At 53.5% G+C, this 115,343-nt stretch carries 96 protein-coding genes, 1 tRNA gene and 4 pseudogenes (2 of these 101 only partly in view); 35 read left to right on the top strand and 66 right to left on the bottom strand.

Going from position 1 to position 115,343, the window contains the following annotated elements; all coding sequences use genetic code 11:
* The 3 genes in view from citE to citC are tightly spaced (each overlapping or abutting the next) and all read right to left on the bottom strand, a layout consistent with a single transcriptional unit that may run on beyond the window.
* Positions 1 to 92, bottom strand: partial view of a citrate (pro-3S)-lyase subunit beta gene (gene citE / locus ABFX35_RS06140; protein ID WP_095844727.1) — the 5' end (the start) only. It extends 829 nt beyond the left edge of the window; the window shows 92 of its 921 coding nt (coding positions 1-92); its start codon is at positions 90 to 92; the stop codon falls past the left edge of the window.
* Positions 76 to 384, bottom strand: a complete 309-nt coding sequence (gene citD, locus ABFX35_RS06135) for a citrate lyase acyl carrier protein (protein ID WP_095844728.1) — start codon at positions 382 to 384, stop codon at positions 76 to 78. Before citD ends, citE begins: the two co-directional genes overlap by 17 nt.
* The gene (gene citC / locus ABFX35_RS06130) at positions 384 to 1,454 is read right to left on the bottom strand and encodes a [citrate (pro-3S)-lyase] ligase (RefSeq protein WP_346079850.1); all 1,071 of its coding nucleotides are present in this window, start codon (positions 1,452 to 1,454) and stop codon (positions 384 to 386) included. Before citC ends, citD begins: the two co-directional genes overlap by 1 nt.
* A gap of 317 nt (positions 1,455 to 1,771) precedes the next feature.
* On the opposite strand from citC, the gene dpiA reads away from it, so the two are divergent.
* The 4 genes and pseudogenes from dpiA to ABFX35_RS06110 all read left to right on the top strand — a co-directional run.
* A complete protein-coding gene (gene dpiA / locus ABFX35_RS06125; RefSeq protein ID WP_121554420.1) occupies positions 1,772 to 2,458 on the top strand; it encodes a two-component response regulator DpiA in 687 nt (228 codons plus the stop codon).
* 201 nt (positions 2,459 to 2,659) lie between these two features.
* Positions 2,660 to 5,746, top strand: a complete 3,087-nt coding sequence (locus ABFX35_RS06120; protein WP_346079847.1) for a beta-galactosidase — start codon at positions 2,660 to 2,662, stop codon at positions 5,744 to 5,746.
* A 113-nt stretch (positions 5,747 to 5,859) separates the two neighbouring features.
* Positions 5,860 to 5,935, top strand: a tRNA-Asn gene (locus tag ABFX35_RS06115).
* A gap of 185 nt (positions 5,936 to 6,120) precedes the next feature.
* Positions 6,121 to 6,366 (top strand): annotated as a pseudogene (locus ABFX35_RS06110) (Arm DNA-binding domain-containing protein); the annotation flags it as partial.
* Between the two features lie 163 nt (positions 6,367 to 6,529).
* Here the strand turns inward: ABFX35_RS06110 and ABFX35_RS06105 are convergent.
* Positions 6,530 to 7,963: an MFS transporter gene (locus ABFX35_RS06105; RefSeq protein ID WP_346079845.1), complete on the bottom strand. Its 1,434-nt coding sequence runs from the start codon at positions 7,961 to 7,963 to the stop codon at positions 6,530 to 6,532.
* Between the two features lie 144 nt (positions 7,964 to 8,107).
* On the opposite strand from ABFX35_RS06105, the gene ABFX35_RS06100 reads away from it, so the two are divergent.
* Together ABFX35_RS06100 and ABFX35_RS06095 are read left to right on the top strand one after the other, a co-directional pair.
* A complete protein-coding gene (locus ABFX35_RS06100; protein ID WP_279022479.1) occupies positions 8,108 to 8,461 on the top strand; it encodes an ArsR/SmtB family transcription factor in 354 nt (117 codons plus the stop codon).
* Positions 8,462 to 8,872: 411 nt separating this feature from the next.
* Positions 8,873 to 9,585 (top strand): annotated as a pseudogene (locus ABFX35_RS06095) (TrbL/VirB6 family protein); the annotation flags it as partial.
* Positions 9,586 to 9,703: 118 nt separating this feature from the next.
* Here ABFX35_RS06095 and ABFX35_RS06090 read toward each other — a convergent pair.
* Positions 9,704 to 10,666 (bottom strand): quinone oxidoreductase family protein, encoded by a 963-nt coding sequence (locus tag ABFX35_RS06090; protein ID WP_346079842.1) that lies wholly within the window; start codon positions 10,664 to 10,666, stop codon positions 9,704 to 9,706.
* 146 nt (positions 10,667 to 10,812) lie between these two features.
* Positions 10,813 to 11,202 (bottom strand): RidA family protein, encoded by a 390-nt coding sequence (locus tag ABFX35_RS06085; protein ID WP_095844770.1) that lies wholly within the window; start codon positions 11,200 to 11,202, stop codon positions 10,813 to 10,815.
* Between the two features lie 141 nt (positions 11,203 to 11,343).
* Here ABFX35_RS06085 and ABFX35_RS06080 point away from each other — a divergent pair, with 141 nt between their 5' ends.
* Positions 11,344 to 12,264, top strand: a complete 921-nt coding sequence (locus ABFX35_RS06080; RefSeq protein ID WP_279022482.1) for a LysR family transcriptional regulator — start codon at positions 11,344 to 11,346, stop codon at positions 12,262 to 12,264.
* Between the two features lie 105 nt (positions 12,265 to 12,369).
* Here the strand turns inward: ABFX35_RS06080 and ABFX35_RS06075 are convergent, their stop codons facing one another.
* The gene (locus ABFX35_RS06075; protein ID WP_279022484.1) at positions 12,370 to 13,251 is read right to left on the bottom strand and encodes a LysR family transcriptional regulator; all 882 of its coding nucleotides are present in this window, start codon (positions 13,249 to 13,251) and stop codon (positions 12,370 to 12,372) included.
* Between the two features lie 387 nt (positions 13,252 to 13,638).
* On the opposite strand from ABFX35_RS06075, the gene ABFX35_RS06070 reads away from it, so the two are divergent.
* On the top strand, positions 13,639 to 14,823 hold the full coding sequence (locus ABFX35_RS06070; protein WP_346079839.1) for an MFS transporter: 1,185 nt from the start codon (positions 13,639 to 13,641) through the stop codon (positions 14,821 to 14,823).
* A 140-nt stretch (positions 14,824 to 14,963) separates the two neighbouring features.
* Here ABFX35_RS06070 and ABFX35_RS06065 read toward each other — a convergent pair whose 3' ends face one another.
* From ABFX35_RS06065 to ABFX35_RS06050, 4 genes and pseudogenes are all read right to left on the bottom strand, one after another.
* The gene (locus ABFX35_RS06065) at positions 14,964 to 15,842 is read right to left on the bottom strand and encodes an NAD(P)-dependent oxidoreductase (protein WP_346079837.1); all 879 of its coding nucleotides are present in this window, start codon (positions 15,840 to 15,842) and stop codon (positions 14,964 to 14,966) included.
* Between the two features lie 44 nt (positions 15,843 to 15,886).
* Positions 15,887 to 16,525: a fumarylacetoacetate hydrolase family protein gene (locus tag ABFX35_RS06060; protein ID WP_346079835.1), complete on the bottom strand. Its 639-nt coding sequence runs from the start codon at positions 16,523 to 16,525 to the stop codon at positions 15,887 to 15,889.
* 104 nt (positions 16,526 to 16,629) lie between these two features.
* Positions 16,630 to 17,286: an amidohydrolase family protein gene (locus tag ABFX35_RS06055; RefSeq protein ID WP_346079833.1), complete on the bottom strand. Its 657-nt coding sequence runs from the start codon at positions 17,284 to 17,286 to the stop codon at positions 16,630 to 16,632.
* Positions 17,270 to 18,289 (bottom strand): annotated as a pseudogene (locus tag ABFX35_RS06050) (dihydroxy-acid dehydratase domain-containing protein); the annotation flags it as partial. The pseudogene ABFX35_RS06050 and the gene ABFX35_RS06055, both read right to left, overlap by 17 nt.
* Here ABFX35_RS06050 and ABFX35_RS06045 point away from each other — a divergent pair.
* Positions 18,279 to 18,644: a LysR substrate-binding domain-containing protein gene (locus tag ABFX35_RS06045; RefSeq protein WP_346079831.1), complete on the top strand. Its 366-nt coding sequence runs from the start codon at positions 18,279 to 18,281 to the stop codon at positions 18,642 to 18,644. The pseudogene ABFX35_RS06050 and the gene ABFX35_RS06045 overlap by 11 nt on opposite strands.
* Here ABFX35_RS06045 and ABFX35_RS06040 read toward each other — a convergent pair.
* Positions 18,641 to 18,772: a hypothetical protein gene (locus ABFX35_RS06040; RefSeq protein WP_346079829.1), complete on the bottom strand. Its 132-nt coding sequence runs from the start codon at positions 18,770 to 18,772 to the stop codon at positions 18,641 to 18,643. The genes ABFX35_RS06045 and ABFX35_RS06040 overlap by 4 nt on opposite strands.
* A gap of 447 nt (positions 18,773 to 19,219) precedes the next feature.
* Between ABFX35_RS06040 and ABFX35_RS06035 the strand changes: the two genes are divergently transcribed.
* Entirely contained in the window at positions 19,220 to 19,615 is a 396-nt protein-coding gene (locus tag ABFX35_RS06035; RefSeq protein WP_230469513.1) for an NUDIX hydrolase, read from the top strand.
* Between the two features lie 89 nt (positions 19,616 to 19,704).
* Here ABFX35_RS06035 and ABFX35_RS06030 read toward each other — a convergent pair whose 3' ends face one another.
* The 4 genes from ABFX35_RS06030 to ABFX35_RS06015 are packed head-to-tail and all read right to left on the bottom strand — an operon-like array spanning position 19,705 to position 24,636.
* Positions 19,705 to 22,068, bottom strand: coding sequence for a CehA/McbA family metallohydrolase domain-containing protein (locus ABFX35_RS06030; protein WP_346079827.1), 2,364 nt, complete (start codon positions 22,066 to 22,068; stop codon positions 19,705 to 19,707).
* Between the two features lie 18 nt (positions 22,069 to 22,086).
* A complete protein-coding gene (locus tag ABFX35_RS06025; RefSeq protein ID WP_183096564.1) occupies positions 22,087 to 22,836 on the bottom strand; it encodes an ABC transporter permease in 750 nt (249 codons plus the stop codon).
* Entirely contained in the window at positions 22,833 to 23,831 is a 999-nt protein-coding gene (locus ABFX35_RS06020; RefSeq protein ID WP_346079824.1) for an ABC transporter substrate-binding protein, read from the bottom strand. Before ABFX35_RS06020 ends, ABFX35_RS06025 begins: the two co-directional genes overlap by 4 nt.
* Before the next feature lie 16 nt (positions 23,832 to 23,847).
* A complete protein-coding gene (locus ABFX35_RS06015) occupies positions 23,848 to 24,636 on the bottom strand; it encodes an ABC transporter ATP-binding protein (RefSeq protein WP_095844801.1) in 789 nt (262 codons plus the stop codon).
* A gap of 119 nt (positions 24,637 to 24,755) precedes the next feature.
* Here ABFX35_RS06015 and ABFX35_RS06010 point away from each other — a divergent pair, with 119 nt between their 5' ends.
* The gene (locus ABFX35_RS06010; RefSeq protein WP_346079822.1) at positions 24,756 to 25,472 is read left to right on the top strand and encodes a GntR family transcriptional regulator; all 717 of its coding nucleotides are present in this window, start codon (positions 24,756 to 24,758) and stop codon (positions 25,470 to 25,472) included.
* Positions 25,473 to 25,666: 194 nt separating this feature from the next.
* On the opposite strand, the gene ABFX35_RS06005 is transcribed toward ABFX35_RS06010, so the two are convergent.
* The 4 genes from ABFX35_RS06005 to ABFX35_RS05990 form a co-directional block, all read right to left on the bottom strand.
* Positions 25,667 to 26,917, bottom strand: coding sequence for a flavin-containing monooxygenase (locus ABFX35_RS06005; RefSeq protein WP_346079820.1), 1,251 nt, complete (start codon positions 26,915 to 26,917; stop codon positions 25,667 to 25,669).
* 124 nt (positions 26,918 to 27,041) lie between these two features.
* Positions 27,042 to 27,860 carry an ABC transporter permease gene (locus tag ABFX35_RS06000; protein WP_346079818.1) on the bottom strand — a complete coding sequence of 273 codons (819 nt, stop codon included), beginning with the start codon at positions 27,858 to 27,860 and terminating at the stop codon, positions 27,042 to 27,044.
* A 1-nt stretch (position 27,861) separates the two neighbouring features.
* A complete protein-coding gene (locus tag ABFX35_RS05995; protein WP_095844805.1) occupies positions 27,862 to 28,716 on the bottom strand; it encodes an ABC transporter permease in 855 nt (284 codons plus the stop codon).
* Positions 28,717 to 28,790: 74 nt separating this feature from the next.
* The gene (locus tag ABFX35_RS05990; protein WP_346079816.1) at positions 28,791 to 29,822 is read right to left on the bottom strand and encodes an ABC transporter substrate-binding protein; all 1,032 of its coding nucleotides are present in this window, start codon (positions 29,820 to 29,822) and stop codon (positions 28,791 to 28,793) included.
* A 364-nt stretch (positions 29,823 to 30,186) separates the two neighbouring features.
* On the opposite strand from ABFX35_RS05990, the gene ABFX35_RS05985 reads away from it, so the two are divergent.
* Positions 30,187 to 31,149, top strand: coding sequence for a LysR substrate-binding domain-containing protein (locus ABFX35_RS05985; RefSeq protein ID WP_346079814.1), 963 nt, complete (start codon positions 30,187 to 30,189; stop codon positions 31,147 to 31,149).
* Between the two features lie 38 nt (positions 31,150 to 31,187).
* Here the strand turns inward: ABFX35_RS05985 and ABFX35_RS05980 are convergent, their stop codons facing one another.
* Genes ABFX35_RS05980 through ABFX35_RS05960 form a run of 5 tightly spaced genes read right to left on the bottom strand, consistent with a single transcriptional unit; the run spans position 31,188 to position 35,352 of the window.
* A complete protein-coding gene (locus ABFX35_RS05980) occupies positions 31,188 to 32,117 on the bottom strand; it encodes a 2-hydroxyacid dehydrogenase (RefSeq protein WP_279022503.1) in 930 nt (309 codons plus the stop codon).
* Positions 32,114 to 32,563: a type II 3-dehydroquinate dehydratase gene (locus tag ABFX35_RS05975; protein ID WP_346079812.1), complete on the bottom strand. Its 450-nt coding sequence runs from the start codon at positions 32,561 to 32,563 to the stop codon at positions 32,114 to 32,116. The genes ABFX35_RS05980 and ABFX35_RS05975 overlap by 4 nt, the downstream gene beginning before the upstream one ends.
* Before the next feature lie 12 nt (positions 32,564 to 32,575).
* A complete protein-coding gene (locus ABFX35_RS05970; protein WP_346079810.1) occupies positions 32,576 to 33,190 on the bottom strand; it encodes a glutathione S-transferase in 615 nt (204 codons plus the stop codon).
* Positions 33,187 to 34,197, bottom strand: a complete 1,011-nt coding sequence (locus tag ABFX35_RS05965; protein ID WP_346079808.1) for an NAD(P)H-quinone oxidoreductase — start codon at positions 34,195 to 34,197, stop codon at positions 33,187 to 33,189. The genes ABFX35_RS05970 and ABFX35_RS05965 overlap by 4 nt, the downstream gene beginning before the upstream one ends.
* Positions 34,198 to 34,203: 6 nt before the next feature.
* Positions 34,204 to 35,352 carry an ABC transporter ATP-binding protein gene (locus ABFX35_RS05960; RefSeq protein ID WP_346079806.1) on the bottom strand — a complete coding sequence of 383 codons (1,149 nt, stop codon included), beginning with the start codon at positions 35,350 to 35,352 and terminating at the stop codon, positions 34,204 to 34,206.
* Positions 35,353 to 35,690: 338 nt separating this feature from the next.
* Here ABFX35_RS05960 and ABFX35_RS05955 point away from each other — a divergent pair, with 338 nt between their 5' ends.
* On the top strand, positions 35,691 to 36,257 hold the full coding sequence (locus ABFX35_RS05955; protein ID WP_279022511.1) for a histidine phosphatase family protein: 567 nt from the start codon (positions 35,691 to 35,693) through the stop codon (positions 36,255 to 36,257).
* 169 nt (positions 36,258 to 36,426) lie between these two features.
* Here ABFX35_RS05955 and ABFX35_RS05950 read toward each other — a convergent pair whose 3' ends face one another.
* Positions 36,427 to 36,945, bottom strand: coding sequence for an isochorismatase family protein (locus tag ABFX35_RS05950; RefSeq protein ID WP_346079804.1), 519 nt, complete (start codon positions 36,943 to 36,945; stop codon positions 36,427 to 36,429).
* A gap of 325 nt (positions 36,946 to 37,270) precedes the next feature.
* Between ABFX35_RS05950 and ABFX35_RS05945 the strand changes: the two genes are divergently transcribed.
* Positions 37,271 to 37,801 (top strand): phospholipase D family nuclease, encoded by a 531-nt coding sequence (locus ABFX35_RS05945; protein ID WP_346079802.1) that lies wholly within the window; start codon positions 37,271 to 37,273, stop codon positions 37,799 to 37,801.
* 52 nt (positions 37,802 to 37,853) lie between these two features.
* Here ABFX35_RS05945 and xdhB read toward each other — a convergent pair whose 3' ends face one another.
* The 5 genes from xdhB to ygfK all read right to left on the bottom strand — a co-directional run bounded on the left by xdhB (position 37,854) and on the right by ygfK (position 48,035).
* Positions 37,854 to 40,202 (bottom strand): xanthine dehydrogenase molybdopterin binding subunit, encoded by a 2,349-nt coding sequence (xdhB, locus tag ABFX35_RS05940; RefSeq protein ID WP_346079801.1) that lies wholly within the window; start codon positions 40,200 to 40,202, stop codon positions 37,854 to 37,856.
* Positions 40,192 to 41,631 carry a xanthine dehydrogenase small subunit gene (gene xdhA, locus ABFX35_RS05935; RefSeq protein ID WP_346079799.1) on the bottom strand — a complete coding sequence of 480 codons (1,440 nt, stop codon included), beginning with the start codon at positions 41,629 to 41,631 and terminating at the stop codon, positions 40,192 to 40,194. The genes xdhB and xdhA overlap by 11 nt, the downstream gene beginning before the upstream one ends.
* A 435-nt stretch (positions 41,632 to 42,066) precedes the next feature.
* The gene (locus ABFX35_RS05930) at positions 42,067 to 43,467 is read right to left on the bottom strand and encodes a TonB-dependent receptor (protein ID WP_346079797.1); all 1,401 of its coding nucleotides are present in this window, start codon (positions 43,465 to 43,467) and stop codon (positions 42,067 to 42,069) included.
* Between the two features lie 128 nt (positions 43,468 to 43,595).
* Positions 43,596 to 44,924: a putative aminohydrolase SsnA gene (gene ssnA / locus ABFX35_RS05925; protein ID WP_346079795.1), complete on the bottom strand. Its 1,329-nt coding sequence runs from the start codon at positions 44,922 to 44,924 to the stop codon at positions 43,596 to 43,598.
* A 3-nt stretch (positions 44,925 to 44,927) separates the two neighbouring features.
* Positions 44,928 to 48,035: a putative selenate reductase subunit YgfK gene (gene ygfK / locus ABFX35_RS05920; protein WP_346079793.1), complete on the bottom strand. Its 3,108-nt coding sequence runs from the start codon at positions 48,033 to 48,035 to the stop codon at positions 44,928 to 44,930.
* A 541-nt stretch (positions 48,036 to 48,576) separates the two neighbouring features.
* Between ygfK and ABFX35_RS05915 the strand changes: the two genes are divergently transcribed.
* A complete protein-coding gene (locus ABFX35_RS05915; protein WP_346079791.1) occupies positions 48,577 to 49,386 on the top strand; it encodes an XdhC family protein in 810 nt (269 codons plus the stop codon).
* Here ABFX35_RS05915 and hydA read toward each other — a convergent pair.
* The gene (hydA, locus tag ABFX35_RS05910) at positions 49,378 to 50,778 is read right to left on the bottom strand and encodes a dihydropyrimidinase (RefSeq protein ID WP_346079789.1); all 1,401 of its coding nucleotides are present in this window, start codon (positions 50,776 to 50,778) and stop codon (positions 49,378 to 49,380) included. The genes ABFX35_RS05915 and hydA overlap by 9 nt on opposite strands.
* A gap of 28 nt (positions 50,779 to 50,806) precedes the next feature.
* Positions 50,807 to 52,003 carry a diaminopropionate ammonia-lyase gene (dpaL, locus tag ABFX35_RS05905; RefSeq protein WP_095844823.1) on the bottom strand — a complete coding sequence of 399 codons (1,197 nt, stop codon included), beginning with the start codon at positions 52,001 to 52,003 and terminating at the stop codon, positions 50,807 to 50,809.
* 310 nt (positions 52,004 to 52,313) lie between these two features.
* Here dpaL and ABFX35_RS05900 point away from each other — a divergent pair, with 310 nt between their 5' ends.
* The gene (locus ABFX35_RS05900; protein WP_346079788.1) at positions 52,314 to 54,077 is read left to right on the top strand and encodes a sigma-54 interaction domain-containing protein; all 1,764 of its coding nucleotides are present in this window, start codon (positions 52,314 to 52,316) and stop codon (positions 54,075 to 54,077) included.
* Positions 54,078 to 54,090: 13 nt separating this feature from the next.
* On the opposite strand, the gene ABFX35_RS05895 is transcribed toward ABFX35_RS05900, so the two are convergent.
* From ABFX35_RS05895 to ABFX35_RS05855, 9 genes are read right to left on the bottom strand one after another with little or no spacing between them, the layout of a single operon-like run.
* The gene (locus tag ABFX35_RS05895) at positions 54,091 to 54,660 is read right to left on the bottom strand and encodes an NTP transferase domain-containing protein (RefSeq protein WP_095844825.1); all 570 of its coding nucleotides are present in this window, start codon (positions 54,658 to 54,660) and stop codon (positions 54,091 to 54,093) included.
* A 19-nt stretch (positions 54,661 to 54,679) separates the two neighbouring features.
* Positions 54,680 to 55,138, bottom strand: a complete 459-nt coding sequence (locus ABFX35_RS05890; RefSeq protein ID WP_095844826.1) for a (2Fe-2S)-binding protein — start codon at positions 55,136 to 55,138, stop codon at positions 54,680 to 54,682.
* A gap of 3 nt (positions 55,139 to 55,141) precedes the next feature.
* Positions 55,142 to 58,351, bottom strand: a complete 3,210-nt coding sequence (locus ABFX35_RS05885) for a molybdopterin cofactor-binding domain-containing protein (RefSeq protein WP_346080864.1) — start codon at positions 58,349 to 58,351, stop codon at positions 55,142 to 55,144.
* 29 nt (positions 58,352 to 58,380) lie between these two features.
* Positions 58,381 to 59,334, bottom strand: a complete 954-nt coding sequence (locus tag ABFX35_RS05880; protein ID WP_279022529.1) for an N-carbamoyl-D-amino-acid hydrolase — start codon at positions 59,332 to 59,334, stop codon at positions 58,381 to 58,383.
* Between the two features lie 30 nt (positions 59,335 to 59,364).
* Positions 59,365 to 60,600, bottom strand: a complete 1,236-nt coding sequence (locus ABFX35_RS05875; RefSeq protein WP_346079785.1) for a Zn-dependent hydrolase — start codon at positions 60,598 to 60,600, stop codon at positions 59,365 to 59,367.
* 32 nt (positions 60,601 to 60,632) lie between these two features.
* A complete protein-coding gene (locus ABFX35_RS05870) occupies positions 60,633 to 61,388 on the bottom strand; it encodes an ABC transporter permease (protein ID WP_095844830.1) in 756 nt (251 codons plus the stop codon).
* 14 nt (positions 61,389 to 61,402) lie between these two features.
* Positions 61,403 to 62,179, bottom strand: a complete 777-nt coding sequence (locus ABFX35_RS05865; RefSeq protein WP_095844831.1) for an ABC transporter ATP-binding protein — start codon at positions 62,177 to 62,179, stop codon at positions 61,403 to 61,405.
* A gap of 35 nt (positions 62,180 to 62,214) precedes the next feature.
* Complete coding sequence (locus ABFX35_RS05860) at positions 62,215 to 63,252, bottom strand: ABC transporter substrate-binding protein (RefSeq protein WP_095844832.1); 1,038 nt, start codon at positions 63,250 to 63,252, stop codon at positions 62,215 to 62,217.
* Between the two features lie 40 nt (positions 63,253 to 63,292).
* Positions 63,293 to 64,228, bottom strand: coding sequence for a MurR/RpiR family transcriptional regulator (locus ABFX35_RS05855; RefSeq protein ID WP_121554651.1), 936 nt, complete (start codon positions 64,226 to 64,228; stop codon positions 63,293 to 63,295).
* A 42-nt stretch (positions 64,229 to 64,270) separates the two neighbouring features.
* Between ABFX35_RS05855 and ABFX35_RS05850 the strand changes: the two genes are divergently transcribed.
* A complete protein-coding gene (locus tag ABFX35_RS05850; protein WP_279022536.1) occupies positions 64,271 to 64,786 on the top strand; it encodes a hypothetical protein in 516 nt (171 codons plus the stop codon).
* Positions 64,787 to 64,948: 162 nt separating this feature from the next.
* Here the strand turns inward: ABFX35_RS05850 and ABFX35_RS05845 are convergent, their stop codons facing one another.
* A complete protein-coding gene (locus ABFX35_RS05845; RefSeq protein WP_346079783.1) occupies positions 64,949 to 66,295 on the bottom strand; it encodes a glycoside-pentoside-hexuronide (GPH):cation symporter in 1,347 nt (448 codons plus the stop codon).
* 363 nt (positions 66,296 to 66,658) lie between these two features.
* Here ABFX35_RS05845 and ABFX35_RS05840 point away from each other — a divergent pair, with 363 nt between their 5' ends.
* Positions 66,659 to 68,125, top strand: a complete 1,467-nt coding sequence (locus ABFX35_RS05840; RefSeq protein ID WP_121554654.1) for an apiosidase-like domain-containing protein — start codon at positions 66,659 to 66,661, stop codon at positions 68,123 to 68,125.
* A gap of 164 nt (positions 68,126 to 68,289) precedes the next feature.
* Here ABFX35_RS05840 and ABFX35_RS05835 read toward each other — a convergent pair whose 3' ends face one another.
* Positions 68,290 to 69,240, bottom strand: coding sequence for a sugar-binding transcriptional regulator (locus tag ABFX35_RS05835; protein ID WP_095848873.1), 951 nt, complete (start codon positions 69,238 to 69,240; stop codon positions 68,290 to 68,292).
* Positions 69,241 to 69,556: 316 nt separating this feature from the next.
* Here ABFX35_RS05835 and ABFX35_RS05830 point away from each other — a divergent pair, with 316 nt between their 5' ends.
* The 3 genes from ABFX35_RS05830 to ABFX35_RS05820 all read left to right on the top strand — a co-directional run bounded on the left by ABFX35_RS05830 (position 69,557) and on the right by ABFX35_RS05820 (position 73,109).
* Positions 69,557 to 70,387: a transketolase gene (locus ABFX35_RS05830; RefSeq protein ID WP_279022539.1), complete on the top strand. Its 831-nt coding sequence runs from the start codon at positions 69,557 to 69,559 to the stop codon at positions 70,385 to 70,387.
* Positions 70,380 to 71,333, top strand: a complete 954-nt coding sequence (locus ABFX35_RS05825) for a transketolase family protein (RefSeq protein ID WP_346079780.1) — start codon at positions 70,380 to 70,382, stop codon at positions 71,331 to 71,333. The genes ABFX35_RS05830 and ABFX35_RS05825 overlap by 8 nt, the downstream gene beginning before the upstream one ends.
* 258 nt (positions 71,334 to 71,591) lie before the next feature.
* A complete protein-coding gene (locus ABFX35_RS05820) occupies positions 71,592 to 73,109 on the top strand; it encodes an FGGY family carbohydrate kinase (protein WP_346079779.1) in 1,518 nt (505 codons plus the stop codon).
* 35 nt (positions 73,110 to 73,144) lie between these two features.
* Here ABFX35_RS05820 and ABFX35_RS05815 read toward each other — a convergent pair.
* Positions 73,145 to 73,605, bottom strand: a pseudogene (locus tag ABFX35_RS05815) (isochorismatase family protein); the annotation flags it as partial.
* A gap of 186 nt (positions 73,606 to 73,791) precedes the next feature.
* On the opposite strand from ABFX35_RS05815, the gene ABFX35_RS05810 reads away from it, so the two are divergent.
* The gene (locus ABFX35_RS05810) at positions 73,792 to 73,932 is read left to right on the top strand and encodes a hypothetical protein (RefSeq protein WP_165907009.1); all 141 of its coding nucleotides are present in this window, start codon (positions 73,792 to 73,794) and stop codon (positions 73,930 to 73,932) included.
* 149 nt (positions 73,933 to 74,081) lie between these two features.
* Here ABFX35_RS05810 and ABFX35_RS05805 read toward each other — a convergent pair whose 3' ends face one another.
* Genes ABFX35_RS05805 through ABFX35_RS05785 form a run of 5 tightly spaced genes read right to left on the bottom strand, consistent with a single transcriptional unit; the run spans position 74,082 to position 78,328 of the window.
* Positions 74,082 to 75,764: an alpha-glucosidase gene (locus ABFX35_RS05805; protein WP_346079777.1), complete on the bottom strand. Its 1,683-nt coding sequence runs from the start codon at positions 75,762 to 75,764 to the stop codon at positions 74,082 to 74,084.
* Positions 75,761 to 76,186, bottom strand: coding sequence for a PTS sugar transporter subunit IIA (locus tag ABFX35_RS05800; protein WP_279022544.1), 426 nt, complete (start codon positions 76,184 to 76,186; stop codon positions 75,761 to 75,763). Before ABFX35_RS05800 ends, ABFX35_RS05805 begins: the two co-directional genes overlap by 4 nt.
* A gap of 13 nt (positions 76,187 to 76,199) precedes the next feature.
* Positions 76,200 to 77,051 (bottom strand): PTS system mannose/fructose/sorbose family transporter subunit IID, encoded by an 852-nt coding sequence (locus ABFX35_RS05795; RefSeq protein WP_165907010.1) that lies wholly within the window; start codon positions 77,049 to 77,051, stop codon positions 76,200 to 76,202.
* Complete coding sequence (locus tag ABFX35_RS05790) at positions 77,035 to 77,838, bottom strand: PTS mannose/fructose/sorbose/N-acetylgalactosamine transporter subunit IIC (RefSeq protein WP_346079775.1); 804 nt, start codon at positions 77,836 to 77,838, stop codon at positions 77,035 to 77,037. Before ABFX35_RS05790 ends, ABFX35_RS05795 begins: the two co-directional genes overlap by 17 nt.
* Before the next feature lie 13 nt (positions 77,839 to 77,851).
* Positions 77,852 to 78,328, bottom strand: coding sequence for a PTS sugar transporter subunit IIB (locus tag ABFX35_RS05785; protein ID WP_279022548.1), 477 nt, complete (start codon positions 78,326 to 78,328; stop codon positions 77,852 to 77,854).
* A gap of 321 nt (positions 78,329 to 78,649) precedes the next feature.
* On the opposite strand from ABFX35_RS05785, the gene ABFX35_RS05780 reads away from it, so the two are divergent.
* Positions 78,650 to 79,678, top strand: coding sequence for a LacI family DNA-binding transcriptional regulator (locus ABFX35_RS05780; RefSeq protein WP_279022549.1), 1,029 nt, complete (start codon positions 78,650 to 78,652; stop codon positions 79,676 to 79,678).
* Between the two features lie 100 nt (positions 79,679 to 79,778).
* Here the strand turns inward: ABFX35_RS05780 and ABFX35_RS05775 are convergent, their stop codons facing one another.
* From ABFX35_RS05775 to ABFX35_RS05765, 3 genes are all read right to left on the bottom strand, one after another.
* Positions 79,779 to 79,946: a hypothetical protein gene (locus tag ABFX35_RS05775; RefSeq protein ID WP_346079773.1), complete on the bottom strand. Its 168-nt coding sequence runs from the start codon at positions 79,944 to 79,946 to the stop codon at positions 79,779 to 79,781.
* Positions 79,947 to 80,007: 61 nt separating this feature from the next.
* The gene (locus ABFX35_RS05770) at positions 80,008 to 80,670 is read right to left on the bottom strand and encodes a dihydrodipicolinate synthase family protein (protein ID WP_346079771.1); all 663 of its coding nucleotides are present in this window, start codon (positions 80,668 to 80,670) and stop codon (positions 80,008 to 80,010) included.
* 63 nt (positions 80,671 to 80,733) lie between these two features.
* On the bottom strand, positions 80,734 to 81,624 hold the full coding sequence (locus ABFX35_RS05765) for a DMT family transporter (RefSeq protein ID WP_346079770.1): 891 nt from the start codon (positions 81,622 to 81,624) through the stop codon (positions 80,734 to 80,736).
* A 103-nt stretch (positions 81,625 to 81,727) separates the two neighbouring features.
* Here ABFX35_RS05765 and ABFX35_RS05760 point away from each other — a divergent pair, with 103 nt between their 5' ends.
* Entirely contained in the window at positions 81,728 to 83,062 is a 1,335-nt protein-coding gene (locus ABFX35_RS05760; RefSeq protein ID WP_346079768.1) for an aminotransferase-like domain-containing protein, read from the top strand.
* Positions 83,063 to 83,144: 82 nt separating this feature from the next.
* On the opposite strand, the gene ABFX35_RS05755 is transcribed toward ABFX35_RS05760, so the two are convergent.
* The 3 genes from ABFX35_RS05755 to ABFX35_RS05745 are packed head-to-tail and all read right to left on the bottom strand — an operon-like array spanning position 83,145 to position 84,721.
* Positions 83,145 to 83,702: a histidine phosphatase family protein gene (locus tag ABFX35_RS05755; protein WP_346079766.1), complete on the bottom strand. Its 558-nt coding sequence runs from the start codon at positions 83,700 to 83,702 to the stop codon at positions 83,145 to 83,147.
* A gap of 4 nt (positions 83,703 to 83,706) precedes the next feature.
* On the bottom strand, positions 83,707 to 84,501 hold the full coding sequence (locus tag ABFX35_RS05750) for a CbtA family protein (protein ID WP_346079764.1): 795 nt from the start codon (positions 84,499 to 84,501) through the stop codon (positions 83,707 to 83,709).
* Between the two features lie 10 nt (positions 84,502 to 84,511).
* Positions 84,512 to 84,721 carry a CbtB domain-containing protein gene (locus ABFX35_RS05745; protein ID WP_095844847.1) on the bottom strand — a complete coding sequence of 70 codons (210 nt, stop codon included), beginning with the start codon at positions 84,719 to 84,721 and terminating at the stop codon, positions 84,512 to 84,514.
* A 518-nt stretch (positions 84,722 to 85,239) separates the two neighbouring features.
* Here ABFX35_RS05745 and nfsB point away from each other — a divergent pair.
* The 5 genes from nfsB to ABFX35_RS05720 all read left to right on the top strand — a co-directional run bounded on the left by nfsB (position 85,240) and on the right by ABFX35_RS05720 (position 93,562).
* Entirely contained in the window at positions 85,240 to 85,884 is a 645-nt protein-coding gene (nfsB, locus tag ABFX35_RS05740; RefSeq protein WP_279022555.1) for an oxygen-insensitive NAD(P)H nitroreductase, read from the top strand.
* Between the two features lie 795 nt (positions 85,885 to 86,679).
* Entirely contained in the window at positions 86,680 to 87,837 is a 1,158-nt protein-coding gene (locus tag ABFX35_RS05735; RefSeq protein ID WP_279022556.1) for an efflux RND transporter periplasmic adaptor subunit, read from the top strand.
* Positions 87,837 to 90,956 carry an efflux RND transporter permease subunit gene (locus ABFX35_RS05730; protein ID WP_346079761.1) on the top strand — a complete coding sequence of 1,040 codons (3,120 nt, stop codon included), beginning with the start codon at positions 87,837 to 87,839 and terminating at the stop codon, positions 90,954 to 90,956. The genes ABFX35_RS05735 and ABFX35_RS05730 overlap by 1 nt, the downstream gene beginning before the upstream one ends.
* A 3-nt stretch (positions 90,957 to 90,959) precedes the next feature.
* Positions 90,960 to 92,348, top strand: a complete 1,389-nt coding sequence (locus tag ABFX35_RS05725) for an efflux transporter outer membrane subunit (RefSeq protein WP_346079759.1) — start codon at positions 90,960 to 90,962, stop codon at positions 92,346 to 92,348.
* Between the two features lie 92 nt (positions 92,349 to 92,440).
* Positions 92,441 to 93,562, top strand: coding sequence for an NADH:flavin oxidoreductase (locus ABFX35_RS05720; protein ID WP_279022558.1), 1,122 nt, complete (start codon positions 92,441 to 92,443; stop codon positions 93,560 to 93,562).
* Positions 93,563 to 93,637: 75 nt separating this feature from the next.
* On the opposite strand, the gene ABFX35_RS05715 is transcribed toward ABFX35_RS05720, so the two are convergent.
* Positions 93,638 to 95,089 carry a sugar porter family MFS transporter gene (locus ABFX35_RS05715; RefSeq protein ID WP_346079757.1) on the bottom strand — a complete coding sequence of 484 codons (1,452 nt, stop codon included), beginning with the start codon at positions 95,087 to 95,089 and terminating at the stop codon, positions 93,638 to 93,640.
* A 1,093-nt stretch (positions 95,090 to 96,182) separates the two neighbouring features.
* On the opposite strand from ABFX35_RS05715, the gene aldA reads away from it, so the two are divergent.
* Positions 96,183 to 97,625, top strand: a complete 1,443-nt coding sequence (aldA, locus tag ABFX35_RS05710) for an aldehyde dehydrogenase (RefSeq protein WP_346079755.1) — start codon at positions 96,183 to 96,185, stop codon at positions 97,623 to 97,625.
* 35 nt (positions 97,626 to 97,660) lie between these two features.
* Here the strand turns inward: aldA and ABFX35_RS05705 are convergent, their stop codons facing one another.
* Positions 97,661 to 98,599 (bottom strand): LysR family transcriptional regulator, encoded by a 939-nt coding sequence (locus ABFX35_RS05705; RefSeq protein WP_279022561.1) that lies wholly within the window; start codon positions 98,597 to 98,599, stop codon positions 97,661 to 97,663.
* Positions 98,600 to 98,692: 93 nt separating this feature from the next.
* On the opposite strand from ABFX35_RS05705, the gene ABFX35_RS05700 reads away from it, so the two are divergent.
* Positions 98,693 to 99,760, top strand: a complete 1,068-nt coding sequence (locus ABFX35_RS05700) for an SDR family oxidoreductase (RefSeq protein WP_346079754.1) — start codon at positions 98,693 to 98,695, stop codon at positions 99,758 to 99,760.
* Between the two features lie 106 nt (positions 99,761 to 99,866).
* On the opposite strand, the gene ABFX35_RS05695 is transcribed toward ABFX35_RS05700, so the two are convergent.
* The 7 genes from ABFX35_RS05695 to ABFX35_RS05665 form a co-directional block, all read right to left on the bottom strand.
* On the bottom strand, positions 99,867 to 100,892 hold the full coding sequence (locus ABFX35_RS05695; protein ID WP_346079752.1) for an L-dopachrome tautomerase-related protein: 1,026 nt from the start codon (positions 100,890 to 100,892) through the stop codon (positions 99,867 to 99,869).
* A 389-nt stretch (positions 100,893 to 101,281) separates the two neighbouring features.
* A complete protein-coding gene (gene garR / locus ABFX35_RS05690) occupies positions 101,282 to 102,169 on the bottom strand; it encodes a 2-hydroxy-3-oxopropionate reductase (RefSeq protein ID WP_346079750.1) in 888 nt (295 codons plus the stop codon).
* A 41-nt stretch (positions 102,170 to 102,210) separates the two neighbouring features.
* Positions 102,211 to 102,984 (bottom strand): 2-dehydro-3-deoxyglucarate aldolase, encoded by a 774-nt coding sequence (garL, locus tag ABFX35_RS05685; RefSeq protein ID WP_346079748.1) that lies wholly within the window; start codon positions 102,982 to 102,984, stop codon positions 102,211 to 102,213.
* Between the two features lie 105 nt (positions 102,985 to 103,089).
* The gene (locus ABFX35_RS05680; RefSeq protein ID WP_346079746.1) at positions 103,090 to 103,860 is read right to left on the bottom strand and encodes a hydroxypyruvate isomerase family protein; all 771 of its coding nucleotides are present in this window, start codon (positions 103,858 to 103,860) and stop codon (positions 103,090 to 103,092) included.
* Positions 103,861 to 103,979: 119 nt separating this feature from the next.
* The gene (locus tag ABFX35_RS05675) at positions 103,980 to 105,470 is read right to left on the bottom strand and encodes a CoA-acylating methylmalonate-semialdehyde dehydrogenase (protein WP_346079744.1); all 1,491 of its coding nucleotides are present in this window, start codon (positions 105,468 to 105,470) and stop codon (positions 103,980 to 103,982) included.
* A gap of 417 nt (positions 105,471 to 105,887) precedes the next feature.
* The gene (araD, locus tag ABFX35_RS05670) at positions 105,888 to 107,633 is read right to left on the bottom strand and encodes an L-arabinonate dehydratase (protein WP_346079742.1); all 1,746 of its coding nucleotides are present in this window, start codon (positions 107,631 to 107,633) and stop codon (positions 105,888 to 105,890) included.
* Between the two features lie 106 nt (positions 107,634 to 107,739).
* Positions 107,740 to 109,116 (bottom strand): MFS transporter, encoded by a 1,377-nt coding sequence (locus tag ABFX35_RS05665; protein WP_279022567.1) that lies wholly within the window; start codon positions 109,114 to 109,116, stop codon positions 107,740 to 107,742.
* 514 nt (positions 109,117 to 109,630) lie between these two features.
* Here ABFX35_RS05665 and ABFX35_RS05660 point away from each other — a divergent pair.
* On the top strand, positions 109,631 to 111,076 hold the full coding sequence (locus ABFX35_RS05660; protein ID WP_095844864.1) for an aminotransferase-like domain-containing protein: 1,446 nt from the start codon (positions 109,631 to 109,633) through the stop codon (positions 111,074 to 111,076).
* 97 nt (positions 111,077 to 111,173) lie between these two features.
* Here the strand turns inward: ABFX35_RS05660 and ABFX35_RS05655 are convergent, their stop codons facing one another.
* Positions 111,174 to 112,211 carry an isopenicillin N synthase family dioxygenase gene (locus ABFX35_RS05655; protein WP_346079739.1) on the bottom strand — a complete coding sequence of 346 codons (1,038 nt, stop codon included), beginning with the start codon at positions 112,209 to 112,211 and terminating at the stop codon, positions 111,174 to 111,176.
* A gap of 389 nt (positions 112,212 to 112,600) precedes the next feature.
* Between ABFX35_RS05655 and ABFX35_RS05650 the strand changes: the two genes are divergently transcribed.
* The 3 genes from ABFX35_RS05650 to ABFX35_RS05640 form a co-directional block, all read left to right on the top strand.
* The gene (locus ABFX35_RS05650; protein WP_346079738.1) at positions 112,601 to 113,407 is read left to right on the top strand and encodes a GntR family transcriptional regulator; all 807 of its coding nucleotides are present in this window, start codon (positions 112,601 to 112,603) and stop codon (positions 113,405 to 113,407) included.
* 89 nt (positions 113,408 to 113,496) lie between these two features.
* Positions 113,497 to 114,960 (top strand): ABC transporter substrate-binding protein, encoded by a 1,464-nt coding sequence (locus ABFX35_RS05645; RefSeq protein ID WP_346079736.1) that lies wholly within the window; start codon positions 113,497 to 113,499, stop codon positions 114,958 to 114,960.
* A gap of 14 nt (positions 114,961 to 114,974) precedes the next feature.
* Positions 114,975 to 115,343 carry the start of an ABC transporter permease gene (locus ABFX35_RS05640; protein WP_346079734.1) on the top strand. 495 nt of this gene lie beyond the right edge of the window, so the window shows 369 of its 864 coding nt (coding positions 1-369); its start codon is at positions 114,975 to 114,977; the stop codon falls past the right edge of the window.

The raw sequence follows: 115,343 nt of genomic DNA, 5'->3' as shown, positions 1-115,343 counted from the left end.
TGGTAGATAAAGGAATTGCTGACCATTGCGGCGTTGGCGCCGGGCACGAACAGCATGCTGCGGCGCATGCGCTGTTTATTCAGCGTTTTCATTTTTCGCCTCCCATGGCAGTTGGCCGGCTTCGCTGGCGCGCATCAGCGCGGTTTCCAGCCGGGCGCGCAGCACACAGTCCAGCGCACCTTTGTCATCGACGATCACCTGTACCGGCTCCACGCCGTACTGTTGCAACACCTGTAACAGCGTGCGGCGGATCGCGGCGCCGAACTGTTTCTCCACGCTGCTGGCAATCAGCAGATCGTGTTCCTGGCCTTCTGCCGGCGCGATACGCACCATGACATCACTGGATTCCAGCGTGCCGGCCACTGCTTCTCTGATTATTTTCATCATTCACCTGATTGTGCAGATTCAAATTTTTGCGGTGCGGGTTTGGCCTGGCGCTGTGCCAGCAAACGCCGCAGATAATGTTCAGTCGCCGCCGGCACCAGCGGCGCGATGGCATCGATATCGCCGCTGACCAACAGCTTGCGTACCCAGGAGGCGGAGATCGCCACGCCCGCATGTTGCAAACGTTCTATTTCCACCAAGGTGATCGGTGGGCTGGGCAGCGTTGGCGTTTCCAGCCAGTAGCGCATATCGCGGTTGTATTTGGCGGTCACTTCGCAAAACGGTTCGGTGCCCACAAAGCGGTGGGTAATGCCCAGCGCCGGCGCCAGATACTGCCGGAAGATTTTCAGATCGATCTCGGTGTAGCAGTCATCGGCAATACCCTGATCCTTAATGAAATAGCAGGGAAACGTGGCGCGCGAGATGATGTATTGCGAGCCTTCATGCACCGTGAGATTGGCGATACCGCGCGTGCCTTCCAGCACCAGATCGCGCCGGTCTGCATACGGGAAGCGGGAATTGTCTTCACGCACCAGAAACAGATGCAGCCAGTCGCAACTGGCCGCGGCCTGCTGCACTAAATACTGATGGCCGCGGGTGAAAGGGTTGGCGTTCATCACGATGCTGCCGATTTTTTTCCCCGGGCGGCGCAGCGTGGCCAACTTGGCGGCGTAGCGCCGCAGGCGGCATGGGCTGTTCTCCATCAGCACCACAATCCCCGGCACGCTGACGATGGGATAAAACCCGCACTGCCGGAATAAATGTTCGTTTTGCGTTTTGGTGTAGATAAACAATTTGGTGTGATGGCGCTCATAGGCCAGATTCACCAGCTCCGTCGCCAGCGTCAGCCCCAGCCCTTCGCCCCGTAACGCCGGGCTGATGGCGACACATTTGATAATGTTGTCGGCAATGCCGCCACAGGCGACCAATTTATCGTTCTGCGTCACGGTAATAAATATTTCGACCGTGGTATCTATATTCAGATCATTATTACGCAGGAACGCTTTTATCTCTGAAATAGCCTTATGGTCCGAACGTTTTACCCGATTAAATACGGTATCGCCCAACATGGTTCACTCTCTGAGTAACTAAAAGATAACATTTAAAATACACCAACCCAGAGCAAACAACATAAAAAAACAACATAACAGTTTGAAAAGGATAGATTAAAATACGCACATCGCCAGGCGGTGTATTGAGTGGCACCAGAATAGACAAAAAACAAAGACGATTATTGACCTATTTCACAAACACACCGACGTCAATAAGTTATTTAATGGTTTTTATTTACTTAATTATTTTTATCGAGTTTATTATCGTGATATCATTCAATTCATTAACAATTGGATGTACATTTGGTTAGCATGAGCACATTGCAGGAGGGATGATGGAATGGCTTAATATTTTGATCGTGGAAGATGAAACGCCGTTGGCGGAGATGCACGCAGAATTCATCAAGCAGAACGGCGGCTGCCGGCAAGTGTGGCTGGCGGGCAACCTGGCGCAGGCACGCGCCATGACCGCACGCTTCAAGCCGGATCTGATCCTGCTGGATAACTTCCTCCCCGACGGCCAGGGCATTGAACTGTTGCGCGAGTTAGCGCTCAGCGGCTATGGCGGCGGCATCGTTTTTATTACCGCGGCCAGCGATATGGATACCGTGGCCGAAGCGCTGCGCTACGGCGTATTTGATTACCTGATCAAGCCCCTGGCTTATGATCGCCTGACGCAAACGCTGCAGCGTTTCAGCCAGCGCCACCTGGCGCTGAAAGACAAAGAACGCTTTAACCAGCGCCAGATTGATGAAATGTTCAACACCTATGCCCGCCATGAGCAACAACTGGCGCTGCCGGTCGGCATTGATGAACTGACGCTGATCAAAGTGCGTGAACTGTTCGCCGATCCGGCCACCCGCCACACCGCAGAAAGCGTGGCGCGGGAAACCGGCATCAGCCGCACCACCGCCCGGCGCTATCTGGAGTTTTGCGCCAGCAACCACCTGCTCAGTGCCGAGATCATCTACGGCAAAGTCGGCCGCCCGCAGCGTATTTATCACGCCCCCGCCAAGGAGTAACGCCCTTGCTGCGCCACTCGCCCTGGTTGCGGGAAGCCGGCGTGGAATAGCCGCCAGCGCCCTATTTGGGCTGGCGATCCCAACTGGACATATCAGTCTGTGATCGCGTTCATTTTCCTGTGCAACCCACCTTTACAAACATCAGGGCTGAAGCGATGCTGGCGCAAATTATGCGCCAATGGCACCGTTAATGAGGCTCCCATGCAGTGTGACTCTTCGCCCCTGATGCAAATCCTCGCCCGCCAGGACTGGCAAAACCCGGCCTGCACGTCTTACCGCCGCCTGGCGGCGCATCCCCCGTTTGCCAGTTGGCGCGATCCGGACGCAGCCCGCCACGACGCTGCCAGCCCAAGCCGGCGCCTGTTAAACGGCAACTGGCGTTTTAGCTACTTTCCCCGCCCGCAAGCGGTGCCGGAAAGCTGGTTGCAGCAGGATCTGGCCGGCGCCGATTCGATTGCCGTTCCCGGCAACTGGCAGCTCGCCGGCTTCGATGCGCCCATTTATACCAACGTAAAATATCCGATCCCGCTTAACCCGCCGTGGGTGCCGCAGGATAACCCGACCGGCTGCTATTCCCGTACCTTCACCGTCGATGAAGCCTGGCTGGCCGCCGGGCAAACGCGCATTATCTTCGACGGCGTGAATTCGGCGTTTTACCTCTGGTGCAACGGCCACTGGGCCGGCTATTCACAGGACAGCCGCCTGCCGGCGGAGTTCGATCTCACCCCTTACCTGCATGCTGGCGAGAACCGCCTGGCGGTGATGGTGCTGCGCTGGTGCGACGGCAGCTATCTGGAAGATCAGGACATGTGGCGCATGAGCGGTATTTTCCGCGATGTCAGCCTGCTGCATAAGCCCGCTTGCCACCTGAGTGATATTCGCATCAGCACGCCGCTGTATGACGGTTTCCAGCGCGCAGAGCTGGTTGTCGAGGTGCAGGCGCAGCAGCCGGCAGGCCACCAGGTGCAGGTGCAGCTATGGCGCGATGATACGCAGCTAGCGGCATTGACGCAGCCCTTCGGCAGCGAGGTGATTGATGAACGCGGGGCCTATCACGACCGCACCACGCTGCGCCTGGCGGTAGATGCCCCCTTGCTATGGAGCGCCGAAACGCCACATCTGTACCGTGCGGTGGTTGCCTTGCTAAGTGCTGACGGGCAAGTGGTGGAAGCGGAAGCCTACGATGTGGGGTTCCGCCAGATCGCAATCCGCAACGGCCTGTTGACGCTAAACGGCCAGCCGCTGTTGATCCGCGGCGTCAATCGCCATGAGCACCACCCGGAACATGGCCAGGTGATGGATGAAGCCACCATGCGCCACGATATCCTGCTGATGAAGCAGCACAATTTTAACGCCGTGCGCTGCTCGCACTACCCGAACCACCCGTTGTGGTACAAGCTGTGCGATCGCTATGGGCTGTACGTGGTGGACGAGGCCAACATTGAAACCCACGGCATGCAGCCGATGGGCCGCCTGGCGGACGATCCGCAGTGGCTGCCGGCAATGAGCGAACGCGTGACGCGCATGGTGCAGCGCGATCGCAACCATCCTTGCATCATCATTTGGTCGTTGGGTAACGAATCCGGCCATGGCGCAAACCATGACGCACTCTATCAATGGGTAAAAAGCCAGGATCCGAGCCGCCCGGTGCAATATGAAGGCGGCGGCGCCAACAGCGCCGCCACGGATATTGTGTGCCCGATGTATGCCCGCGTCGATCAGGATCAGCCCTTCCCTGCCGTGCCCAAGTGGTCGCTTAGTAAGTGGATCGGCCTGCCGGGAGAAAACCGCCCGTTAATCCTGTGCGAATACGCCCATGCCATGGGCAATAGCCTGGGCGGTTTTGCCCGCTATTGGCAAGCCTTTCGCAAATACCCACGCTTGCAGGGCGGCTTTGTTTGGGACTGGGTTGACCAGGCGCTGACGCGCCATGATGAAAACGGCAATGCCTATTGGGCCTATGGCGGCGACTTTGGCGATAAACCCAACGATCGCCAGTTTTGCCTTAACGGCCTGGTGTTCCCCGATCGCACGCCACACCCGGCGCTGTTCGAAGCGCAGCGCGCCCAGCAGTTTTTCCAGTTCACGCTTGATCCCCAGCGGTTGGCGCTTAGCGTCACCAGCGAATACCGGTTCCGCACTACCGACAACGAGCAGTTGAGATGGTGTATTGAGCTTGACGGCGAACAGCGCGCCAGTGGCGTTATCGAACTCAGCCTGCCCCCACGAGGCAGCGCCACCTTTATTCTGCTGGAGCGCATGCCCGTTATCCCACGCCCAGGAGAGCTATGGCTGAAGGTTGAAGTGGTGCAACCACACGCTACGATGTGGGCGGAAGCCAACCACCGCTGTGCCTGGGATCAATGGCCGTTGCAGCGCCCGCTGCTGACCACGCCAGCCGAACCCGCCGGCGAGGTGCCGCAATGGCTGCAAAATGACCGCGAGCTCGCCATAGCCTACGGCAATCAACGCTGGCAGTTTGAGCGCGCCAGCGGCCAGTTGGCCCAGTGGTGGCAGGATGATCAACCACTGTTGCAGACGCCGCTGCATGACTGCTTTATCCGCGCGCCGCTGGATAACGATATCGGCATCAGCGAAGTGGAGCGTATCGATCCCAACGCCTGGGTTGAACGGTGGAAGCAAGCCGGCCTGTATCAACTGGAAACGTGCTGTACCCGCCTGCAGGCAGACACGCTGGCCGATGGCGTGCGTGTGCTTAGCGAGCATACTTTCAGCGTTGCCGGGCAAACGCTGCTGCAAAGCCGGAAGCAGTGGCTGTTCGATAGCCACGGCACGGTAACGGTCAGCGTTGATGTTGAATGCGCCACCTGCCTGCCGCCGCTGGCGCGTATCGGCCTGTGCGCCCAACTGGCGCAGATGCAGCCACAGGTGCAGTGGCTGGGGCTGGGCCCACACGAAAACTACCCCGACCGTAAGCTGGCGGCGCAGTTTGGCCTGTGGCGGCTGCCGTTAGCGCAGTTGCATACGCCTTATATCTTCCCCGGTGAAAACGGGCTGCGTTGCGACACCCGGCGCCTGCAGTATGGCACATGGCAAATCAGCGGGCGTTTCCACTTTTCACTCAGCCGCTACGGCCTGCGCCAACTCATGGCCTGCAGCCACCAGCACCTGCTGCAGGAGGAAGACGGCGTATGGCTGCATGTGGATGGTTACCATATGGGCGTTGGCGGCGACGACTCATGGAGCCCAAGCGTCCATCCGGATGACCTGCTGCCCCCCGGCCAATACCACTATCAGTTGCAGTTCCGGCAGGTGAACAAGGGGTAAATCTGCCAAAAACTCAACGGATTGCACATTCTGCAAGCAAACAATCGCAGAATGTGCAATCCCCCTTTGACATGCCCACAGTAGCCCGCTATGATTCCTGCCGTTCACAAAATTCCTCTGTAGTTCAGTCGGTAGAACGGCGGACTGTTAATCCGTATGTCACTGGTTCGAGTCCAGTCAGAGGAGCCAAGATTTAAAAATCCCGCTTAAGGAAACTTAAGCGGGATTTTTGCATTTCATGCATCCTTGGTCCGTTGATTCAACAGGTTAGCGTGAAAAGCCTTCCCTATACGTTTCTCATTTTCCCTCTGCATCTGGAAAAAACGGTGGCCAAATTTGGGGCCAGATTGGTTCGATAATGGAGTGCCCCCCATATGTCTCTTACCGACGCGCAAATCCGCAATCTCAAACCAAAATCCAAACCCCGCAAAGTAGCCGACTCTCATGACCTGTACCTTCTGGTCAATCCCGGCGGTTCATGTCTCTGGTATCTCAAATATCGTATTGATGGCAAAGAGTCCCACCTCGGTTTAGGCGCTTATCCCGATATGTCTCTGAACGATGCCCGGCAACAGAGCGACGGCACCCGCAAACTGCTGGCGCAGGACATCAATCCGGCGCTGAATCTGGTCGGCGTAACGGCTCCGCCGGTCAGGCCCATTATCCTGCCCTGCCGCTGGAGCGATTGCCGGAATTGCTGGCACGCCCAGGCCTTCTTCCAGTTCCTTTATGCCCCGCGACAGCAGCGTAGATGTCGGAACTCCATACCGAACCTTCAGCCTATCAGGCTGCTTCGACCTGTGCGTTGACGCTGGCCTTGGGAGAGAAGGTCAGCGACACAAGAAGACCCAGCACCAAACCCGCCGCTGCCAAGTAAAAGGCATGCTGCGAGCCGATCGCCAGCCCTTCTCGCAGCGCATCGCCCTGCAAGCTGCCAATGCCGCGATTGGCAAACACCACCAGTACGGCAATACCGATCGCATTGCCCACATTGAGCGTGGTCGAGGCCATCCCTGAAGCAATGCCCTGTTCGTGGTGTGCCACACCCGATGCAGCAGCGATCCACATTGCCGTCCAGACGATACCCTGGCCGATGCCCGACACCACTAGCCCCGGCACGATATATGCGTACGGCGCACTGAGGAAGGCGCCTGGTGCCAACGCCAGCGTTCCCACGATGCCGACCACGAAACCAATGACCAGGGTATGGCGCATCGGCAGCCGGTTGGCCAGCCTGGCACCGAGTTGCGTACCCGTGAAAATTGCCAGCGACGGCACGATGAAGGCCAGCCCGGTCTGCAAGGCGCTGTAGCCCTGTACGTTCTGAAACAGCACCGTCAGGAAGTACGGTAACGCGCCGAAGGTGCCCATGTAGATGAAGGTGATTGCCATACCCGCGACCAGACTGCGATTGCCGAACAACTGCACCGGCATCAGCGGATCGCGACTGCGCGATTCAATCAACGCGAAGGCCAACAAGAACACAATCGCCAACACCAGCGCCACAACGATAGGCGTGGCTTGCCAGCCGTCTTCCGGCCCCTGCACCAGCGCATACACCAGCAATGTGGCACCAGCCGTCACTGCCAGCGCACCCAGCAGATCGAAGCTGCGCCGCTCGGTGCGCGGCGCATCCTTTGGAATCACGAAGAACGCTGCAATGATGGCGATGCCCGCCAGCAGCACGTTGACGAAGAACACCGAGGGCCAGCCGTAGGCCCCGGTCAGCACACCACCAGCAAGTGAACCCAGGGTCAGGCCGCTGGCACCGGCACCGCCCCAGATCGCCAGCGCGCGGTTGCGTGCGGGGCCTTCCTCGAACAGCCGGTTGATCAGCGCCAATGTGGACGGGAACAGCAACGCCGCGCAGATGCCTTGCACGGCACGCGCAATCACGATAATTGCCGGGCTCCAGGCCAGCCCGCCCACCAGCGAGGACAGTGCATACAGCGACAGTGCGAAGATGAACATGCGCCGCTGGCCCAACAAGTCTGCTGCACGCCCGCCCAACAACAGGAAACCGCCGCAGAATACAGTGTAGGCGCTCACCACCCATTGCAAAGTCTGGCCGGAAAAACCCAAGCCAGTACCGATTTCCGGTAGGGCCACGAAAACGATGTTGATATCCAGCGAGTAGATGAGCTGGGCGAAAGCCAGCAGAGCTAGACTCCAGCCCAGCGAACGGTGGGCTCCAGTGACAAATGAGGCGGAAGACATGAACGATTCTCCAGTTAGCAATAGACGAATGTACGAATACATACGTACCATAACAGTACGAGGACAATCGAACAATTTATTTTCAAACCGGCATGTCGTTGAAAAGAGTTTGTAGGTACTCGTACTATAGAGTAAACTCATACGATGACACCCAACCATCCCGAACGTGACCAGATTCGCCTGGAGAACGTGCTGACCGCGCTAGGCAATCCACTGCGCCTGACGGTGGTGCGCGTGCTGGCTGGCGGCGGAGAGCATCCATGCAGCGCCGTGCTGCACGGCATTCCCAAATCGACATTGACCCACCACTGGCGCGTGCTGCGCGACAGCGGCGTGATCTGGCAGCGGCCCTATGGCCGGGAAAATCTGCTGTCGCTGCGCAGGGACGACCTGAATGCTCGCTTCCCCGGCCTGCTCGACTCGTTGCTGGGCGCGGTTCAGAACGATGCGCTGACGCAGGAGGCAACGGCGAAAAATCTGCCGACCTCGCCAAGCTAACCGATCATCCATCAGCTCGCTACAGCATCTCACTGCTGCACATAGTCGTGGCAAAGACTGCTTAAACCGTGCTCGATCGCGAGCTTTCACGGTGGCGAGTTGCCCCCCTTGTCACCGTCGCACACTCGATAGACTGCTCTGGCGCCTGCTTTCGCATCACCCCTATGTGGCCCTTGGTCTATCGACCGGCCAAGCTACGTCATCACTGCTTTCTCAGCTAATCCCTTGCCTGGCTTGAGTTTTTCCCTGAAGCACCATTGCAGGAAAACTTGACAACGGACATTTTTCAGGACTGTTACTGTTTTTTGGGGCTGCAACGTAAATCACAACGATGCATCTGTACAAACCTTGTGAAAGAAACCATCACTAATCTTTTTTGCCCATCTGTTCTTTTCTCTAAAGCGAGGCGCTATATCCAGTGGGATCTTTGTCGGTATGAACAAAAACATCATGGATGGACTTAATGCCCTGCTGGAAGGTCAAACGTCTACCTACGGCACCATGATCAGCGTGATTATCGTCAGTTCCTTCACGCTGTTTATTCTGTATCGCGGTTATCAGACGCTGGGCAGCAAACTTCAGACCCCGGTTGAGGATGTTGTCTGGGATGTGGGCCGAATGCTGCTGATCACCACCTTTGTTTTAAACCGCAACGGCTGGCTGGATGCCGCCATCGAAGGACTTAAGAATGGGATCAGCGGCAGCGACAACGTCTGGGTGTTGCTCGATACCGTCTGGGAGAAAGCGCAAACGCTTGGGCAAACGCTGTTTAATCTGGATACCGTAACCTAGGTCAAACTGAACGGCGGCTTTGCGAAATGCTGGTCTGGAGCGGCGCAATCGTGCTTTTACTGGCGGCAACATTCGTCAACCTGCTCGCCAAAATCACCATTCTGTTAATGACGACGACCACCCCGATACTTATTTTCTGCCTGCTGTACGGCTTTCTTAAGCCAATGTTCGATAACTGGCTGAAAACTATTTTCACAGCCGTATTGACGATCATGTTTTCCGCCTTATCCATCCGAATCACCATCAACTATCTGAATAAAATACTGGATGCCACCATCAACGCCTCCAGCGAAAGCAACATGGTGACGCTGGCGGCGCAATGCCTGCTGGCCGTGCCATCCACCGCAGTCTTGTCAGTGAAGTCTGGAACGCCAGTGGTGGTTATGCCGGCGCCAGAGGTATCGCCACGATGGTGTATCTGATGCAGACTGATTGCCCACAGACGGCAAATCAGCCGCAGACAAGAACGACACGTCCGAGCGTAGGATTGCCTTCGACATACGCATGGGCCTGTGCCGCATCGGCAAGCGGAAAGGTCCGGTCTATGAGCACCTCAAGCCCCCCATTAGCGGCCTGCGCCAACATCCGGGAAACCGTCTGATGAACCTCGGGCTTTTCAAGCTGCGTTCCCATGAATACGCCGAACAACGACTGATTCGCCTGAAGTGCGGGCCACAGCTCAACCTGCAGCGTCGGTCCACCGGCGTTGCCGACGAATACCAAGCGGCCCTCCGGACGCAACATCCTCAGGGAGTCCTGCATGGTTGTTCCCACTGGGTCCACAACAAGGTCGACACCTCGGGCCTCGGTCAAGCGCATGACCGTCTCCACCACGTCAACTCTCCGACGGTCGATTGCATGATCCAATCCAAGTGCCGCTAAGTGTTTGCCCCTTTCCACACCGGATACCGTCCCGAGCACTGTTGCACCAGCCTGATGTGCGAGCTGTACGGCGGCGCTTCCCACACCACCGGCCGCCGCCTGGATCAGGACGGCTTCGCCACGTTTCAAGCCGCCGCGGGCGAAAAGGCAGTGATGCGCGGTTCCGTATGCGATCGGCAATGCGGCTGCGATCGCCATGTCGAGACCCTTCGGTACCAGCCAAGTCTTGCTCGCGGCTACGGCGCGCAATTCGGCATGCGAGCCCGACACATCGAAGCTCGTGACCTTCTGACCAACCTTACGGTCGTGAACATCGCAGCCCACTGAAACGACCTCGCCTGCTGCCGCATAGCCGAGGACGTAGCCAGGATAAGGCGGCGGCGATGACGCGCGGTTGATCAGGTCTCCTCTTTCCAGGGCGACAGTCTCTACCCGAATGACAACGCCATTGGGCGGACAGACTGGGTCGGGAACATCCGTATAATGAAGGACATCCGGTGATCCGGGTTGATCGTAGACAACTGCTTTCATCGCTTACCTCGACCGAACTGATTCAGGATGCCGAGTCGCGCGGCGTAGTGGGCCTTGCCGTTCAAGCGTTCGATCGGCACTCGGTGATCGTCACCGGCGGCGGGCTGCCCCGTTGAATTTTCGACTGGCAGAAAGCCCCGTAACGCTTAGGGCAGCTTGGCAATCACCTTAATCTCAAACTGGAATCCGTAAAGCCACGTCACGCCGATCCCGGTCAAAGTGGGGTAAGGGGCTTCCCCCCAATATTCTGGCAGGATACTCCAGATAGCGTCGAGGTTCGACTCAGGATCGACGACAAAGAGGGTTACATCAACCACGTCATCGAATGTGCAGCCCGCAGCCGCGAGAACAGCATTAAGGTTATCGAATGCCAGCCTGACCTGCGCTTTTAGATCGTGTTCAGGCGACCCATCCTCGCGGCTACCAACCTGCCCCGAAACAAACAAGAAGCCGTTAGATTTGATGGCCGGTGAATACCGATTGCGCTCATAGAGCGCCTGCCGACCGAAGGGAAAAACTGCTTCGCGTGTTGTCATGTTTGTACCTTTGTAATGGGGCGAAATCTGCCCAATGAACGAAAAGACACTTTACAGGCGCTAGAACGGGTGGATAAACAAGCGACTTTGTCCTTCATTGTTTGTAAAATCCAAACAATCTGTGAAAAGAAAGGACAAGGAATGGATCGTTTCGATGGGATGCGCGCCTTTGCGCGTGTGGTGGAGGCAGGTAGCTTCACAAAAGCTGCCCAAACACTTCATATGAGCAAAACCACGGTGACGCAACTCATTCAGCAGTTGGAAGCGCGCCTGCGCGTCAAGTTGCTCCATCGCACCACCCGCAAGCTCAGCGTCACTCCCGAGGGAGCAGCCTACTACGAGCGCGTCATCCGCCTCTTGGCGGACATGGACGATGCTGAAACCAGCCTGTCCAGTGCGGCGGTTACGCCCAGGGGACGGCTACGGGTGGATGTGCCCAGTCCGCTGGCCCGCCTCGTCATAGTGCCGGCGCTACCGGCTTTCCACATGCGCTACCCGGACATCCAGTTCGACATGGGCGTGAGCGACCGGGTGGTGGATCTGATCGGCGACAACGTGGATTGCGTCTTGCGCGGTGGCGAAATCAACGACCAGTCCCTGATCGCACGCCATGTCGGCGATTTGCAAATCGGCGCCTACGCCGCACCGAGTTATCTGGAACGCCTTGGCACCCCTGCGCATCCGCGAGAGCTGGAAAACACCGACCATCGCATAGTGGGACTCTTGTCCTCACGCACCGGTAAGATTGCGCCTCTGGCACTGCACTGTGAGAGTGAACATATTGAAATCAAGAGCAGCTATGTGCTTGCTGTGGATGATGGCAATGCGTACCTCGAAGCTGGGTTAGCTGGGCTAGGCGTGATCGCGCTGCCACTCTATATGGCGGCAGCACATCAGGCTTGTGGCGCCTTGATTCCGTTATTTGAACAATGGCGTATTAATCCCATGCCCCTGTACTTGGCATTTCCGCCGAACCGCCATGTCAACGCCAAACTGCGAGTTTTTATTGATTGGATCATTGAATTGATGCAGCAGCATGCCCCGAATTCCAACAATAAGTAACAGCCCCTGATTCGCTCCAACGTGGCTTTTCAGCAGCAGAATGAAGCAGGATCATGAACCTGAGCCACCCTCACGACGCAGGGGCAATGGCATCTACGTTGGGGGTCAAATAGCTAGCCCGAATGCCGCCAGCAATGTACTGATTTTAGGCGAACGATGGCGCGATTTTGCATAGATTAATGACAGCGGAATAGAAACGTTGGAGTATTCGGGTAGTAGCTCGACCAGCTTACCGTTCTCCAGATATTTACCGACTGCGAAGTCCATTATTTGTACAACACCCATCCCACTGAGTGCCGCCTCTAACAGCACATCCGCCGTATCAACGACAAAATTGCCCTTAATATCAAAAGACTGCTGTTCTCCGTCGATATAATAAAACCACTTGGTGCTACGCCCAGTTCTTTGCGATTTAACAGCCAGGCAGTTATGCTGCACCAATTCCGCAGGCTCTTTAGGGATCCCGTGGCTGTTTAAATATTCCGGCGACGCAACGGTGACAAAGCGCAAATGCTTGATGGTTCTGGCGATAAGCCGTGAGTCCTGTACGCTGCCAATTCTTATCGCTGCGTCAAAGCCTTCTTCCACCAGATCAACCAATCGGTCGGTCATGACGGCGTCAATTGATAATGCCGGATATCTGTCGAGGATCTCTTTGAGTATAGGAATAATGACCAATCGGCCATAGGCAGAAGGCGTGGTTATTCTTAGCTCGCCTTCAGGAAATACCGTTCTTCCGGTAAGCGACTGTCCGACCTCATCCATTTCATGCATTAGGCTTCGAGAGGATTCATATAAAAATACGCCGTCGGTAGTCAGACTTACAGAGTGGGTATTGCGGTTTAGCAAGGTAACGCGAAGGTCGAGCTCAAGCCTGGCAATTGCACGTGAGACCCCTGACTGGGTGAGACCCAATGCCTGTGCGGCCTTGGTAAAACTCTGCGTCTCCCCTACCTTGACAAAGATTTTAAGCGCATTCAAATCCATAAGTCTTCTCTTCCATCCCTTGCGCGAACACCTATGCCTCGTGGAGGCAGTAAAGCAACATTATGGCTCAAGATACAAAAAGTCCTGACGAAAGTTTAATATCAATATGAGATTAGTTAAAAGTTAACGCTATGTCGCCACAATTATTGCAATATCCTTGCGTGGCGGCATCATTGAGCACCGAGTGCCGGTAACAGCCCGAGACTGCCGCGGCTACAAATTAAGGAAGACTCCATCACATCTTGCCAGCCTAACACGGCGCCTCAATAACCCTCACCCTTTTATTAGTGAAAAAAATCATAACAATTATGATCAATATTTTATTTACAAAAACCAACAAGCGAGAGTATTAATTTAATCACTCTTAACCACGCCGAGTAAATTCACATGAGCAAACCACTTCCAGCGGCAATATATGTCTTAGGGTTTACCCTATTTGCCATGACCACATCGGAATACATGGTCGCAGGATTAATAACATCAATGTCCTCTGATTTAGGGGTTTCTATTCCTAAAGTTGGATATTTAATTACCATTTATTCATTAGGTATGGTTTTCGGCGGTCCATTACTCGCGACGTTTTTAGTCAAACTGAGTAATAAAGCAGCATTATTGACAATTACCGGCATATTTCTTGTCGCCCAGATCGTCGCAACCGTTTCTGCGACCTATGATCTGTTAGCAATGGCAAGGTTCGCTACCGGATTATCTTCGGCTGCTTTCTTCGGCTTTGCGTTGTTGACGGCGGCAAAAATGGTTCCGCCGGAACGCTTTGGCGTTGCAGCCTCTATCGTATTGGGCGGGATGATGATAGCGACGGTCGCGGGGCTGCCAATATCGGCAATCCTTGATCAGTATTATGGCTGGAGAGTCTCCTTCGCATTGATTATTGCCCTCACCGCGTTCGCCGGAATAGGTATTATTCTGATTGTGCCTAAATTCACGGCAGAGGCTACGGGCAGTATTAAGGCTGAATTTAGCTCAATTATAAACGGCTCAATCTGGGGTGCATTTGTCACGAGCTTTTTTATTATTGCGGCGACCTTCGCGACATTCAGCTACTTCGTGCCCTATTTTGAAAAAACTGTCGGTTTCGATTCATCTTATATTCCAGCCATTCTCTTTGCTTACGGTGTATTTACGGTAATAGGTAATTTCCTGGTAGGTCGCTTAGCCGATAAATCACCGATTAAAGTGGTTTTCGTCGGTAGCATCGTGCTGGTATTTGCGCTGTTTGGGATTTACACCTTTTTTGATAATAAAATACTGGTTCTGATATCGGTCATGGTATTAGGGCTTACAGGTATTACGCTCACGCCTGCCATGTCCTCACGCGTTTTTAAAGCAGCGCCGAATACGTCACTGATTAATACCATGCATACTTCAGTGATTTGCCTTGGCGTAGTTGTCGGCTCTTGGGGCGGCGGCTATGCCATTGACCAAGGCTTGGGCTATCGCTCTCCGGCGTTGATCGGTATTTTCCTTGCCGGTTTAGCGATTGTCACCCTACTGCCTGTTTTGAAAAATAACCGTTACGATCAGCCTGCTGTTAACCCCCAGGCCAATATCTGACATTTTTAATGGGGCTCGGGAAATGAAAGAGGCCTTAGCATTGCGTTAGTCAAGGTTGCAGGTTTGGAGAATCTCTCTCCAGACCTGAAATTGCGTCACTGCCATGGCCAACTGAATACCCAGTTGGGTTTGCCAGGGGATTAAACTTCCGAAGACTGATTATCCAACCACTGATAAACCGACGACAGATCCTGAGCGCCAAACCCGTCTTCCACCGCCTCTTGCCAGAGGTCGGCAATTTTATCCAGCACCGGCATCGTCGTCGGAGGAGCCAGCGTTAGCGCCAACTTTGCATCCTTCAACGCATGAGTGAGTTGCATTTGCGGCGCATATTGATGCTTCGCGATCGCATCCAGTTTTACTTTGATATAGGGCGCAGCCAACGGGCCGCCCTCAAGCGCGCTCCAGAACTGCTCCGGGGTGAAGCCCAGACTTTTCGCTAAAAGCGTACTCTCTGCAACCCCTTGCATCATCGAAATAAGCCAGGCGTTCAGTATCAGCTTCATTTTCTGGCTGTTACCCGCAGCACCGAACCATTGCGTACCGCGTGATATGGCCGCGAAGACCTGTTCGGCGGCGGCACACTTCTCTTGCTCACCGCTGGCGAGGACCAGAATTTGTGCGTTCTCTGCTGGCGCTTTGGTACCGGAAACAGGTGCATCAACAAACGGCATGCCGGGCTGTAGCTGCTTGAGCAACGCGATAGCATCCTGGGTTTCCTGCACACCAATGGTTCCCATCTGGCAATAAATTGCCTGCGGCTTACAGGCCGGTGCGATATCAGCCAGTACCGAGAGTGTGGCATCGCCATCGCTCAACATACTGATAATAACATCGACATCAGCCACGGCCTGCTGTGGCAGCGCATAACATGTTAAGCCGGAGGCCAGTAAATCATCACCTCTTCCCGGCGAGCGGTTCCATGCTGCAACGGTAAAACCCTTCTTCAGCAAGTTATGGGCAAAAGCATGCCCCATGGCTCCCAGCCCCAACACCGTAACCTTTGGTAAATTCATCATTTTTTCCCTGCGTCCTGATTAGTGCCAATATATTTTTACGTGGATTATGTCAGCAGCAGCACTGGCTCTGCGCCGACGAAGTTCACCGCAATACGCCCCCCTGCCGACGCCCAAAACAACCCGCTCCAACTGCCCGTCGCGATCAAATCCCCCGCACGTAGTGGTTGAGATTGACTTGCCGTATGGCGGGCAAGCCAGGGGATGGTGCTCAACGGGTCGCCGAAAGGATGGCTCCCACACCCGGTCATTATCAGCGCCTGATCCACCTGTATAGAGATGCCCATCGTGCGCCATAGCGGATTGGGTGTAAACGCCTGTTCCTCGCCCAGAATCAACGCGCGGCTAATTTGTTGGTCCGCCAACCGTAACAACGCGTCCGCCGCGTCGGCCTCGTCCCACCGGGTATCGCAAAGCTCGATCCCCGGCATCCAGGCGTCAATAGCGGAGTAAACCGTGGATAAATCACAACCGGCATCCAGATCGCGCCCCAGTCGGACAACAATCTCGGCCTCAATGCCACGAGCAAAACAGAATCCCGACGGCACCTGCCAACCAGAAGCATATACCGCCGCTTCCGGCACCCTGGCGGTACTGGGTGCCCCTCCCGGTGCCCCGCCCAACTTCCAGATATTTGCCGTTCCGCCGCGAAACCACCCCAGGGCATCGGCAACTTGCTGCTGCACCGCATACGCGTCGGCGTCCGACGCTAGGCTTAATCCACCAGTCGATTGCCGCGTGCCAGTTTGCCATCCACGAACTAATCGCGCGGCTACGCACTCTACCATTGTCATAAAGGCAGCTCGCTTTTTCGCCGCCGAGCCTGAGCCGGCCCCGGCCGCTCACAAGCCAGAAATCGTCCGCGCCCCTTTTCTCCTCGTGGTTCACCATCCCAAACAACCTCCCCCCGCGAAAGGGTCATCGCCGGCCAGGCGCTCAACTGCATACCGGCATAGGGGGTGTAATCGACATTGTGGTGCAGCATGTCATTCGTCAGGGTAAAGACACGATCATCATCCCAGATAACCAGATCGGCATCTGCGCCAATAGCAATGCTGCCTTTACGGGGATAGAGGCCGTACAGTTCCGCCGCATGGGTTGATGTCAGGGCGACAAAGGTCTGTGGCGTAATCCGCCCGGTACGAACCCCTTCCGACCTCAGCAACGCCATTCGGGTTTCCACGCCGGGAATCCCGTTAGCAATCTTATCGAAGGAAGCCTGCTCACCATGCGCTTTCTTACCATCTGGGGCATCGAATCTATAGGGAGCATGGTCAGAGGAAAAAACCTCGAAAGCGCCGCTTTCCAGACCATCCCAGATAACCTGCTGGTTAGCAGCATCCCGCGGCGGCGGGCTGCAAATACAGCGTGCCCCCTCAAAACTATCATCGCAACCCAAGTCATCGGCGGTTAAAAACAGATATCTGAGTTCATGCGTCCTCTTCATCCACAATGCGCACGGCACCACGTGCCGCACTGGTGGTTAATGCTGCATAAGCTTTTAACGCTGCCGAAACCCGGCGCTGACGCGCGGCCGGCTTCCATGCTTTTGTTCCCCTGGCAACCATTTGTTGCCTGCGTTGCTCAAGGATTTCATCATCAACCCTCAGTTGGATAGAACGCGCCGGGATATCAATGTTGATAACATCGCCATTTTCGATCAACGCAATCGTGCCACCTTCAGCCGCCTCAGGCGAAACATGGCCAATCGACAGGCCTGACGAGCCGCCGGAGAAACGGCCATCGGTGATCAGCGCGCATTTTTTGTTTAGCCCTTTTGACTTCAGGTAACTGGTCGGATAAAGCATTTCCTGCATCCCCGGCCCGCCACGGGGGCCTTCATAACGCACCACGACCACATCGCCAGCACAGACCTCACCGGAAAGTATTGCTTCAACCGCCTCATCCTGGCCTTCGAATACTCGGGCCACACCGCTGAAGCTGAGCATTTCGGGAGCAACACTGGCGGTTTTCACAATACAACCATCAAGCGCAATATTGCCGGATAGTACTGCCAGCCCGCCATCACGGGAAAAAGCATGCGGTACATCACGAATGGCGCCAGAGGTTCTGTTAGTGTCTAACGCCGGATAATAGTTATCCTGGCTAAATGCCCTATGGGTGCGAACGCCGCCTGGCGCGGCACGATAGAAACGCCTGACGGCATCATCTGTTGTGGACTTTACATCCCAGTGGGCCAGAGCCTCGCCCAGCGACGACGCATGCACCGTCGGTAACTCAGTATGAATCAAGTTTGCGCGCGCCAGTTCAGCCATGATGCCCATCACGCCACCCGCCCGATGAACATCCTCCATATGCACATCCGGCACCGCCGGTGACACTTTGCATAGCACTGGCACGCGGCGAGATAAACGATCAATGTCCGCCATGGAAAAATCGACGCGTGCTTCATAAGCGGCAGCCAGTAAATGCAACACGGTGCTTGATGAAAAAACTGATGCGGGGATTATTATCCACGCAGAAAACACAAAATTACCGGCCGAATTAAATTATCAAAAACTATTGTCCGAACCGTTAATTGCTGCAGTTCCCGCTGCCTGGGTCAGACAACAGCAACTGACGCTGAACGATGGCAAACTGTGCCCGTCATCGGTGATCGAAGCGCCATTGATTATATTTCCGCAACATCTGGCGCCCGCGTTCTATTCGCTGGTAATGAGCTACTACACCTCTTACGGAAAAAATGCGCATATCGTGCAATATGCTATTCAGATGCAAACGATTATTAGCCTGGTGGCCGCAGGCATGGGTATCGCGCTGGTGCCAACTCACTGCGTCATTTAGCCAGAACCGACGTCATCTATCTCGATCTGCTGGCCGATGCGCCACATCTTGATACCGGCATTGCCTGGCGTAATAAGGGGAACCAAGCCGCAACGTTGCAAAATCTGCTCGATATCACCCTGATGCATCGATGATTACCGATAGCGAACACCGCGTTTGCAAATCACCAATTGATCTTGCCCACGAATAGTGGACACGCTGTTAAGTGAGTAAAGTCATTAACAGGTGAACGATGGCGCAAGCAAAATCCATGAAAAAAGCGGCCCGAAAATTTAAGGCCACGACGAACAGCCAGCATAACCAACTGGCCGAACCTGGTACAACAGGGTTTCTGACACGGCAGACTGGGCTCACGGTCGCTGGCGACAAATCTGCCGGGTGTACCCACGGATTTCATACCGGTTATGCTAGCGGTATGCCGGAGATAACAGCCCTCTCGTTTCCGTCAAAGGCGTCGATTTTCTGCTGGATGCGCATCTATCGATGCTTGACTGGGAAGCGCTTTACGTCAAACAAGGGCTCTCTGTAACCTCATTTTGCTTTAATAAGGAATGATGAAAAACGACATGGCAACCATCAAAGAAATACATATCGCGGCCGCACTCATCGTTCGTTCGGATGGACGAGTCTTGTTGGTCAGAAAACGCGGCACCGCCGCTTTCATGCAGCCCGGCGGCAAGATAGAACGCGGCGAAAAACCCATAGCAGCGCTTTGCCGTGAGCTTCAGGAAGAGCTGAATGTGCAGGTTTCCGCGTCCGCGCCCGAGTATATCGGTAAGTTCGCCGCACCCGCCGTCAACGAGCCAGGCTGGACGGTTGTAGCCGAAATATTCAAGGTTCACATTTCAGAACCTGTTTCCCCAGCCGCCGAGATAGCAGAAATCATCTGGTTTCAACCGGGACAAGATAAAGGAGTGAACCTGGCGCCACTTACAAAAGACCATGTGCTGCCGCTGTTAAATCCGGTCTAGCAAGGCAGCCAAAATGGCGGTTGGCAACGGCATGTCCTCGTTGCCAACCGCTCTCCCTCCAGGCACCTAAGCCTGCCCGAACTGAATGTTCAACGTGCCAGGAAAAGCGCAGAAGTCCATATGCGCGATTGATCACTTTGCCGGGCACTGATAAATAGCGCGTGTTCCTTTTTCTCAGGCAACGGTAATTCACCGATCTGAATGTCACCGCTGAGATCACGCGGCAACGCTTTCTCGGTCACGGCTTCGATCTCAATCTGTAACTCTGTTCCTGGCAGGCTAAATGTCAGTTTCCCTGCACGCAATAGCTCGTTACCATCCAGTTCAGTGAAAAACGTGGGGGCGTATGCATGTGGATTAGGTGCCAGAGGATCGCCAACTTTTATATAACCATTAATATCCAGTTGCAGGCGAATGCGCGCCTGTTCCAGCCCACCGGTAATGACGTTGATGGTGTCGCTGTCACCATTGGTGTCGGTGCGCAAACCGATCTGTGTGTGGCTTTTACGCCAGAGGGTTTGTTCCGGGTGGTCCGCGCCGGTAAGTCGGAAATGATTGATAGGCGAGCCCAGAACCTCAACTTCGCCATGCCAGTATGCCCCTCGATAACGATCTTTAATGCGCGCGCCGCTGAGCCTGACACGAAATTCACGCGTTGAGCGCCCCAGTTCAGCGTGCAAATCCCGCTCCCAGACCACTTTTTCCCCATCAAAGAGCGTAACGGACTCCCAGCCTGCGTCACCCAACAAGCGATAACTGAGTGCACGGGCAGTGCTGAAAGCGGCAACATCACCCATCAATGCATCACCTGCTCGCAGTTCGGCATAACTGCGCTCGCCCGTAGTTGCAAAGGTATGGCGAGCGCGTAATGCCTGCGCCACGCCTTTGCGATCAAACCGTTCCGCCAGAACACCGGTCAGGCCGCCGCGCGAACCAAATACCGCCGTCGCCGGAACGCCGCCGCCGCACCGCCCCTGATGTTCATCACTGTTTGCCGAAGCACCAAGACGATAACCACGCTCCAGCGCTTCGGCATACACCCAGTGGAACTGTCCCCATGCCGACCCGACTTCAATCAGACGCTCCAGTTCCGGATGGTGCCAGTCAAGGTTACAACGGCGCCCGCCGATGTGTGGGATTAACAGGTGTTTGTGCGGCTCGCGCGCATAGGCGGCATAGAGCTCGTCCAGAGGCCAGGCACCTGGCTTGATTGTGCCGGCCGTGAATTCGTTCCATTCAAACGAGCGAACCAGCCGGCCCTGATTATCGAAAGGAAACTGTGGTTCGTCGTCTTCAAGGAACACCACGTTGTGATCACCACCGGCACAGGTATTACCGCACCACTCCGTACCGGAATAGCAGACGAAACGGTCGGGCGTATTCAGCGCGTTGATTAACTTGACCGCGTGTTTCCAACGCGCCTCGGTAACGTTGAAGTCGTTTGCCGTATAACCGAGGATATCCAACCCCGCCACATCCCGTCCGTAGCTGAGGTTATAGAGCGTGTCATTGGTGCCGACGGTATCGTCGGAGTGCACATGAAGATCGGCATAGAGCGGGCGCAGTTTCGTGGCAGTCTCTTCAATGGTGATCCACGCCTGCCCCGGCAGTTGCGGTAGGTCGTCCAGCACGGCGCTAATCTGCCATTCACCCGCGCTCAGAGTGAGATCGCTAATACGGGTTACCGCCCAGCCCTGCGCGGCCAGGGTAAAGCGCTGCTGCTGTGTCTGCCCGGATGTGGACGTCAACGTGAGATTGCCCGCCAGCGGCAGCTCACGACAGGTATTCCCCCACACGTCATCCAGGCGAACGATCGCATCAAAGGCGGTGCCCGGCGGGATCAGCCGCGGTGCGATAACGGAAAGCGACGCGGGTGCCCCCGGCACGATATCAAGCAGCACATCGCCCGGCACTTCTGCAAATTTTGAACTGCCCAACGGATCAACAAACAGGCGGAATCGGAAGTCTTTTTCCACAAAACTCTGCACGCGCGTGCCACCACCACCCCGGCGCCGGTCGCCAAGACGAATGTGGATCTGGTCTCCAGGATTGAGATACCCATCAATGATATCGATCAGAATGGCTTTCTGAAACGGCCGCTCATGCCCTTTCTGATCGAAGCGCACCTTAAGATGCTGCACGGTGGCCGGGCTTTGGCCGGGCAGTAAGGGGCCCGCCTGATACTCGGCGCTGACAAAGTTTGCCGCTGCGGGATCGCTGGTCTGAAAAAGCGCCCAGTCCGAATAAAATTTAAAGGCCAGCTTAAGCCACGCCCCGTCGGCCAGCCCACTGGCACCGACGGTATAGGTCAACACCATTTCCTCCCAGGAGCCGGCCGTGATGCGCCGGTGGGAACAGTGAACGCCGCCCAAAAACGGCCGAGCTTTGTTCTGCTCATACAACCCTTCAGGTGCAATGTATTCTCCCGCATCGCGGATATCAAACTGACTCACGGTATACCTCTTTGAATATTAACGGGCACGCCAGCGCTGATAGCGCTGTTCAACGCGGCGAAAAACAAGATTTTCCATTAGCCAGGCGATCAGCCCGATCAGGCAAATCCCCAGCAAAACCTGGCTGCTGTTGCCTGTCTGGCCGCCCATGGCGACCATCCAGCCAATCCCCTGCGAAGCGCCAAGCATTTCGGCCGCCACCAGTGCGCGCCAGGCTTGGCTAAAGCCAATACGCAGCGCCGCGGTGATGAATGGCAGCGAACTGGGCAGATAAACGTGCAGTAACAATTGACTGGCGCTCGCCCCCAGCGTGCGTGCGGCACGGACTTCACCACCGCGAATTCCGCGGATGCCTTCCTGGATAGTGATACACATGGGAAACAACGCCGCGATAAAGATCACCACCACGATTGAGGTGAGGCCCAAACCAAAAATCAGCAGCATCAACGGTGCCCAGGCAATGGGGGGAATAGCCATAAACAGGCTGTTGAGCGGCGTGATGAAATCACGAAAACGATCGGACAAGCCGGCGCTGGTGCCCAGAATCAGTGCCATCAGTACCGCCAGGGTAAAGCCTGCAAATTCCTCCAACAGGCTGGCCCACAGTTGAGCCCAGATCGAGCCGTCGCTGAACCAGCGCACCGCTTCATTCCAGACATCCCAGGGTTGTGGCAATACGTAAGCGGGATAACGGCTAGCCACGGCTATCCAGACCAGCAACAGAAACGGAAGCGATGCCCAACCCCAGTTAGGTTTAACCCCTTTCACGGCTGCAACCCTGCCTTTTGCAGCCATTGCGTATCGACCACCTCATTCACATCAGGCGATTGCTGCATGTAACCCAGCGCCTGTGAATCAACCATCAACCGCTGAATAAAGGCTTTATCCTTATCGGTTAAGGTGACCGACCAGCCGATACGCTGACGCGCATTTTTGACCAGCTCTTCAGGTGAAAGCGTTTTTCCCTGTGCTGTTTTGATTGCCTGTAACCTGAAGGCATCGGCGATGATTTTGTCGGCTGCCGCAGGATGCTGATTGATGAAGTCGACCGCTTTTTTGTGGGCGCGCAGCAGTTTAACCACGTCATCAGGACGATCTTTCAGCGTTTCCGGCTGTGCCATCAGCACATACCAGGGATAGTTTGGCTGCGCCTGATTAACGTCAAACAATACTCTGGCATCGCCACGCAGTACCGCCTCGCTGATGAAGGGCTCCCAGGTGAAGGCGGCATCCACCACGCCCTGGCGCAGGGCGGCGGGCATATTACCAGCGGGCATACTCACAACCTGTACATCTTTATCCGCTGTCAGTTTTGCCTGCTGCTCCAGCACCAAACCACGCAGTAACACATCCATACCGCTGCCTTTTTTCACGCCGGCAATTCGCTTCCCTTTCAGGCCGGACAACTGCGTGATATTGCTGCCAGTCGGTACCATCAGCGCCGCCTGGCCACTGTTTACTTTGGCGATGATCTGCCCCTTCAGGCCGCGTGAATACCACTGAAACACGGGGGGTGCGCCAATGTACGCAGCATCCAACTCGTGCGCCGCCAGCGCCTGGCTAATCACCGGCCCGTCGCCAAAAGATTTCAGCTCAACGTTCAACCCTTCCTGTTTATAAAAGCCCTCTTTCTCTGCGATCAGCGCAGGCGCGTTTGCCAGGGCGTAAACCCAGCCAATGCGCAGCGGTGCGGTATCTGCCGCAAAGACAGATGAGGAGATAAGAAGCCCTGGTATCAACACGGTGAAAAGTGATTTGCTCATAATAATGTCTCTGTTTTTAGTGTGTTGGCGACTGTTGCATCACGTCACTGATGCGCTTAAGGAGTTCATTGCGATAAGCGGTGAAAGCGGGTAATTGGCGTGTTTCAAGATTGCTCCGCGGGCGTGGCAAATCGATAGTGAGTTCACTGTGAATACCGCCCGGCGCCCGGTTAAGCACGATAACGCGATCGGCAAGGAACACGGCCTCATCAATATCGTGCGTGATAAATACCGTCGTCTGACCAAGGGCAGACCATAGGCGCAGCGTCTCTTCGTTCATGTCACCACGCGTAATGGCATCAAGCGCGGCAAACGGTTCGTCCATTAACAGCACGCTGGGCTCCAGTGCCAACGCTCGCGCTAGCGAAACGCGCTGCTGCATACCACCAGACATTTGATGTGGCAGAGAGTCTGCCGCATGGTCGAGGCCCACGCGCGCCAGGTACTGCCGAGCAAGCGCGCGTTGCGCTTTCTTATCGCCCTGGTTGCGCATACGCAGGCCGAAGCGCACATTTTCCAGTGCGCTAAGCCAGCCAAACAGTTGAGGTTGTTGAAAGACATATCCCAGAGCAGCATTCTCTGGGTACGTTTTTTCCCCGCGCACCCGTATGCTGCCCTGTTCGGGTTGAGTAAAACCCGCAAGCAGATTCAGCAGTGTGCTTTTGCCGCAGCCGGAGGGGCCCAGTAACACCACAAACTCGCCGTCCCGGGCGTGGAAGCTAAAATCACGGAACACCGTTGCGCCGCCGGGATAGCAAAACGTTATCTGGTCTACCTTCAGCGTGGGTGTACTGCGTATATTCATCTGGGCCGCTCTGTGAAAGAATAAGTGGATGAAGTAATAATACGTATTAATACAAGTTGATCTAAGATCGCTTCTCACTAAATTAGATCCGAACGGAATACAACCTATCTGGAGAGTGCATGACACTGGTGCGTGAAAATCTGACCTCGTTATATCGGCAAATTGCCGATACGCTACAGCAAGAGATTGCGGCGGGGCTCTATCAGCCGAGCGGCAAGCTGCCGTCGGAATCCGCGTTGGAACAACGGTTTGGCGTCAGCCGGGTGACCGTGCGTCTTGCATTAAAGTCCCTGACTGAAAACGGTCTGGTGGAGAGGAAGCAAGGGAAAGGAACCTATGTTTCAGGAAAAAAAGTGGCGCACGGTATTCACATCATGCGCAGCTTTCACGAATCGCTGAAACAGCAGGGCCTAAATGCCACAATGCGGCTGCTGCAGCGCAAAACGGTGGCAACGCCCAATGCACTACGCGAGCTGTTAGGCGAGAATGCGGCCCTGACCTTTGTCGCACGGCTTCATCTGGTGGATGATGAACCCATTGCCGTAGGCTACAGCCATTTTTCAGTCTTTACGCAGGAATTAACCTGGCAACAAACCGAACAGGAGACAACCTGGTCGCTGCTGGAGAAAAGTGCCCGGCAGCCGATCCTGCGATCGGAAATCGCCATCCGGCTCACTTATGCCGACAAAGCGCTTGCCGGTATTCTGCAGATCAACAAGGGGGTGCCACTGTTTCAGATGGAGCGAATCTCATGGTTCGCAGACAACCATTGTGCTGAACACACTGTGTTTTACATCATCCCGGAACGCTATGAATTCACCTGGAGTAACGGGTGAAAAAAGAAGGTGTTCGTTATCGCTAACCAGAATGATGCCATAAATGCCCGCGCGGCCTGGATGGCGATACAGCAACCAGACCACGATTTATCCACCAAAACTAAAGAGCCGCCGTCGGGGCTGGTTTGGCATCAACATAGCGTTTAGGCGCTGATCCCGGTGTATCGTTGGCCTATGCACGGCAACACAAAAAATTATGATTTAACGTAATCGGTGTACGCATTCTGCAACGCGATATGGTCGGCAATATACTTTGCATCATGCCATACGCCATAGATAAATGAAGAAGCGCGGTTGACCAAATTCGGCAGGCCTACAAAGTAAATGCCACGTTCCGCGGAAATACCACGTTTATGAAAAGGTAAGCCGTTCTCATCAAATGCATCCACCTGCAACCAGCTGAAATCAAATTTAAACCCCGTGGCCCAAATAATATTGGTGATACCGGCAGCGGTAATATCCAACTGTGATAGCGGATTGATCAGGCATTCTGGATCCGGCAGCAAGTTCCAGGCTTGTGGTTCTGGCGGCAAATCGAGGCCATTCCGTTCAATATAGGCATCGGCATCGCGTAATACGTCAAAATAAGCTTTATCACCCTCCGCAATATTCTCCGCCAGCCCCTCGGCAAAGCTCAATATCCCGTTTTCCCAGCGACTGGTGATGCCCACCAGGGTAATACCCAGGTACGCAAGACGGCGAAAGTCAACGGTTCTGCCACCTTCATAACCACTCACCGCAAACGCCACATGCTCCTTCTTGGGTTTAATTTTCACTTCATCCCATAACCCGAGCGCGCCAAGCCACCAGCAATAGTCGCGATCGCGATACGAACGTGGCGGACGATAATGCTCACCCACCGACAAATACACGTCGCGGCCGGAATGTCGCAGCTCTTCGGCAATTTGCGTCCCGGACGCGCCGGCACCGACCACCAATACACCGCCAGCCGGCAGCTGCCGTGGATTTTTATATGTGGAAGAATGGATCTGGTGCAGCGCCGCACTCTCCGGCACAATCTTCGGAAATGACGGTTTCTGGAATGGTCCGGTAGCCGCTACCACATTGGCCGCTTCAAACTCCCCCTTCGAGGTGATGACGTTAAAACCGCTGCGCCCCGACAGGCGCGTGACTTGGTAGACGTCGACGCCGGTACGTACTGGCGCGTTGAGCATTTTGACGTAATCTTCGAAATATTGCGCCATGCGCGCTTTAGGCGGGAAAGCTTCCTGGGAAATATCATCGAATTTCAGCGACGGGAAGCGATCATGCCAGGCGGGGCCATTGGCAACCAGCGAATCCCAGCGTTCAGAACGCCAGCGTTCAGCAATGCGGCTGCGCTCTAATACGGTATGCGGTACGCCCATAAGTGAAAGATGCTCACTCATCGCAATACCGGCCTGACCCGCACCGACAATCACGGTATTAATTTTTTCTACTAACATATGGAATCCCTAAATATAATCGACCCCAATTTTTTCATTGCTGATCATCATCGGGTGTCGTATTAATGATAATCAGGATGTTTAAATACAGCGCACAGGGAAAGCCCGACACTGGCTGAATCAATCAGTGCCCTGCTTCAACATTCAATACCTTCCCTAATCCTAAAAACTTGTTGGCAATAATTAATATCACCGCTGTCACGGTAATATAAATTACCGAAAGTGCCGCCAGGGTCGGATCGGCAAATTCACGCACATAGTTGTACATGGCAACCGGCAAGGTCTGCGTCGCCTGCGTGGTAATAAATAGCGAAGCCGTGAATTCATTGAAAGAGAGAATGGCGGCAAACATCCAGCCACCAAACAGCCCAGGAAGAATCAGCGGTATGGTGATGGTCCACACCACGCGCAGCGGCGATGCGCCGAGACTTGCGGCCGCCAGCTCAATGCGTTGTTCCAGGTTTTTCAGTGAAACGTATACGCTACGCAATACAAACGGCAGCACCAACACGATATGGCAGAAAATCACCAGCCCATAGCCACGGCTAAGGCCCAGTTGCGAAACCAGCATCAACAAGCCAAGGCCGATAGTGAAATGGGGAATGAACAATGGCGATAACAGCACCCCTTCCAGCACCTGTTTACAAGAGAACGTGTAACGCTCAATGGCAATGGCCAGCGTTGTCCCAATGATCACCGCCAGCGTCGAAGCCCATGCGGTAACAATCAGCCCGGAATAAAAACCCTGGCGAAAATCGTCATAACTGACGGCACGCTCAAACCAACGCAGTGACCAGCCTTTCGGCGGGAAGAACAGCACCGATGTACTGCTGAATGCAGAGATAAAGACCACGATAGTCGGCAGCATGACGAAGACCAGAATAGCGATCACCAGCAGCCGGCCGAGCAGTGTGACCCATTTATCATTGTTTGATCGCGTCACCTTAATGCCCTCCCATCTCGTTCAGGAAACGGGTCATTCGTTTTAAAGACGCCAGCAGCAAAATTGTCAGCACTAATCCGGCAATACTCAGCGCCGCTGCAAACGGAAAGTTCATCGACGAAAAGCCAAGTTGGTAAACCAGGGTTGCCACTGTGCTCACACGACCGCCGCCAATCAGCTGTGGCGTGGCAAACGCACTGAATGTCCAGGCAAAGGCAGTGGTCAAACTGGAGACGATACCGGGAATGGATAATGGAATCGTCACCGTCAGCAAAGTGCGAACGGGCCCCGCCCCCAGACTCATCGCGGCTTTTTCGTAGTCCGGGTTGATATGTGAAAGCGCGGTAGCCAGCATCAATACCATAATCGGCATCGTTACATGCACCAGCGCCACAACAACGCCGCTCTGGGTAAACATAAATTGAATCGGTTTATCGATTAGCCCAATACTCAGCAATAGGCTATTCAGAAACCCGCTGTTACCCAGCACAATAATCCAGGAATAGGTACGTACCACTTCACCAAGAAACAGCGGCGTAATCGCCACGATCAAGATGACAGATTTGATCCACGCCGTGCGCGTGCGCACCAGTGCATATGCCAGCGGATAGCTCATCAGCAGGCCAAACACGGCAGTTTTAGCACTGAGCATCACCGTGTTGATAAACGCATTGGCATACACCGTCTTAAACAGGCTGTTAAAATTGGCCAAGGTAAATCCACCCACGTCTAGCGCGCCGGGAATATACGCCCGCACGCTAAACTGCATGACGGTGAACATAGCGACAATCAGCCCGAGCGCAGTCAGCATGGCGGGAATGATGAACCAGGGTAAAAATGTCGGATTTTTCGTCATAGACGTGACTGCCTGAATAAAGTGTTGCGGCCAACCGTTAAGTGACGGGCAGCAGCGAGCGCCGCCCGTTGAACTCAATGCGACATGATGTTTTCAGAGAACCACTGCCGCCATTCCGCGGTTTTCTCGGCACGCAGTTCCGGGTCGGTGTTGATGGTGGCATCCCATTGAGCGGCGGTGGTCAGCATGCCCGGCAGTTTCGCCAGTTCTGGATCAATATGCGCGTTGGTTACCGTCGGACTACCGCGGTAAATCGTCGCCACCTGTTCCTGAATATCCGGCCTCAGCGCGATATTCAGGAACGTGTAGGCAAGATCGACGTGTTTAGTGCCTTTATTGATGCCGAGGGTATCCACACCGAGAATTGCGCCCTCTTTCGGGATGGCGAGCTTAACATCGACGCCTTCCTTAATCATGCTGTAGGCATTCATTGATAACATCACCTGCACCGGGGTTTCGCCGGTGGAGATCAGCTGTTGGCTATTGGCATCGTCGGTATAGAAGGATTTAATAGTAGGCATCAGCGCTTTCAACTTCGCCTGACCTTGTTCCCAATGCGCAGCATCAGTGCCAGAGAGTTTTGCGGATACCGCAATAATATGGCTCGGATCCCAGTCCGGCAGTGCCAATGTGCTTTTCAGCTCAGGTTTCCACAGGTCGTTCCAGCTAGCGAAGGTTTCGCCTTCGGGTACCAGGTCAGGGCGATAGCCGATGGTGTAGACATACCCCCACACGCCTAAGTGATACGGGCTGACCTTCGCCTGCTTCACCAGATTGACCGAATTGGGGATTTTAGTCATATCAAGCTTTTCAAACAGACCGCTGTTGGCATACAGGTAGCCGACATGTGCGGTAGTAAAGGTGACATCGGTTTCCGGTGTTCCCCCCGCCAGCCTGGCTTTACTCAAGCGATCGATCGTGCCGCCGGTGACAAACTGCACGTCCACGCCGGTTTCTTTGGTGAATTCTTTTGCGATGGTTTGCTCAATGAGATCCTTAAAACTGCCGCCCCAGGTGCTGACGATCAGCTTATCTGCAGCCATCGCGTTCCCGGCACTGAACACAGTCGTCGTCAACAACGTCAAGGCATACATCTTACGCAACATATTCTCGTCCCCAATGAATGAAATGGCCGTTATGGATGCTCTGAACCACCACTGATGCCCCACGGCGCGGCGCGCTAAAACAGTGCAAAGGTGGCTCCCTGGTGTGAAACCGATTCTGCCGCCACGCAGAGATTCGGTAAAACAGCATTTCCCTTGCTCTTGCATCAGAATTTCTGACGCTAAAAAAAGCGCTGCTTTGCAACAGATTTCCTTAAGCATGGGTAAGGCAGAAGCGAATGGGTTACAGGCATAAAGTAGGTAATTATGCTGCCATTGAAATCCAGGCATGATAAATGCATGGTGACCAGCACTATTAGAATGACTGACGAGACATTATCTCGTCGGCGATCTCAGGAGAACCTGCATGCTCAGTCGCATAACCCAGCGTCAGCTGGAATATTTTGTCGCATCCGGGGAGGCTGGCAGCATTATCGGTGCATCGGAACGTATCCATGTTTCATCACCGTCAATTTCTGCCGCTATCACACACATTGAATCCGAGCTCGGCGTACAGTTATTCGTGCGCCATCATGCGCAAGGCGTATCGCTCACGGCTATCGGGCATCAGGTATTAAAAGAGGCGAAGCTGATCCTGGAACAGATGTCAAACCTCTACACCATTGCGTCAGAATCACTCAACAACGTGCGCGGCCCATTACGGGTCGGCTGTCTGGATACGCTGGCGCCGATGCTAATCCCAGAGTTGGTGTTCGGTTTTGGCCGCGCTTTCCCGGGGGTGCGTATCACGTTGGTTGAGGGCAATCATGAGCAATTACTGAAACAGCTGCGTTCCGCCGATATCGATATCGCCCTGACCTACGATCTGGTACCTGCCAACGACATTTCGTTTCAGTCGTTGGCCCAGTTGCCGCCGTATGTGATGGTCGGCGAGCACCACCCTTTTGCTACGCAATCGGCCGTGACCATTCAGGATTTAGCCACCGAGATGATGGTGTTGCTGGATATACCTTGGAGCCGTGAATATTTTCTCGGGCTGTTTAGTGAAGCCGGTGTGGTGCCAAATATCGTCATGCGATCGAGAAATCTGGAAGTCGTGCGAGCGATGGTGGCCAACGGTGTCGGCTTTGGTATCACCAACGTGCGGCCAAAAGCTAACCTGTCGCAAGATGGCAAGCGTGTGATTCGTGTGCGACTGGCGGGCGTTAATAAGCCGATGCATCTCGGCTATGCCACTATCGCCCATGTGCAGCACTCAATGGTGGTCAATGCCTTCGCCGAACGCTGCCGCATGTTTATCTCGGATCAGTACATACCCGGTATGGCAGCACCGAGTTATTTCGATCCGCAAGTGGTGAAAGTCGCATAACCGCGCCATCGCCCAGCACGTCGGTGATGGGCGACGACTCAGTAGCCGCGTGCTGGAAATACCTGATTCAGCACCGGCTCACCGCGTGCGATGCGCAGAATATTGTCCGCAACCTGCCGCGCAGCGCTGGCAGGGATCGCCACGGATGCCAGATGCGGCGTAATCAGCACATTCTCCATCGCCCATAGCGGATCATCAGAGGGCAACGGTTCGCGATCAAACACGTCCAGCGTCGCCCCGGCAATCTGTCCATTGCACAACGCCTGCGTCAGCGCCGCCTGATCGACGATGGCACCGCGCGACACATTGATAAACGAAGAACCGATGGGCAAACGTGCCAGCCGTTCTGCGTTCAGCAACCCTTGCGTTTCTGGCGTCAGTGGCAGCATCACCACCAATATGTCAGTGGTGGTGAGAAAATCATCCAGCGACGCGATGCCGCTGCTGCAGACGATGCCCTCAAGCGCTTTCTGCGAGCGCGACCAGCCACGCACGTCGAATCCTTGTCTCATCAGTTCCAGGGCCGCATAAGATCCTAATTCCCCCAATCCCAGCACGCCCACGCGTATACTGGCCGGCAAGCGAGGATGCAGATAATGCCAACGATGCTCACGCTGTGCGCGCTCAAACGCCGGAATATCACGTGCGTAACGCAGCACAGCAAACAGCACATACCCCGCCATCATCCGTGCCATATCCGGATCTGACAAGCGGATGATCGGGATATCCGGCAGATCGTCACGCCCTACCAGAGAATCGACACCGGCCCCCAGGTTCACCAGTAACTTAAGGTTGCGATATGGCGTGAAAAAGCCGTGCGGCGGTTTCCACGCCAGCGCGTAATGAACGGAATCAGCATCCTGCACCTCATCGGCGCGGCAAAGGGTTATCCCCGGCAGATGCGGCGCAAGCAGCGCTGACCACCCTTCAAAGCTGTCGAATTCGCTGTAAAACACCAGGATACTCATGCAGCGCCCGCCTTAATCAAATTGACCGCTGCATCAATGGCTAACTCGTAACCCAACACGCCGAGGCCGGCAATCACGCCGGTTGCCGCTTTAGATACCATTGAATGATGACGGAACGGCTCTCGCTGCCAGATATTGCTCATATGCGCTTCGATAATTGGGCCATCAAACATCAGGAGCGCGTCGAGAATGGGCACGGAGCTATAGCTCAAACCCGCAGCATTGATAATTAATCCAGCCGCGTGCTGACGCGCTTCCTGGACCCAGTCGACCAATACGCCTTCGTGATTGCTCTGGCGAAACTGCAGCGTGATACCGTGCGCCGCGGCACGGCGCTGACAGCGTTCACTAATACTGGCAAAACTCTCGCTGCCGTAGGCGCCGTTTTTATCCATGCCATACAGATTGGCGTTCGGCCCATTAAGAAAAAAAATCTGCGGCGACATTCAAACTCCTGATTAAACGTGCGGGCGCGTGGCAGCCATTGCCGGATGCGCGTCAAAAGTGGCGAACCAGGCGGCGCTCAGCGGATGTGTCGCGCGCCAGTTAAGATCGGCAAAGCGGAAATCGAGATAACCCAGGGCACAGCCGATGGCGATCAGCCCAACGTCATCAGGTAACGGGCTAAAACCGCTCGCCTGACGTTCGATTTCCGCCAGCGCGGCGGTAACCTTCTTCAACTGTGCATCGCGCCAGCCTTTCCACTGTTTATCTGCCGGGCGTACACTGAATTCGTAGCGTGCCAACAACGCCGCATCCAGCAGGCCGTCACCCAGCGCCAGGCGCGTGAGCGTGACCCAACGCGCGTCGCCGTGCTGCGGCAGCAAAGAACCCTGCGCCCGCGCATTCAGGTATTCACAAATCACCCGGCTGTCATACAGGCAAAGCCCCTCTTCGGTACGCAGCGCGGGGACTTTGGCTAATGGATTAAACGTGGCGATACGCTCGTCGCGTTCAATGGGATGCGCCGCCGACGCCAACAGTTCGATGCTGTCGGCCAGGCCCAAACAATGTGCCGTCACCATCACTTTGCGTACATAAGCCGATGTGGACGCGTAATAGAGTTGCATCATGCTGGCTCTCCAGAGAGATCAACCCGCAGTAACACCTTGCCAATATTGGCATTGGCTTCAAGGATGCGGTGGGCTTGTGCAGCGTGCGCTAATGGCAACGTCTGATGGATGGCCGGGATGATTTTTCCTTCGGCCAATAACGGCAGCAGATGAGCGCGAACGCACTGCGCCAGGCGCGCTTTTTCCGCCGCACTTTTCGGGCGTAACGTGGAAGACGTGAGGCTAAGCCCTTTGCGCATGACCTGTTGCAGATCGAGCTCGATCTTTGCACCTTGCATAAACGCCAGGCTGACATGACGGCCGCCCGGTGCAAGTACGCTGAGGTTACGCGCGACATACTCACCGCCGACGTTATCCAGCACCACATCAACGCCGCGGCCCTGTGTTTCATCCAGGATCACGGCAACGAAATCGTGGCTATGGCGATCAATCGCCTGCCACACGCCTAGCCGCCGCAGCGCCGCGATTTTATCCGCACCGCCGGCCGTGGCGATCACGCGGGCGCCACAGGCCTTCGCACACTGTATGGCAAAAGTGCCCACGCCACTGGCTGCGCCGTGAATCAGCACGGTTTCACCCGGCCTCAATCGCCCCAACTCGAACAGGGTATGCCAGACGGTGAAAGCCGCTTCCGGTATACCCGCAGCGTGATCCAACGGCAGGTTTGCGGGTACCGGCAGGCACAAATCGGCATGCGCTACCGCAAACTGGGCATAGCCGCCGCCGTTCAGCAGCGCCATCACGTGCGTGCCGACCACCAGGTTATCAACCCCCTCGCCCAGCGCCAGCACCGTACCGGAAACTTCAAGCCCTAAGATATCCGTAATACCCGGCGGTAACGGCATTCCGTTACGCTGCATAATGTCAGGCCGATTAACACCGGCGCTCGCCACGCGGATCAATACTTCACCGGCGGCCGGCCGCGGCACCGGCCGTTGCAATTGCTGTAAGACGTCTGCGCCGCCAGGTTCACGTGCAATCACCGCATTCATCATTTCAGGCATCATTGGCGCTTATCCCTGTTTCTCGGCGCTAAAGGCGCACACGCCTTCATCAGCAAAGGTCACACCGACTACGCTGCCCACCGGCCAGCGTGTAAGTGAGTCCAGCCCGGATTGACGTGCAAATAGCGTGGTGTTGCCGAGTGCCGGTACATCCAGATGCACATCAACATGGTCGCCCTGAAACACATGGGTAATCACCGTGGCGCTGAGGAATGAATGCGCGCCAAGTGAGCCAAGTTGAATATTTTCCGGGCGCACATAGATATCAAGTCGATCGCCGACGGCGGCCTGTACACGCTCAGCAGGTATACGCAGCGCGTTGCCGCCCGACTCCACCACCGCAGCGTGATCCCGCCCGGCATAGCGGCCGGGTAAAATGTTGACGTCACCGACAAAGCTCGCAACGAACGGATCCTGTGGACGACGGTAGATCTCATCCGGCGTACCGATTTGACGCACATGGCCCGCCGACATCACCACCACACGATCGCTCATGCTCAAGGCTTCACCCTGATCGTGGGTAACAAACACCGTGGTCACGCCGAGTTTGCGCTGGATGGCTTTCAGCTCAACCTGCATCGATAAGCGCAGGTTTTTATCCAACGCGGAAAACGGCTCATCCAATAGCAGCACTTTCGGACGAATCACTAGCGCACGCGCGAGCGCAACACGCTGCTGCTGCCCGCCGGACAACTCGCGTGGCTTACGGTGGCCATAACCGGCCAACTTCACCAGTGCCAACGCTTGTTCAACGCGCCCGGCAATTTCCGCCTTCGAGACACCGCGCATTCGCAGCCCATAACCCACGTTCTTTTCCACCGTCATGTGCGGAAACAACGCATAGTTCTGAAACACAATGCCAATCTCACGTTGATACGGCGGGATTTCGGTAACCAGATCGCCATCAATAAAGATTTCGCCGCCGTCGGTTTCGGTGAAACCGGCCATCAGGTTCAGCAGTGTGGTTTTGCCACAGCCAGAGGGGCCCAGCAGGGTAATAAATTCCCCTTCGTTAATGATCAAGGAAATCTTATGCAGTGCGATGGCATCGCCAAAGCGTTTCAACACGCCATCGAGTCGTACGGCGACAGGGGTCTTGTGGGAGGCGAGATGAGGCCGAGTGGACTGTGGGAATGTGGTGACGTCTGCACTTACCATGGGATCTCCAGAAAACAGGCTATCAATGCTTGCTATCCAGCATAAGGCTTATGTGTGCGTCATGCGGTTAGTGCTTCCTGAAGCTAGCGTTTTGAAAACATAAAGCAGACGCGTGGCGTAACTTCATCACGCCAAATTAACCGTTACTGACACATCAATAACAGCCAGACGGCGCAGCATGGCGCCAGGTATCCGAATACCCGATGCTGATGAGCTTGTAGGGTCAGAGCCAAAATCGGCCAGGCTAACGCACTGTGCCTAAACGTATTTTCCCCCTGTGGTTGCGCTTCATGATATGGTGTCGCCTTTCCTGATTTGTTCGCTGGTTGATAATAAAAATGGAAATAACGTTAATGAGGCATGGGCAGCCAGCGATTACGGTATTACGAAGCGCTGGATGGGTAAAAGCATATGAAATGCACGCATGGATAGCGGGCTACGATGCATCTGAAGTCACAGGGCAACCTGATAAAAGGGCAAAGGAGGCCTGTGACGATAGTCATTTTATTGTAAGTAGCCCGCTTCAGCGTGCATGCTCATCTCTGAGCGCGCTGGGGGCTAATCCTGACGTAATACTTAATGATTTAAGTGAGGCACCGTTACCGATTATCAATATACCGTGGGTAAGGCTGCCGCCGTCAATATGGCTACTCTTGTTTCGTTTATTTTGGTTTTTGGGGCTGGCCTCGGGGGCGGAGTCAAAGGCCAAAGCGCAAAAAAGGGCAAAACACATCGCACAAGTGCTGATCTTCATGTCTGCCAGACATGGCCATATTTGCAGCATGGGGCATGGCTTCATGAATAAACTTATTTCGTTGGAACTGGAACGGCTTGGCTGGAAACAGACAGATTGCACAGGGGCGGGTTATTGGGGATGGATAAAGTATGTTTCCCCCTCGGTTTAATGTCCCAGCGAGGCTTTCATAGCGCAAACCAGCTTTCAAGAATAATGTCCTATTGAGAACGGGCGAAACATCTAATTACGGTGTGCATTGCCTGTACTATTGCAAATATTGGCAAGATCCAACAACCGGTTACATTCACCCGCGCCGAAAAATCCGCACGCACAACGCATCAGCCCTGCCACTCAGCGATAATCCTATCCGTCGGTTTCACTTGGACGGTATTCCCCGGAATACTCAGCGCCCCCCATACCTCATTATGCTGCCCAATCAGCTGTGGCGCCGTCGCATAAGTTCGGTTTGAGGTTGTATGAGCGTCGGAAGCGACGGTAATGGCATAACCTTGGCTGGCGCCGACTTTTATTGTCGTATCTAAACAATAATCCGTCGCGCAGCCGCAAATCACGAAGTTATTGGTGCCCAATTGGCTAAGTACATCTGCCAGTTTCGTGTTCCAGAAGGCATCACACGCGGTTTTGTTAACATAAATCGCCCCATCCGGCTGTTCAAGCTCCGGCAAAATTTGCCATAACTCGTTGCCTTCGGCCATTTCGCCTTCAATATGTTGAATAAATATCGTCCGATCCGCCGCTGCTATCAGCTGATTGATCAGAGTAGCTTTACCTTCCCGGTCATGGCGCGGCGTGGCGAATACGCCGTTTTGCATATCAACAACGATCAATAGCTTCATTTTATGCTCTTTCCCATCGGTTACCCCCAAACAGAGAATCTATTTTATCCCCTTCCTACTTCAAGTTGCAGGTGTGTTCCACGTATGGCATTTGTTTGCCGGACTACTGCCTGAAGCAGCGGCTATTTTTTGCGGTGCTGATAGCGTCTCTCTGTGTATTGAACCACAAGTTGGTAGACAAAATGTCGACCAGCTAAAGTTTTAGCGACCCAGCACTGGCAACATGCAAGATTCATAGATAAAACACCCCATCGCAAGCCCACGCATAGCCATATTTTCCGTGGCTATACCGTCGATGAGCTGAAACAGTTGGAGTTAATACCCTATGCGTAAACGCATTTTTGTCCTGGCTATCATAGTGCTAGCCATGCCGGTTCTGGCGGCAGCATCGCCAGAGCTTGCCGTCGGCTTTTCACCCAGCGCACGGCATGACGCTTTAAATATTGTCTTAAGTATCATTAACGGCGCCCAGCACAACCTTGATGTGGCGGCCTATCAGTTCACCAGCAAGCCCATCGCGACAGCGCTGGTGAACGCGCAAAAACGCGGGGTATCGGTACGGGTGGTCGCAGACCAGGCAGCCAATAGCGATCGGTACACTGCCATCACCTTCCTGGTTAACCACCGGGTGCCTGTACGCCTTAACGGGCAGTACGCCATCATGCACAACAAATTTATTGTGGCAGACGGCCATGCGGTCGAAACTGGCTCGTTCAACTACACATCCAGCGCCGACAAGCGCAACGCAGAAAATGCCCTGCTGATCCGCAACGTGCCCGCCCTGGCGGCAAAATATCAGCAGGAATTTAACCGGTTATGGCGTGAAGCCAGCCCCAGTAAGCCCCCCCGGTTTTAATCCGTCAGCCACTGGCGGCTCGTTCGCAGGGATGATGCCTTCACCATCCCTTTCATGACCTTTGTAACGCTCGCCACACCCGTTCCGGCGTGGCGGGAAGATCAAGCAGGCAATGCACGATACCATCGTCCCGGCGTGCGATCGCATCCTGCAGGGCACACCAGACGACCATACCCAGCATAAAAGGCGGCTCACCAACGGCTTTAGAACGGAAAACGGTTTCAGCCGCATTGTGCGTATGCGGCAATAGCTGCACGCGAAAATCATGCGGGATATCCGCTACCGTCGGTATCTTGTAGGTGGCGCCGGTATCCGTTAACAAACACCCCTGCCCGTTCCACATCAGCTCTTCGGTGGTAACCCAGCCCATGCCCTGTACAAACCCACCTTCGACCTGCCCGATATCCAGCGCAGGGTTCAGGGAAGCACCTACATCGTGCAGAATATCTACCCGCTTCACCCGATACTCTCCGGTCAGCGTATCCACGATCACTTCCGCGCATGCCGCGCCGTACACAAAGTAGTAAAAAGGCTGTCCGCGCCCTGCCTCACGATCGTAATGGATGCCCGGAACCCGGTAGTAACCCGAAGCCGAAAGCGGTACCTGATTAACCCATGCCAAGTGCGCTACCTGCGCGAAGGTCAAATGATGCTTGCCCGCCCGCACTACACCATTGTGGAATACAACCTCTGCGGGGGAACACGCATAAAGGCGACACAGTAATTCCTCTAGCCGCTGTCTGATGGTTTCGGCTGCTTGCTGCGCCGCTTTACCGTTCAAATCAGCACCGCTGGAGGCTGCTGTCGGCGAAGTATTGGGCACCTTGCCGGTATGAGTGGCCGTGACCTGGATTGACTCGATGTCAATTTGTAGCACCTGCGCCACAATCTGCGCCACTTTGGTATTCAACCCTTGCCCCATCTCAGTTCCGCCATGATTTAGCTGTACACTGCCATCGGTATATACCAACAACAGCGCTCCGGCCTGGTTGAGAAAGGTGGAGGTGAAGGAAATGCCGAATTTGACCGGCATTAGCGCTAAGCCACGCCGCAGCAAGGGGTGGCGGGTATTGAAAGTATCGATCTCGGCACGACGTTGGTGATACTCAGCGCTGTGCTCCAGCCGTTCGGTGATATCGTTAAGCATATTCTGCCTGACGGGCTGGTAGTAATGGGTCACATTGCGTTCCGTGATCCCATAATAATTTCGTTTGCGCACCTCGAGCGGATCCAGATGCAAAGTGCGCGCAATGTGCTCAATCACCTGTTCAATGGCCGCTATGCCTTGCGGCCCACCGAAGCCGCGAAACGCGGTATTGGAGACAGTATGGGTGCGGCAACGGTATCCGGTGATGAGCGCATCTCCCAGATAATAGGCGTTGTCCGCATGGAACATGGCGCGATCGACAATCGATCCCGACAAATCCAGCGAATGGCCACAGTTTGCTGCCAGATCGATCTTTACGCCGCTGAAGACGCCACGTTCATCAATACCGACTTCGTAACGCACGAAAAAAGCGTGGCGCTTGCCAGTGATGCGCATATCGTCACGCCGCGACAGACACATTTTTGCCGGGCGCCGCGTCAGGCGCGCAGCAAGCGCGCACAGGCAGGCGACGCCCGCCCCCTGCGATTCCTTGCCGCCGAAAGCGCCCCCCATTCGCCGTGTTTCTACCGTCACTTGGCTTTGGCTAACACCCAAAACCGAAGCCACCAGCTTTTGTACTTCACTGGGGTTTTGGCTGGACGCATAGACCGTTACGGCCTGGTTCTCTGCCGGGCAGACGAGGGCCGCCTGCGTTTCCAGATAAAAATGCTCCTGCCCGCCAATGTGAAACTCGCCCGACAGACGATGGGCTGCTCGTGCCAACGCTGCCTCGACATCGCCGCGTTGATGCACAAAAGGACGCTCCACATAGTGTTGTTTTTCCAACGCGTCTTGCACATCCAATATCGGTGTCAGCACTTCGTAGTCAACCACCGCCGCCTGAGCGCCCAACCTGGCCGCCTCACGAGATTCTGCCGCCACCACCAACACGATCTGCCCTGCATAGTTCACTTCGCCATCGGCCAGCAACATATCGCCCGGCGCCAACGCGCCGATATCCGGGTTGCCCGGTATTTGTTGCCGGGTCAGCACCGTTACCACACCGGGAATGCGATAGCAGGGTGCAACATCCAGTTTGATAATACGGGCATGTGCGTGTTCACTCAGGCGCGGGCAAAGATGCAATAGCCCTTCCGGCTCTGGGCGATCGTCAATGTAGCGCGCTTCACCGCTGACGTGCAGTATCGCGCTCTCATGTGTATGACTGTGCCCTACGCCACAGGGTTGCGTCTGATGGAACCGCTCCTGCAACGCCATTTGCGTTGGGGCGGACACTAACGGATTATGCGACATGGTGTGCGGTCTCCATCTCAAACTCCTCACCTTGTAACCAGTAGTAGTAACGGAGCAACAGATTCCTGGCCACCTGCAGGCGGTATTCTGCGCTGGCGCGTGCGTCGCTCAATGGTGTGAAATCCTGCTCCAGCGCCTGACAAGCGGCTGTCACGGTCGCCCTGTTCCAGGGCTGGTGAAGCAGGGCCTGTTCACAACGCTCAGCCCGCCGGGGAATGGCGTCCATTCCGCCAAAGGCGATGCGAGCGTTCACGACTCGCCCCTGTTGGATTTGTAATGAAAACGCGCCAAACACAATGGAAATATCATCATCCGACCGTTTCGAAACCTTCCATGCCTGAAAATTATCCAGTAACTCCCCGCGAGGGATCAGGATCTCACGAATAAACTCGCTCTCGACTAACGCCGTTTGACGGTAGGCCAGGAAAAAGTCACGCAGTGGCAGCGTGCGCTGGTCCGAACCACGTTGTAGCAGTAGCTCGGCATCCAATGCCAGCAGCATCGGGGGCGTATCGCCTATTGGCGACGCATTGGCGATATTCCCTGCCAAGGTGGCGCGGTTGCGGATTTGACGTGAAGCGAAACGCTGCAACGCACGTGCAAAGGCAGGGATTTGCGCGTGTAGCAGCTTTTCACATTGTGTGATAGTCACCCCGGCGCCAAGATGAATGTAGCTGTCATCCATATGCCAGCGGCGCAGCGTTGCCACCTGCGCCAAAGAGATCAAAGGAGGACGGCCATACCCGGCTTGCGCCATTTCCAGCATCAGATCGGTACCGCCCGCCAACAGGCGAGCCTGAGGATAACGAAGATAATAGGCCGCCAGTTTCTCCAGCGCATCAGGTATAAAATATTGGCGCGCGCCCTCGTTCAATGTCTCCGCCCCCTCCTTCAGCGCCTTCAGTCGCGTGGCGGTTAATATCTCCTCACGGGTATAACTATCCTCTATCGGCTGCTCACACAGGTAGCGTGCAGCGGCCATAATCGGTCGATAGCCGGTACAACGACATAAATTCCCCGCCAGTGCCTGTTCTGTCAGTTGAAGATCCCAGCCCTCACTTTCTTTTTGCAACACAAACAGTGAAATCACTATCCCTGGCGTACAGAAACCACACTGCGAGGCATGCAGATCGACCACCGCCTGCTGCACGGGATGGAGGGCCCCTTCCTGGCGTAAATCTTCCACCGTAATCAGTTGCTTGCCATGCAACGCGCTCACCGGCATCAGGCAGGCATTAACGGTCTCATAGCACATTCGCCCCTGTTCCTCGCGCCCCAACGCCACGGTGCACGCGCCGCAGTCGCCAGAACCGCAGCCCTCTTTGGTTCCCGTACGGCGCTTATGCTGCCGCAGATACTGCAACACCGTCAGGGTAGGATCGAGATCCCGTTCAACCACCAATGTGTTATGCAGCAAAAATTGGATCATGCGGCAACCTCCTGACAGTCGGCCAGCCAAACAGAACGACCATGATAATCATCCCCATTGGGAACCAGGCTCTGCTGCAGGCTCTCTACTGACGTCGCGATATCAAAACCAGCGCTTCGAATAGGGTAACAGTGGCATACTGTCATGCTGTTTTATCCTATGTGATTAATCGATAGTGATTAGATAAACAGCAATTCTCATACCAAAATAAAAATTATCTTGCCGCAATGTTTATTATCGATAAGCAAACGATTACTTTGGCCAGGAAAGACATGACGCTTTCCTTATTAACTTAAATTAATTTCTGATATTGCACCAAGATACAGCATAAGCGGCACACAATGCCCTCATTAAGTGCATGGTTATGCTATTTCTTTGCGGATGAATTATTAATAAAAAAGGTATCCATAATGGATACCTTTTAAGCAAGATAAATTAGAAATTATATTGAAGGGCGACGCGATTCTGCCAGAAAGCATAATCATAAACAGGAGACGTTTGTACCCCGAGGAAATTAGACAGACTTAACCCTTTCAATACGCCACCAAACTGGTAAATGCCAAAGACGACATATTCAGACTGGTTACGGCTAGGCGCACTTGCTGAACTTTTCAGATCCATAAAAGAATAGTAAGTCCCAATGCTCAATGCAGGCATAATCTGATAAGTGATACGGGTAGAATAGGCATTGCCGGTACCGAGATCTTGAGTACTGGTAAAGTACGGCTGCGCGAAATATTTCCCCGATGAGGTACTGCTGGAATACGGCGTAACCAACACCCCGTTCAGATACGATGTGGGATTGGAGACGATGTGGTTATAATTAATAGACCACTTAACTTGGCTAACGGGCGTCAAAGCCAACTGTATGCCATAAGACGTACTGTCCACCTCACCAAGCAAGCGTTCGCCTTCACCGCTGCCGCGAATGAACTGCATGCCGATATCCGGCTGCCACAGCGCGGTTTTCCACTGACTATGCGCTTCGCTATAAAAAATATTCACGTAGTCATCATAGCTTTCATACCATAATTGACCGCTCAGGCTCATGCTGCCAACCTGCGTTGAACGCCCGGCGCCAACCGCCCAGGCGCCGTTGGTTTTCTCTTTTATAGCGCTATAGGAACTGGTCGCCAGGAATTTATCGCTGCGCCACGGCTTATAGCGATATATCTTGGTCGCATGCAGGAAATCGGTTTTATCCCCCCAGTGCAGATCAACTGCGCGGAATAGGATCGGGGTAATACGCCAGTCATAGTCGCTCATAAAAGGAATATCAATACGCTGATCGCCCGCGGTAAAACGAAAGTTCTGATATTGCCAACGCAGCCAAGCTTCTCCCAGGCCGTTTTGATTAGTCGCCAGTTCCGTAACCCCACGCCCGGTGCCCGGTGAACGCCACTGTTGCTGATAAATACCACCGACACCCGCGCTGAAACCGTAATAAGGTGCTGTTTGAAACAGGATATTGCCGCCGTAGCTGGCGGTATCCTGATTATTATCCCTGACGAAATAGGCATTCTTCGTGGAATAATAAAGCGTACGCAGCGAACCGTGCACTGAACCACAACGTAGCGCATCAAGCGCATTTTCCACCCCATAGGCATTTTGCGTACAGCTTTGCCCCAGATTGCTGCTAACAGGCTTTACCACCGTTGTCGAATCGGCAAAGGCTGATACATGTAATAACATAGCGGCGGCAGCCACACTGCTGGAAAATAGACGAGCCGCGCTAATATCCCTGGGGAATAAAGATACAATGCTATTTTTCACTGTTATATTCCTACAAAAATGAGAGAAAGCCACTTTGCGACGAGGCGTCACCAAGTAGAGCAACTGCGATGAACCTTATTTTTGCAGGCTAATGATTATTATTTAAAAAAACACTATCAATTCGCTGCCCGCACCTTATTTAGGGGCGTTTCTACCAGAAAAACCTTTTATGCCGGTTGAAATTCATTTCATTACGCCAAATTATCCATCCGTTGCCATAATTTCTCCGCCTCCTGACGGGCATGAAAATAAATTTCCTCCACGTCGAACGGGAAGTTGCGCTCCTCATACATCAAGTTACCCGCCACCATGACGCTATGGACACTGGCGGAGCTAAGCGCAAACGCCAGATGCCCGGCCAGGTTCTCTGCACGCAACGGTGTGGGCGAATGATAATCGCAAATGGTCAAATCAGCCTGATACCCCGCCGCCAGCGAACCAAACTGGGCGTTAAAGTTGCGCTCCAACAGCAGGTTGCCCTTATGCAGGAAACGCAGGAAGCTGTCCGGCCACAGCGCCCCCCCCGCATCACGGTGTTTGAAACAGGCAAACTTTAGCTCTTCAAACATATCTGCGCCGATACCGTCCGTCCCCAATGCCACATGGCGGTATTCAGCCAGTCGCGGGTTGTAGCCCACCTGATTATTCATATTCGATCGCGCGTTATGCACCAGAAACGCGTCAAACGCATTAATCACCGCCACATCCTGAGCCGATAGAAAGAGGCCGTGCGCGATCAGGCTTTTCCCATTGATCAACCCAGCCCGCGCCAACCGCTCCATTGGGTCAATGCCATAATGATGATGACTGTGAGATACGTCATAGCGATCTTCCGCTACGTGAATATGCAGCCCACGCCCCGTGCTCTGTATGGCATCCGCCAGCAGTTCAAGCCCGGCATCGCTCAGGGTAAACGGTGCATGTGCGCCGATATGGGCCTCGACCAAATATGGCGTTTTACCGGATTTTTTATCCAGATCGATACGATGCGCAAAGCGGATGTTCTCTTCCACGCCACGGCGCAGTTCACCCAGGCCGCCATTGCGATCGGTGGTTTCATAGCAGGTCATGCCACGCAGACCTGCGGTAAGAAATCCCCGGCGTAAAATATCCAACGATCCGCTAATCAACGACGGTGAGGCATGGTGATCGATAACCGCCGTGCACCCCTGTTTAATGGCTTCCAGCGAGCAAACCAATCCGCTGTAATACAGCGATTCTTCATCCAGCGCGCGATCCAGTTTCCACCACAGGTTTTTTAGCGTGGAGATAAAATCTGGGCAAGGCTCAATACGCGCCAGAAGCCCGCGTGCCAGCCCGGAGTAAAAATGGTTGTGGGCGCAGACGATACCCGGCATGACCAACCGCCCCTGCATCTCTTTCACCGTTGCTGCCGGATAACGCACCGTCAGATTTTTTTCCACTGCAACAATCGTGGCGCCGTCAATGGCGATATCCACGCCCTCATTCACCAGCGCGGGCACAAACTGTACCGCCGTAGCGTTACGTAAAATCAGCATGAATTACTCCTCCACTGCGCCAAGCAAGTAGTGATGATGTTGATAAACCGTTGAAATAATGCGGCACATGTCAGCCAATTCCGGCGGGGCGCTGGCAATGATGCCGTGCAGATCGATCGCCAAGTGATAGATCTGCTGTTCATGGCGCACCAAAACGCCGTCTTCATCCAATAAAAAACCGGGATTACTACTGGCAGCAAAATCCTGAGGTAAATTGAAGATGGTCACCTTATCCCGGTAGGGCTTACCATCCCAAGGGCAGAACTGGGCACAATTGCCGCATTCATTGCAATAGGCATCGATATGAAGCGTTTGGAAACGGTCACGAAAGCCGGGCACCGCGAGGGAAACATTCGCGCGGTTAGGGCACACATCCACGCACTTGGCGCACACATAGTTGCACGACAGGCAACGCTTTGCCTCCTGCTGAGCAAATGCATCCTGCTCATCCGAGCTGACCAACTGTATCTCGATCGCCCCTTTACGGCGGTAGATATCCATAGGATCGGTATTCAGCCAACGTTTGGCCGCGTGGCTATCGTGAATATTCTCTCTGCGTAAAATAGCGTCCGTGGCGCGCCGCGCCGCGCCTATTGCTGCGACAATAGATGCCGGGCCACTTTGCACATCGCCAATCAGGAACACATTCTCACGTTCCGTTTCTTGGGTTTTGTTGTCCACGCCCGGCACACCGTTTGCCGCCAGCTGGATGCCCATCTGGGCCAGCGCCTCATAGTCCGGTTCTTCCCCAACGGCCGAAATGAGCGTGTCCAGATGGAGCGTCTTGGTACACTCGGTTGCCAGGGGGCGAGCCCGGCCCTGTGCATCCGGCTCGCCGGGCTGCATGATCCGTAGCGTTAATGCGCCGTCTGCATCAAACCGTTCCGGGTTAACCCAGAAGAGGAATGCCACCCCCGCTTGGCGTGCTTCCGCCACCTCTTCACGCCAGGCAGGCATATCCTTCTCTCCGCGCCGGTAGAGGATGGTCACCTGCTCAACGCCGGGAACGCGCAGTGCGGCGCGTGCACAATCCATTGCGGTATTCCCTGCACCAACCACCCCCACAGAACGGCCAAGGGTGAGCGGCTCTGCGCGGTTGAAGCGCCTTAAGAACTGGAACGACGGCCACACAGCGTGGTTATCGCCATCCAACGTCACATCACGGCTGCGATAGGCGCCGGTCCCCACGCAAACATAGCGATATCCACGCCGATGCAGCTCATCGACCGTCAGCCCGCTATCGCAGCCATATTCAAACCGTACGCCATGCTGCGCGACAAAATCGATATCATGCTGGATTTTTTCCGCCGGTATACGAAACTGCGGCACCACATGGCGAACCACGCCCCCCGCACTTTGTTCCCGCTCAAACAGAGTAACCGAATGGCCCGCCCTAGCCAGAAAATATCCCGCCGCCAGGCCCGCCGGACCCGCGCCGATAACCGCCACTGGGTGGCGGCTGCCCGATCCCGTCGGTTTATACCAGCGGCGTCGATACCCCTCCCAGCCTTTTTCCAGCGCGATACGTTTGATTTCACGGATGTTCAGCGCGCTGTCGTAATCCAGCCGGGTACAATTTGACTGGCACTGGTGATCGCAAATATGGCCGGTAATCGCCGGCAGCGCGTTACGCTGATAAATCAGTTCCAGCGCATCGGTATAGCGCCCCGCCCCTGCCAGGCGAAGATATTCAGGAATATCCTGATGAATCGCGCAGGCGCTGACACAGGGGGCTACGTAACAATCGGAAGTCGGTAACGTACCGCCCGCCTCTATCGTCGCTTCAAGCTTCCAGGATTTCTGGTGGTATTCTGCTGTTAATGCCGTCTGCGCCAGCGCTTCCAACCGAGCGACATCCACCGCGGTCATCCCCCAGCCCGCGGAGCTTTCCAATTCGTGCGCGCAGGCAGCCAGGCGCAGGTAGCCGCCGGGTTTCAGCAGATCGGTCGCCATAGTAATGGGATGAATGCCGGTTTCATGAATCGCGCGGATGTTGAGCTGGCTAGCGCCGCCGGAATAGGAAATGGGTAATTTCCCCTGAAAATGACGTGATAAGACGGCGGCAACATTAATCGAAATAGGAAACAGCGCCCGTCCAGACATGTACATCTCATCCCCCGGCAGGCGTTGCTTATGGTTGCCGGCGCCCAGCGTATTGGTGAGTTTAACCCCGAACGCCAATCCCTGTTGGCGCGCCAAAGTCAGCAACCGCTCCAGCATGGTCAGCGCCCGCTCAAGGGGCAAATCATGCAGGAAAGCGTCTTCTTTTAATTGAATATAATCAAACCCACAGCAATCCAGGATTTCACGAACGCGCGCATAGCCGAGCAGCGTTGGATTCAGCTTTACGAACGTATGCAGTTTTTTTTCTTCCAGCATGTAACGGCAAATCGCTTCAATTTCATCGGGTGGGCAACCATGCATGGTGGATAAGGTGACACCGGTGACGAGCCGGGAAGGAATTCGCTCCGGCAGCGTAGCCAACGCGGCCAGATTGGCCTGCGGCACGATATCACGCAGCGTATCAACGCTGGCAATCCAGCATGCCAACGTTTGACGATAGCGCTGGAAGGCAGGTAAATCAGCGGCATCCATCATGCTCGCAATAAAAGTTTGCATAGGTGCCTGTTGAATGCCTTTCAAGTCATAACCCACGCTCATATTGAAAATAAACGAACGCCCCTGTTCAGTGGAGCGCGGTGCAAACAGGTACTCCAGCAGCCACAGGGCGAACCATGCCTTCAGATACTCATCGGCAGCTTTCACCAACGTAAGCTCTGTAGACCATTCAGTATTAAACCCTTCGTCTTGCGCATCAATGCACGGCTTGTCCAGCGCAAGACGATCCATAATCTGCACCGTTTTCAGCTCGATAAAACTGCCGCCGGTCAGCCATGCGGTAATGATATTTTGCGCCAACTGGGTGTGTGGCCCTGCCGCCGGCCCCACCGGAGTGTCGCAGGATTCGCCAAACACCCCCATTTGCCGAGTGGGGTTACGACGATAAAACTGGCTCTCCGGGATGCCAAAAATAGAGCGGTGTTGCTGGTATTCAGAAAACATTCTCTTCAATAATTGCTCAAACGGAATGGGACGCATGACATCAGCCACATTACTCTCCTTTATTTATTTGTTATTTTTTTGAAAATCAAATGATACTGAGACAACGTTTTATACCCAAAATAATTCGAGTTGCAGGACAAAACGCAAAAGCGTTTTTGAACAGCGCCAGCGCTGGCCCCGAAGGGGTGAAGCCAACACACCTGCAACTTGAAGTATGAAGGGAATAGGTTGGCGATATCGCCACAATGCGGGCACTATCGCCAATGGTTATTTTTCCTCACACTCTTTGTCTTTAAATAAAAGCAATATGCAGGCCAGAAATGGGGAGCCGATAGCAGAAGCCTGGCAATAGCGCGCTATAGCGGCTTCTTTCGACCAGACGAAATAATTATGATGATGGTAGCGGCCCATTGTTATTTGGTTCAGGGCCGTGTTTTTGCAAATTAATAATCGTGTTTCTCATTTTGAGAAAATAATGCGTGTATTTCCGTTATACCACCGCTTCATTTGCTCTGCGCGGCATGCAATATGCAGGCACAAAATTTGCATTCTCCCATTATTACTCTTTTTTATTTACGCGAGGTACGGAATGGGACTTTTTACTCAGGCAGCGGAGTTGGAAAAAAACAACCGGGCTTTTGCGTTTATCCAGATTGTCGAAAGCCGGGGTTCAACACCCCGCCATAACGCCAGTATGCTGGTCGATGAGGACGGCAACAGCATGGGAACCATTGGCGGAGGTATGATGGAACAATTGGTACTGGAACAGGCTAAAGAAGCCTTGGCGCAAGGAGAGTCCCGCGTGTTCTGTGGGCGCATGGCGCGCCAGGGGGAAGGTGCGGTAGGTTCAGATTGCGGCGGGGCCATGAAGGTACATATCGCGGTGCAGCCGCGCCGGCCACAACTGGTGCTGCTCGGCGCGGGCCACGTTAACCGAGCCATCGCCGTGGTTGCCGCACCGCTGAACTTCGAAATTACGCTGGTTGATACCTGGCCGGAAAATCTGGGCCACCCTGACCTCCCCGCCGCCAGCCGCAAGCTGCTTGCAGAGAGTTTTACTGCCGGTATTCAACAGTTGACGCTGGACGAACATAGCTATGTCGTCATCGCCACTAACCACCAGGACAAAGAGGCGCTGGAGCGCACCATTGGCAGCCCAGTGCGCTATCTGGGGTTACTGGCCAGCCGACGCAAAATCCAAACCTTCCGAGCCGAACTGGAAAAAAACGGTGTTGATGCCGCTGCTATTGCTGCGCTGCGTTCCCCCATCGGACTGGATATCGGGGCAGAGACGCCGGAAGAGATCGCCATCAGCGTGCTGGCGGAGATCCTCCAGGTGAAAAACGGCGCCAGTGCGGCATCACTCCAATCCGATCTGGTAGCGGCAGTATCAGAATAGCCCGTCGATAGGCGGCGCGCTAAAGGGCTCACGCCGCAAAAAGCGCCCATGGCCAGCGCGGCCGATGAACGCGCCATCCCGCCAAACGATCTCGCCCCGGCTGAGGGTCATAACAGGCCAGCCGTGGCACGCCATTCCTTCATAGGGAGAGTAGTCGCCGTTATCGTGCATTTCCTCATGGCGAAGCGTGACGTGACGCGTGGGATCGAACAACACCAGATCGGCATCAGCACCGGGCATCAGGTTGCCTTTCTGCGGCCACAGACCAAACAGCTGCGCGGGGCGGGCACTGGTCAGCATGACAAACTGCTCCGGGCTGATGCGCCCAGCCATTACGCCGCTAGAGTAAAGCAGCGCCAGACGGTTTTCTACACCCGGCAGCCCATTGGGGCAACAGCTAAAATCCCCGCCGGAGAGCGCTTGGCGTTGGCGCAAAGAAAAATTGCAGTGATCGGTCGCCAACGTCGAGATACTGCCGTCAACCAACCCTTGCCACAACGCCGCTTGTTCCTCCTGCCGGCGCAACGGCGGGCTGAGAATGTACTTCAACCCGTCTGGCTCGCGGTAACGGCTGTCGTCCAGCAGCAAGTATTGCGGGCAGGTTTCAGCCCACACCGGCTGACCATTGCGCTGCGCCAGCCGGATATAATCCAGCCCCAGGCCATTAGATAGGTGAACGATATACAGCGGCGCGCTGTCTGCCAACGCCGCCAGGTTGATCATGCGCGCGATCGCCTCCGCCTCGCAAGCTACCGGTCGGCTCAAGGCATGATAATGGGGAGCGGTATTACCCTGCCGCAGAAAAGCATCGCGACGTAACCGAATCGCCGCATCATTCTCCGGATGCACCGTGGTTAACGCCCCAATCTGGCGCAGCCTTTGTAATACCTGTAATACCGCGGTGTCATCCAGTTTGTACTGGTAAGTCAGGTAGAGTTTGAAGCTGCTGATCCCCTCCTGCTCCACCATGGCGGCCATTTCATCCAGAATAGCGTCGTCTACATGCTGCACCACACCGTGGAAACTGTAATCGATAACCGCCTGGCCGTCGGCATAGGCATGATAACGCGCCAGTTGATGATGCAAATTACACCCTGCCGGGCCAAAGCCCATATGATCGACAATGGTGGTAGTGCCGCCGCACGCCGCTGCACGGGTACCGGTAAAAAAATCGTCGCAGCTGCGGCCGATCCCCACATCAATGTTGAAATGGGTATGCACATCGATGCCTCCAGGCATCACCTGATACCCGGAGGCATCAATCACCTCCATCTCCGGCGTGATGGTCATATTGTGGCCGCGCTGCGCGATCCGCCCACGTTCAATCAGCAAATCCTCATCATATTGCCCCTGATGATCAACCAACGTACCGCCCTTAAGTAAACGCTTCATAAGGCTCTCCAACTGCAACAGGGGATAATTAACGCATCTGCGGGATGCCTTCCCACACCACTTCCCGATAGTGCTGGCGATCGGTATCACCTTCAGAACTGACTATCAGCACGCAGGAAGCGGCATCCAGCCCCAGTTGAGCCATCAGAGCCTTGCGCCGGGGGCTGTGCAATATCGCCGCCAGCACCCCCATGCCGATCGCGCCTGACTCGCCGGAAACAATGCGTGCGTCCTGCCCTAATGGATTGCCCAGGACACGCATACCGAGCGCCGTCACGCTGTCTTCGCAGGAAATAAACTGGCGGGAACAGTCACGCAGGCGTGGCCAACCCAATGGGTTAGGTTCACCACAGGCCAGCCCCACCATCATGGTGTCCATAGCGCCGCCCACGGCAACGATCTCCCCTTGCTGTGCGGAACGAAACAAGCAATCGGCACGATCCGGCTCAACAATAACCGCGTGTAACGGCGCCGCACCGTAACTGTTGACCAGATAGTCCAACACCCCCGCCGCCATCGCGCCAACACCGGCCTGCAGGAAAACATGCGTCGGCGTTGGCCAATGATGCTCAGCTATCTGTTCTACCGCCTCCACCGCCAGCGTCGCATACCCTTGCATAATCCAGGCGGGGATCTTTTCGTAACCCGGCCAGGCGGTATCCTGTACCACCGTCCACCCATTTTCCTGTGCAGTTTGCATGGTCAGGCGCACGGTATCATCGTAATTCATGTCGGTGACGATGCATTCCGCCCCCAGCCGGGTGATGTGAGCCACCCGTTCGGCGGATGCCCCCTTCGGCATATAAACAACCGCCTGTTGCCCAAGCGCCTTGGCGGCCCAGGCTATCCCGCGGCCGTGGTTGCCGTCCGTGGTGGTGGCAAAGGTGATACGTTCCGGCAGCGCGCTACGGCCTTGCTCAAAGGTAAAATCCTCCAGCGCCAAGTGGTATTTTTCACATACGCAACGGGCAATGGCATAAGCGCCGCCGAGGATTTTGAACGCGTTCAGCCCGAAACGCTGAGATTCATCTTTCACCAACACACGTCCCACCCCCAGTTCAGCGGCAAACGCCGCCAGTGAGTACAGCGGCGTGGGGCAGTAGCCCGGCATCCGCTGATGAAAGGCGCGCGCTTGTTCCGCCTGCTCCCGGCTGAATAAGGCATTCCCTTGTGGGGTAAAGTGAGCGTTATCGGCAATTTGCATCCGTAGTGAAAATGTTGACATGTCGGCATCCTGATGACGTTGATGGAATTATTCATCTTCGATGGGTTCAATATCTGTGCCAATTTGTGGTTGCAGCAGAAACAGCAATGTCGAATAATCAAAAACAGGGGGAAAATGAGATATCACACCCCATTGCGTGGCCGCTCACGGCGTCGTTCCCCAGCATTTCCAGCATTGGCTGGCGCCATTCCCCCATCACGCCTCGTTGCGACAGGCGAAGAGATGATGCACATTCTCAAAATGAGAAACTGCCGCGCAGCGTTGTCCTTGACGGCAGATCCCGACTTCACCAGGTACAAGAGCGTAGCCTATGACGAGCCAGACCCTGTCTCTGATGCACATCCAGCCCACTATCCGGCATTTCACACAGATGCTCAGTCAGGTATTGCGGCTTGAAGTCGAAATCGTCGATAACCAGTTGCTACGCGTCGCGGGAAGTGGCCCATATCGTTCCCGCATCGGCCGTCAGTCGGATAATACCCGCCTATTGCAATACGTTATTGATAACAAGAAAGAGAAAGTGGTCATTCATTCGCAGCACGATCCTATCTGCCAAAGCTGCGGTCAATATGGCCACTGCGGCGAACTGGCCTTTCTCGGTCTGCCGGTGATGCATGAAGGCACCTGCTTAGGCGTAATCAGCCTAGCGGCGATCAACCCGGAACAGCAACAGCGGTTACAAGAAAACATCGCTGTTTTCTCCGATTATGTGCGGCATATTTCCTCGTTGTTGATGGCTAACCTGACGAAAAATCCCACGGCCAACGATGATATGGATGTTTTGTTCACCACGCTTATCAACAGCATGGATCAGGGCATTCTGGTGCTTGATGAGCATGGCATCATTACCTTTGCCAATCAGAATGCGCTGAGGCTGCTCAACACGCGTTGGGAGACGCTTGCCCAAACGCCGGTAACCATCCGCCCGTTAGTCGCCAGTAAAGACTTTGCCAACGGTAATGCCCAACACGTGATTTCCTTCGCGGCCCGGCAGGAAGTGGTGATCGGGCAGCACCATAATGGCAAAAACCGGCAGTTGTTTCTGTTTGCCTTCCATCAATCCGAACGCCCAGCGCCGGTCGAAGAGGCGGACAGCACCCCCCATATTGGCCAGTTTATTGGCAATGCGCCTGCGGTTCAGGCGTTAAAGCAGCTCATCGCCCGCTTTGCCGACAGCCCCTCTAGCATCATGATCACCGGGGAGAGCGGCAGCGGTAAAGAGGTACTGGCACGTGCCATCCATCAGATGGGACGGCGCAACGCGCATCCGTTTATTGCCATTAACTGTGCTGCGATCCCAGAACACCTGCTTGAGAGCGAACTGTTTGGCTATGTCAAAGGCGCATTCACCGGCGCCGCCCCCAACGGCAAGGCAGGGCTGATTCAGTCTGCACATCGTGGCACGCTCTTCCTTGATGAAATTGGCGATATGCCGCTGGCGTTGCAGGCCAAGCTACTGCGGGTTCTGGAAACGCGCGAGGTTATGCCGCTGGGGGCCAGTAAGCCGGTAGCGGTGGATATTCGGATCGTTTCCGCTACCCATCAAAATTTGGCGCAAGCGCTCAAAGACGGAACGTTCCGTGAAGATCTTTACTATCGTCTTAAGGTGATTCCAGTGGAGATCCCGCCATTGCGCGAACGCACTGCGGATATCGAACTGCTGGTGCACCATTTTCTCAACCTGCATACCCGGCGCATTGGCAGCACCTACCCTGGCGTTAGCCGGGAAGTCATGGCATTGCTGCGCCATTACCGCTGGCCGGGCAATGTGCGCGAATTGAGTAATCTGGTGGAGTACCTGGTGAATATCGTGCCCGACGGCGAGGTGATTGATCCCACGCTGCTGCCGCCGCACTTCCATAACACGGCGGCGGCAATGCGGCCGGCGGCTGAAACCGCCGCCAGTGACGCCTCGCGCGCCGCGCCCCCCAGCCTGAAGCAATTGGAGCACCAACGTATTGAAGAAGCATTGCGCCGTGGCATGAGCAAAACGCAACTGGCGCAAGAGCTGGATATCAGCGTTGCCACCCTATATCGAAAAATCAAAAAATACGAACTGCGCGATATTCACTAGCCTGCTCAGTCGGCTAACGCCGGCGGAGCAACCGCTGGTACTGCTCCGGCGTATCCATATCCCAATGGATCGCGCCATCGGCCACCGGCACCCGCCGCTGGCCGTGACGTGCGATAAGTACTTTCATCGACGTGTCGTTATCCGCTGCCAGTACCCGCCCGCGCATGGCGGGCGGCAACAGTACCGGGTGCCCCTTTCCTTGTGCGTATTCTGGGATCAGGCAGCGCGCATCGCGTTGTTGCCACAGCGTGCGGTACACCGCCCCGCTGACAGCGGGCATATCCCCCAACGCCAGAAAGAAATGTCCACCGCCAACGGCCTCTACGCCGCAGCGGATAGAAGAGAACATGCCTTCGGTAAAGCATTCATTATGGCGCAGCGTGATGCGCGAATTATCGCCATAGCGCCAGTTCAGCTCCGCGCCGCGAAAGCCAGTGACCAGCACCACGCGATCGCAGAAAGATAACGCCGCTGCTAGCGCGCCGTCGAGCACCGTTCCCTCGCCCCACGGCAGCATCATTTTCCACTGCCCCATGCGGCTGGAAAGCCCCGCCGCCAGCATCAGACAGACCTTTGGTTTCATCTTGCCCGCTCCAGCGCGCTCACTGGGCCAACACCGCTTTAATCGAGGTGATAATCGGCTGGTAACCCGTGCAGCGGCACAGGTTGCCTTCCAGCGCCTCGCGGATCTGTTCGTCATTCGGCAACGGGTTGGTATCCAAAAGCGCTTTGGCGCTAATCAATACGCCGGGGGTGCAGAAGCCACACTGCACGCCGCCGTAGCGAATGAAGGCATTTTGCAGTTTAAGCCCCACAGGATCCTGATGTAGCGCTTCCACCGTGGTGATATCAGCGCCATCGCACTGAGCCACCAACAGCAGACAAGAACACACCGCGCGGCCGTTCATGATGATCGAGCAGGCACCACACTCCCCGACGGAACACCCCTCCTTGGTGCCGGTCAAACGACGGACTTCGCGCAGATAATCCAGCAAACGGACATTGTCATCAACGCTGGCCTGCACCCGGATACCATTAATCTTCATTTCTACATCAATCATCTGTCACTCCTGTTCCGCCAGTTCCGCCATTACCTGCCGGAACATATCAAGATAAACCGGGATTTTATAAGGGGCGGACCAGCGGCCGCCGATAGCCTGCGTCATCATGGTTTCCAACACAGCGGCCGCATGCTCGATCACCGCTTTCGTCGGTGGGTTACCCAACAACGCGTCCTCTACCATCGTCAGCCTTTGCGGCTTGCCGAATACGGCGCCATCCACCAGGCGGCACAGTTCGATATGCTTTTGTACATCTAAGCGAAACAGCGCAGACAGGCTTTGGCGTGTGATATTCACGGCGATACGCCGCCCCAGTTGCAGATAAAACTGTTGCAGCACGCCCGTTGGCGGGGGCGGTAAGATAATGCGGGTTAACAATTCCCCCGTACGTAACGCTGTACGGTAACCACCAGTAATAAACGATTCGAGCGGCACGCGACGGCTGCCACTGACGGTACGCAGCTCAACTTCAGCACCATAGATGATGAGCGGCGGCACAGAGTCCGCGCAGGGCGCAGCATTAATGATGTTTCCCCCCACAGTGGCCCGGTTACGCAGTTGCAAAGATCCTATCGTGCGACACGCGGTGACCAGCAGCGGGTAGTCACGAACCAAACGCGCGTTGGCCACCAAATCGGTGAAACACATGCCGGCGCCAATGCTGAAAGTATCGTTTTCCTCGTGAATACCGCGTAATTCGTTCAACCCAGCGATATTCACCAGGCGTACCGGGGTTGTTTTCAAGCGAGCCTGCACCAGCACATCGGTACCTCCCGCCAATGCCTGTACGCCCTCTTGAGCCAACAGTACCAATGCCTGTTCCAAATTGGCGGGCTGGCTGACCGTCAGCGTGTTCAGGCGCTGCACCTGTTTACGCTCACCTTCATGCGCTTGCACTTCGCTCTGCCGCGCCGGTTTTTTCAGGTTGTAACTCAGCCGTACCTGTTCCAGCGTCAGCGGTAGCGTGCGATTCCAACGGCCAATGGCAAAACTCACCGCATTGTTCAGCGCTGCACCGCCCAGTTCCAGCACCGGCTCGCCAATCACCTTGGCGCCGTAGGGACCGGCTTTGTCGTGGTTTTCCACCGCAATCACCGTAATATTCGGTATGTCACGAATCGTCGGCAGCAGGTAGGTATCAAAATTCTCTGATTTAACCTCCCCATTTTCGATATTGAAATCTTCCAGCATGCCGTAGCCGATCATGCCCTGCACCACGCCGCCATACACCTGCCCTTCAAAACCGACGCGGTTAACGACCTTGCCCACATCATGCACCGCCGTGATATCCAGCAGAGTGATCTTGCCGGTACGGGTATCGACAGCCACATCCGCCACCTGACAACCGTATACCCAGGTGAAATAAGGGCTGCCGCATCCCTTTTCCTCATCCCAGTGAATGGAGGGTGCCACATGCCAGCCGTAGGCGGAGAGATTAGCGCCGGTGGCTCTGGTGAGCGTAACCACCTGACAAAAATCCATACTGCGGCTCAGGTCAACGCGGTTGAATACTTTACCCTCTCGCCACATTAGCTCATCAATCCCGCTCGCCCCCAACTGCGTTGCAACGGCGTCAGCCATGCGCCGTTTGATCTTACCGGCCGCGTTGAGCACGGCCTGCCCGCCCATTAGCGTACCGCGTGACGCCACAGTGGAACCGCCATCGGCGATCATCGCCGTGGCCGGATCGGTAAACATGATCCATGAGAGCGGCAAACCAAAGGCTTCTGCCGCAATCATCGACATCGCCGTTTGCAGCCCTTGACCATTCTCCGATACCGCTGTGGAGATATTGACGCTGCCATCCGCATTGACCTGAATCAGCGCTGACGAGGCATCTAATCCCTCGGCGCCCAGTGAACATCCCCGGTGGCTTAATGCCAGACCGATGCCGTATTTAATCGGCCCCCCCTGCGCATTCAACTGCTGGTAGCGTTCGCGCTTGGCCATAAACCCGACGCTGTTAGCTGCTTTCATCAGAACTTCTTCGGCAGATACCCGGTGTTCGCTGAATACCTGTCCTGCCATACTGGTATCCCCCTGCTGCAGGATATTGCGCTGGCGCAGCTCCAACGGCGACAGTCCGAGCGCGGCGGCCACTTCATCCATCAACGATTCGTTAGCCAGAATGACCTGTGGCGCCCCGAAACCACGGAACGCCGAGGTGTAGTTGTTATTGGTATACACGCCCGTCACATCCACACGTACATTTGGAATGCGGTACGGCCCCGCCGCCTGTACAGAACTACGCCAGGTGACAAACGGCGTTTGCCCGGCATAGCTACCGCCGTCCGCCAGCACGTCAATCTTGATCGCCTGAATATGTGCGTCGTCATCCAGACCAATTTTATATTTCATCTTGTAGGGATGGCGCTTGTAGCTCTCCCGCATCGATTGTTCGCGGTTGTAGGTAAATTTAACCGGCCGGCCCGTCAAGTGACATAGCAGCGCCGCGCGGCACGCCAGATGATCGATAATATCGTCTTTGCCGCCAAAGGAGCCCCCGACGACAGCTCGTTTGACGTTAACGCGCGCTTGCGGCAGAGCAAGATATTTCGCCACGAAGCCGCGCACGCGATGGGCATTCTGTACCGAACCCGATAGCGTCATGATCTGTTCGTTATCATCGAACCAGGCAATGATCGATTCCGGTTCAATGTAGGCATGCTCCTGATACCCCACCTCATATTCCCGCTCAAAAATATGGCTGGAAGCAGCGAAACCCGCCGCAACATCGCCTTTGATCGTATGGTGGTGATTGATCACGTTGCTGGCGCTGCCGGGATGGATCAGCCGGGCTCCCGGCTTCAGCGCATCATCCACGCAGGTGATGGGTTCATACGGCGTATAACGCACATGAATCTTATCCGCCGCCAGACAGGCTGACTCATAGCTTTCAGCGGCAATCACGGCAATGACATCGCCACGAAAAGCGATGTTCTCGTTCACCAGTGGCGGATAGTCGGCCATCACCACACCAATGTGACTCTCACCGAGAACATCACGCCAAGTGGCGATCTTCACCACGCCAGGTACCTGTAATGCCGCACTAAGATCAACCGCCTCCACCCGCCCCGCGGCGATATCTGCATAGCGGCACACGCCGTACAACATGCCTTTCAGGACGATATCATCACCGTATACTGCGCTGCCTTTGACCTTGGCCAAGCCATCCACGCGCGGCACTTCATGGCCAACCACTTGCATTTTCATCACGCCTTTCTCTTCTGCCATGACTAACCTCATTTGCAACGTGGGTTGCCATCTGCCAGAAGCGCTTCACCCTTGAGCATGGTAATAGGGCCGTACGCATTGGGCTGGCGATGCAAGTCGAAATTAAACGTGGTGCGTTTATAGATCTGGCAGAAATCGAGATCGCAGTGTGCGATCGCCACCTCATCGCCTTTGGTGACGCAACTGGCCACCACCTCGCCAGAAGGCGCAATAATGCAACTGCCGCCGATATGCTCCACGCCCTCTTCCGTGCCGGCTTTGGCCACGCCGACAACCCAGGTGCCGTTCTGATAAGCGCCTGCCTGCATGGAAAGCTGATTATGAAACAGCGACAGGTCATCATGCTCCGGCGCAGGGGCGTTGTGCACCGGGGTGTTATAGCCGATCAACACCATTTCCACGCCCTGTAGCCCCATAACGCGGTAGGTTTCGCACCAGCGGCGATCATTACAAATCGCCATGCCAAACCGGCCGTCAAAGGCGTCAAATACCGGAAACTCACTGCCCGGCGTGAAATAACGTTTCTCCAGATGCTGAAACTCACGCCAAGGTTCATATTCACGGTGCCCCGGCAGGTGTACTTTGTGGTATTTGCCGACGATGTCACCGTTTTTAGCCACCAGAATCGAGGTGTTAAAACGTCGTTTTTTGCCCTGTTCCACGCTCAGTTCGGCGTAGCCCAGACAAAAACCCACCTGTAATTCACGCGCCAGATCGAACAGCGGCTGCGTCTCGTTTCCCGGCATGGCCGTTTCGCACCAACCGTCCAACTGCGCTTCATCTTCGATATACCAGCGTGGGAAAAAGGTGGTGAGCGCCAGCTCAGGATAAACAATCAGGTCTGCTCCCAGTTGGTGAGCTTCCCGCATCAGGCTCATCAACCGCGCCACCACGGCGGCACGGGAATCCTTTTTATTGACCGGCCCTAACTGGCCAATAGCAACATTGACATAACGCGCCATGTGTATTTTCTCCTCTAAATGCATTCGGTATCAGGCACGGTCGGCGCGCTGTATCACCACGCCTAGCAGAACGTTCGCACCCGCGATCAAATCCTGCGGTGCCGTAAACTCCTGAATGTTGTGGCTTAGCCCCGCCCGGCTTGGCACAAAGATCATCCCTGCCGGGCAGATAGCCGCCATGATTTGCGCATCATGCCCAGCGCCGCTCGGCATGCGGCGGGACGGTAAACCGCGTTCGCGCACCTGTTCCGCAATCAGCGCTACCATGTCCGGTGCAAACCGGGTCGGTTCGAAACGAGCCAGCGTTTTGCGTGACAGCGCTACCCCTTCCTCTTCTGCCGCCTGTGCGGCAAAGGCCCATAGGTCCTGTTCTGCCTGGCGCAGTACCTGCGCATCGGTATTGCGTAAATCCACCGTCAAGGTCACGATTTCGGGGATTACGTTGACCAGATTAGGGTGGAACACCGCGTGCCCGACGGTTACCACCTGATCGCCGCCCAGTTCTTGCGCCAATTGACGGGCGAAAACGCCAATGCGCGCAGCTACATACCCGGCATCTCGGCGCAAACGCATCGGCGTGGTGCCCGCATGATTGGAAACACCTTGCAATTGGAATTCGGTCCAAGAGATGCCTTGCACACCCTCCACCACCCCAATGGTAAGCCCTTCTTCATCCAGCACCGGTCCTTGCTCGATGTGTAGTTCGACATAGCTGTCCACACGGTTGTTACCGACCGGAGCCGGGCCGTCATAGCCGATTTTCCGTAGCGCTTCGCCCACGGTAACGCCGTCGATACCGCGCGATTCCAACGCGGCTTCCAGTGACAGCCCGCCCTGATACACCTGGCTGCCCATCATGTCCGGTTGAAAACGTGAACCTTCTTCGTTGGTAAAAAAGGCGACGGCAAGGGGCCGACGCAGGCGCAACCCCGCATCTTTCAACGTGGCAATCACCTCTAGTCCAGACAGCACACCGTAGTTGCCGTCATAAAGTCCGCCCGTCGCCACGGTATCAATATGCGAGCCCATCATCACCGGCGGTGCATCGGTTAAGCCGGCGTAGATGCCAACGGTATTGCCAATAGCATCTATCGTGATATCCAGCCCCAACGCCTGCATGCGCGCAACGGCCCAATCCCGTCCCTGCCTGTCTTCATCGCTGAGCGCCAGACGGCACACGCCACCCTGTGGCAACGCCCCAATCGCGCCCAGTTCATATAGCGACGCCATCAGGCGTTCGCCATTAATGTGTAAATCGCTCGTCATAGCATATCTGTCCTCATTTTGGCTGGGCCGTATCAGCGATGCGCCCAGTGCGTCATCCGTTTTTCAACAAAGGCGAAGATCTCGTACATCACCACGCCCATCGCACCGATCACGATCAAACCGGCGAACACCAACGCCATATTCATGTTGGAACTTGCAGACATCATCAGATAGCCAATGCCCAGGTTGGAGGCCACCGTTTCTGAAATGACCGAGCCAACAAACGCCAGCGTGATCGCCACTTTCAATGAGGCAAAGAAGTAAGGCAGCGAACGGGGCAACCCGACCTTTTTCAGAATGTCGATACGCGAAGCGCCCAGTGAACGCAGCACGTCCTCCATCTCCGGCTCCACGGTGGCAAGCCCGGTGGCCACATTGACCACTACCGGAAAAAAGGAAATGAGGAAGGCGGTGGCAATAGCCGGCACGGTGCCAATGCCGAACCACACCACCAGCACCGGGACAAAAGCCACTTTAGGGATAGAATTAAACCCCACCAGCAGCGGGTATACGGATTTATACACCAGCGTCGAGGCGCCCACGGCCACCCCCAACACCAGGCCGAAGGCAACCGCCAGCACAAAGCCCACCAGCGTGGTATAAAGCGTCTGTAATGAATGGGCGGCTATAGGGCGCCAGTCAGCTATCAATGAACGACCTACATCGCTCAATGAGGGAAACAGGTAGCTGGGAACATTAAGCCCCACCACCACGACCTGCCAGACAACCCCGAGCAGGACCAACAAAGCCCAGGGGGCAATCTTGATTAACGTATGGCGAGATATCACGATTGGCTCTCCATTTATGCATGATGCTGGGAAGAAATGTGTTCACGCAGTTCGAGCACATAGCGAGAAAAGGCATCGGTGTAGGCCACCTGAAGATCGCGTGGACGTGGTATCTCGATCTCCCGGCGCGCAATAATCCGCCCTGGACGCGCACTCATCACGTACACGGTATCGGCCAGAAATACGGCTTCACGCAGATCGTGTGTGACCAGCACCACGGTGAAAGGCGCTTCCTGCCACAGATCTCGGACCATGCACCACAGCTCCTCACGGGTGAATGCATCCAGCGCGCCGAACGGTTCATCCAACATCAGCAAACGCGGTTTATGGATCAGCGCGCGACAAATAGAGGCACGCTGTTGCATGCCGCCGGACAGTTCCCACGGGAATTTGTCTTCATACCCCTCTAGCCCAACGCGTTTGAGCAACGCACGTGCTTGCTCTTCATACTCGCGCCCTTTTTTACGCCGCGTAGAGCGGTAGGGCTCCACGATCTCCATTGGCAGCATGACGTTTTGCAGCGTAGTGCGCCACGGCAGTAAGTTAGAAGCCTGAAACGCCATTCCGACGCATTTCTGCGGCCCCGACACTTCACGCTTATTGACGAAAACGTAGCCCTTGCTTGGCGCGATCAGCCCCGAGGTCAACTTCATGAACGTCGATTTACCACAGCCGGAAGGGCCGACCAGCGCCACGAATTCATTTTCATTGATACTGAAATTAATATCCTTTATGGCCAGCTGTTCGCTGTTGTAAGCCAGGCTGACATTCTCGAATTTAACGAAGCTCATTTATCACCACCTGAAATCATGCTGCCTTGAAGAAATTACCGCACTGCGCGATCTGCCGGCGCCGGTAACAACGCGCTGGTGAACAACACGTCAGCCTTAGGCGTCTCTTTCAAATCGAAGGCGGCAACCACATCGGCGATGGCTTTGTTCAAACGTTGGGCGTCCACATCGCCCAAGCCGTTTTTCCTGGTCTCCGGCGTCACAACAAGTTGGCCAAACGCCAGCTCCAGGCGGCGGGTTTCCAGCGGCAGGTCAATCAATGAATCCTGCTGTTTGACAAATTTGGCTGCGCTGATGGGATCGGCGAGCGTTTCTTGCACGGCTTTATTAAAGGCACGCAAGAAGGCCTTGATGGTATCCGGGTGTTTTTCCAACATCTCTTTGCTGGCAATAATGGTGTTGCCGTACAGATCGACGCCATATTGCGCATACGGGAAGACAACCAGATCGTCCGCCTTGACCCCGCGCGCTTCCAGATTCAGCAAATTGGTAAAATAGAAACCGGAAATGGCATCGACGTTTTTACGCACCAGCAGGTTGGCGGTAACGGTAGGATCCGCGGATTGCCAGGTGACCGCATCCTTGTTTAGCCCCACTTTTCTTGCGAAAGCCGGCCAGGCTTTGCGCGCCGCATCGAATACAGGGGCAGCGATCGTTTTGCCCTGCAAATCTGCCGGCGTTTTCACCCCAGAACTTTTCAGCAGGAACACGGCGGCCGGAGTGACGTTATACAACATGTAAACACCTTTGATCCCAGTGCCGGGATGCAGAGATTCCTGTTCGATCAATGCGTTAAAATCAGCAAATGCCATGTCATAGGCACCCGTTGCCACACGGGTCACCGCCCCGGCGGAACCGTTGCCCGAGTCAATCTGTACGTCCAGCCCTTCCTGAGCGAAATAGCCCTTGGCCTTGGCCATTAAAAATGGGGCCGATGGGCCTTCAAAACGCCAATCGAGCGAAAATTTCACCTTGACGGGATCTGCCGCATAGGCCTGTGTGGCTAATACGGATAGAGACAGTAGCGCCGAACAACCCAATTTGTGCATTTTTGCGAATGTGGATGTCAACATCACGAATGTCCTCGATTTAGAAAGTCAATGTGTAACAGGATTAACCACGGTTTTTGTCGTCCGCCGATGAGCGCGGAGCAAGCTGATACAGGTCGCCAATCTGCTGATGAATATCCTCCATGCGTTGCATGCGTTGGCTTGCCTTCTCGGAACAACAGGCCGCCAGCTCGTTGCCGATAAAATTGACCATGCTGATGGCGGCTGTGTAGGAATCAAAAATATCGCTGTATTTTGCGGCGCAGGGGATGACCACATCAGCCAGCGCGCAGACGTCAGAAACAAGGGTGTTGCTGAGCACCACAATGCGCGCCTGATAATTTTTCGCCACCCGCACCAGGTGTGGGAGCAACTGGATCTGGCGAGGGAAATCCACGACGAACAGCACGTCCGTCGCGCGGATATCGGCCAGCACATCGGCAAATTTTGCAGCGGGATCGTTCACCAGTTGCACGTCATTCAATACGTGCGAAAACAGCGATTGAGCGTAGAAAGCAGGCGCATAGCTATTGCGAAAGCCCAGAACCCAAACGCGCCGCGCATCACGCAACAATTGCACCGCTCGTTCCAGCTCTTCTGACAGGCTATCGCGCTGCATGCCCGCCAGATTTTCGCGTTCCCGCTCAATATGAACATCAAGCCGTTCGTGTATCGTCATCGGGTGTGGCGTGCGCTGTTCCAGATTGGTGAGCGGCGAATAGCCCATCGGTTCAATACCACGGCACTTCATACGAAATTGGTTGAAATCCTGAAAACCAAGGCGCCGAAATACGCGTGCAGCCGTGGATTTGGAAACACTAGCCAACTGTGCCAACTCCGTCGCGCTGTAACTCGCCAGCTGATACTGATGCGCAAGAATGACATCCACCAACTTCTTCTCCGCCGGCGATAAAGCGCCGTAGTTCAGGCGGATGGCGGTTTGTAACTCACTTAATACACTTGTGTGTTCTTCTGGTGTGGATAGCGCGTTATTCATCATGCCCTCTGTCTACGTGATACTTAGCGTTGCGTGGTGCAATCTGTGCCACGAAATGGCACAAGTGTTTTATTAATTAATAATCAAAGAAACACCTGTACCAACATTAAGCAAAGCGTGGGCCAAACCCATACTGACAAAAAGGATTTTTTTATTAACTTGATAAATAATGCTTTTATTCTTTTACGCGAAAGGAAAAATACGCATGGCGAAGCGGAAAGGAAGACAACAAAACAATTATGGTGCAAATTCCGCGCGCAGCGCACCACAATGAAGCTCAAGGAGCAGCGAGGAAACCACACTAAACCAAGCCATTTTACTGATTCCTGGCTAACGGCAACGTTTATCTGCGGGGATGAAGCGCCATGTCGCCGGAGGTTGATCGCTGAGATCTGTCTGGCCACACGGCGGCAAGTTGAAAGGCGCACCGGTGCTGCTGAGCCCGAATATATTCAAACTAATATTATCAGGCCGCACACTCAGCAGGGCAGTGAACATGAGGAACAGCATGGAAACCGCACAAAAATGGGCCACGTCACGATTCGGCCCATTTATTGTTGACTGAAAACCACGTCCTGTGGGTATGGGCATCAGTGGACTTTGGCTCTGCCTTATTATTTTTGGATTTAAATCTAACAGTACGGGTGAAACCTCTTTTAGGTCTCTGAGTACATTCCCATGGGGCACGATAAAATTCGCCTTCATAGAAAGCGAATTTTTACGTTATTTCGCAACGGCTTCAGCCATTACTGGGGGTTTTTTATCATCGAGCTTAAACATAAACAACAAACCGAAAGTGATCAGATGGAAAATCGCAGGCACGCCCGCAATCAGCCACAGGATAGCCTGCATTGAATCTTCGGATACCGCCTGGCCGGCCTGATAGCCACTGGCCGACAACACCAGGCCGACCATCCCACCGGCCAGCGCCAGCCCGACTTTCATCGAAAAAAGCGTACCGGCGGCGATCACGCCGGACATTTTAACCCCGGTTTTCGCCTCGCAGTAATCCGCGCAATCCGAGGGCAATGCCCAGATGACGATAGAGCCCATTTCAGCCATCAACACGGAAACCACCAACAGCACGCAGGCCAGCTCTGTTTGTTGCGGATTGACAAAAAAGAGACACAGTGCTGCGATACCGCCACCGATATGAGCAAATTTTAACGTGCCTAATTTCGACAGCGTTCCGCGTTTGATCAATTGAATCGCGATCATCGGTGCAATAATGCCGGCAATCGCCGTTGTGGATAACAAGCCAGACACAAAAACATCGCCGCGCCCCAGAAAATATTTAACAAAATAAATGGTGACGCTGCCTTTAATGACAAAAGCAATTGAGCTCGTTACCTGAGTCAGGAAATAAACCACCACCGGTTTGGTTTTCAGCATAATGCCGATTTGCCTGATAAACGACATTTTCGCTTCAGAGAGCGCGTACTGATAGCGCTCTTTGGTGCCCCAAAAACATAACAGCATAAACACCGTCGCCAGCACGGCAATGAAACTCATTGCCACCATATAGGCCCGCGCCTCATTGGTTTTGCCGTACCAGGCAACAAACATCGGCACAATGGTGGAACAAATTAAAAAAGCCATTTTCGCCAGCGGAAAACGCCAGGAATTGGCGCTTAGGCGCTCCATCGGATCGGCGGTTAATGTCGTCAACAGCGCGACATATGGCACAACCGTTGAGGCATACATCAGAATTAAAAAAAGGTATGTCAGCGTCGCGTAAATCAGTTTTCCCGTCGGCGAGAAATCCGGCGCCAGAAACACTAACAAGCAGGAGACACCATAAGGAACCGCCAGATATAAAAGGAATGGCCGATAAGAGCCATGCCTGGTTCGGGTTCTGTCGGCAATGTTGCCGATGAAAGGATCAAAAAAGGCGTCCACCAAGCGTGCAACGATAAACAATATCCCCATAGCCGCTGCGGAAATGCCCAGAACATCCGTATAAAAATACGGTAAAAACATCATCGTCATACCAAGAAAAATATTGGCCGAAGAGTCACCAAGGCCGTAGCAAACCTTTTCTTTAATCGTCAATTTTGATTGTGCATCCATAGCTTACTCACTCCAGAATAAATATTCAACCATGAATTAAGATTCCATGAAGTTTAATCCCATATATTTTTAATTGGCAAGTAGAGAAATGTCACACTGTTAGCGTCATCACAACCCATCCTGAAATAATTAATAAAAACAAAATAAAATCAATAATATAAATAAAATATCATTTATTTAAACCGTTTTTAATCATTATTTATTTACGTAACCCGTAATAGTTAGTTGAATAAAGTGAGTATATTTTTTTGTGATCGAATGCGCAAAAAATGACCTTTCCTGTGGAATGCTATCCTTTGCATCTTTATTATTAAAAATAAATAATCACAACAGAATATATATTCATAAATAAAAGGTGAGTCTATGCATAAGAAAGTCAGCCAATGGCAACGGTTTGAAAGACAATTTTCAATAAACGCCGCCCCAAGCCATTTTACTGATTCCTGGCTAACGGCAACGTTTATCTGTGAGGATGAAGCACACACGGTATATGGCTTCTACAACGATAACGGTGAATTTATCCTGCGCTTTATGCCAGACAAGGCGGGCGACTGGCATTACACACTGTCATCCAACCTGCCGGCTCTGAATGGTCAACAAGGTGAATTTACCTGCGTGGTCGATCCGCAGGAAAAAGGCCCGGTCAGGCGCGATGGCGACTGGCATTTTCATCGTGCCGACGGAACGCCTTGGTATCCCTTCGGCACCACTGCCTATGTCTGGAATTACCAGAGCGAGGCCGTGCAGGCGGAAACTTACGCGTCTCTCGCCGCCAGCCCGTTCAACAAAATCCGCATGTGCGTGTTTCCCAAACATTATCGCTACAACCTAGCCGAACCCAAGCATTTCCCCTTTCCAGGCAATATCGAAATAGGTTTCGACTATTCTCGCTTTGACGTCGATTTTTTCGCAGAGCTGGAAAAACAAATCGCGACGCTGGCGGAAATGGAAATTGAGGTCGATCTCATCATCTTCCATCCCTATGACCGTTGGGGCTTCAGCGCCATGCCGCCGGAGGTTGATCGCCGATATCTGCGTTATCTGGTCGCACGGTTGGCATCGTTTAAAAATATCTGGTGGTCGCTGGCTAACGAATTCGATCTGTTACATGACAAAACCATGGCGTTTTGGGATGAAGCCATTGCCCAAATCCGTCGCGAAGATCCTTCCAATCACCTGATATCCATTCATAACTGGCATAACCCACCGATTCATTATCGTTCCAACGCGCACTGGTACGATCATCACAATCCGGCTTTAACCCACGCCAGTATCCAACACCATGACATGCATTTTGTCCCCGAATGGCGAGAAACGTTTAAGAAACCGATCGTGATTGATGAATGTTGTTATGAGGGCAACGTCGATCTTGGCTGGGGGAATATTACTGCGCAAAAAATGGTCGCTCAATTCTGGCACGGCGTATGTCTGGGCGGCTATGTCACTCACGGCGAAACCTTTCTTAGCGATGATGACATCATCTGGTGGTCACACGGCGGCAAGCTGAAAGGCGAAAGCGTGGCACGTATTGCTTTTTTGCGGCAAATTCTCGAAGAAGGGCAGGCCAAACGTTTAGCGCCGCAGCCATGGGACTGCCATTGGGATAGCTCAATGGGCATCAGCGATGGCAACTGGGGGTTGTTCTATTTTGGCGAATATTGCCCAGGCTATAAAATGATGACTATGCTAGCAGAAAACACGCAGTGGAAAGCCGACATCATCGATACCTGGGCGATGACCATCACCCCAGTGCCCGGCGTGCTCCAACACGGCGATAAGTTGGATTTGCCCGGCAAACCCTGGATAGCCCTGCGCCTGCAGCGCGTTTAGTGTATCCGGCAGCCCGGTAATCCCCTCATTACCGGGCTGCCAGCTACCGGGCTGCCAGCCGCTAGGCGCTTCATTGGCCCACGGGCAACGGCAAAGGGCATATAGACAAACACACCGCAACGCCAGCGCGCTTATAAAGAACAATCATTTTAAAAAGATAAAAATCATTCTTTGATCAGTGAACGGGCCGTTGGATAATCGGTTATCAAAACATCGATATAATCGCCCTGGAGCGCGCCGCGAATCGCGTTGCTTTTTTCCACGCCCCCGGCTAATGCAATCACATGTTGGCAACTGTGAATTTGCGCCAGCTCCATACCGATAACCGGATCTTCATCAGCGCTTAATACCGGTTTGCCGCTGGCATCGTAGTAATGTAAACAGATATCCCCTACCGCACCGCGTTCGGCCAGCAGTTGGAGCATCTCTTCGTTGTAGTAGTTACCGGAGTTTTTCAATAACTGCGAGGGTTCCAGCACCCCAATACCGACAATCGCCACATCCACTTGCGCGAATTTGTCCACCACGGCCGCCACATCCGGGCTATTAACCAGCCGGGTTCGTTCATCAACGGAATGTTCAATACTTTGCGAGGGCAGTAACCATGCCGGGCAAGCGAGATGCGCCGCCAGTTGCTGGGTGAGGATCGTTGCCTGAACGTTGCCGTTTGGCCCAACGCCGCCTAAAAGCTGAATAACCCCCGCCGCATGAATGTTCTGCGGGTGCATTTCATCCACCATGCAGCGAATCGTACCGCTCCAGGAGGAGATCCCAACCAGATCTTCCGGGCGTAAACGTGTTTCAACATAATGCGCAGCTGCGCTGCCAATGGCACGCTTGATTTGCTCACTGCCGGCATTATCCCCCACGTCCACAACGACCGCCTGGCGAATCCCAAAGCGTTGTTCAATGGCCTTTTCCAGCTCGACAAATATATTGGTCGGTTGTACGACGGTGATTTTCACCAGCCCTTCTTTCTGGCAACGCGTCAACGCTCTTGAGACAAAAGATTGCGACAGGTGCAGTAATGAAGCTATCTCCGACTGTTTTTTGTTCTCGCTGTAGTAAAGTGTGGCGATCTTCACCAGCAAACGCTGTTCATCCTGTTTCGACATGGCATTCCCCTTGGATTCTTGTTTGTTATTTTTATTCATCGCTGAATAGATAACAAGCGCGTATCCCTTCCACCTCTTTATTCAAATGTGATCGTTTTCTCCTTTTTTAGAAAATTGCCGGTACAAGTCGTGGACAAACCCGGCAACAGAGCCTATCTTATCTCTATGAATAATAAATCAGTAGTGAATATATATTCAGAGCGATACGCAATCACCTGTTCTGTCAGCGTGTTAGCAATATCAGAACAGCCGAGGCTCTTTTTTCACCCTGATTGAATATTTATTCATAATGGCATTTACATTCAAGAGGTGTTCTATGAATCCGTTTTCGCTCTCCATCGCGGCGTTAGAAAAGAAAGCACGATCGATCCGCCGCCGTATCATTGTGTTAAACGCTGAAAGCCCTGCCGGTGGGCACACTGGCGCAGACCTGTCGCAGGTTGAACTGCTTACTGCGCTCTATTTCCGCATCCTTAACTGCTCGCCGCAACTGCAAAACAGTGAAGAGCGGGATATTTACATCCAGTCCAAAGGGCATGCCGTGGGCGGTTATTATTGCGTTCTGGCAGAAGCGGGATTTATCCCAACAGATTGGCTCGCCACTTATCAGCATGCCGACTCGCACTTGCCGGGGCACCCGGTGCGCCACAAAACGCCGGGCATTGAATTAAATACCGGCGCATTGGGCCACGGGCTGCCCGTTGCAGTTGGTATCGCGCTGGCGGCCAAACGCGATAACAGCCAGCGCCGTGTCTTCGTCGTGACCGGCGATGGCGAACTGGCGGAAGGCAGCAACTGGGAAGCCGCGCTGGTCGCCGCCCATTATCAGTTGGATAACCTCATCATTATTAATGATAAAAATAACCTTCAGTTGGCAGGCCCAACCAAAGACATTATGAATACCGATCCGCTAGATGAAAAATGGCGCGCTTTTGGTATGGAAGTCACTGAATGTAAAGGGAATGATATGGCCGACGTGGTCAATACGCTGGAAGGTCTGCAACCCAATGGCAAGCCACACGTCATTATCGCGCATACCACCAAGGGCGCAGGCGTTTCCTTTATACAAGGGCGCCCCGAATGGCACCACCGCGTACCAAAAGGCGAAGAGATTGAACTGGCGCTGGAGGAACTGAAAGATGAGTAATAACGCACATCTCGCCGATGTCATGGTGAATGCATTTATTGATGCCGTTGAGCGCGGCGTGGATCTGGTGCCGGTAGTGGCCGATTCAACATCAACCGCCAAAATATCGCCGTTTATCAAGCAATATCCAGAGCGCCTGGTTAACGTCGGCATTGCCGAACAAGCGTTGGTCGGCACCGCCGCGGGGCTGGCGCTGGGCGGTAAAGTTGCCGTCACCTGTAATGCCGCGCCCTTTTTAATCTCCCGCGCCAACGAACAAATTAAAGTTGATGTCTGCTACAACAACACCAACGTAAAACTGTTTGGCCTCAACGCTGGCGCCAGCTACGGGCCACTGGCCAGCACGCACCACAGTATTGATGATATTTCCGTCATGCGCGGCTTTGGCAACATTGAAATATACGCGCCGTCCAGCCCGCTGGAATGCCGGCAGATTATCGATTACGCGCTGGCGCACGTTGGCCCGGTATATATCCGTCTTGATGGGAAAGCGCTGCCTGAACTGCACGATGAAAACTACCAGTTTACGCCAGGCCAGATTGACGTCCTGCGCCAGGGCCACGATGTCGCATTGGTCGCCATGGGCTCAACCGTGCACGAAATCGTCACCGCGGCGGCACAACTGGCGGAGCACGGTATTGAAGCCACGGTGATCAATGTGCCTTCCCTTCGCCCATGCAATACCGCGCAACTGCTGGAAATCCTCAAACCGCATCAGGCCGTGGTCAGCGTAGAAGAGCATAACATTAACGGCGGCGTCGGCAGCCTGGTAGCAGAAGTTCTTGCCGAGGCGGGTTGCGCAATTCCATTACGCCGCCTGGGCATTGCGAACGGCGGGTATGCCATCGCCGGCGATCGTGCGACAACGCGCGCCCATCATGAAATAGATGCCGCCGGCATCGTGAAAAATGCCACCGCCCTGCTTCAGGCGCAGGCAAAAAAATAACAAGATTACCCGATGACGATAGGTTCAGGTTTTGACCTCCAGCGAGCATCTTGGCCTGCCGAGCAAGGCACCGTTGACAGGGCAATCATCCAAGGGCGGATTGAGGCGAGACAAACAGGGATGTTTGTCGTAACCGGGTCTCCGGCCCTGACAATTATACACAATCGCCACTGAATATATATTCATTAAAAACATCAAGGGCGACAGCCAGCGAAGCTGACTGACATTAACAATTCAAATATGATTTGGAGAAAACCTATGTCAGCTGTAAAAAATATTATTATTGCCCTTGATGAGGGAACCACAAACGCCAAAGCCGTGGCCCTGGACGGCGAAGGTAACGTCTTGTGTAAATTCTCGCAGGCATTATCGATCCAAACCCCACGCGAAGGATGGATAGAGCAATCAGGAGAGATGCTGATCGCGGCATCAACGAAAGTCATTGCCCAGGCGATTGATTTTGTCGGTTCAGAAAGAGTGGCCGCACTGGCCATCAGCAACCAGCGTGAAACGGCCATTGGCTGGTATCGCGGCAATGGCAAGCCGCTAAACGCGGCAATAACCTGGCAATGTTCCAGAACCTCAGAGTATTGCGAGAGCATTCGTAAAGATCAGCTCGAAAAAAATATAAAATCCGCCACCGGCCTCCCCGTCGCCCCGCTATTTTCAGGTTCCAAGATGCGCTGGCTACTGGATTCGATACCGAATGGTTACTCGCTTGCCGCAAAAGGCGAAATTTGCCTTGGTACCATTGATGCCTGGCTACTCTGGAACTTGACCGGAGGGAAATCTTTTTACTGCGATTATTCTAACGCCTCAAGAACCCAGCTACTGAATATTCATACCGGTAAATGGGATCCTGAAATGCTCTCCATTTTTCAGATCCCGGAAGCTGCATTACCTGAAGTAAAACCCTCCAGCAGCCATTTTGGCGTTACCAAAGGATTAAGCGGCATTCCTGACAATATCCCCGTGCTTGCGATGATCGGCGATTCTCATGCCGCTTTATTTGGCCATGCCTTAGGGGAACTCGGTTGTGTTAAAGCCACCTATGGCACCGGTTCCTCTGTCATGGCGCCGGTTAAATCCGCTCAGTGTGATATTGATTCGCTTGCAACCACTATCGCCTGGCATGATGGCAATGAAATCGTCTATGGCCTTGAAGGCAATATCCCACATACTGGCGATGCCGTGGCATGGATGGCAGACAGCACGGGGTTAAGCGAACTCCCCGCCGATGAATTATCACACGAATTAAGCACGTTGCCGGCTTCCGTCGAATCGACGATGGGGGTCTATTTCGTTCCCGCGCTCACGGGCCTTGGGGCACCCTGGTGGGACGAGAACGCTAGGGGGTTAATTTGCGGCTTAAGCCGGGGGATAAAACGGGCGCATCTGATTCGCGCTGCACTGGAATCCATCACCTACCAAATTGCCGATGTCGTCATCGCGATGCGTCAGCATTCAGATTTTACCCTGAATGCACTGATGGTTGATGGCGGACCAACAAAAAATGACTGGTTAATGCAATACCAGGCAGATCTGCTCGGCTGCCCGGTAATGCGCAGCGATATTGCTGAACTTTCTGCCATTGGCGCCGCACTGTTGGCCAGAAAAGCCCTTGATGGTTCAACGTCTGACGAGCTTCGCCCTTTACTTTCTCAACATACTCAGTTTCGTCCGAATATGGAACGCCATGGGCGTTTACAAAAGCGCTGGTGTGAATGGCAGAACGCCGTGGAACGCACACTCTGGAAATCAGTATTAAATAAATAACACACAAAGGACATAAACATGATAGCTATAGCAGGATTCCCCGGAATACTCAGCGCCGCCCACACCTCATTATGCTGACCAATCAGCTGTGGCGCCGTCGCATAAATTCGGTTTGAGGTTGTATGAGCGTCGGAAGCGACGGTAATGGCATAACCTTGGCTGGCGCCGACTTTTATTGTCGTATCTAAACAATAATCCGTCGCGCAGCCGCAGATTACGAAGTTATTGGTGCCCAGTTGGCTAAGTATACATCTGTCAGTTTCGTGTTCCAGAAGGCATCACACGCCGTTTTATTAACATAAATCGCCCCATTCGGCTGTTCAAGCTCCGGCAAAATTTGCCATAACTCGCTGCCTTCGACCATTTCGCCTTCAATATGTTGAATAAATATCGTCCGACCCGCCGCTGCTATCAGCTGATTGATCAAATTAGCTTTACCTTCCCGGTCATGGCGCGGCGTAGCGAATACGCCGTTTTGCATATCAACAACGATCATAGCTTCATTTTATACGCTTTCCCATCGGTTACACCCAAACAGAGAATCTATTTTATCCCCTTCCTACTTCAAGTTGCAGGTGTGTTCCACGTAGGGCATTTGTTTGCCAGGATACTGCCTAAAGCGGACCAGGCTCTACGCAATGCCGTGCAATTACTGAATGACGCATTCCCCGCTGAATCATAGATGAAACGTCAATATTTCAAACAGCCGGAAGCGGCAACGCCGCAGGATATTAGCGCCGCCTTAGCGGGTATTTTTGCGGTGCTGATAGCGTCTCTTTCTGCATTGAACAACAAGCTGGTCGACATTCTGTCGACCAGCTAAATTTTTAGCTACCTGGCGCTGGCAACCTGCAAAATTCATCGGTAAAACACCCCATCGTGAGCCCGCAGAATGAACGCCACCACCCTATTATTCCTTTTCGGGCAGATGCGCATCTGCTGCGACAAATCACTCACCGTTCGGGAGAAGACTCACATTATACAATGATAAATCAGTGCCTCGTATGGCCGTAACTCCAATTTCTGAACAAGCAATTCTTGAGAACCTGCGTAGTTTGATAACAGCAGTTTTGCACTGTGTGTTAACAAATGTTCAGGTAATATATAATTCACCTTATTCTCAGAGAAAGAGCAGATAACAACCAGCATCTCTTTCCCCAACACCCTGATATAGCCGTAAACATCAGAATCCGTATCATTTATTAATTCATACCTGCCATCCACGACAACAGGATACTTTTTCCTGATCTTTATTAATTCCTTATAATGATAAAAAACAGAGTTTTCATCATTCAAAGCATCCTTGACATTGATAAACGCATTATCAGGAGAAAAATTTATCCAGGGTTCCCCGGTCGTAAAGCCCGATTTTTCAGTCGCATCCCAAGGCATGGGGACGCGGGCATTGTCTCGTGATTTTAAATAAATTGCCTTTTTTATATAATCATCATCAAGACCGGCATTTTTAAACGTTTCGTAAACAGATAATGTCTCAATGTCCTTATATTTTTCTATAGCGTCTATAGGAACATTACGCATTGCCAGCTCTTCCCCCTGGTAAATATAGGGAGTCCCTTTCATCATATGTAATAATGTCGCTAGCATCTTGGCCGACGCTGTTCTGAACTGCCCATCATTCCCAAATCGGGTTACCGCACGGGGCTGATCATGATTACTCCAGTACAATGAATTCCAACCAGCATCAAGCTTTTGTTGCCATTCAGTCATTGTGGCTCTGAGATCGCTCATTTTGAAACGAACATCAGAAAATTTGCCATATTTACCATAGTCCAGATGCATGTGGTCAAACTGGAAAATCATATTGAGCTCTTTACGCTCTGGTAAAGTGTATAATAACGCTTGTGTACTGTTTGTGTTAGGCGTCTCGCCAACAGTTATACAACGGTACTGACTCAATACTTCATGGTGCATTTCCTGTAGAAATTCATGGACACGTGGGCCATTGGACGCACCGGTGTAGTATGACTTACTATAGATGGCATCGCTGGGTGCATCAGGATAATCGGGCCTTTTACTGATTAGACTGATTACGTCCATCCGGAAGCCGTCAATACCCATATCCAGCCAGTACTTCATTATCCTGTAGACTTCTTTTCTTACTGCCGGATTTTCCCAGTTTAAGTCTGGTTGTTCTTTAGCAAAAAGATGCAGGTAATATTGATTCCGCTCGGGTACATACTCCCAAGCGGAACCGCCAAAAGTCGCACCCCAATTGGTGGGGGGAGAACCCTCTTCTGCAGGGTCCTTCCATATATAAAAATCTGCGTACGGATTAGATTTGCTTTTTCTGGATTCCTGAAACCAATAATGCTGGTCACTGGTGTGATTGACTACCAGGTCCATGATGATTTTTATATTCAGGTCATGTGCAGCTTTTAGTAATTGCTTAAAAGTAGCCAACGAGCCAAAAATTGGATTGATATTATAATAATCAGAAATATCATAGCCATTATCAATGAGAGGTGACTCATAGATAGGGTTAAGCCAAATAACATCGGCACCTAATTCACTGATATAAGGTAACTTTTCAACCACCCCCGCTAAATCACCGATGCCATCACCATTTGAGTCTTTGAAGCTTTGAGGATATACCTGATATACAACGCATTGTTTCCACCAGCGCTCACTCATCATTCATCCCCTTCATCATTAGCAGGTGCTGTAGCGACAAAATCATTCACATAAATAAGTTGCTCCCTGGCCTCATTAACGGCCTCTCTGATTGCATCCCGGTCAATAAACCCCTCATTAAGGTCAAACAAAATTGACATAATAACCGGTAAGTTAACCCCGGTAATGATATGCAAGTTATCGTTGTTAAGATACCGGGCAAATGCTTGATTAACAGAGCCTCCTAACATATCTGTAAAGACAATGACTTCATCTTCCTGAAAGTTAACGTCCGCAAGTACAGATAAGATCTCTTCATCAATAGGCTTATTTGTTAAATACGCGGAAATAGCGATAATATCCGCAGTATCTGGCAGCACGTATTTTACCGTATCTTTCATGCCTTCAGCCAGCCGATGATGTGTGGCAATGATTATTTTCCTCATTTTCATCTTCTCTTTAAACTTTCAAAATGCCAAAATATGAGAGCAGTAACGCCACTCCAATCACAAGAAATATAATGTTCATTATGCTGATTTTTTTAGATGATATTAGTTTAAATACAACTAATGTTAATGCCGCTGGGATAAGCGATGGCATAATCTTATCTAAGATTTCAGACTGAATCGGTAATGATATTTCTCCGGAAGTAAAGGTTAGCCCCACGTTAACTTTCACAACGGCTGGAATTAAGGCCCCAACGACCGTCAACCCCATTATTGATGCCGCTTCGGTAAATATAGTCAGCTTATTCCCTAAGGCGGTCACGAGCTTCAACCCGGAGCTATATCCGATATGAAATAGTTTGAAGCGGAACACAAGAAATATCATGTTGAGACAAAGCCAGATCACCGCACCAACCGGGCTGCCTTCCAGCCCCATATATGCAGCAATAGACCCCATAATCGTAGGGTACAAAACCCAAATGAGCGTATCGCCCACACCAGCCAGAGGCCCCATCATGCCGGTTTTAAAAGCCTGGACGGCATTTAAAGACGACCGCCCATCCTTTTCTTCCATAGCTAAACTTGCACCGAGTAAAAGGTTAGCCATCCAGGTGGTAGTGTTAAAGTATTTAAAATGATTATTCAGTGATGCAATATAATCTTCATCATTACGATGAATTTTTCTTAGTGCCTTTTGTAAACCATACACAACAGCAGGACCTTGCTGTGTCTGATAGTTGAATATATTGCACGCCATAAACATATATCTTAACGCAGCTTTGTTAATATCTTTTTTTGTTAAGACAATTTCTTTTCTTTCAGCACTTTCTGAATCTGAATTGCATTGACTATTCATCAAAGTCATCGCCTCCCTCTGCCGGAGTTGTCTTTAGATTAGCTGACTGTTGATCGGGTTCAGCCATTTTTTGAGTAAAGTAATAATATGCAAATGCAAAACCAAGTACCGAAATACCCAGTATCGGTAACTTCAGATACGCTGAGACAACAAACCCAATCAGCAGCATACTTAAATACTTTTTCACAGGCATTACCTGAAGAAGTAGCGCGATACCTACAACAGGCAATAGATTGCCTGCTATCGACAACCCATCAGTAAACCATTGGGGAACGATTGATAAAATCATTGTGACGATCGTGTCACCAAAAATAACGCATAATGCAGCCGGGATGGCAGTAGATAATCCGAAGATTAACGGCCCTATCCAGAGTATCATATTCATTTTACGATATTTTTTATTGTTGGCAGCTTTTTGGGCAGCATTTGCTACGTAGGTATTCAGCAACTTTGCCAGTACATCCAGTTGGATCCCCAACATACCCACGGGCACGCCTACCGCTAAAGCGATGGCCTTTGCTTCATCAATGTTGCTTGTGGATTTCATCGCCACATAAATGCCAACCAGCGTTGCCAGGCCCCAGTTTGGAACAGACGAACCGCCTATATTCGCCACACCCAACGACATCAATTGAAAAGTACCGCCAATCATCATGGCAGTTGTCATATCTCCCAGTATTAGGCCTGAAAAGAAAGAAACCATTATTGGGAACCAAGTGCTCAGGCATAACCCTTGTTGGTCGATAACAATCCAGAAAGCTAAAGCCACTATTAATACGGCCTGTATGATGTCCATTTACTCACCTTTGCTATTTAATATAGGCTTCTAATGGTTCTTCTGCATCATTTGGCACAAAATGAAAAGTTACCGGTATGCCAAGTGAAGATAACTTCTTCAAATCTTCGACTTCTTTAGGACTGACGGAAACCATTTTCTTCAATGTGGTTTTACCCTCGCCATCAAATATAATACCTATATTAATTTTAGGAATTTTTACACCACCCTCAACCAGTCGCAATAATGTTTCAGGCGTGTTCACAATAAGAAATACGTTATGCCCATCATATTTCCCGCTTTTAAAATTATTTATCGCGGTGGTTGTGTCTATAATTGACATATTGGTACCCACCGGTTTACTCATCCGCATAACTTCTTTTTGCGTTTCATCCTGGCTGATTTCATCATCTACGACCATCAACCTTTTTGCTTTTGTAAAACCAGTCCATTGCGTCACAACGATGCCGTGAATCAAACGCTGATCAATTCTTGCCAGAACAACACTCATAATTTCCCCTTAGTAATCAATCTGTTTTCTTGTATTTATGCAAACTGATGCAATATTAATGCAACCGCTTGCATTGGATAATAATAGCTATCCAACCTTGGTAAAGTGAATTGTTTAAGGAATGTGATTTTACTCACATAAATGGTGGGTAGTTGATGCGTTTCAGTGTGGTAGAGACAAACAGGGTGTTTGGAGTGCGCTTTCGTATGTTATTGTTTTTATATGGTTATATGCTAACTTTACTTTTTTAATAAGTTTGTTAAGCTTGATCGTTTAACCCATTGTTGTTGAGCTGGATATCTTTTTAGGGGAACGATTTAAATGGCAATCACGATTAAGGATGTCGCGCTCAAGGCCGGTGTAGCCACATCGACAGTATCCAGAGTGATCAACGATAGCGCCAATATCTCAGAAAAAACGAAAGAAAGAGTTAACAGGATTATGCAGGATTTGGGTTACACCCCTAATTCAACGGCGCGAAGCTTAGGAAAAGGGAAAGCAAATACCATTGCGATAATCTTGCCACCGTTAAAATCAAGAGAAGAAATGAGTATCCCTTTCTTTCTCGAGTTTATTGAATCAGTAAATACCGAGGCCCAGAAATTTGGGCTATCAGTGGCTTTGGCCGTGTCAAAAAATTTTGATGAGCTGTTATTGAATGTAAAAAGGATGCATGATCAGAAACAGGTTGACGGTTTTATTCTATTTTATTCAAATATAGAGGATCCTGTCATTGAGTATTTGCACAAAAATAAATTCAATTTCACGTTGACAGGTATGCCATGTAAAAATGAAGATAGCATTACCTATGTGGATAATGATAACCAGTTATTAGGCAAGCATGCGACAGATTACCTCATAAAAAATGGTCATAAAAAGATCCTTTTCATCACAAACAGAATAAAAGAAAATGTTCATTTTGAACGATATTTTGGTTATCAAAAAGCCTTGCTGATGCAAGATCTTATCCCTTTTGATGCAATTGACATTGAAAAACCCCAAGATTTAGAAAACATTGGCAGTATTCTAAAGGAAACCAAAGCTACTGCTGTAGTTATTATTGAAGATCTCCTTGCGTTTAAAGTCATCAAACATCTGGAATATATTGGTTACGCTGTCCCACAGAATATATCCGTCATTAGTTTTAACAATACAATATTCTCTACATTATCTCATCCATACATTACAACTATAGATATAAATGTTGATTTATTGGCAAAATATAGTTTGAAACATCTTGTGGAACAGATAAACGGAAAGAAATCTCATGGAATGAAATTCGTTGTGCCCCACCGGATTGTAGAAAATGAATCTGTTGCAAAATTATCAGATAATAAACAAGAAAAATAACCAGAACGTTAATGTTATTTCTTGTGCACTTTTAGCGCACGGGAATACGCCCGCTGGGCGATGCAGCAACCGGCAAAAGCATTTACAACAAAACCTGCCATCAGGCCAGAAAATGCAGCGATTCCAGCGTCTGTTGCAACGCATCTCGCTCTTTGCCGCTCAATGTTTGTAGCGGAAACGGCAGACACGGCATCGGTACAATCCTCAGGATCTCCGCCACTGTAGCGATCACCCGCAGGCTACCGTGGCGGCGATAATATGCCCACAATGTGCCAACGCCACATCCAACTGATGCGTTTCACTCTCATCCTTGCGTAATGCCGCTTCTGTCAGGCGCAAGGCGTAGTGCGGGAAAAGACCCCGAGCACGGAGTACCAAACATCGCAGCCAGCAATTAACCCTGCCGCAGAGTGGGCATCGCCGCTGATCCCGATAGTGACACCGTCAGAAACGCCCGCTTTTAGCCTTCTGACGCGTTCCGTGGCCGCATCGCGATCGGCCGGGAGGCTGCCGAGCTTAATCGAGCCGATAGCGTTGAGCCTGGATAGCGCAATCAGCAGCTCATCCGTAAATTCAAACCGGGTCGTCGCCACGTTGTCATAGATACAAAGTGGAACGGACAGTTCGCGACTCACACGCTCATACAGCGAGAAGACTTCGTCACGGGTCAACGGTTGATAGGAAACCGGGGCCAGAAGCACACCGCTCACGCCGGCCTTCTGGGCATCCTCCGCCAGCCTTAGCACCTCTTCCGCGCTGACACTGCCAATGCTGGTTATCACCGGGATCCCCGCTGCCGCGCTGACCGCCTGTTGCGTCGTATGAAATCGTTGCTCGCGCGTCAGATAGGCATAGCTGCCCGTTGAGCCGAGCGCCCCGATGGAATCCACCCCGGCACCGGCCAGATTTTCGATCAGCGCAAGAAACGATTTTTCATTAACCTCACCACCGACCAACGGTGTGAGCGGAAAAGCACTAAGACCTTTAAACATCGTTGATTCCTGTAAAAGTAGCGAGAATGCGCGCCATTGTACGGCACGGTAAAGATCGGTGAGCTAACGCGCAAAGTTGCGCGATCCGATCACGCACAGAATAACGCCGAGCGTGATGGCCAGCATCAGGGGGCTGACGGTTTCGTGCAATAATGTGGCGGACAATGCAAGCCCGAAGAACGGCTGCAGCAGTTGTAATTGGCCTACGGCGGCGATACCACCGGCGGCAAGCCCTTTGTACCAGAAGATGAAACCGATCAGCATGCTGAAGAGAGACACATAGCCCAACGCAAGCCATGCGGAAGTACCGATGGCGCTGAAAGACGCAGGCAGCGTAATAAACACGGCTATCAGCATAAATGGCAGCGAAATAATCAGCGCCCAACTGATGACCTGCCAACCGCCTAACTGGCGGGTCAGTTTGGCACCTTCGGCATAACCCAGACCACAGGCGATAACCGCTGCGAGCATCAACAGCTCCCCCGTCAGTGAGACCGAGGCACTTTGCGAAAGTGCGAATCCCACCACCAGAAGGCTGCCGAGCACAGAAAACAGCCAGAAAGCGGCACGCGGACGTTCTCCGCCGCGAAGCACACCAAAGATCGCCGTCGTGAGCGGCAACAATCCCAGAAAGACAATGGAGTGTGCAGCGGTGATATGCTGCAACGCCATCGCCGTCAGCAGTGGAAATCCAATGATCACGCCCAGTGAGACAATCAGCAGTGGGCCAATCTGCGCCGGATACGGGCGCTTCTCGCGAAAACCAAAGATCAGCATGACCGCAAAAACGCCAGCGATAGCGGCCCGCAGGAAAGTCAGAAAGAAGGGATCCATATCAAGTACGGCAATACGGGTTGCCGGCAGCGAACCGCTAAAAATCAGCACGCCCAGTAAGCCATTAAGCCAACCGGATAGCGCTCCCGGCACTGTTTTATCTACCACTGAATTAACCACGCTTACCTCACTGTATCTGTATGCATGAAGATTTGAGCTATCAACGGGCCGATGTTAATCTGCTCAATCTAATACAATCAAATTATTGTCATGGATACATTTCATGAAGGCACGCTATAAAGCCATCGTCGATAACTACGCGCAGGCCATCCGCTCTGGGCAGATTCCGGCAGGCACCCGGCTGCCCACCCACCGGCGGCTGGCGTGCGAAGCGCACATATCGCTGGCGACAGCGACCCGCGTCTATGCCGAGTTAGAAGCCATGGGGCTAGTCAGCGGCGAAACCGGGCGAGGAACGTTTGTCCGGGAAATTTCGTTGCCAATGGGGCACGGTGTGGATCAACACGCCGTAGCGACCGACGTATTGGATTTGAACTTCAACTACCCCTCTCTGCCCGGCCAGGGGGAATTGCTGCGCGATGCTCTCCGGCAAGTCTCGACCGTGGGCGATATTGAATCACATCTGCGCTATCAGCCTCATGCCGGGCGGCAGGCGGAACGGGAGATTATCGCCCGTCATTTTGCCGGCAATGGCTTTGTGCCAAAGGCCGAAAATGTACTGATCGTCAATGGTGCCCAGCATGGGCTTGCCATCACTGTGATGGGGCTTCTCAAGCCCGGCGATGTGGTGGCGGTTGATGCACTGACTTATCCCGGTTTTAAAGCGCTTGCAGCGCTCTATCATCTTGAGCTGATTGCCATCCCATACAACACCGAAGGCCCGGATTTGGGTGCGCTCCGCCAACTTTGTCTAAAACGCCATGTTCGTGCGCTTTACACCATGCCCACGCTGCACAATCCACTGGGCTGGGTGCTCAATCACGGGCAGCGGAAGGAACTGGCAAACATTGCCCGCCAGCATGACCTGCTCATCATAGAAGATGCTGCGTATGCGTATTTAATCGGGCGCCCACCACCCCCCGTGGCTTTTTATGCGCCGGAAAGAACCGTCTATGTCACCGGTTTTTCGAAAAATATCGCCACTGGATTACGTGTGGGTAGCGTGATCTGCCCAAATCAATATCGGCCGGCGCTTGAGCGGGCAATAAGGGCAACCACCTGGAATACGCCTTCCCTCATGACGGCCCTGGTCTGCGGTTGGATCCAGGATGGCACCGTGGCGCGGTTTGAAACGCTCAAAAGGCGCGACGCTCACCGGCGCCAGGTTGTGGCGAGAGAAAGCCTCGGCGCACTCCCCTGTATCGCCCACCCGGTTTCGTATTTTCTTTGGCTCCCGCTCGCGGAAGACAGCAGAGCCGACCGCGTGGTTCGGAAATTAATGAACAGCCACATTTCAGTCTCGACCGCCGAGCCCTTCACTACCGCCGCGAACGTGCCGCAGGCGATACGGATTGCGCTGGGATCCGTCTCCATCGACAACCTGCGCACGGCGCTTTTGCAGGTCAGACAGGCCATTGAGTTTGAGCAATACCGCTGATGCCGATGCGCCGTCACCGGCCGCGTACACAGGCGACACCGTAAAAAATCAATCGCCCACCTAGGGAGCGGCTCAGCAGGCGCTAATCAACGCGCCGGCCCAGTTGGCATAGCTGCCAGCGGCGGCCGTCGCTACTCAGCTCACTGATACTCAGCGGATGAATATCAAGCCGTGCGAGCGCCTGAACCGGCGCGCCGAGCAAACCGACCGCTATGGCGCGGATCACGGCGGCGGGAACCACCGCGCAGTGCCGGCCGCCGGCATTCATCCGCTGCGCCAGCCACCTGTCGCAGCGCGCGATCAACTGCCCGGCCGACTCGCCGCCCGGCGGCGCGCCCCCCTCCAACCAGGCCGCAAAATGGTGGCTATCCTCGGCCATCACCTGCATCAACGGCAACCCCGCCCAGGCACCGTAATCACAGTCCCTTAGGGCTTCGTCTACGTTGGCGTGCAACCCTAGCGCCTGGGCGGTTTGCCGGGCGGCCAACTGGGGCGCACACCACACCACCTGATACGCCGCCTGCGGCAGATGCTGTATCTGCGGCGGCACCTGCGCCGCCAGCGGTTCATCCAGGGGAAACCGCGAACGCCTGGCCGCGGCGGTTTCCCCCTGGCATATCAGGGTCAGTAATGTCGGCATCGCTTCAACCATGCCCGAAAGACATGCGCTGCCGGCATGCTGGCAGCATGTTTTCGGCGAGCGCGCCAAACATCACACCGATCCCCGCCCACAGCACAAAATTAATGCCTATAGAGGACAGACGGAAGCGCCAGAGCAAATCGGCTGAAAACGCCTTCGGCACATCATTTATCGCCGGCAACAGCGCGCAAGCCGCCAGCAACAAGATAACGCCGAGCAGGCAAGCCGACAGCGCCGCATTCCAACCACCAAGGCGCGGAAGCAAGCGCCGGGCGCACCACGCAGAAACGGCAATAATGCCGACGGACACCAGCAGCATGATGAAGTAGAGCGCCGTGCGATAACCAATAGTGTCGGGGTTCCCGACCGCCGGCGGATTAGGCGGATACTTAATCCCCGGCATCACGCTCAACGCCAGAAAGCCCCCCAGGGCTAACAGCAACGCCAGCGTGCGTGGGCCAAATGGCCCAACGCGCTGATAGCTGAACGCCCAGATCAGCGCCAGCCCGCCGCCCAGCGCCGCGCCCATCAGCATCATCCCCGCCAGTAACCCCACCCCGGATTGCGTCTGGCGGCTGAACGCTTCTCCATCGCCTTCACTATCGTCGCCATGGCTATGGCCATGGGCATGTGCATCACCGCCATGCGCGTCACCGCCATGGGCATGCCCACCGCCATGCTCTTCAAACGCGATAGCGCGCTCCACCTGCGGTTCCGCAAAATGATGGGCAAAAACAAAGGTGATGGCGCCGGCCACAATGCCAGCTATCATCCCCCTGAATAACAATTTTCCAATCATGACGCACTCCTCAGTGGCACGGGAAACCCAGTAAATGGCGCGCATCGTGGAAAAACTCATGCACCTGCGTACCGGAAAACATCGATGTCGCCCCTTGTTCCGCGCCAACGAAATAAATCGCCAGCAACACCAGCAACGTGGCGAAAAGCGCCCAAGGCGCCAGTTCAGCGACAGGGATCGGCTCATACTGCACATCAGATACCATCGTCATATTACTCATCTTATTTCCCCTTGATGTTTGTGTATAAAACAGCCTGTTTCCCGGGGTACACAGGATTACCGGGATTATTGAAGGCAAAAAAAAACCCCTAAGCTCTTATGAGCTACAGGGGCATCTTTGCCATGTTCATGTCTTTATTTCGTGCTGTTACTGCCGCCAGAATGCATACACCAATCAACAGGGAAGCTTCTGCCAACGCTGTTACAAAGCAATAACAATGCCATGATTAACCCGTTTAGAATTAACCATGAAAAAACAAAATGTTAACCAATGCGCATTCATTATTAACAAGATAACGCATCGCGGAACACTGCCGGCAAGCGCGTTTTTAGTGCAACCGATTCCCTCTGATGGAGCATAAATGGTGCGCAGGGTGAAAACAGCAGTAAAGCTGGCCGGTACCCCTGTCGCCTGCGGCGGCGATAATTTACTATAAGTACAGCGTCAGTTTCCCTGAAACCGGCTTAAATTCGCCATCAACAACCCTCATTGCAACAGGGTTTACAAGGAGTTTATCCATGAGCATCGATCAAGTATTGCGCACCCGCTACGCCAGCAAACTTTACGATGAAACGAAAACGCTCACTGCGGAGCAGGAACAACAGCTTTTTGATTTATTGCGCTATAGCCCGTCATCGGTGAATTCGCAGCCCTGGCATTTCTTCGCTCTGGTATCCAGCGAAGCAAAAGAGAAAATTTTGCCTGCCGTCACCGAAGCGAACCACAACAAGATCAAAAAATCCGCTATGGTGGTGGTTTTCACTACCCATACGGAAATAACCGAAGCGCATCTGAAAAACCTTCTGGCACAAGAGAAACAAGATGGGCGTTTTGCCAGTGAAGAACAGGAACAAAATCAGGATAAAGGCCGCCGCTATTTTGTAAACCGTAACAGTAATACCCCAGAGCAACAGCGTGACTGGATGGCTCGCCAGGCATATATTTCCCTGGGCTTCCTGCTGCTGGGTGCGGCAAGCATGGGGCTGGATGCGACGCCGATCGAAGGATTTTTCGCCGATAAACTGGACTCGGCGCTGGGGCTAGAAGAAAAACAGTTGACCAGCGTGGTGCTTGCCGCGGTGGGTTACCATGACGGCAATGATTTTAATGCAAAATTACCAAAATCACGCCTTCCACAAGAGCAGGTGATTACGCGCCTGTAATCGCCCCTCTTTAATATAACAAAGCCGCAGCAACGGCGCTGCGGCCGGAACGGTTATTCACATTTACTCCAGCCAAGGGTAAATTATCGCCGATAAAATGTAATTTTTCATCTCATCATTGCGCTTTTCATCAATACATGAAACAAACCATGTATTTTAAAACTAAAAAAACAAAATAGGATAGAGCAACAAGTGTAATATTCCTATTACACAGAAGCATACCGTTACTTAATTATTTCGATTTTTTTACACTTAAATTTTTATATTCTCTTCACCTTATAAAGCGCATCTATTAAAAACCAATAAAAACAATATATTAAACATTTCTTCTTGTGCTTCGCACAATCAGGCCAGCGCCTTCACATTGCCCTCATTATTTTATAATTTCATTATAATACAATCAGTTATATACAATGACCGCATAAGCTTTCTATCTTGACCCCATCCAAGCTGAGATATATCTTGATTTTTCCTGGCTAACGCCGTTTCCCTCACAGAGGAAAACAGAAAAAAGCCCAAACAAATCATTATGTAAGAAAGCCCACAAAAGCAATCGAGAGAAAAAATGCGTAATGAAGATATCATCCCAAACGCCAAAAACTGTGCAACAAATCCAAGTTGGTGGGGAAGAGTATTGATGAAACTTAATCAGAGATGTCTTCTTTAACCCAACTATTTTTAAAACGTCATCCGGGGAGTCATGCTCTTCGGATATTACTTATTGAGATAAACACGCCGTTATTGGAAGCACTGCACACCGGAAATAATTCGCCACTATTAATTTGGATCCCTGCTATGGAATTACGCATTTTATGTATGTTGACCCTGTTCGGATTAGCCGGCTGCCATGACGCCTCCACGCCGGAAAAAACCGCACCGCCGCAGGTTGGCGTGGTTACGTTAAAAGCGCAACCCTTCACCTATTCCAGCGATCTTACCGGCCGCACCACCGCAACCTTGACGTCGAGCGTGCTGCCGCAGGTCGGCGGCATTATTCAACGCCGTCTGTTTAAAGAAGGCGATGAGGTCAAAGCCGGGCAAGCGCTGTACCAGATTGATCCTTCAAGCTATCAGGCTGCCTATGATCAGGCCGCCGCCGCGCTGCAAAGCGCCAAGGCACTGGTGATTGCCGACTGCCAAAAGGCCAAACGCTATGCAATCCTGGTGAAAGAGCAAGGCGTATCCAAACAGGATGCCGATGACGCCGCCGCCACCTGCGGCGAAGACAAAGCCAGCGTGGCGGAAAAAGCCGCAGCGCTTGAAGCCGATAGAATCAACCTTAACTGGACACGCGTAACCGCGCCTATCTCCGGGCATATCGGTATCTCCACCGTCACGCCGGGCGCGCTGGTCACCGCCGACCAGACCACCGCGTTAACCACCATCACCGCACTCGACAGCATGTACGTTGATCTCACCCGCTCCAGTGTGGATCTGCTGCAACTGCGTAAACGCGCGCTCGCCACCAACAGCGACACGCTTGACGTCACGCTGACGCTGGAAGACGGCTCGGTGTACCCGGAAAAAGGCAAACTTGAGTTAACCGAGGTATCGGTTGATGAATCAACGGGTTCCGTCACCCTGCGCGCCATCTTCCCTAACCCACAGCACATTTTGCTGCCGGGCATGTTCGTTCATGCCAGCGTGGATGAAGGGGTGATCGAAAACGCGGTGCTGGCGCCGCAGCAAAGCATCATTCGCGATCCGAAAGGCAATGCCACGGCGTTCGTCGTGGATGCCAGCAACAAAGTGGTATTGCGTAACGTAGTCACCGCGACCAATGCCGGCGACAACTATCTGATCACCAATGGGCTGCAGGCCGGCGATCGCGTGATCGTTGAAGGCACCGGCAAAGTCAACGCGGGCGACACCGTCAAACCGGTTGAAGTGCAGGTCAGCGCCGCAGCGGCAACGCCCGCGGCTAAACCGGCAGCAACAGAAGGAGCGGCCTGATGTTTTCACGCTTCTTTGTCCGGCGCCCGGTATTTGCCTGGGTTATCGCGCTGCTGATTATGATGGCCGGGATTATTGCCATCCGTTCGATGGCCGTGGCGCAGTATCCGGAGGTTGCGCCGCCTTCGGTAAGAATCAAAGCAACCTATGCCGGCGCCTCTGCCGAAACCATAGAAAACAGCGTCACCCAGGTGATCGAACAACAGCTAACAGGCCTGGATAATCTGCTCTATTTTACCTCCACCAGCAGCTCCGCCGGCACGGTGCAGATCACGGTCAGCTTTAAACTGGGCACCAACCCGGATACCGCGCAGGTTCAGGTGCAAGATAAGCTGCAACAAGCGGAATCGCGCCTGCCGACCGAAGTGCAGGAAGCCGGGATAACGGTGACCAAGTCCCAGTCCGACTTCCTGATGATCATGGCACTGTACGACAAGACCAATAAGGCGACCAGTAACGACATTGCCGACTGGCTGGTCAGTAATATGCAAGATCCGCTGGCGCGCGTGCCGGGTGTCGGTAGCCTTAACGTGTTCGGCAACGAATACGCGATGCGTATCTGGCTGAACCCCACCAAGCTGGCCGCTTATGCGCTGATGCCCTCAGACGTTGAAACCGCCATCGAATCGCAAAACATCCAACTGTCCGCCGGCAGCATCGGCACGGCGCCCGCCTCCCCCACCCAACAGATTACCGCCACGGTGCAGGCGCAATCACGCCTGCAAACGCCGGAGCAGTTCCGCAATATTATCGTGAAAAGCGAGGCCAACGGCTCCGTGGTGCGTATCGGCGACGTTGCGCGCGTAGAGATGGGCAGCCAGGACTATATTGCCACGTCACGCCTCAACGGCCACCCGGCCGCAGGGGTGGCGGTGATGATGTCCGCCGGCGCTAACGCGTTGGACACGGCCAAGGCAGTGAAGGCCACCGTCGAAAAATACCGCAGCAGTATGCCAGCGGGTTATGACGTGGCCTATCCGAAAGACAGCACCGAATTTATCAAGCTGTCGGTGCAGGACGTGGTGGAAACGCTGTTGATCGCGATCGCGCTGGTGATCGCCGTGATGTACCTGTTCCTGCAAAACGTGCGCGCTACGCTGATCCCTGCCCTGGCGGTGCCGGTTGTGCTGCTGGGCACCTTCGGCGTGCTGTCGGCGTTTGGCTATACCATTAATACCCTGACGCTCTTTGCCATGGTATTGGCCATCGGGCTATTGGTCGATGACGCAATCGTGGTGGTGGAAAACGTCGAGCGAATCATGCGCGAGGAGGGATTAAAGGCCCGCGCCGCGACGGAAAAATCGATGGGGGAAATCTCCGGCGCGCTGGTGGCGATCGCCGTGGTGCTCTCCGCGGTATTTCTGCCGATGGCGTTTTTTGGTGGTTCCACCGGCGTGATTTACCGCCAGTTCTCGGTGACGCTGATTTCCGCCATGGCGCTTTCGGTGGTGGTGGCCTTAACGCTGACGCCGGCGCTGTGTGGGGCGCTGCTGCGCCATAGCACCCCACACAAACGCGGTTTCTTCGGCGGGTTCAACCGCTTCTATGCCAACACCGAGCACCGCTACAAGCACGGCGTGCTGAAGGGGCTGCGCCGCCCCGCCATGATGATGATGGTTTATGCCGCACTAGCCACCGCCATGGGCGTATTGATGATGCATATGCCCACCAGTTTCCTGCCCAACGAAGATCAGGGCCAGGTGATGGTGCAGTTCACCCTGCCGGCAGGCTCGTCGGTTAACCGCACCAATTTGGTGAACAGCGAGGTGACCAACTGGTTCCTCACCCATGAAAAAGCCAATACCGACGTGGTGTTTTCGGTGACCGGCTTCAACTTCAGCGGCAGCGGCGACAACGTCGGCATGGCTTTCGTGGCCCTAAAAGACTGGAGCCAGCGCCCCGGCGCGCAAAATACCGCCCAGGCCATTGCCGAGGCCGCCAATAAAGCGCTGGCCAGCATTCGCGATGCAAAAGTCATCGCCATGACGCCGCCTTCGCTATCGGGCATGGGGCAAAGCAACGGCTTTACCTTTGAACTGCTGTCGGCCGGCGGCACCAGCCATGACGATCTGCTGAAAATGCGCAATCAGTTAATTACCGAAGCCAATAACAGCCCGGAATTGCAATCCGTACGCGCCGCAGACCTGCCGGAAACGCCACAGTTGAAAGTCGATATCGATAACAACAAGGCCGTTGCGCTGGGGTTGGATCTTAGCGATGTCACCGCCACGCTGAGCAGCGCCTGGGGCGGCACCTACGTAGATGACTTTATCGACCGCGGGCGGGTAAAAGAAGTGTATATCGAAGGCGACAGTCAGTTCCGCTCACAGCCGCAGGACCTGAACAAATGGTTTGTGCGCGGCACCAACAGCAGCGGTGAATCCACCATGACGCCGTTCTCTGCTTTCGCCACCACCCATTGGACCTTCGGGCCACAAAGCCTGGCGCGCTATAACGGCGTTACCTCGTTTGAAATTGACGGTGAAAATACCGACGGTTACAGCTCAGGCGCGGCGATGGCCAAGATGGAGGAACTGGCGTCGAAGCTGCCGAAAGGCTCCACCTATGCCTGGAGCGGCCTGTCGCTGCAGGAACAGTTGGCGAGCGGCCAGACCCTCAGCCTGTATACCATTTCGATTATGGTGGTGTTCCTGTGCCTGGCCGCGCTGTATGAAAGCTGGTCGGTGCCCTTCTCGGTGATCCTGGTTATCCCGCTGGGTATTCTCGGCGCGTCTTTCGCGGCTTCGCTGCGCGGCCTGAATAACGACATCTATTTCCAGGTGGCGTTGTTGACCACCATCGGGCTGTCGTCAAAGAACGCCATCCTGATCGTCGAGTTCGCCGAAGCGGCGGTTAAACAGGGCCAGTCGTTGTCGGCGGCGGCGATTTCTGCCGCGAAAACGCGGTTGCGGCCGATCCTGATGACGTCGATTGCGTTTATCGCCGGTGTCTTGCCGCTGGCGTTATCGACCGGCGCCGGGGCGAACAGCCGCATCGCAATCGGTACCGGCATCATCGGCGGTACGCTGACGGCAACGCTGCTGGCGATTTTCTTTGTGCCCCTGTTCTTTGTGCTGGTGAAACACTTTTTCACTCGCCGCCATGTGAACGAGGAATAACGGATGTTTCATCATAAAAACGTATTTCATTTGAGCATCATCAGCCTGTCGCTGCTGTTGGCCGGCTGCGTCTCGCTCGATCCGCACTATGAGCGCCCGGCGGCGCCGGTACCCCAAACCTGGCCCACGCAGGGGAACAACAGCGACGCCAGGGCGGTACTCAGCGGCTGGCAACAGGTGCTGGCCGACCAGCGGCTGAACAAGGTGGTGGAGCGCGCGCTGGTCAGCAACCGCGATTTGCAAAAAGCGATTGCCGATATAGAAGCCGCACGCGCGTTGTATGGCGAAGAGCGTGCGGCGCTGTTCCCAACGCTTGACGCCGAACTGACGCAGACCCGCAGCCGCACAGCAAGCGAAGGCGTGAGCAGCTCCGCCGAAGCCGACGGCGCGATCAGCAGCTTTGAGCTTGATCTGTTTGGCCGCAACCGCAGCCTGGCGCGCGCCGCCAAAGAAACCTGGCTTGCCAGTGAAGCCACGGCGCAAAATACGCGGATTACGCTGGTTGCCGAAACCACCACCGCCTGGATAACGCTGGCGGCGGATAAAAGCAATCTGGCGTTAAGCCAGCAAACCATGGCCAGCACGGCGGATACGCTGCGCATTACCCAACGGCAGTTAGGCGTCGGCACCGCATCGGCGGCCGATGTGAGCGAAGCGGAAACCACCTATCAGCAGGCGCGCGCCAGCGTCGCCAGTTATAAAACGCTGGTCGCACAGGACATCAATGCCCTTAACCTGTTGGTGGGCGAAACCGTGCCAGAGAACCTGTTGCCGGGCCCGATCGAAAGCCTGGCGCCGCAGGCGATTGCTCTGGTGCCGGCCGGCGTCTCCTCCGCCGTGTTGCTGCGGCGGCCCGACGTGATTGAAGCCGAACACAATTTGAAGAGTGAGAATGCCGATATTGGCGCCGCGCGCGCGAACTTCTTCCCGACCATATCACTGACCGCCAGCGCCGGCGTTGGCAGCAGTTCGTTATCGAACCTGTTTAGCCACGGCACCAATGTTTGGTCGTTTGCGCCGAGTATCACGCTGCCGCTGTTTGCCGGCGGCAGCAATCTGGCGCAGTTGCATTACGCAGAGGCAGAGAAAAAGGGCCTGATTGCCACTTACCAAAAGACGATCCAGACCGCGTTTGAAGATGTAGCAAACGCGCTGGCCCGCCGCGAAACGTTGAATGAGCAAATGGACGCTCAGGTGCAAGCAGTTGCCTCGGCGCAGCGCAGCTACGACATCGCCCGCCGCAGCTATGAAGTGGGCACCGGCGATTACCTGACGGTATTAACCGATCAGCGCACGCTGTGGTCGACGCAGTTGGAACTGGTCGCACTGCAACAAACCGATTTCGAAAACCGGATCACGCTGTGGGAATCGTTGGGGGGCGGTGTGAAGTAGCGATTTGTGCGCCGCCCGGTGCGGCGCGCCTATAGCAAACCCAATCGACGCTATACTAGGTAGGTTGTTAATCTAATGCGGAGATATAGCCTGTGGTCAGCTCTGATATCGATGTCCTGTTTCAACCTTTCCACCTGAAAAGTCTGGCGCTGAAAAACCGCATCGTGATGGCGCCGATGACGCGCTCCTTTGCCGCCAACGGCGTACCAGACGAAAATATCGCCGCCTATTACCGGCGCCGCGCAGAAGGTGAAGTCGGCCTGATCCTCTCCGAAGGCACGGTGATCAACCGGCCTGCTGCACGCAACGATGCCCAAATCCCGTTTTTCTACGGCCAGGAAGCGTTGGCCGGCTGGAAACGTGTTATCGATAGCGTTCACGCCGCCGGCGGCAAGATGGGACCGCAGCTGTGGCATACCGGTTCGGTCATCAGTTTCCAGACGGATTGGGTGCCGGATACGGAGGTCGAGAGCCCATCAGGGCTGATCGCACCGGGCCAGCCGCGCGGCGTGGCGATGAGCGAGGAAGCTATCGCCGACACCATTGCCGCCTTCGCGCAGGCAGCCGCGGATGCCAAACGCCTGGGCTTTGACGTGGCGGAAATCCACGGCGCGCACGGTTATCTGATTGACCAGTTTTTCTGGGCCGGCACCAACCAACGTACCGACGGCTACGGTGGCGCAACCTTGCAGCAGCGCTCACGTTTTGCTGCCGAGGTGGTAAAAGCCATACGCCAAGCGGTTGGCCCTGATTTCCCACTGATTTTGCGCGTTAGCCAATGGAAACAGCAGGACTATGCCGCCCGTCTGGCACCCACGCCAGAGGCCATGAGCGACTGGCTGGCGCCACTGGTCGACGCCGGGGTGGATATCCTGCACTGCTCGCAGCGGCGGTTCTGGGAACCGGAGTTTCCCGAGATCGACGGCGGCAAGGGGTTGAACTTTGCCGGCTGGGCGAAAAAGCTGACCGGTGCCGCAACCATCAGCGTTGGCTCCGTTGGCTTGTCGAGCGATTTTATGGGCGCATTTGCCGGTGAAAGCGCCAAACCCGCCAGCCTGGATAACCTGATTGAGCGCATGGCACGCAACGAATTTGATTTGATCGCGGTCGGCCGCGCGCTGTTAAGCGATCCCCATTGGGCGGTCAAAATTCACACGGGCAACCACGCTGCGTTGCAGGATTTTAACGCCGCCGCATTGCAGACGCTGGCTTAAACGGCACCCGGGCATTGTTGTACGCATCGCCCGCCGCAAACGCGGCGGGCGATGTTTTTACGGCGGCCCCTGGCTCTATGCCTGAGTGGCCTTATCGTTGTTCTCGCCATACTTCTCGCGCATATGTGTTTCAATTTCTTCCAGGCTTTTCCCACGCGTTTCCGGCACCATCAGCATGATAAACAGCAAAGAACCCACGTTAATCAGTGCGAAGATGAAGAAGGTTTTGCTGCCGGCAACGGCCATTAGCGGCGGGAAGCTGAAAGCGACCAACGCATTAAAAATCCACTGCAGCGAAATTGCAGTCCCTGTCAGCCGCCCTCGCAACTGCATGGGGAATAATTCGGACATCAGCAGCCAGTAAACCGGGGCGATAAACATCTGCATGAAAAACAGGAAGATCAGTATGCAACCTAGAGCAATAAAGCTTTGCGTCAGATCGGCGGATAACAGCGTCAACACCGCGCCCAACGAAAGTTGCGCAAAGATAACAAAGCAAAACCCGGTGATCAGCATATGCCGTCTTGAGAAACGGCTCACAGCCCAAATCCCGGCGATGGTGGCAATAACGGAAACCACCCCATTGCCGATGGTCGCGGTAATGGCGGCGGTGGTGCCCAGGCCCGTGGACTTCAGGATGATCGGGGTGTAATACATAAAGGCATTCACACCGGTGAATTGGAGAGCAAAACCCAGCCCAATGCCGATGACCAGCAGCCTTAGCACCCACTTTTCGCGAATCAGCGTCATGACGTCAGGCCCGCGTTCGGCCTCTTTGGCCTGTTTACGCATCTGCTTCAGCTCTTTTTGCACCTCATGCGGCGTTTCGCGCAGCTCGTGAAGCACCTCCCTGGCCTCCTCGTGGCGCCCTTCCCCCACCAGCCAGTGCGGAGAAACCGGAACAAAAAAGGTCCCCAAAAACAGCAGCACGCCCGGCACCATAGCGATCGCCAGCATATAACGCCACAGATGCCCATCGTGCAGCAGATAGCTGAGCAAGGCACTGACCACATAGGCCACCAACTGCCCGGTGACGATCATTAATTCATTACGGCTTACCAGCGGCGCCCTGAGCTTTGGCCCGGCGATCTCCGCGATAAAGACCGGCACGGTCGAGGAACCGCCGCCAACGGCGATCCCGAGCAGGAAACGCATGGCAACCATCGTCGATACTGAAGGGGCCAGTGCGGTGCCCAGGGAGCCAACAACAAACAGAACGGCCAGGCTACGCAGGGTGATACGGCGGCCAAACTTATCGGAGAAAAAACCGCTGAGAAAGGAACCAATTGCCGCACCGAAAACCAGTGACGACGCAACTAACCCTTCAGTGAACGAGGTCAGCCCCAACCCACCTTCGGCTGTGGGAGAAGACATGTAAGGTAATGCCCCTGAAATAATACCGGTGTCATAACCAAATGCCAGCGCGCCCATCGTTGCAACGAGTACCACAAAAAAAATCCGCTGCCTTACGGTTACTGCCCGGGGTGTTTCACTGGTCTGAGACAAAGTCGAATCGTGGGAATCCATAATAATCTCTACATCTCTATGTTTTAGTTTGAAGTATGAATTATCCCTTAAAATTCCGGGATTCTTTTACGCTCAGTGTATAAGTATAGCCGCTATCAGGTATAAAATAGCCGTAGAAGTGAAATTTCCTGCTTATTCAGCAGAATAACCCCAATTAAAACCCCCACAGGAATCACGAGAAAACCAACAAGACAAAATAAAATAACCAATATAATCAAATAATTATAACAAAACAAAATAAAGGACCTTTTCACCAATATGGCCGTAAATGTGCGTGTGATTTTTTTGTAAATTTCAGGATATTCCTAGCATCCAGCACCACATCAGGCCTGTTCTGATAATTCCATCAGTGCATCACGGGAGTGGCCTTGCTATTTCCAGGGTGGAATTTAGCGGCTGATTTATTTTATTCCATTTATCATTCCAACACATTGAATAATCTCAACAGGAATCCCTTGTTATTTTTCAGGCTAATAAAATAACAAATAGAATAGATATTCCGGGAATGTCGTGTTTGTAAACTTATAACCAGCCCATTATTTAAACGCTTAGTTCAGGCCGTTCAACCATAATAAAATACCCGGTGAGCATATTGGTGAAAACACCCTACGTAGCTTTGTTTTTTTAACTTTCCTGGCAATTTACCTATGAGGAAAAATTGTGAAGCCGATCATATTTTCCTGAAATTTTTCCGTAAGTTCAGGCTAACAGCACTTCGGGAAGGCAAAAAAAGCCCGAGAGAAATGCGATGACTTTGTGAAGAGAAGCGCTCGTTGCCTGATATTTTTGCCATCATTAATAGGCCGGCGGCAATCAGCAAAAGGTTTATCAGCGTTACCCCGGTTATGATAAAAGGTTTTATCATACGGCGTAACGCCTGACGATACGCTATTCTGCGCGGCCAGCCATAAGATAACATCTTGTTTTTTAGTTAATTATTTAAACAAACGCGCTTTACTTACCCTTTCCGTTCACCCGACTCTCCGTTCCATTTTATGCCGTTGCGGCGTGTTTGCATTATTGATGCCGGCAGAGTAAAAGCACATACAAATAAGAAACAAATACCCCACATATTGTTATCGAGGTTGAAACCATGGCTATAAAACAACAACAATTTTACATCAATGGTGAATTCGTCCCTCACGCAGGCGAGAAATGGATCGATGTGTTGAATCCTGCCACGGAGGAAATTATTTCGCAGGTGCCGGACGCGGGCCTGGAAGCGGTGCGCCGCGCCATTGATGCCGCAGAGCAGGCCCAGGCCGCCTGGGAAGAGACGCCGGCCTATGAGCGCGGCATCTGGCTGCATAAAATCGCCGCTGGGATCCGTGAGCGTGCGCAGGAACTGACCGACATCATTGTCGCCGAAGGGGGTAAGACCCAGGCGCTGGCCAATACCGAAGTCTTGTTCACCGCGGATTATCTTGACTATATGGCGGAATGGGCGCGCCGCTACGAAGGTGAAATCGTGCAAAGCGATCGGCGCAATGAGAATATTTTTGTGTTCAAGAAGGCCATTGGGGTAACGACCGGCATCTTGCCGTGGAACTTTCCGTTTTTCCTGATCGCACGTAAAGCGGCGCCCGCCCTGATCACCGGCAACACCATCGTGGTCAAACCCAGCCAGCTCACCCCGAACAATGCCATCGCCTTTGCTGAAATCGTTCACCAGGTCGGGCTGCCGAAAGGCGTCTTCAATCTGGTCACCGGGCGTGGCTCGGTGGTGGGCCATGAATTGGCCAGCAACCCGAAAGTCGGGATGGTCAGCCTGACCGGCAGCGTGGCGGCCGGGGAACAAACCATGGCCGCCGCAGCGCAAAACATCACCAAAGTGTCGTTGGAACTGGGCGGCAAAGCGCCGGCGATTGTCATGCAAGATGCCGATCTGGATCTGGCGGTAAACGCCATTGTCGCTTCGCGGGTGATTAATAGCGGGCAAGTGTGCAACTGCGCCGAACGGGTGTACGTGCAAAACAGCATCAAGGATGCGTTTATCACACGTTTGACCGCCGCCTTTAACAACGTGAAATACGGCAACCCGGCAAATGAAAAAGCGCTGGATATGGGGCCGCTGATCGATGCCGCTTCACTGAATGCGGTTCAGACCAAGGTGGACAACGCGATCGCGCAAGGGGCACAGGTGCTAGTGGGCGGCAAACGCGCCAGCGGCAAGGGCTATTTCTTCCAACCGACCCTGTTGGTCAATGTGCGCCAGGAAATGGACATCATGCATGAAGAGACGTTTGGGCCGGTTTTACCGGTCGCCACCTTCAACACGCTGGATGAGGCGATCGCGATGGCGAATGACTGTGAGTTCGGCCTGACCTCGTCCATTTATACCAACGATCTCAATACCGCCATGGCGGCGATGAAAAAGCTGAAGTTTGGCGAGACCTATATCAATCGGGAAAACTTCGAAGCCATGCAAGGCTTCCACGCCGGCTGGCGTAAATCCGGCGTCGGCGGCGCCGATGGCCGCCACGGGCTGGAAGAGTATCTGCAAACCCACGTGGTCTACCTGCAGTACCAAGCCTGATAGCGCCTGGGGCGGTGCCCGCCGCCCCAACGCGTTCAGCGAATCCGCAGATGGGTTTCGAGCAACTGCGCCAATACATTGACCTTGGGCGTCAATTGCCGCGCGACCGGCCATAACAGATGGAGCGGCAGTCCGTCCGTCGCCTGCTGCGCCATAATCTCCACCAGTTTACCGGTACGCAAATCGTCCTCCACCAGCCAGGTCGCCAGCTGCGCGATCCCCATCCCCTCCCGCACGTAAGCCAACTGGGCTTCAGCATCGCTGGCGACAATTCGCGGGCGCACGAAACAGTGGCCGATTTCACCATTACCGGTGGCATACACCCAGGGTGGTTGCATGCCGTCAGGCCGCCCGTAAACAATGCAATCGTGATCCTGCAACTGCGGCATGGTCAGCGGCACGCCGCGCCGTTCAAGATAACCCGGCGCGGCGCAGAAAATCAGGCGCTCGCTGCCCAGGCAGCGCTGAACCAGCGATGGCGGGAGGTTCGGCGGCCCACCGATGCGCACCGCCAGATCGATGCCCTCTTCGGCGAAATCGACGAAGCGATCGGAAAAGGTCAGGTGCGGGCGCACATCCGGATACTGCGTTGAAAATTTTAGCAGCACCGGCACCACGCGAAGCCGCCCAAACGAAGCGGGCAACGCTACGCGCACTGTGCCGGTCGGTTCCCGCTTTTGCGCCAGCATGACGGCCTCGGCTTCACTGAGTTCCATCAGGATCCGGGTGCAGGTTTCGTAATAGGCACGCCCGGCGTCGGAAAGCTTCAGACGACGCGTGGTGCGTTCAAACAGCGCCACCCCCAGGCGCTGCTCTAGCCGGGCGACGCTTTTGCTCACGGCTGAACTGGTGAGATTCAACTGCTGTGCGGCGGCGGTAAAACTGCCGGCCTCAGCGGCGCAGACAAACGGGACGATGCCTTTGAGCCGCTCGCTGCGCAAAACCGTTGATGATTGATGAATTAAATTCTTCAATTGATGGAAATCTTATCGTGAACAGGAATATTTATCCTCAGTATGATATCGGGAGAGCATGAAGTCCACGCCATCCAGAACAGGAGCGACAGTATGAGCAACAAAGCACTGATTATCGGCGCCAGTGGCATCATCGGCAGCGCACTGGCTGAACACCTTCTTGCCAGCGGCTGGACGGTTTACGGCCTGTCACGCGGGCGCAACGCCATCGTCCCTGGCTGCCAGCCGATCATCGCCGATCTTACGGATAGCGAGTCCGTTGCGGCGGCGGTTAGCGGGCTGGGTATCACCCATGCGTTCCTCACCGCTTGGTCACGGCAGGCAAACGAGAAAGAGAATATTCGCGTAAACGGCGCCATGGTGCGCAACGTGCTTGAGCCGCTCGGCCGCACGGCACAACTTAAACACGCGGCATTGGTTACCGGCCTGAAGCACTATCTCGGGCCGTTCGAAGCCTACGGTGCAGGGGCAGTGCCGATCACGCCGTTTCGTGAAGAACAAGGCCGCCAACCGGTGGAAAATTTCTACTACGAGCAGGAAGACCGGCTGTTCGAAGCCGCCAACCGCTACGGTTTTAGCTGGAGCGTGCATCGGCCCCATACGATTATCGGTTTCGCACTCGGCAACGCGATGAACATGGGGCAAACGCTGGCCGTCTATGCCACGCTGTGCAAACACAGCGGCCAACCCTTTGTCTTCCCAGGTTCGGCGGCGCAGTGGAACGGCCTCACGGACATGACCGATGCGCGCCTGCTGGCACGGCACCTGGCATGGGCGGCGCTGAATGAACAGGCCAAAAACCAGGATTTCAACGTGGTGAACGGCGATATCTTTCGCTGGAAATCGATGTGGGCGCAGTTGGCCGATTACTTCGGCATTGAAGCCGCGCCGTTTGACGGCACGCTTCGCCCACTGGAAGGCCGGATGCAGGATGCTGCGCGCCAATGGGCCGATATTGCAGCCAAATATCAGTTACAAGAACCGAACGTTGAACGCCTGGCTTCGTGGTGGCATACGGATGCCGATCTCGGCCGGCCTATGGAAGTGGTGACGGACATGACAAAAAGCCGCAAGGCCGGGTTCCTCGATTACCAAAGCACGCCTGATGCATTTTTCGATCTGTTTGCACGGTTAAAGGCATTGCGCCTCATCCCCGCTTAAACCTTAAACACAGGCTGCCCTGCAGCGCACGGCAACCGGCCCCGTTAATCAACGGCCGGTTGCCGGTTAATGGTTACGCCTTTCTTGCACGTGCCGCCCATCATCATCACGGCAGTGGGAAGCGCAATACACGAAACGGTGGATGGGTATCATCACGGCCGCCATTGTTGGCCGGCGTGCGATGCGCCTGCGCGGCGCCGGTATAAACCTTGCCGTCCGGCCCAATCGCCATGGCGTCCGGCCAGTCAAGCAGCGCCGACGTAACCACCTGACGCAGCGAGCCATCCGGCCGCCGCAGTTGGATGGCATGATGCTCCACGTCCGACAGCAGCATATCACCGCTGGGCAGCATCAGAATGCCGCCAACCGGCATCAATGGCCCAAGATTTTCCACCCGCTGATCAAGCGAGGCTTCATCAAGCTGGGTGTTAAGCAGATCGCTTAACTGCACACGCCACAACGTGCCCCCCAACGGCGGGCAGAAATACAGCCACTGTTTATCAGGGCTGATTTCAATACCGTCGGCATTGACGATCGGGATGCCGCCTTCAGGCGTTTTCTCCGCCACGCCGTCGATCACCGCCACCTTGCCCGGCTCCGCTTTGGTTTTCTGGCTGTTGGCCAACAAACGGCGCGCCTGCCCGCTGGCTAAATCGAGCGTAATAATGGCACCGGTGCCCGATTCCGTCAGGAAAGCGATCTGGTCAACAATGCGCACATCGTTAAGGCAGCCGCCCGGTACCGGCACAATCGATGCCTCAAGCGGGTACACACGCCCGATCTGATTCTTTTTAATATCAATATCGACCAGCTTCGCGCCCCCTTTGCCCAACGTACAATCCACCGCCCACAGATGATCCGGCTTATCCGGCTCGATGCGCAGCGCATTGATGTTGACAAAATGCTTCGCCGGATCGGACTGCGGCGCCCACGTATTCCAGCTATCGCCGGGATAAGGAATGACTTCGCCGTTCACCACCACGCCAACCGAAAACGAGGCCTGCTGTACCCAACGCGGCATACCGACAAATACCCGGCCATCCTGGGCAACGGCGATACCGTTTATTTGGTAGGGGGTGGTAATCACCGTTTCCAACTGGGCCGGCGCGGATACCGCCGGCACCGACCACATGCCGCACGCCAGCATGACGCCGGTAATCAATGCCGCATAATACGTTTTACCGTGCCGTCCGGCGCGATTAGTTGATTGGCTACATTTTTTTCTATTTGCTGGGACACGATAAGACGTTGTTCCCACATCGGCTTTTATATGCATCATCGACCTCATCATTAAAATTTCCGTTAATAATAAAGGGCCCCAAAATACGGCCGTATTCACCATAAAAAACATACGTCATAGCAAGAAGCAGGCTTTCATTATTTACCGACAAATACTGGCGGGCGTAGTTACATACCATGCGCCAACCGCACTGCTATTTTGTCAGCAGCACATTACCGCAGAAGAATATCACTCGATGATCTACCCGTAAGATTGCAAGCGGCGGATACGTTGGCACAACGCTAATTAGCTTTTATTTCCGTGCCGGTCTGCGCCTCATAAAAACGCGCTATTGCGCTGTGATCCAACTCCCCCATATCATGGGTACGCAGCGCCTGCATAATTTCCATTACCATTGAAGTTAAGGGCAAATGCGCGCCAATGCTGTGTGAGGTGTCCAGGGCGTTTTGCAAATCTTTTATGTGTAAATTCAGGCGGAAACCCGGCTTGAAGTTCCGAGCCAAAACCATCGGCGCTTTCGCGTCAAGGACGGTGCTGCCGGCTAACCCGCCGCGAATAGCGTTATATACCACCTGGGGATCCACGCCGGCTTTGGTCGCCAATATAAAGGCTTCCGACATGGCCGCAATATTAAGGGCGACAATAATTTGATTGGAAAGCTTGGTGATATTCCCGGCGCCAACATCCCCGGTATGTACCACAGAACTCGCCATGGCGCTGAGTAAGTCGTAATACTTTTCAAATAGGGCAATATCGCCCCCAACCATCACCGAAAGCGAACCATCAATCGCCTTCGGTTCGCCGCCGCTCACCGGCGCATCCAGCATTGAAATATTTTTCTTCGCTAATTCGGCGGCAATCTCCTGGCTGGACAAAGGCGCGATGGAACTCATATCAATCAATACGCTGCCCGGTTTTGCACCGGCAATCACCCCTTCTTCCCCCAAAACAACCTGCTTCACCTGCGGCGAATTCGGCAGCATGGTGATAATCACGTCGCACTGCGCCGCGAGCGCTTTGATACTGGTGGCGCCCATCGCCCCCAGGGCGACGAGCTCATTTACCGAGGTTTGATTTAGATCGCTAACAATCAATGAGTAATTTGCTTTTAGCAAATTTTTACTCATGGGCTTGCCCATAATGCCTAAACCGATAAATCCGATATTCATTGATGTCTCCTCATCTGTATAGACGATTTCCAGCCAGGGAATCAGGCTTCTTTCGTGATAAATCCGTCAGCCAGCTTTTTAGTCGCCGCACGGAATAAACCTAAATCGCTGCCCACCGCAACGCAGGTTGCCCCCATCGCCAAATAACGTTGAGCGTCCGCCTCGACGGGCGCAAGGATCCCCGCCGCTTTATGATGAGCCCTGGCGACATCAAAAACATGTTGGATAGCTTTTTGCATTTCGGGATGGTGTAGATCCGAAAAATAGCCCAAATTGGCCGAGAGATCGCTCGGCCCAACGAACAGCACGTCGATCCCATCAACAGCCGCGATTTTTTCCGCATTATCGATGCCGGTCTGGCTTTCAATTTGCGCCATGATGCAAATATTGTCGTTAATATTTGCAAAATAGTCAGGCACGGTGCCGTATTTATTATTTCTTTGCGCCAGCGAAATCCCGCGAATACCTTGAGGCGGATAGCGCGTTGCAGTAACGGCCTTAATGGCGTCAGCCTCAGTGTCGATAAACGGGATGAGAAAATTAGAAAAACCAATATCCAGCAGCCGTTTGATAACGATAACATCATTCCATTCCGGCCGGACGACGGGCGCGCTGCGGCTATCTTTTAGCGCCATTAATTGCGGAATAAAGGTCATAATATCATTACAGGCGTGCTCCCCATCAAGCAACAGCCAGTCAAAACCGGCATATCCCAAAATTTCTGTGGTGATCGGGCTGCCCAGCGAAGACCAGCAGCCAATTTGGTTTTTCTGCGAAAGCACATTTTTCCTGAATTCATTTATACACGTATTCATTTCTTTTCACCTTGCGCAAATATCAGGGGTTGGGCGCTGGCCATTTGTTACTCAAAGAGAAACCATGCCAACGTGGGATAAGCGTTATACTCGAATTATTTAGAGTTATACTGCCAACGTTTTCAATGTATTGAGCCCCTCCTCGGTCTTGCCTCTGGGGCGATACTCCAGCGCGATAGGATCGCGGAACCCTATCCGCTTGAATGCCGAGATGACGGCCCGAAAGTTAACTTCCCCTTCATCCGGCTCATGCCGGGCGGGAACGCCGGCAATTTGAACATGCCCGATAATCTCGGCATAACGTTCGATCCGGTTAATCAAATCCCCTTCCATAATTTGGATATGATAAACGTCGAACAGCAGCTTGATATTGTCCGCCCCAATTTCACCGATCAGCTGTGCAACCCGATCGCTGTGAGAAACCAGGTAACCGGGCATATCGCGTTGGTTAATCGGCTCAAGCAACAAAATAATATTGGCGGCAGCGGCTTGTTGTGCGATCGCACGCAGGTTTTTAACCAGCGTGGCCAACGCCGCCTGCCGTTGCTGCGGTTCGACAATACCGGCGGTGACATGGATCTTTTTCACCCCCAACGCCGTTGCATAGGCCAATGCCGTTTGCCAATGCGCCAAAAAAACCGCCTCTTTACCGGGAACACCGGCAAAACCAAACTCCCCCTGGGCCGGATCACCGCTCGGCGTATTCATGCTGGCGATGGAAACCCGGCTGTTCTTTAGCAAAAGCGTGAGTTCATCAAGGGGAATGCTATACGGATTAGGGCATTCAACAATATCGAACCCACATTGCTTCGCCGCCGCGAACCGCTGCGCCAACGGATATTCAGTAAATAAAAACCCAATATTCGGATAGAACATTCCCCCTCCGCCTTAACCCAAAGGTTGATGGTTTGCGTATGCACCTTGCAAGCGGCGCCCATAGCCTGCACATTCCCGGTTATTTTCAGTACGCCCGGTGGCACCGGGCTGCTGAATATTTACAGGGTCGGCATATTAAATTCGGCTTTGGTATGCTCTTTGGGCCAGCGGGAGGTCACCGTCTTGAGCCGGGTGTAAAACCGAACGCCTTCCGGCCCGTGCATATGATGATCGCCAAAGAGCGAGGCCTTCCAACCGCCGAAACTATGAAACGCCATGGGAACTGGAATTGGAATATTAATACCGACCATCCCCGCCTGCACACGGTGTTCAAACTCATCGGCGGCCCGGCCGGAATCGGTAAAAATACTCGCGCCATTGCCGAACTCATGCTCGTTAATCAGGCGCAGCCCTTCATCAAAGCTATCCACCCGCACGATAGCCAGAACCGGCCCAAAAATTTCTTCCTTATAAATCCGCATTGAGGTGCTAACCTGGTCAAACAGGGTCGGCCCGACAAAGAACCCCTTTTCATAGCCTGAAAGCGTGAAATCTCTGCCGTCCACCAGCAACGTTGCGCCTTCCTCAACACCCGCGGTGATGTAACCTTTCACCTTTTCCTGATGTTCAGCAGAAACCAACGGCCCCATTTCCGCCTGATCGTCGCTGCCGACGCCCACCTGCAGCGTAGCAATGCGTGCTTGCAACTTTTGGCTTAACCGGTCGGCGACATCGTCCCCAACGGCAACCGCGACCGAAATCGCCATGCAACGCTCGCCCGCCGAGCCATAGGCCGCGCCGATCAACGCCTCGACGGTCACATCCAGATCGGCATCCGGCATGATCAGCATATGATTTTTTGCCCCGCCCAACGCCTGAACGCGTTTACCATGGGCGCATCCCTGTTCGTAGATATAGCGCGCAATCGGCGTAGAGCCAACGAAACTGATGGCCGCCACGTCCGGGTGGAAAAGCAAGCCGTCTACCGCAGCCTTGTCCCCTTGCAGCACGTTAAAGACACCGTCCGGCAACCCGGCCTCTTTAAGCAGCTCAGCCAATAACAGTGCGGTGGTCGGATCCCGCTCCGAAGGCTTCAAAATAAAGGTATTGCCACATGCCAGCGCCATCGGGATCATCCACAACGGCACCATAGCTGGAAAATTAAACGGCGTAATGCCTGCCACAACCCCCAAAGGTTGACGCAAGCTATGGCTATTAACGCCGGTGCCGGCCTGCGCCGAATATTCGCCCTTCAGCACCTGAGGGATACCGCAGGCGAATTCCACCACTTCAATGCCCCGGGTCAGTTCGCCTTTGGCATCCGCTACCGTCTTGCCATGTTCCTGGGAGATAATTTCAGCGATTTTAGTCGCATTTTTTTCCAGTAACTCCTTGAAACGGAACATAACCCGCGCACGACGCAGCGGCGTGGTATTCGCCCAAGCCGGGAACGCGGCTTTAGCCGCTGCTACTGCGGCATCAATGTCCTCTTGATCCGCCAGGATCACTTCGCCACTTTGTGTACCCAGCGCCGGGTTATAAACCGGCTTCGTTTGTTGGGAAGAACCGGCGGCGTATTTCCCTTGAATAAAGTGTTGGATTTTCTTCATAAGTCATCTCCTACGCAAGTCAGCAATATAACCGCAGCCTATCGAGATATATCAATATTATGCGTTTTAAATCACAATGGTTTAACTATCTCAGGTTTAAACAGAACGATATTCACATCTACCCATACAGGGCTGCCGTTGATCAATATCCTTTAATAGGAACCGTTGAAGAATATTGACACATTGCGTTCTGGTAAAAACCCACTTTCTCACTTAAACAAGAACATGGATCATTCATCCGCTATCGTTTTATTTGAGCGATTGGTTATTACATAGCAATCTCCTTCATAAAATTACCGCCACCAACGTTTGGACGGGGAGTATGTGCACGCCAGAAATCGGCGTACACACATCACTAAAACAATAAGAAAACGCACCTTCATGGCTTATTAAAAATACCGCATCCACCCCTGGATTTTATTGTATTGGCGGCTCTGGGATTTTACCCTGCTCGCCGGCAACGGTTTCCAGATAATCGAAATCACAGCCATCATCCGCCTGGCTAACATGTTCGGTGAACATTTTCCCATATCCCCGTGGATAATAAGGCGCAGGTTTTACCCAGGCCGCCCGGCGACGTTCCATTTCCGGTTCTGATATCAGTAAATTAAGCTGCCGCTTCGAAACGCTTAATTCGATAAGGTCACCATTTTTGACAAAGGCCAGCGGCCCGCCAATAAAAGATTCCGGCGCAATATGCACCACGCAGGAGCCAAAACTGGTTCCACTCATTCTTGAATCAGAAATGCGCACCATATCCCGGACGCCCTGCTCAAGTAATTTCTTCGGAATGGGAATTTGCCCCCATTCCGGGAACCCTGGCGCGCCCAACGGGCCGGCGTTTTTCAGCACCAGCACCGAATCCTTATCCACTTCAAGCGCCGGGTCATCGATGCGGCTTTGCAAATCCGTCACGTTTTCAAACACCACGGCTTTGCCGATATGCTCCCGCAACCCCGGGTCCGCCGCGTGAATTTTCAGTACTGCACTGTTAGGCGCCAGGTTGCCGCGCAAAATGACCAGGCTGCCCAATTCCCCAAGCGGCTGCTCCAGCGGCAGTATCACGTCGTCGTTATAAACTTCGGCCCCCTGGATGTTTTCGCCTATCGTTTTTCCTGTCACGGTCAGCGCGGAACCATCAATCAAATCCCCCATTCTTGCCAACAACGCTTTTAAGCCGCCGGCATAGTAGAAATCCTCCATCAGATATTTCCCTGCTGGGCGGATATTGGCTAAATGCGGCACCTTTTGCGCAATTTCATCAAAGCGCTCCACGGTTAACGGTACGCCGGCGCGCCGGGCCATGGCGATAACATGCACGACGGAGTTCGTTGAACCGCCCAATGCCAACGCGGTCGCGATAGCATTATCAAACGAGGCCGCGCTTAAAAAGTCCGACGGTTTTAAATCGTCCCATACCATTTCAACGATGCGGCGCCCGGTTCTTTCCGCCATGATCGCATGCCGGGAATCCGGTGCGACAATCGACGATGCCCCCGGCAAACAAAACCCCATGGCGTCGGCCATACTCATCATGGTCGGCGCCGTGCCCATGGTCATACAGGTACCGGCCGAACGCGAGATACCGTTCTCTACTTCTTCCAATTGCTGTTCGGTATATTCACCGGCTTTGTACTTATACCAGGAGGCAAACAGATCGGTGCCGGAACCCAGCGTTTTCCCTTTATTGTCCCCACGTAAAGACGGGCCCGCCGGGAAATAAATCGCCGGAATATTCATCGAAATTGCCCCCATAATAAGCCCAGGGGTCGTTTTATCGCATCCGCCCATCAGCACTACGCCGTCAATCGGGTGCGAGCGCAGTAATTCTTCCGTTTCAATCGCCAGCAGATTGCGATACAGCATCGCTGCCGGGCGAACATAGGGTTCGCCCAACGACATTGCCGGCAATTCAATCGGAAAGCCGCCAGCCTGAAAAATGCCACGCTTTATTTGTTCTGCCCGATCTTTAAAATGCGTATGGCAAGGATTGATCTCGCTCCAGGTATTAATTAAGCCGATAACCGGCTTGCCCATATAGTCTTCTCTGGCATAACCCTGTTGAGCCATTCTGGCACGGTGCCCTAATGAACGAAACACGGGTGCGCCATACCAACGATAACTGCGTAAAGATTCAGGACTCACTTTTTTATTAGTTGACATAGGCTCCTCACTGACTTTGTATCATTTACATCAAACCGTATTATTTATTTGAATCACGATTTGCTCTTGAATAACCTAACGATCACATCATTACCGCTATATTTTTTTAAGAAAATTCGACGCGTTTAATTTCACCGACCAGGAAGACATAACAGAAGATAGTCAATGCAGCAAAGAACGACACATACATCAACGCACCATGGAAAGAACCGGTAGCGGCAACGATATAGCCGATAATGATCGGTGTAACGATGCCGGCGATATTGCCAATCGTATTAAACAAACCGCCGCTTAGCCCGATCGCTTCTTTTGGTGAGGTATCCGCCACCACCGCCCAACCCAGTGCGCCAAACCCTTTGCCAAAGAAAGCAAGCGACATAAAGAATATAGCCAAGCTGACTGAATCGACATAGTTGCAGACCAGCATCGACATCGAACACAGCATGCCTAAGATAATGGGCGTCTTACGTGCCAATGAGAGTGAACACCCTTTCTTTATCATAAAATCAGACACAATCCCGCCCAGGATCCCACCGGCAAAACCACACAGCGCCGGCAGGGATGCAGCAAAACCTGCGCCCAATATCGTCATATGCCGCTCTTTGATGAGATAGACCGGGAACCAGGAAATAAAGAACCAGGTCAGCGTCGAAATACAATATTGCCCTAAATAAACCCCGACCAACAGGCGCTGTGACAACAGCATCTTAACCGTGATTTTTTGCTCCGTTTCTTTTTCAACGAAAGCGGCGGCCTGTGGTTCTGTTTTCCCCAACGATGCATCGAGATTAACTAAAGCACCGCCTTGTTCTATATACGCCAGTTCATCTTTGGATACCCAAGGGTGCTGGGAAGGTGGGTAGATGATCCTTAACCAAATGAAACTGATGATAATGCCGATAAGCCCCATAAAGATGAAGGCGCTGTGCCAGCCATAGTTGTGGGTAAACCACCCCATTATCGGCGCAAAAATCGCCGTGGCGAAATATTGGGCCGAATTGAAAACGGCCGAGGCGGTTCCGCGCTCTTTTAACGGGAACCATGCCGACACCACGCGGCTGTTACCGGGGAATGCCGGGCACTCGGCCAACCCGACGATAAAGCGCAGCAGGAACAACACGGCCACCGCAAGGGAAACGGTGCCGAATAGCGTTACCCCATGAAGCAGAAAGACGCCGGCTTGCAGCATCGTAAACAACGACCAAAGAAAAATACTCCAGAAGTAAACCCGCCGCGAGCCGAACCTATCAAGCAACCGCCCCCCTGGGATTTGCCCCAGGACGTAAGCCCAGGCAAAAGCTGAAAAAATATACCCCAGGCTGACCGAACTGATGCCAAGTTCTTCAGACATTGGCACACCGGCAATAGAAAGTACCGCACGATCGCCATAGTTAACCGCAGTCACGATGAATAACATAAACACGACAAGATAACGGATAAACCCGGTTTTCTTTAATTTTATCTGTTCTGTGATATCAGTCATAATTTAACTCCAGAATCGGATTAAAAAACACTATTTATTTTTATAAATCTGCGATTAAAAAAACTGTCAGGTAAAGCGGCCACCATTAGACGGTGTTAATTATTTTACTTACTACAACCGCACCTTTAATTGGCATCTTAAACACTAAACGCTTTATGTATACGTACAATTCCAAAAATAATCAGATAAACAGTATTGTAATTTTTACCCATACAGTTGCCGCCAATGCAATAAGCCATTGCATTCATAAGGTTAAGTCTGTTGGTTATTTATTCATTTCAATTCAGGATCACAGAAAACAAATAAACAGCATTAAATGAGAAAATTATGATAGTGATCTTCATCACAAAAACAATTATTACCGGGTTAGCCGATTACACCTGTCTGTATACTGGCATTAGGATTTTTTTAAAAATTTGGGATTTGTATCACATTGGAAGAGGATACCAGCAGCGCCAAGACAACGCTTTTATCATTGTAACCCGCCTTCTGCAGTTGATAACACAGGTTAATCATGAACAATTTTTTAACGTTATCTATTGATAAGCAATCTTCAGTTACGCTCGTAGAACAGCTTATGCAGGCCTTTCAGCTCGCGATACGTTCCAAACATTTTCCTCCCGGTGGGAAACTGCCTTCCATCCGGCGCTGTGCGCAAATGTGTCAGGTCAGCGCTTCAACGGTTGTCATTGTTTACGACCAATTAATTGCCGAGGGCCTGATAAAATCGATTCCTGGCTCGGGTTTTTTCGTTATTGACAAGCCAATGAATTATGTCAATGACCAACAGAAAAACCAAAAGGCCGTCGACTTCCCTATTGATGACTATTGGTTATTAACAAACGTATATTATTCACATACCAGCTATAGTCATTTTGGTTGCGGTTGGTTACCTTCAGACTGGTATCCCAATAATGATTTATCACGGGCATTACGCGCCGTTGCTCGGCAAAATATTTCTGCCAATGGTTATGGCGAGCCCCAAGGTTTTTCCCCACTAAGAGAATATTTAAGTGGCTATTTATCCGATCGCTCACTTTATGCCGCGCCGGATAATATCCTGCTAACGCAGGGAGCAAGCCGCGCGCTGGATATCATTTCCGCGGCTTTTTTAGAAAGCGGGGATACCGTGCTGGTTGATGAGCCAGGATACTGTAACTTCCTGACGTCATTGCTGATGAAAGGCGTACGCGCTATTGGAATACCCTGGACAGATCAGGGGCCCGATATTTCAGTGATGGAAAAGCTGATAAAAAAACACCGGCCAAAACTTTATTTTACCAACCCGTGGTTGCATAACCCCACCGGCACCTGTATGAGCCTTAACGTCGCTTATCAGGTTTTGATGATCGCCGAGCAACAGGGCATAAAAATCGTCGAAGACCATGTATCCGGCGATCTCATGCCGCCTAATAGCGTCACGCTGGCCTCACTCGGCGGGCTTGAGCGCGTGATACATATCAGCAGTTACTCAAAAACGCTGTCGCCCAGCCTGCGCGTCGGTTATGTTGTCGCCGATGTGCCAACAATCAACCGGCTGACACAGTATAAAATGATGAGTGGCCTGACCTCCTCCGAATTTGTTGAACGAATCGTATTAAGCCTACTGAAAGAGGGCCACTATCATAAGTCGCTGGAGAAATTACGCGCAAAACTGGCATTGGCGCAAGCGGAAGTTGGCCGTTTTTTGCAAGAATTAGGTTGGGAGTTATTTATTCAACCTAAAAATGGCTTTTATATCTATGCAAAACCCAGAGGCTCAAAAATGGATGCGCAGACATTAGCCGAACGCGCCAAAAAAGACGGATTAATCTTTGCCCCCGGCTATCTTTTTCATCCTCAACATATGAGAAGCCCATGGATACGCTTTAATGTTGCGTATTCACTCACGCATAAAAATATACTTATCTCTTTTTTGAAAAGTGAGGATTGTATTAGAATTTGCAACGGCAATAATTAATCGGCGTTTCGGTGGTTGGGGCAAAACGCCGGTTTTACTCATGGCGGCGGCAGCTTGGCCCAAACGAAGGCAACATATCGGCTAATGAAAAGATGGCTTATTCTTGAATAGCCGTCGTGGCTTTGGCCTGCAACACATCGCCGTAGTGGCGTGCGGCGACGTCGGGGTGGGAGCGTAACCGCCCTTTGAGATAATTCCAGCCCACATCGCGCAGCAACGGGTTTTGCGGATCGCTGGTCGGCCCCAGCGCCTGCGCGGCAAGGTGGGCGGGCAATTGATAGATGGGCACCACGGCATCCAGTTGCGCGCCAAGAAAGAAGGCAATCGATAGCCGCTCGCGCCCTACCGGCGGCGAAACCACGCGGTGCACGGTCGCCCGCAGGTAGCCATTGGTCGCCAGCTCCAGCAGTTCGCCAATATTAACGACAAACGACTCCGCCAACGGCAATGCGTCGATCCAATCGCCCGGTGCGGCCTCCACCTGCAATCCCTGCTGATTGTCCTGCAATAAGAAGCTTAAAAAGCCGGAATCCTTATGCGCCCCAACCCCTTGCTGGCTACCGTTATTTTGCTGGCCGGGATAACGGATCAGCTTGATATGCTCATTGGGCTTTTCACCGTACAACACATCAAAGGCGTTGACCGGCAGTTCCAATGCTTCGGCAAATGCCCGCAACAGGCGCAGCGACATGCGCGTCATCGCTTGCTGCCATTGCAAAAGTACCGTTTTCAGTTCAGGAAGCGCCGCCGGCCAAAGGTTTGGCCCTTGTAAACGCCGCCAACTGGGGGCGCCGGCCAACGGCGGCAATGCCGGGCGCTCCGCGCCGATGTCGAACTGCTCACGCCAGTCCGGCTGGCTGCGCGTCAATTCGGCGCCGGCCCGGTTATAACCACGAAAATGGGGGGAGTGGATCATGGCGACACGCCGTTTTTCTTCATCCGGCAGGGCAAAAAACGCTTGCGCCAACTGCTGTACACGCTGTTGCAGTTCGCGGCTGACGCCATGATGAACCAGATAGAAAAAGCCGACGTCGCGCGCGGCCCGGTTTAGCTTTGCCAGGAAGTTCGCTCGCGCTTCAGGCCCGCCATCAAGCTGCGACAGATCGAGTATCGGCAAGGCGGTAATATTGCTCATAGCAGACTCCATGATTTGCCCAATAGAAATTACTCAGATCAAATTCAGACTCGCTACAGCAACGATAATTTTTCATGGCAAGTTCCCGCGATAAAGGCCTTGGGCAGATAGTAGTCCCGTTCGATCGCCCTAGAAATGCCAATAATGGAAAAGCTCATTCAGATAATGGTTATCGTGCGGCGCGCAATTGCGGCAGTTGAACAATGCCACCGGCTGAGGGCCCCGCTTCGCCGGTAGCCTGTTGATTTCCGGTTACCTTGGCCGCAGCGGCAGGTTAATGAACAAAAAACATGCAATTTCCGGCAATAGATAGCAGATATTCTTATTTCATCTTATGCGTGCCTGTTTGTACCCTCTCATCATCACATGTCATATCAAGTGGTGTAAAAATGAGCAATCTGGAACATCAAAAGCCAAGCCTGGTGGTTATTTCTGAAACTGCGGATGAACCGCTATCGGTGCATCTGGACACGCCCAGCCCACTGTATGAGCAGATAAAAAACATCCTCAGGACCCGGATCCTGGAAGGCGTCTATCAACCGAATCAAAAAATGCCGTCGGAAAGTGAGATGATATCCGCCTTTGGCGTCAGCCGTATCACCGTGCGCCAGGCGCTAAGCGATCTGCAAAGCGAAGGCCTGATTTTTCGCGTCCATGGTAAGGGCACCTTCGTTTCTAAACCGCGGGCATTTCAGGATCTGGGCAGCAGCCTGCAAGGGTTTGGCATTGCCATGCGCCAAATGGGCTATGAAAGCCATTCCAAAGTGCTTTCCATGCGCAATATTGTCGCCCCTTTCCAGGTACAAGAAAAACTACAGTTAACGGGAAAAGCCAAGGTGACCGAACTGCGCCGCCTGCGCTTTCTTAATCGCGAGCCGATTTCCGTCGATGTGACTTATCTTTCAACCAGCCTGGGCGCCCGCCTGGCCAAGGCGAATCTGGTCACCCGCGATATATTTGCCATTCTGGAGAATGATTTTCAGATCCCGCTTGGCCATGCTGATTTGCAGATCAGTTCAGGCCTGACAGATGAACTGCTGGCCGAACAATTATGCGTTGCGGAAGGCTCGCCGATCTCATTTATCGAACGGACGGTATATCGCACTGATAATACGCCGATTGAATTTGAGCATTTATATTATCGCGGCGATGCCTTTAAGTTTAAGTTCCGCGTAGACAGAGCACCCAAAGCCTAATACCACTACAACGATAAATTAAATAAATTATTTTCAAGCATTGAAGACATATTCCCAATTTGCCCACCACCATGAGGAATGAATACTTTATGCACACAGCAAAACTTCAAACCCGAAAACTGCAGGCGCTGCCATGGCTATTTGTCACTGGTATGCTGCTCATAGCCGAACCCTTGAAAGCACAAACCACACTGGATATCGGAATTGGCATACAAAATACCACCACCAATACCGTTACGGCCGGCATTGTCATTCAACAACTCGGTTTACTGGATAAATATTTGCCGAAAACAGGCAAATATAAAGACATCCAATACACCATAAACTGGCAAAACTTCACCTCGGGGCCACCGATTACCAATGGCATGATCGCTGATAAAATCCAGATTGGCATGATGGGCGATTATCCCCTGTTAGTTAACGGAGCCACCGGGGAAGAAACCGGGAATAATACTCAACTGGTGTCGATCATTGCCTACAATGCGTTCGGTAGCGGCAATGGGGTCGTAGTGCCAAAGGATTCGCCCTACCATAGCCTGGAAGATCTCAAGGGAAAAACGGTCTCCGTTCCCTTTGGCTCTGCGGCGCACGGCATGTTATTGCAAGCATTGCAGGCGCGTGGGCTGCCGGAGAATTATTGGCATTTGATCTCGCAATCGCCAGAGGTGGGCAGCACCAGCCTGCAAGAGAAGCGCATTGATGCCCATGCCGATTTTGTCCCTTTTACCGAACTGCTGCCGTTTAGAGGTATTGCCAGAAAAATTTTTGACGGCGCGCAGACCCGTCACCCCACCTTCCACGGCGTGGTCATTCGCAAAGACTTTGGTGAAAAATACCCTGAAGTGGTCGTGGCTTACCTTAAGGCCATACTGGCGGCTAACGCCTGGCTGCGGGATAACCCCCAGCAGGCGGCGGAGAAAATAGCGCAATGGACCAAAACCGATAAAGAAGTGGTTTATATCTTCCTTGGCCCAGGCGGCATACACACGCTGGATCCAACCATTAAGCCGCAGTGGATCAGCGCGCTAAAAAGTGATTATACCGTCCTGAAAAAAATCAATAAGGTAAAAACCCTGAATATTGATGGCTGGGTAAACGATCGTTATATAAAGCAGGCCTACCGGGAAACGGGGCTTAATTATGGTAGCCAACTTGCCAGCCTGGATAATTACCAGGTAACAGGTAGCGATCCTATTTGCCAAAAACCGATTGATAACCCTAAACAGGCCGGGCAGATCTGGATTAAAAACGGCGATATTATTTCATTTTTTTCCCCCTACTGCACATTGCTTGGCGTAAAAACTTATCAGGCCGAAAAGAAAGACATTGATACCGTTTATCTGGCCGATCATGCCCTTGGCATTAAGGTGTTTGCCAATGCGGCCTATTATGCTGTTAACCACAACAGCACGGGCCCATTGGGCATCGTGCCCTTCCTGTTAAGGGGCGACGCACAAGATTATGCGGCCAAAAATAATGGCCAGGTTGTGGCCTATCAGGATGTATTGCCGTTGATTCCCGCGAGCCATACCACCGCGGCCAGCGGGGGTTAAACCGGAAAATGACCATGCTCGAGAATGAAAAACGCCCGTTGGAAAAACCCGTAGCCGGAAAGAAACAATGGCTGATGCCGGTTTATCACCTACTGCGCAAACAGGGGAAACCTTGGCTTTTCTCCTGCATTTCGCTGGGCGGGCTGTTTATTTTGTGGTACCTGGCCACCGCGTATAAGTTTGAATTTTACATTCGGTTCAGCAATATCCCCACGCCCTTCGCCGTCTGGCAACAGGCGGCCGAGGTGGCCAAATCGGAGACGTTTTACGTTCATATCGCCAAAAGCCTGCAGCGCATTCTGACGGGCTTTGCTATCGCCGCGCTGGCCGGGATCACGCTTGGCGTCCTTATCGGCAGATCCGTTTGGGTCTACCGGCTGGGG

Origin of the sequence: Gibbsiella dentisursi (genome assembly GCF_039539505.1) — a bacterium.
Taxonomy (GTDB): Bacteria; Pseudomonadota; Gammaproteobacteria; order Enterobacterales; family Enterobacteriaceae; genus Gibbsiella; species Gibbsiella quercinecans.
This window is presented reverse-complemented; position numbering and strand designations above follow the sequence as displayed.

Bases quoted from the DNA above. Each gene is read 5' to 3' on its own strand.
- citD (WP_095844728.1), bottom strand. From the start codon at position 384: ATGAAAATAATCAGAGAAGCAGTGGCCGGCACGCTGGAATCCAGTGAT.
- citC (WP_346079850.1), bottom strand. From the start codon at position 1,454: ATGTTGGGCGATACCGTATTTAATCGGGTAAAACGTTCGGACCATAAG.
- dpiA (WP_121554420.1), top strand. From the start codon at position 1,772: ATGGAATGGCTTAATATTTTGATCGTGGAAGATGAAACGCCGTTGGCG.
- ABFX35_RS06120 (WP_346079847.1), top strand. From the start codon at position 2,660: ATGCAGTGTGACTCTTCGCCCCTGATGCAAATCCTCGCCCGCCAGGAC.
- ABFX35_RS06105 (WP_346079845.1), bottom strand. From the start codon at position 7,963: ATGTCTTCCGCCTCATTTGTCACTGGAGCCCACCGTTCGCTGGGCTGG.
- ABFX35_RS06100 (WP_279022479.1), top strand. From the start codon at position 8,108: ATGACACCCAACCATCCCGAACGTGACCAGATTCGCCTGGAGAACGTG.
- ABFX35_RS06090 (WP_346079842.1), bottom strand. From the start codon at position 10,666: ATGAAAGCAGTTGTCTACGATCAACCCGGATCACCGGATGTCCTTCAT.
- ABFX35_RS06085 (WP_095844770.1), bottom strand. From the start codon at position 11,202: ATGACAACACGCGAAGCAGTTTTTCCCTTCGGTCGGCAGGCGCTCTAT.
- ABFX35_RS06080 (WP_279022482.1), top strand. From the start codon at position 11,344: ATGGATCGTTTCGATGGGATGCGCGCCTTTGCGCGTGTGGTGGAGGCA.
- ABFX35_RS06075 (WP_279022484.1), bottom strand. From the start codon at position 13,251: ATGGATTTGAATGCGCTTAAAATCTTTGTCAAGGTAGGGGAGACGCAG.
- ABFX35_RS06070 (WP_346079839.1), top strand. From the start codon at position 13,639: ATGAGCAAACCACTTCCAGCGGCAATATATGTCTTAGGGTTTACCCTA.
- ABFX35_RS06065 (WP_346079837.1), bottom strand. From the start codon at position 15,842: ATGATGAATTTACCAAAGGTTACGGTGTTGGGGCTGGGAGCCATGGGG.
- ABFX35_RS06055 (WP_346079833.1), bottom strand. From the start codon at position 17,286: ATGAAGAGGACGCATGAACTCAGATATCTGTTTTTAACCGCCGATGAC.
- ABFX35_RS06040 (WP_346079829.1), bottom strand. From the start codon at position 18,772: ATGCATCAGGGTGATATCGAGCAGATTTTGCAACGTTGCGGCTTGGTT.
- ABFX35_RS06020 (WP_346079824.1), bottom strand. From the start codon at position 23,831: ATGAGCAAATCACTTTTCACCGTGTTGATACCAGGGCTTCTTATCTCC.
- ABFX35_RS06015 (WP_095844801.1), bottom strand. From the start codon at position 24,636: ATGAATATACGCAGTACACCCACGCTGAAGGTAGACCAGATAACGTTT.
- ABFX35_RS06010 (WP_346079822.1), top strand. From the start codon at position 24,756: ATGACACTGGTGCGTGAAAATCTGACCTCGTTATATCGGCAAATTGCC.
- ABFX35_RS06005 (WP_346079820.1), bottom strand. From the start codon at position 26,917: ATGTTAGTAGAAAAAATTAATACCGTGATTGTCGGTGCGGGTCAGGCC.
- ABFX35_RS05995 (WP_095844805.1), bottom strand. From the start codon at position 28,716: ATGACGAAAAATCCGACATTTTTACCCTGGTTCATCATTCCCGCCATG.
- ABFX35_RS05990 (WP_346079816.1), bottom strand. From the start codon at position 29,822: ATGTTGCGTAAGATGTATGCCTTGACGTTGTTGACGACGACTGTGTTC.
- ABFX35_RS05985 (WP_346079814.1), top strand. From the start codon at position 30,187: ATGCTCAGTCGCATAACCCAGCGTCAGCTGGAATATTTTGTCGCATCC.
- ABFX35_RS05980 (WP_279022503.1), bottom strand. From the start codon at position 32,117: ATGAGTATCCTGGTGTTTTACAGCGAATTCGACAGCTTTGAAGGGTGG.
- ABFX35_RS05975 (WP_346079812.1), bottom strand. From the start codon at position 32,563: ATGTCGCCGCAGATTTTTTTTCTTAATGGGCCGAACGCCAATCTGTAT.
- ABFX35_RS05970 (WP_346079810.1), bottom strand. From the start codon at position 33,190: ATGATGCAACTCTATTACGCGTCCACATCGGCTTATGTACGCAAAGTG.
- ABFX35_RS05965 (WP_346079808.1), bottom strand. From the start codon at position 34,197: ATGATGCCTGAAATGATGAATGCGGTGATTGCACGTGAACCTGGCGGC.
- ABFX35_RS05960 (WP_346079806.1), bottom strand. From the start codon at position 35,352: ATGGTAAGTGCAGACGTCACCACATTCCCACAGTCCACTCGGCCTCAT.
- ABFX35_RS05955 (WP_279022511.1), top strand. From the start codon at position 35,691: ATGGAAATAACGTTAATGAGGCATGGGCAGCCAGCGATTACGGTATTA.
- ABFX35_RS05950 (WP_346079804.1), bottom strand. From the start codon at position 36,945: ATGAAGCTATTGATCGTTGTTGATATGCAAAACGGCGTATTCGCCACG.
- ABFX35_RS05945 (WP_346079802.1), top strand. From the start codon at position 37,271: ATGCGTAAACGCATTTTTGTCCTGGCTATCATAGTGCTAGCCATGCCG.
- xdhB (WP_346079801.1), bottom strand. From the start codon at position 40,202: ATGTCGCATAATCCGTTAGTGTCCGCCCCAACGCAAATGGCGTTGCAG.
- xdhA (WP_346079799.1), bottom strand. From the start codon at position 41,631: ATGATCCAATTTTTGCTGCATAACACATTGGTGGTTGAACGGGATCTC.
- ssnA (WP_346079795.1), bottom strand. From the start codon at position 44,924: ATGCTGATTTTACGTAACGCTACGGCGGTACAGTTTGTGCCCGCGCTG.
- ABFX35_RS05915 (WP_346079791.1), top strand. From the start codon at position 48,577: ATGGGACTTTTTACTCAGGCAGCGGAGTTGGAAAAAAACAACCGGGCT.
- hydA (WP_346079789.1), bottom strand. From the start codon at position 50,778: ATGAAGCGTTTACTTAAGGGCGGTACGTTGGTTGATCATCAGGGGCAA.
- dpaL (WP_095844823.1), bottom strand. From the start codon at position 52,003: ATGTCAACATTTTCACTACGGATGCAAATTGCCGATAACGCTCACTTT.
- ABFX35_RS05900 (WP_346079788.1), top strand. From the start codon at position 52,314: ATGACGAGCCAGACCCTGTCTCTGATGCACATCCAGCCCACTATCCGG.
- ABFX35_RS05895 (WP_095844825.1), bottom strand. From the start codon at position 54,660: ATGAAACCAAAGGTCTGTCTGATGCTGGCGGCGGGGCTTTCCAGCCGC.
- ABFX35_RS05890 (WP_095844826.1), bottom strand. From the start codon at position 55,138: ATGATTGATGTAGAAATGAAGATTAATGGTATCCGGGTGCAGGCCAGC.
- ABFX35_RS05885 (WP_346080864.1), bottom strand. From the start codon at position 58,351: ATGAAAATGCAAGTGGTTGGCCATGAAGTGCCGCGCGTGGATGGCTTG.
- ABFX35_RS05880 (WP_279022529.1), bottom strand. From the start codon at position 59,334: ATGGCGCGTTATGTCAATGTTGCTATTGGCCAGTTAGGGCCGGTCAAT.
- ABFX35_RS05875 (WP_346079785.1), bottom strand. From the start codon at position 60,600: ATGACGAGCGATTTACACATTAATGGCGAACGCCTGATGGCGTCGCTA.
- ABFX35_RS05865 (WP_095844831.1), bottom strand. From the start codon at position 62,179: ATGAGCTTCGTTAAATTCGAGAATGTCAGCCTGGCTTACAACAGCGAA.
- ABFX35_RS05860 (WP_095844832.1), bottom strand. From the start codon at position 63,252: ATGTTGACATCCACATTCGCAAAAATGCACAAATTGGGTTGTTCGGCG.
- ABFX35_RS05855 (WP_121554651.1), bottom strand. From the start codon at position 64,228: ATGATGAATAACGCGCTATCCACACCAGAAGAACACACAAGTGTATTA.
- ABFX35_RS05845 (WP_346079783.1), bottom strand. From the start codon at position 66,295: ATGGATGCACAATCAAAATTGACGATTAAAGAAAAGGTTTGCTACGGC.
- ABFX35_RS05840 (WP_121554654.1), top strand. From the start codon at position 66,659: ATGCATAAGAAAGTCAGCCAATGGCAACGGTTTGAAAGACAATTTTCA.
- ABFX35_RS05835 (WP_095848873.1), bottom strand. From the start codon at position 69,240: ATGTCGAAACAGGATGAACAGCGTTTGCTGGTGAAGATCGCCACACTT.
- ABFX35_RS05830 (WP_279022539.1), top strand. From the start codon at position 69,557: ATGAATCCGTTTTCGCTCTCCATCGCGGCGTTAGAAAAGAAAGCACGA.
- ABFX35_RS05825 (WP_346079780.1), top strand. From the start codon at position 70,380: ATGAGTAATAACGCACATCTCGCCGATGTCATGGTGAATGCATTTATT.
- ABFX35_RS05820 (WP_346079779.1), top strand. From the start codon at position 71,592: ATGTCAGCTGTAAAAAATATTATTATTGCCCTTGATGAGGGAACCACA.
- ABFX35_RS05810 (WP_165907009.1), top strand. From the start codon at position 73,792: ATGAAACGTCAATATTTCAAACAGCCGGAAGCGGCAACGCCGCAGGAT.
- ABFX35_RS05805 (WP_346079777.1), bottom strand. From the start codon at position 75,764: ATGATGAGTGAGCGCTGGTGGAAACAATGCGTTGTATATCAGGTATAT.
- ABFX35_RS05800 (WP_279022544.1), bottom strand. From the start codon at position 76,186: ATGAGGAAAATAATCATTGCCACACATCATCGGCTGGCTGAAGGCATG.
- ABFX35_RS05795 (WP_165907010.1), bottom strand. From the start codon at position 77,051: ATGACTTTGATGAATAGTCAATGCAATTCAGATTCAGAAAGTGCTGAA.
- ABFX35_RS05790 (WP_346079775.1), bottom strand. From the start codon at position 77,838: ATGGACATCATACAGGCCGTATTAATAGTGGCTTTAGCTTTCTGGATT.
- ABFX35_RS05785 (WP_279022548.1), bottom strand. From the start codon at position 78,328: ATGAGTGTTGTTCTGGCAAGAATTGATCAGCGTTTGATTCACGGCATC.
- ABFX35_RS05780 (WP_279022549.1), top strand. From the start codon at position 78,650: ATGGCAATCACGATTAAGGATGTCGCGCTCAAGGCCGGTGTAGCCACA.
- ABFX35_RS05770 (WP_346079771.1), bottom strand. From the start codon at position 80,670: ATGTTTAAAGGTCTTAGTGCTTTTCCGCTCACACCGTTGGTCGGTGGT.
- ABFX35_RS05760 (WP_346079768.1), top strand. From the start codon at position 81,728: ATGAAGGCACGCTATAAAGCCATCGTCGATAACTACGCGCAGGCCATC.
- ABFX35_RS05755 (WP_346079766.1), bottom strand. From the start codon at position 83,702: ATGCCGACATTACTGACCCTGATATGCCAGGGGGAAACCGCCGCGGCC.
- ABFX35_RS05750 (WP_346079764.1), bottom strand. From the start codon at position 84,501: ATGATTGGAAAATTGTTATTCAGGGGGATGATAGCTGGCATTGTGGCC.
- ABFX35_RS05745 (WP_095844847.1), bottom strand. From the start codon at position 84,721: ATGAGTAATATGACGATGGTATCTGATGTGCAGTATGAGCCGATCCCT.
- nfsB (WP_279022555.1), top strand. From the start codon at position 85,240: ATGAGCATCGATCAAGTATTGCGCACCCGCTACGCCAGCAAACTTTAC.
- ABFX35_RS05735 (WP_279022556.1), top strand. From the start codon at position 86,680: ATGGAATTACGCATTTTATGTATGTTGACCCTGTTCGGATTAGCCGGC.
- ABFX35_RS05730 (WP_346079761.1), top strand. From the start codon at position 87,837: ATGTTTTCACGCTTCTTTGTCCGGCGCCCGGTATTTGCCTGGGTTATC.
- ABFX35_RS05725 (WP_346079759.1), top strand. From the start codon at position 90,960: ATGTTTCATCATAAAAACGTATTTCATTTGAGCATCATCAGCCTGTCG.
- ABFX35_RS05715 (WP_346079757.1), bottom strand. From the start codon at position 95,089: ATGGATTCCCACGATTCGACTTTGTCTCAGACCAGTGAAACACCCCGG.
- aldA (WP_346079755.1), top strand. From the start codon at position 96,183: ATGGCTATAAAACAACAACAATTTTACATCAATGGTGAATTCGTCCCT.
- ABFX35_RS05700 (WP_346079754.1), top strand. From the start codon at position 98,693: ATGAGCAACAAAGCACTGATTATCGGCGCCAGTGGCATCATCGGCAGC.
- ABFX35_RS05695 (WP_346079752.1), bottom strand. From the start codon at position 100,892: ATGTGGTCGGTGCCGGCGGTATCCGCGCCGGCCCAGTTGGAAACGGTG.
- garR (WP_346079750.1), bottom strand. From the start codon at position 102,169: ATGAATATCGGATTTATCGGTTTAGGCATTATGGGCAAGCCCATGAGT.
- garL (WP_346079748.1), bottom strand. From the start codon at position 102,984: ATGAATACGTGTATAAATGAATTCAGGAAAAATGTGCTTTCGCAGAAA.
- ABFX35_RS05680 (WP_346079746.1), bottom strand. From the start codon at position 103,860: ATGTTCTATCCGAATATTGGGTTTTTATTTACTGAATATCCGTTGGCG.
- ABFX35_RS05675 (WP_346079744.1), bottom strand. From the start codon at position 105,470: ATGAAGAAAATCCAACACTTTATTCAAGGGAAATACGCCGCCGGTTCT.
- araD (WP_346079742.1), bottom strand. From the start codon at position 107,633: ATGTCAACTAATAAAAAAGTGAGTCCTGAATCTTTACGCAGTTATCGT.
- ABFX35_RS05665 (WP_279022567.1), bottom strand. From the start codon at position 109,116: ATGACTGATATCACAGAACAGATAAAATTAAAGAAAACCGGGTTTATC.
- ABFX35_RS05660 (WP_095844864.1), top strand. From the start codon at position 109,631: ATGAACAATTTTTTAACGTTATCTATTGATAAGCAATCTTCAGTTACG.
- ABFX35_RS05655 (WP_346079739.1), bottom strand. From the start codon at position 112,211: ATGAGCAATATTACCGCCTTGCCGATACTCGATCTGTCGCAGCTTGAT.
- ABFX35_RS05650 (WP_346079738.1), top strand. From the start codon at position 112,601: ATGAGCAATCTGGAACATCAAAAGCCAAGCCTGGTGGTTATTTCTGAA.
- ABFX35_RS05645 (WP_346079736.1), top strand. From the start codon at position 113,497: ATGCACACAGCAAAACTTCAAACCCGAAAACTGCAGGCGCTGCCATGG.